Genomic DNA, 112662 nt, shown 5'->3' with positions numbered 1-112662 from the left:
TCGGCTTTTTCGATGGCATTGTTGCTGCCGCTGATGCCGCTTCCGGAGGTGGTTGAGACATACTGTAGAACCGGGCGACCGTTCACGATCACCTGGTCGAAGGTGTCTACCGGCTGCAGGCGGTCTACTTCATCTTCGTGGTAGCGCAGGCCGAAGGTGAGGTCGTGGCGCATGCCTGTCAGATTGAGACCCCAATCTGCTACAAAATCGATACCCTGTGATTCGTACTCACGTGCGTTGTTCTTGATCTCTATGCCGGCCAGGTCTGTCTCACCGCGAAGCTGCTGCTGGGCCAGGGCGTCACCACCATTGGCGTCGTTGATCAGGGAGTTCAGCCCCGCAGCTTTGTACCAGTTGCGTTTGAATTCGTTGCGGTAGGCGGTGGTGGTCAGGGTTACATCGTTGTTGAAATCCACCAGGTGCCGGGCCATGAAACCGGTGCGCTGGGTATCCATGTTATCCCGTTCAGAGGCAAAGTAGCGCTGGTCCGGGTTGGCGTTGAAATCCGCGTCGGTCAGACCGAGGTAAGTTTCCAGGCTCAGCTCTTCGCTGTAATCCACTTTCAGGTCGAGCTGATGGTAGATGTCGGCATCTGCGCGGGTGTTCAGACGGAGCTTGGCGACGTAATCCTGCTTGTCGAAGCCGGCTTCGCGGTCTGATTGGCGAATGTCTTTGAAGCCGTCGCTCTCATGCTGGTGAGTTTCGATCAGCCAGCCGGCTTGTTCGCTGTTGGTGCCATACCAGGCATGGATGCGTTTGCCGTTATCTTCGGCAACTTCCGCCGTTACCCGGCCGCCGGTCGTGGTCGGAATTGGCGTGGAGCGCAGGTTAATGGCGCCGCCAACGGTGGCCGGGCCGTACCGGAGCAGGTCTGGTCCTTTCAGCACTTCAACGCCGTTGATGCGGCCGAAGGACGGGAAGTAGTAAGCGGCTGGGCCAGAGTAGGGAGCAGGGGCCATCAGCACGCCGTCTTCCATCAGGGTAACCTTGCCGGACCGGCCGGAACCGGAGCCACGAATACCGATGTTAGGACGCAGGCCGTAGCCTTCCTCTTCGAGCAGATAAACACCAGGCACTTGCTTTACCACTCGGTGCACGTCGGTGTACTTCATAGTTTCCAGGTCTTCGTTTGTCACCACATGGGCTGAGCCCGGCAGGCTGGCGGCTGAGGTCTCGTCACCGATGATGACCAGCTCCTTCAGTGTGTGCTCCTGGGCAGCGGCAGGAAGGGAGGCGGCCATGATGGCGGCTACGATAAAACGGCGGGTAAATCGTTGTTGCATAATCGCATCCTGTGTAGGTGTTATTGAATAAGGGTTGCAACTATACAAATGATAAGCGTTAACAACAAGAAATTATTATGATGTAGATTTAAATTTACTATTGGCTTTCGGCCATAAAAAACCCGGCGCGGGGCCGGGTTGTGACTCGCTAGCAGGCAGCTCTACTGTTCCCGGGCAATGGCCCGGTAGGCAATGTCGTTCCGATAGAACATGCCGTTCCAACTAATTTTCTTCGCCAGCTGGTAAGCCCGCTGCTGGGCCTCAGTCACGGTGTTGCCCAAAGCGGTGGCGCACAGAACCCGGCCACCGGCAGTCACCACGTTATCACCATCCAGCTTGGTACCGGCGTGGAAGACTTTCTCACCTTCTGTTTCACCTTCCGGCAGGCCGGAGATCACATCGCCCTTGCTGTAGTCGGCGGGATAACCACCGGCAGCCAGTACAATGCCTACAGAGGCGCGCTCGTCCCACTCGGAGTCGCTCTGGTCCAGTTTGCCATCCACGGCGGCCTGGCACAGTTCCACCAAGTCCGACTTCATGCGCAGCATGATCGGCTGGGTTTCCGGGTCACCGAACCGGCAATTGAATTCGATCACTTTGGGAGCGCCATTGGTGTCGATCATCAGACCAGCGTATAGGAAGCCCTTGTAGGGGTGGCCTTCAGCGGCCATGCCGTTGACGGTGGGGTAGATCACCTCATCCATGATGCGCTGGTGCACATCCGGGGTGACCACCGGGGCGGGGGAGTAGGCGCCCATGCCGCCGGTGTTGGGGCCGGTGTCGCCATCGCCCACTCGTTTGTGGTCCTGTGAAGTGGCCATGGCCAGCACGTTTTTGCCGTCGACCATCACGATGAACGAGGCTTCTTCGCCGTCGAGGAATTCTTCCACCACCACGCGGCTGCCGGCATCGCCAAAGGCGTTACCCGCAAGCATGTCGCGGATGGCATCTTCGGCTTCGGCCAGGGTCATGGCGACAATCACGCCTTTACCGGCGGCCAGGCCGTCGGCTTTGACCACAATCGGTGCGCCTTTTTCACGTACATAGGCGAGGGCTTCGTCCACATCAGTGAAATTGGCGTAGTCGGCGGTCGGGATCTTCTGGCGGGCCAGGAAGTCCTTGGTGAAGGCCTTGGAACCTTCCAGCTGGGCGGCGCCGGCGCTGGGGCCGAAGATGCGCAGGCCGCGGGCTTCAAACTTGTCCACCACGCCGGCTACCAGCGGGGCTTCCGGGCCGACGATGGTCAGGCCCACGCTATTCTGCTCGGCAAAATCCGCCAGGCCGTCCAGGTCCATCACGTCCAGGTCGACGTTTTCCAGATTCGGCTCCCGGGCGGTGCCGGCGTTGCCGGGCGCTACGAAGACTTTATCTGCCAGCGGGGATTGCGCGGCTTTCCAGGCCAGGGCGTGTTCGCGCCCGCCACTGCCAATAACCAGAATGTTCATATGTTGCTCCTGAATTCTTTGATCAGTGACGGAAATGGCGCATGCCGGTGAAGACCATGGCGATGCCGTGCTCGTTGGCGGCGTCAATCACTTCCTGGTCGCGCATGGAGCCGCCCGGCTGGATAACGGCAGTGATGCCGGCCGCTGCAGCGGCGTCGATGCCATCCCGGAACGGGAAGAACGCGTCAGAGGCCATCACGGAACCCTTCACTTCCAGGTTTTCATCCGCTGCCTTGATGCCGGCAATCTTCGCGCTGTAAACGCGGCTCATCTGCCCCGCGCCTACGCCGATGGTGCGGCCGGCCTTGGCGTACACGATGGCGTTGGATTTCACGTACTTGGCCACTTCCCAGGCGAACAGCAGGTCGTTAAGTTCCTGCTCGGAGGGCTGGCGCTCGGTCACGACTTTCACGTCTTCCATGGCGACCATGCCCAGGTCACGGTCCTGCACCAGCAGGCCACCGGTCACGCGCTTGTAGTCCATGGTTTGGGCGCGCTCGCCGTCGAACTCACCGCAGGCCAGCAGGCGCACGTTTTTCTTGGCGGCGACAATCTCAACCGCTTCGGCGGCCACGCTCGGGGCGATGATCACTTCCACGAACTGGCGATCCACGATGGCTTTGGCGGTGGCCGCGTCCAGTTCCCGGTTAAAGGCGATGATGCCTCCAAACGCCGAGGTGGGGTCGGTGGCAAAGGCCAGGTCGTAGGCCTGCAGAATATCGGCACCGATGGCCACACCACAGGGGTTGGCGTGCTTGACGATCACACAGGCCGGGTCGGCGAAGGGCTTGACGCACTCCAGGGCGGCGTCTGTGTCGGCCACGTTGTTGTAGCTCAGCTCCTTGCCCTGCAGCTGTTTGGCTGTGGCAATACAGGCTTCCTTCGGGTTGCGCTCGGCATAGAAAGCGGCCCGCTGGTGCGGGTTTTCACCGTAACGCATGTCCTGAACCTTCACGAACTGGGCATTGAAGGTGCGGGGAAAGTCGGCGTTGTCGTTGTCCGGGGTGCGGCCGCCCAGGTAGTTGGCGATGGCTCCGTCGTAACCGGCGGTGTGTTCGAAGGCTTTTACCGCCAGGTCGAAGCGGGTGCTGTAGGTCAGCTGGCCGTCGTTGCTGTCGAGTTCCTTCAGTACACGGCCGTAGTCGGAGGCGTTGACCACAATGGCCACATCGTTGTGGTTCTTGGCGGCGGCGCGGACCATGGTGGGACCGCCAATGTCGATGTTCTCGATGGCGGTGGCCAGATCGCAGTCCGGGTTGGCAACGGTTTCTTCAAACGGGTACAGGTTCACCACCACCATGTCGATGGGGTTAATGCCGTGCTCGCCCATGATGGCATCATCGGTACCGCGACGGCCCAGAATGCCACCGTGGATCTTCGGATGCAGGGTTTTGACCCGGCCGTCCATCATTTCAGGAAAACCGGTGTAGTCGGACACTTCGGTGACCGCTACGTTGTTTTCCTTGAGCAGGCGGAAGGTGCCGCCGGTGGAGAGCAGCTCAACGCCGCGTTCAGTCAGGGCACGGCCGAAATCGACGATGCCGGTTTTATCACTCACGCTGATCAGGGCGCGACGGACGGGGGTATTAGCCTGGTTTGCCATGGGTCACTTTCTTCGCTGTTCAGATAAGCCGGGGATAGCCTGGATATAAAGAACAAGGGCCTCGCGAACGCATCCGGGAGGCCCTTCAGGGACAAGTCTGATTATAGCAGACCGTACTGCTTGAGTTTCTTGCGCAGGGTGCCGCGATTCAGTCCGAGCATGGTCGAAGCCTTGGTCTGGTTGTTGCGGGTGTATTTCATCACCTGCTCCAGCAGCGGGGCTTCCACTTCCGACAGTACCAGCTGGTAAACGTCGGATACGGGGGCGCCATCCAGTTGCGCGAAGTAGTTCTTCAGAGCAACTTCCACGCTGTCACGCAGGGTGACGCTGTTGCCGCTGTTATTCACCGTATGCAGCTGATGCAGATCATCGTTTGCTGGTGTGCTCAGAGTGTCGTTTGCCAAAGTCTCAGCGGTCATGCTGCGAATACCTCTCCATTTCGTAAGCCTGAAAAATACTGCTCGATGCTGTCTTTTTGCTCCAGCGCATCGTCGATGGCGTTGAAGCGTTTACGGAACTGTTTGCTCTGATCGTGGGACTGCAGATACCAGCCCACGTGTTTTCTGGCGATACGCACGCCCATTTTCTCGCCATAAAAGGCATGTAGCTCTGCCAGGTGTTCCGACAAAATCTGCTCCACCTCATCCAGAGGCGGTTCCGGAAGGTGTTTTCCGGTGGTCAGATAGTGCAGGATCTCCCGGAAGATCCAGGGCCGGCCCTGGGCACCGCGGCCGATCAGCAGACCATCTGCGCCAGTGTATTCCAACACCCGCCGGGCTTTCTCCGGCGTGGTAATGTCGCCGTTGGCAAACACTGGAATGCCAACACTGGCTTTCACTTCTGCGATGGTGTCGTATTCCGCGTCGCCGTTGTATTTGTCTGCACGGGTACGACCGTGTACCGCGATGGCCTGTATGCCCGCGTCTTCGGCCATTCTCGCGATCACCGGTGCGTTCCGGTTGTCCTGATCCCAGCCAGTGCGCATTTTCAGGGTGACGGGAATGTCCACCGCGCTGGCCACCGCTTCCAGTATCGCCCTGACCAGTTTCTCATCTTTCATCAGGGCGGAACCCGCCGCTTTGTTGCAGACCTTCTTGGCAGGGCAGCCCATGTTGATATCGATAATCTGGGCCCCGAAGGCTGCATTCTGCCGCGCCGCATCGGCCAACATGTCCGGGTCGCCACCGGCAATCTGGACGGACCGGGGTTCCGGTTCGCCCTGATGGTTCAGGCGAGTCTGGGATTTGCGCGTATGCCAAAGTTTGCTGTCTGCTATGACCATTTCTGATACTGCCAGGCCCGCTCCCATCCGCCGGCAAAGCTGCCGGAAGGGGCGATCGGTTACACCGGCCATGGGTGCAACTATCAATGGGTTGGGCAGGGTATACGGCCCGATTTTTGCCGTCGGCAGCATGATCTGAGTCCGTGTCACAGCGAGTTAAGCAAGGTTCGGATAGAAGCGGCTGGTTAAATTATGACCGCTTCAGTCTCCGAAGGGCGGTAATGATACCGCCGGAGGGGACCTGATTGAAGGGGAAAAGTGCTGAAAAAATTGATTATTTTTCGTGCTTTTTGGTTGACTTTTGCGCTGTCAACTGACGTCCAGGTTCCCTCTCAGGGTGTCGAGGGCCGGAAGCTCAGATTGTAATTCACCGCGTCGCGGCCTGGATCGCGGATGCTGATGGCAATCCGCACCGGAGTCTCCGGGGGCATGGCGCTCAGGGCTTCCGCTTCACCGGCCAGGTATTCCTCGGGGGTAAACGTGCTCTGGGCCACCACATCACCGTTGAGATTGGAAAAGGTTAGGGCAATGGCCGGAAACGGCTGTTCGAAGGCCGCCCGGTTAATGATGACAGCGTCAACGATCAGTTGGGTGCGGTTGTCGGGATCGGTCCGGACCACCAGTTTTCGGCTCTGAATGGCGTCGACGTTGATCAGGGGCTTTAATTGGCAGCCGGCCAGTTCACAACCCTTCTCGTAGAACGGTCTGAGCTGCGGAACGGCAGACAGGCGATCAAACTGGAACCAGGTAACCTGGGCGACCAGGGCGCCCAGTAAGGCTACAACGACGAGCGTCCACAGGGCTGTTCTCAGGCGACTGCGGCCCTGGCCAACCGATACCGGGTCGCGGCGCAGATCCCGATACAGGGTGTCAGGCGCCTGATCAGCCCTGCGTGCCGGTTCTTTGGGGGTCGCAGGCCGGTCGTCATCGGTTGCCGCAAGCGTAAGTTCTTCGGGAGGGGTTGCGGGGCTGGCAGGCTCGCTTTTGCCTGGCGCTGGCGGCTCGGGTGTTTCATCGCTGCCGGCGGCGGAAGGTGCGCCGGGTGGTGGTGTATCCGGGGCTATCGGTTGACGATCCGGTTCAGGCTTGCTTTCAACTGACGGTGTTTTCGGTGCTGGTGGCTCGGGTTCGGCTGGCTTATCCGGTGCGCGCACCGGTTGATCGTCCGCCAGCATGGCTTCCGCCCAGCTTTCGTCAACGTCCTGCTTTTCCGGGGTCAGATCGTCATCGTGGTAGCCGGACTCTTCCGGTTCATCAAACGAGCGGAAACTGTCGCTCAGTTCGTCATCGGAAAACGTCAGTTTGCTCCCCGCATAGCGGCCTTCTGTGGCATCTTCTTCCGGGTTGTCGGCAAAGATAAAGTCGTCTTCATCGTGCCCGGTTTGGGTGGCCGAGGGTGGGGTGTCGGTCTCCCCGGCTGTTTTCTCGCCCGGTTCGGCTGGCGCAGAGCTGATGCCTGATTTAAGAACCCGGTGCTCGATCGCGTTAAAAACCTTCAGGCAGCTGCCACAACGGACTTTACCCCCGGCGATGCTGAGTTGTTCGTCAGTCACCCGGAAGCGGGTTTCGCAATTGGGGCACTGAGTCTGCAGGCTGCTCTGGGTCATGCTTCGTTCCTGAAAGCTTGATCGCGGATAGATCGATGCTCGATGATTAATCTATCACTACATCTACCATTACAAAGGAGGCAGTTTAGTCGTAAAGCCCGGGCTCGTCATCCGTCCTTGCGCCGTCCTGTGAGGCGTATCCAGTCTTCTTTCTGTTCCGGGTCGTCCATGATGAACCAGGGCTCGTAGGCATCCATGACGTCCCGGGCCTGATTGAACAGGATGCCGGACAACACCAGGTCACCGCCGGGCTTGGTCAGCTCGGCCAGTCTCGGTGCCAGCCCGATCAGTGGCTGGGCCAGGATGTTGGCCAGCATGATATCGGCACGGGTGTCGGGGTCGTTGCCCGGCAGGAACAGATCCAGCCGGTTGTCGTCAACGCCGTTACGGCGAGCATTTTCCCGACTGGCTTCCAGGGCTTGCGGATCGGTATCCACACCAACCACATGGTCCGCGCCAAGCAGCAGTGCGGCGAGGCCCAGAATGCCGGAGCCGCAACCGTAGTCGGTCACCTGTTTGCCCGCGACATCCTGGCCGTCGAGCCATTCCAGGCACAGGGCCGTGGTGGGGTGGGTGCCGGTGCCAAAGGCCAGGCCTGGGTCCAGTAACAGGTTGGCCGCATCCGGGTCTGGCGCTTCGTGCCAGCTGGGCACAATCCACAGGCGTTCACCGAACTGCAACGGGTGGAAGTCGTCCATCCAGGCCCGCTCCCAGTCCTTGTCTTCCACCAGGGTGACGTCGATTTCAGCCAGGGTTTGCTGGGTTTGCTGGTGCCAGGCGTCGCGGATATCCGCTAACAGTTGCTCGGTGTTGCGGTCGGACTGGAACAGGCCGGTCACCGTGGTCTGGCTCCATAAGGGGGTAGTGCCAGGGTCGGGCTCGTACAGGGGCTGGTCGGCTGCGTCTTCCATGGAAACGGCGTCTGCGCCCATTTCCATTAACAGGTCTTCCAGCTGATCCGCAGTGTCCGGATCAGCTGGAATCTGGAGTTGTATCCAGGGCATGGTTAATCCCGCATCAGTTTCTCAAGGTAGTGGATGGTGAAGTCTACCTGTTTAAAGCCACCATCGCGTACCAGTTTTCGATGCAGGGGTTGGTTGGTCTTGATGCCCTCGACCAGCATTTCGTCCAGCGCGTTCTTCATGCGCCGGCGGGCAATCTCCCGGTCGTCGCCCCAGGTGATCAGTTTGGCCACCAGGGAATCGTAGTACGGCGGTACCGTGTAGCCGCTGTACAGATGGGAGTCGACACGAATGCCATTGCCACCGGGAGCATGGAAATGTTTGACCTTGCCGGGGCTGGGCACGAAGGTTTGAGGGTCTTCGGCGTTGATCCGGCATTCGATGGCGTGGCCAGAGATGTGGATTTCGTCCTGGCTGTATTGCAGCGGCAGTCCGCTGGCAATGCGCAGCTGCTCACGGACGATATCAACACCGGTCACCATCTCGGAGACCGGGTGCTCAACCTGTACCCGGGTGTTCATCTCGATGAAATAGAACTCGCCGTCCTGGTACAGGAACTCAAAGGTGCCGGCACCCACGTAGCCGATTTCCTTACAGGCGTCGACGCAGGCCTTGAGCGTGCGTTCCCGGGATACCGGGTCAACATTCGGGGCCGGGGCTTCCTCGATGACTTTCTGGTTCCGGCGCTGCATGGAGCAGTCCCGGTCGCCCAAATGGATCACGTTGCCGTGCATGTCCGCCAGTACCTGAATCTCCACATGGCGTGGTGTTTCGAGGAATTTTTCCAGGTAGACGGTCGGATCGCCAAAAGCGTTCTTGGCTTCGCTCTGGGTGATTTGTACTGCCTTCAGCAATGCAGCCTCGGAATGCACCACCTGCATGCCACGACCACCACCACCGGAAGCGGCCTTGATCATTACCGGGTAGCCGATCTGGCGAGCCACCTGGAGGGTGCGCTCGTCGTCGTCCGTCAGCGGACCGTCAGAGCCGGGCACGGTGGGTACGCCGGCCTTCTTCATGGCTTCAATGGCGGATACCTTGTTGCCCATCAGGCGGATGGTTTCCGCTCTCGGTCCGATAAAGCGAAAGCCGCTTTTCTCGACCTGCTCAGCAAAGTCGGCGTTTTCAGCCAGGAAGCCGTAACCCGGGTGAATGCCTACGGAGTCCGTTACTTCTGCAGCGCTGATGATGGTCGGGATGTTCAGGTAGCTTTCCGTCGCGCTGTTGGGACCGATGCAGACGGTTTCGTCGGCGAGACGAACGTGCATAAGGTCGCGATCGACCTGTGAGTGCACGGCTACCGTCTTGATGCCCAGCTCTTTGCAGGCGCGGAGGATTCGCAGGGCGATTTCACCGCGGTTTGCGATCAGAACTTTTTCTAACATGGCCATGGTTAACAATCACCGAATTCAGGAAATGACGACCAGGGGCTGGTCAAACTCCACCGGCTGGCCATTCTCGACCAGGATTTCGGTGATGGTGCCGGCTTTGTCAGCCTCGATCTGGTTCATCATCTTCATGGCTTCCACAATGCAGATGACATCACCAACGTTTACCTTCTGGCCAACTTCGACAAACGCTGCAGCGCTCGGGGACGGTGAGCGGTAGAAGGTGCCCACCATCGGAGATTTCACTGCATGGCCATTGATGGCAGCTGGCGCAGAGGTTTGTTCAGCCGGCGCTGCCTCGGGTGCTGGGGTCGGTGCCGGAGCCTGGGGCGCGGGTGCTGAGTAGTGGCTCACGTAATGGCCACCGGAGGCCTGTTCCCGACGGCGCGATATACGAACTGAATCGTCACCCTCGTGAATCTCCAGCTCCTCGACGTCTGACTCCTCGAGCAGTTCAATCAGTTTCTTGATTTTACGAATATCCATAACTGTTCCAGTCCCGTTGTCTCTGGTCTATCGGTGAATTCGTTGCAGTGCAGCCTGCAGGGCAAGGTCGTAGCCCTGGCTGCCCAGCCCGCAGATAACCCCTTCGGCGATATCTGAAAAATAGGAGTGATGGCGGAAAGGTTCCCGCGCATGCACATTTGATAAATGCACTTCTATAAACGGTATGCCGGAGGCCAGCATGGCGTCCCGCAGGGCGACACTGGTATGGGTAAAGGCGGCAGGATTGATAATGATAAAATCCACGCCCTCACCCCGGGCCTCATGTACCCGTTCAATCAATTCGTACTCTGCATTGGATTGCAAATGCAGCAGGTGGTGACCTTGCTCGGCCGCTTTCTGGTGCAAGCGGTCGTCAATATCGGCCAGTGTTTCATAGCCATAGACCTCGGGCTCCCGGGTGCCGAGCATGTTGAGGTTGGGGCCATGGAGCACAAGTATGGTCGACATGGTTCTGTCTGCCTTGGTGTTTTACAGGATCGCCGAAGATAACGGCACGTTACCTCAATGGTGCGTACTTGTTAGCCTCAGATCAACACTTTTTGACAATCTTGCCTGTCGTACATTGGTCTTAAAAAGGTTACACAGCAATCGCCGTGTACGCGATGACATTTCGTTGATGACAATCATTGTCGATGAAGGTGGGCCGTGTCGGTATTCGACATTGGTTTCATGCAGCGCCGACAAACCGGCGGGCACGAGGTGATGCCTGAGCGATACGTTCAGGTTCAGTACTTTTTGTGCCCAGTAGGCTTGGGTCTTAAGTCCCGGCCGATTGATGCGATAGTTGGCTGTCTGGCCCGGGAGTATGCTGCCAGACTGGGTGTTTCAAGGCATAGGGATTTCCAGGGAGGTATCGTGCGAGACACCGAGATCTGCCGTCAGTTACTTGAATTGAAAGAACCGTGGGTTGTGGACCGCATCAAAGTGGATGCGCAGCGTCGGGAGCTTCATGCCTACCTCAGAACCGGAAAGTCCTGGTTTGGTCGGCCGGCATTTGTACAGCCAAAATCGTGCTGGCGGCATGCCAACGTGGGCCCTTTGAAAACCTACATTCATGCCAGTTTGCCGGAGCAGGGCACAGAGTCGCCAGAGGCGGTACCGTTTCTTGGCCCTGCCGGTGATGACTATACGCATGGTCTGGCCCATAAGGTGATTGAGTGTCTGAATGCCGGGCTGGGGTATCGACAAGTGTGCAGGTTGCTCGACATTGACGTTTACCTTGCCTGGCAAATACGCCATGCCATCAGCGAAGGCGTGCATGGTACCGATCATGGCTTTGAAGGTGCTTTGGCTGAAAGTGCTTCGCCGGGTGCTGCCCGGCAGGTTATTCCGCCGACCGGTGATCCCGTATGGTTCAATTTATTGGCCTCTGACACACTGATGGATATTCGCCTTCTGAGTCTCAAGCTACTGCTGGCCCGGAGTCGGCAGGAGTTTTCGGGCCTGACCAGTCACGATGCGAAGATTCTCAGGGTGAACACGCTCAGACGATTTTTTATCAAGCACGAAAAACAGCTTGGTCATGAAATCGCCCAGTTGGCGACATTTCGAGAGAGCGCTGAGGGGATAGACTCGTGAGCAAAACCACGCAGGCGGGGATGATGACCCCAACGGAGGCAGCCGAGCTGATCAAGGCGGGAAGGGCTTTGGCCATTGCCGGTGATGAGGCGTTATTGGCCACTCTGCCTCGGGGTACCTGGGTGGGAGGGAGCACGCCATACTTCATGACTGGCGATGGTGGCCAGTGTTGCCGCGACAGGCTGTTTGTGCAAGATCTCGGTGACGGGGACGCCAGCGTGCACCACTACGACGAAATCACGCTGCGCAATGTTCTGGAAGATGCCCCTGAGAATGGCTATTCGATCATAATTTTGCCTGCCGGTAGTAAGGTGTTGGAAGCCTATGCGCACCATGCGCCGGAGTTTCCCGACATGTACCTGAAACCGATTGTAGGCTGGGTCTCTGGTGTGCATCTCGATGAGCTGGCTCAGGGTAAAGCGGTTGTTTTTGATGGTCGGAGCGGGGAGTGTTTCAGTGACCGGGCGGTGGTGCTCCATGTGCCTCTGGATGACAGCCTCTCCGCGGTTGTTCATATCGTCAATCTGTTTGAAGCAGGCACCGGCCCTGAGCTGACGTTCGAGGCAACGAGTCGTGCGGTAGGCCGGTGCCGTGTGGATGGCCAGCCTCACAACTTTGTCGATCTTGTGTTACGCGAAAGCGGTCAGCAGCAGCTGCCGTTGGTGGCGGACTACTGTGGCGCAATGGTCAACGTAAGCATTCAGTCCGTCGACGAGCAGGCCGGCGTGGTAAACCTTTATGCACCGGTCTTCGAGGGGGTGAGTTATCGTTTCGCGCGGCCGGTGGAAGACTACCCGACCGCGTTCCTCGCCGCCATGCCTGACCATGCCGGTAATCTGGTGTTTGGCTGTAACTGTATCCTCAACTACCTATACTCGGAGCTGGAAGGTCGGACCACCGCCGAGCTGACGGGGCCGATTACCTTCGGTGAAGTGGCCTATCAGCTGCTGAATCAGACAGCGGTATTTCTGACTGTGGAGCCCGCTGCCTGATATCCGGGATTTAGTCCTCTGCAGTGGTAACGCAGTTGCGCCCATGCTCCTTGGACGTGTAAAGCGCCCGGTCTGCGCGCTCGCACAGGGACTGGGCGCTGTCACCCTGCCAGGCGGAGATGCCGCAACTGAAGGTGACGTTAAATTCCCGGTCGCCGGCCGGCTGTACCAGCTCGGAGAAGCGCTCGCGGATTTCATTCAACACGTTGCGGGCGTCACCGGGCCGTGTGTTGGGCAGAATGATCGCAAATTCCTCACCACCATAACGACCGATGTGATCGGATTTTCGCAGTCGCTGCTTGAGGAACATCGACAGGCTTCGCAGCACCCGGTCGCCAATGGGATGGCCAAAGGTGTCGTTTACCTTTTTGAAGTAATCGATGTCGAGCATAGCGAAACACAGGGATTGGTCTTTCTGCCGGGCCCGCACGATTTCCTGCTCCAGCAGATGCAGGGTATGGGTGTGGTTATACAGTCCGGTGAGGCTGTCGCGAATCATCAGTGCCAGCAATGACCGGGCCCGGCGGCCACGGTTGTGCAGGGTGGCAATCAGGTGTTTGGGGTCGATGGGCTTGGTCAGGAAGTCGTCGCCCCCCAGGCTCATGGCGTGCAGCTGCTTGCTGACGTCTTCTTCCGCGGACAGGTAAATGATGGGAACGCTGTGGAAGCGATCCTGCTGACGGATCACCCGGGCGATCTCCATGCCAGTGCAGCCGGGCATGTACATGTCCAGAATGATGATTTCTGGCGAAAACTCTTCCAGGGCGTGAATAATCTGCATCGGATCGGTGATGATGTGGGCGGTCATGCCCGCCTTCTTCAGCACCGTTTCCATGTATTTGGCCTGGGCCCGGGAGTCATCCAGAACCAGCACCTTGTAGGGCTCGACCGTATTGCCGTGGGTGTAGGTTTCGATCTTTTCGATCAGCTGCCCGGGGTCCACCGCCGGGTAGAAAAACTCCTCGCCGCCACACCGGGATGCTCGCAGGCGGGTTTCAATGCTGCCGTCTTCATCGCTCATGAAGATGATCGGTATGGGCGTGTCGTGCTGCTCCTGTAGCTGCTCCACAGTGGCAATACCACTGTTGGTGTCGCCGCCAAAGTTGACATCCATGAGGATGGTTTCCGGCTTGCTCAGGGCGCAGGCTTCAATCAGGTCAGAGGCACTGCTGAACGCGGAGGCCCGGAACCCGAAAAATTCCAGCTGGCGGATCAGGCGGGCGGCCATTTCACCGTTGGACAGCGCAATGTAAACCGGTGTGCGTCGGTATTGCTGGGGCGTGTCGGAGGTTTCCTGGTCGGTACGGCGTTGGGTGCAATGGCGCAGAGTCTCGGTGGCATCTTCCAGTTGTCGTGCCTGGTCATCCTCAAGGGGGGCGCTCTGGTGCCAGTGCTCAAGCAGTCCCAGGATGTGCTCCGCAGCGGCGGCATGGCTCTCCATTTCGAACCGTTTGGCATAGCGGACCAGCTTGTCCGTTGCCGAGACCAGCTCATCGCGGTAAACCGCGGCTTGATCCCTGTCTTCGCGAATCTTCTGCCAGGTATCCAGAACCACCCTGGCCTGGGTGGTCACACGGCGGGCGAAATGCTGCCTGAGTTTTTCTTTCTGGCTTTCGTCGTTCATTGTGCTCCGGCCTGTCTGTTTTCATTTTTTGATGGTCCGATCCGGCAGGACTAACTTTTTAACCTTAGTCCTTTTGCAGAGTCTATAGTGTTTAATGTTGTCGGCGTAGGTTGCGCTATGTAAATGTTTGTCAACTCTGCGGTACAGGTCACAGACACTCATCAAACCAATTATCGGACCGGAGCCCCAGCAGCTATGGCGGGGATGCTTGGAAAGAGAGATCAGCAGCACGGCGTGATTACGCTTCAGGGGCTATTACTGGTGTTTACCGGTGGCTTGCTGGTGCTCATTCTCACGGCGGCGTTCATCACCAGTTTCGGCTATTTTCGGGGCTACGTAGCCGATCAGCTCGGTGATCATGCCCGGGACGGCGCCACGGCCACGGGCTTATCCTTGTCGAATGCCATTGATGGCTCAGATCCGGTGGCCGCTGCGTCGCTGATTGATGCCGTGTTCGACAGCGGCCGGTACTTGTCCGTGGAATACCTTGATCACAGTGACAGCCTGCTTGCGGGCAGAAGAAAGCCGCTTCAGGGTACTGCCGCCCCTGGCTGGTTTATCCGTTTGACCTCCCTGCCGCGGCCAATGGCTGAGGCCGAAGTCGTGCGTGGCTGGAGCCGTCTGGGCAAGGTTCGTGTGGTCAGTCATCCGGGCCGGGCTTACGACGACCTCTGGCGCATTACCGTGGGCCTGTTGGTGGGAGTGCTGGCCATCGGCGGTGCCGGTTTGGTCGTCCTGCACCTGTTGCTGGGGCGAATACTCAGCCCGCTGAAAGCGTTGGAAGCTCAGGCCAGGGCTTTGGGGCAGCGGGATTTTCGGAAACGGGTCGACATCAAGTCAACCCGGGAACTGAACCAGGTTACCGAAGCCATGAATCAGATGGCGGATGACCTCGGCCAGTTGTTTGAGGGGCAAGGCAAGCTGATCCAGCATTTGCGCAAGGTGAATAACGAAGATCCCGTGACCGGCCTGGCCAGTCGGAGTGCCTTTGATCAGCGACTGCGGGCTGAACTTGAATCCGAGGAAAAGGCTGCCCCGGGCGTGTTGATTATGATCCAGCTCGGCTTTTTCGTTGACTACAACAGGGCCTATGGCCGCAGCGAGGGCGACCTGCTCCTGAAGCAGATTGCAGGCTGTCTGCAGCGCTTTGTTAAGCGGCACACTGAATCTTTCGCCGGGCGCAGGACCGGGGCCGAATTCGCGGTTTTCCTGCCCGGCGCATCCGCGGCAGATGTCCGGGTATGGGCGGAAGAACTGGTGGCGGAACTTGACGGGCTTTATGCGGATCATGCCGCACCGATGGATACCATCGTGCATGCGGGGCTTGCTGTGACGGCCGAAGGGCTGGGTAGCCGGGACCTGCTGGCAGCTGCCGATGAGGCCTTGGTGGCGGCCCAGCAGCGGGATGAATCCTGCTGCTGGCTGTCCGAAACCGGCCTGGAGAACCACCACAACATGGAAACCTGGCGGGTGATCATCAGCCAGGCGATACGTGACCGCAGTTTGTCGCTGTGGTTACAGCCCATGGTGCAGGGCGGTGAACAGTCGGTGGTTCACTATCAGGTGTTTTCCCGTATCAACAGTCCTGAAGGGGTTCTCAAGGCAGGTTTGTTTGTACCTGTGGCCGAGCGCCTTGGGCTAATCAAGGACATTGACCGGCTGCTGATCGAGCGGGTTCTGGAGCGCCTGGCGAGCCATCCAGGGGAGCGCCTGGCGGTATCCCTGGGGAGTGCGTCTGTTGCTGACCCGGAGTTCCGGAGTGATTTGCTGGCGAGTCTTGGGCAGGCAGGGCCTCTGGTTAGTCGTCTTTGGGTTGGTGTGGCCGAGCAGACCATTCACCATCACCGCAAGGATGTCAGCACACTGGTTCGAGAGCTTGTCCGGCTCGGGGTGCCGGTTCTGGTGGATCGTTTCGGGGTGGGGGGCGTGCCGTTCAGCTACCTGAAGAATCTGCCGTTCCGGGCCATGCGTATCGATAACAGCTTCATCCATAACCTGGACAGCCATGATGAAAATCGTTTCTGGCTGGAGTCCGTGCTGGCCATTGCGCGCAGCCGGGGCGTGAAGGTTTTTGCGACAGGAGTGGAAACGGCAGCAGAATACTCGGTACTCTGTAAACTGGGTATTGATGGAGCCATGGGATACCATCTTGGCAGGCCATTTGCCGCTGATTGACAACTGACGGGAGACTTGCAGCCTTATGCCGGGCAAAATCACACAGTACTTCAGGGACAAGAAAGACGATATGCAGGATTACACCGGAGGCAGCGGTGTCATTGGCAAGTTTGTTCTGGCGATCCTGTTGGTATATCTGCTTGTAACCACCATTCTTGGTATGTACTGGAGCAGTGAGCCAGATACCTTTTCTGTGCGAGAGCACACCCGTGCCCTCGCCAGTGACATGGGCCGGGAGCCGGTGACCGGTTTTGCCACCACGGCCACGATGATCAAGATTGCCGAAACCTTGCTGGACAAACCCGGTGGCTACATTTCCAACGATATCTTCCCACCCGGGTTGTGGATGGACAACATGCCCAACTGGGAGTTTGGTGTGCTGGTGCAGTTGCGGGATCTGTCCAGAGCTATGCGTAAGGACATCAGCCGCTCCCAGAGCCAGTCTGCTGAAGACGCGGACCTGATCATCGCCGAACCGCAGTTTCATTTTGACAGCGGTAGCTGGGCCATTCCCTCCACGGAGCGGGAGTACCGCCGGGGCATCAATGCGCTGAAACGGTACCTGGACCGGCTGTCTCACCCGGAGCAGCCTAACGCTCAGTTCTTTGCCCGTGCTGACAACCTCAATAACTGGCTGGCAGACCTTGAAACCCGGTTGGGCAGCCTGTCACGAACGCTCAGCGAGAGTGTTGGGAAAGCCTCGGTTTCGGAAGCTCTGGCTAACCTGAACCCCGATGATCCGCTGGCGGAAGACACCGGTGGTGATGACGTGAAAACGCCCTGGACCAAAATTGATGACGTTTTCTATGAGGCACGGGGCAGCGCCTGGGCATTGCTGCACATCTTCAAGGCCATTGAGGTGGATTTCCGCAAGGTGTTGCAGGACAAGAATGCCATGGCCAGCGTGAAGCAGATCATTATCGAACTTGAGGGCACGCAACAGCCCATGTGGAGCCCGGTGATTCTGAACGGCAGCGGCTTCGGGGTGCTGGCGAATCACTCACTCACCATGGCGGCCTATCTGTCGCGGGCGAACGCGGCCATCAGTGATATGCGGGATCTGCTGTCCAGGGGCTAAGAGTCCGGATCTCGCGCACAAAAAAGCCGGGCAGTCGTGATGACTGCCCGGCTTTTTTTACCCGAAGTGCGATCAGCCTTTGTAGGCGTTAACCGCATCTTCAATGGCTTTTTTGGCTTCGGCGGCGTTGCCCCAGCCCTGTACCTTCACCCACTTGCCGGGTTCCAGTGTCTTGTAGTTCTCGAAGAAGTGACGGATCTGGTTGAGCAGCAACTCCGGCAGGTCGTCGATCTCTTTGACATCGTGGTAGGTGGTGGTCAGCTTGTCGTGGGGTACCGCAACCAGCTTGGCATCACCACCGGCCTCGTCTTCCATGTTCAGCACGCCTACCGGGCGACAGCGAATAACGCAGCCGGCCTGAATGGGGTAAGGGGTAACAACCAGCACATCGATGGGATCGCCGTCATCAGCCAGGGTGTGGGGGATGAAACCGTAGTTGGCCGGGTAGAACATGGGGGTGGCCATGAACCGGTCAACCAGCAGGGCGCCCATGTCTTTGTCCAGCTCGTACTTGACCGGGGAGCTGTTAGCCGGGATCTCGATGGCTACGTAGATGTCTTCTGGCGGGTTCTTGCCAGCGGGGATGTTGTCGAATTGCATGTGCGATCCTTCCTGCTACGTTGAGGTACGTTTAACTGCGTTCAAAAAGTGGGCGCAATTATACGGAAGTCTCTTGCCATTCGAAACTAAACCTTGGTCGTTGACTGTGGTGCATACAACCATCAGGCAGCACTTTCCGAAAAACGCCCGTGAATACATCCCTGTAGGGCTCGGTCGCGCCATCCATGGCGCTCCACGTTTTCGGCAAGTGCTGCCTGATGGTCGTCCGAACCTTTGCGGGAGCTTTCGGCCCTCAAGCGTTTTGGGAAGGCCCACCTCACCGACGCCCAAAGTCTCTGCGAATGTGGTTGGTAGCTCGCACTAAGTTCAGCAAGGGGCGTACCAGGGAGCTTTCCAAAACTGTGCGGAGCCATGGATGGCGGAGCCCAAGCGCCACATGGACGTGCCGAAGGAGCGTGTTTTGGAAAGCTTCCTGGTACGCCCCTAACTCCGACGATTAAAGCCTGATCTGTTTGGCAATCAGCTCCTTCATGATTTCCGTGGTGCCGCCGCCAATGGACAGAAGCTTGGCATCCCGATACAGCCGCTCTACCACGGATTCCCGCATATAGCCCATGCCTCCGAACAGCTGTACCGCTTCGCGGGTAACCTTTTCGGACACGTCCACAGAGAAATTCTTGGCCATGGCCACCTGTTTGATCGGGTTCTTGCCGGCCTGCATCAGCGCGGCGCAGCGGTAGGTGTATTCCCGGGCGATATCGATCTGCGTCGCCATGTCCACCAGCTTGTGGCGGGTGACCTGAAAGCCGGCGATGTTGCGGCCGAAGGCCTGGCGTTGTTTGGTGTAATCCAGGGCCGCCTCGTAGGCCAGCTGGGCGGTCATGTAGGCCATGACGGACAAGCTCAGGCGTTCGGCCAGGAAGTTGCTCATGATGGCGATAAAGCCGGCGTTTTCGGCGCCGATCAGGCGGTCTGCCGGTACCCGGCAGTCTTCAAAGAAAAGCTCGGCAGTGTCGCTCGCCCACCAGCCCATTTTCTTGAGTTTCTTGCCGGTGGAGAAGCCCGGTGTGTCGCGGTCGATCAGCAGCAGGCTGATGCCAGCGTGGCCTTCGCCCCCGGTGCGCACAGCCACCGTGTAGTGATCGGCGCGGATGCCGCTGGTGATGAACGTTTTGCTGCCGTTGACGATGTAGTGATCACCATCTTTTACCGCACGGGTCTTCAGGTTCGCCACGTCGGAGCCGCCGCCGGGTTCGGTAACGGCCAGTGCAGCAATTTTCTCGCCGCGTAGTACCGGCGGTACGATCTGTTCCCGAATTTCCTGCTTCGCCCACTTGGCCACCGGCGGCAGGCCAATGTCCAGGGAGCCGATGCTGGCCACAAAGCCACCGGAGGTGGAACGCATCAGTTCCTCGGAAACCGCCACTTTCATAAAAATGTCGCCTTCAGCGATGCCGCCCAGAGCCTCAGGGAAGCCAATGCCCAGAAGCCCTGCGTCGCCTGCGAGCTGGTAGATTTCCCGGGGGAATTCGCCGGCTTCTTCCCAGTCGTCTATGTAAGGGCGTACGTGGGTTTCGATGAATTTGCGCGCGGTCTGGCGCACCTGTTCGTGAGTTTCGTTGAAGTAGTCAGACACGGATTCGCTCCCGGTGTACTTGTTATTCGATGGGACGAGTGTCGCGCAATCTCCGTCACCAAGCAAGCGCTTGGTTTGCATTTCTCTGGGCACAAAAAAACTGGCCCGATTGGCCAGCTTTCGCAGGTAGTCCGTGGCCTGTCAGGCGCCGTTACGGGAGATACGCTTCACGCCCTCGCTGGTGCCCAGCAACAACAGGTCCGCCGGGCGGCGGGCGAACAGGCCGTTGGTGACCACGCCCACGATGTTGTTCAGTTTTTCTTCCATCTGGATCGGGCGGGAGATATCCAGGTTGTGGACGTCGATGATGATGTTGCCGTTGTCTGTGGTAACACCGTCACGGTACACGGGATCACCGCCCAGCTTGACGATTTCCCGGCCAACATGGCTGCGTGCCATGGGGATGACTTCCACCGGCAGCGGGAAGTCGCCAAGGATGTCCACCATTTTCGAGCCATCAGCGATGCAAATGAAGGTTTTGGCTACCGCCGCTACGATTTTTTCCCGGGTCAGCGCGGCGCCGCCGCCTTTGATCAGCTCCAGGTTGGCGTTGGTTTCGTCGGCACCGTCGACATAAAACTCCATCTCACTGACGCTGTTCAGGTCATAGACTTCAATACCGTGCTTTTTCAGGCGTTCTGCGGTGGCTTCGGAGCTTGCCACGGCGCCGTCGAATTCATCTTTGTACTGGGCCAGGAAGTCGATAAAAAAGTTGGCGGTGCTGCCAGTGCCCACGCCGACAATGCTGCTGCGTTCCAGTTTCGGGGCAATGTAGTCCACGGCTGCTTTGGCAACGGCTTGTTTGAGTTCGTCCTGCGTCATGGTGAGCTCCGGGAGAAAAAAAGATGATTTTTCACGCATTATACGCGCCCAGTGTCTCTGCTTATAGACGGCTGCCGTGCAAAGTTTCTACACTGTAGGTTTTTCCAAGCCAATCACCAGCAACCGGAACCATCATGCCGCAACGCTACATCAAGAAGATTCTCGATGCGCGGGTCTATGACGTCGCCATCGAAACACCCCTGACTGAAGCCCGTAGCCTCTCCAAGCGCTTTGGCAACAATATTCTGCTCAAGCGTGAAGACCTTCAGCCGGTGTTTTCCTTCAAGATTCGCGGCGCCTACAACCGGATTGCCCAGCTCTCTGAAGAGCAGAAAGCCAAAGGGGTGATTTGTGCCTCCGCTGGCAACCATGCCCAGGGCGTGGCGTTGGCGGCCAAGAAGCTGGGTATCAAGGCAGTGATCGTGATGCCCCAGACCACCCCGGAGATCAAAGTGCGCTCGGTGAGGGACCACGGTGCCCGGGTAGTGCTCAAAGGCGATGCTTTTGATGAAGCCGCGGCCCATGCCCAGGAACTGATCAAGAAACATGGCTACACCTACATCCCGCCCTACGACGACCCGGATGTGATTGCCGGCCAGGGCACCGTCGCCATGGAAATCATGTGGCAGTTCAGCCAACCGATCCATGCCATCTTTATCTGCGTGGGCGGCGGTGGCCTGATTGCCGGTATGGCCGCCTACATCAAATACCTTCGCCCGGAGATCAAGGTAATCGGTGTTGAACCCGAAGATTCCAACTGCTTGCAAGCAGCGCTCGCGGCCGGTGAACGGGTGGTCCTGGACGAAGTGGGCATCTTTGCCGACGGTGTGGCGGTCAAGCAGATTGGCAAATACCCTTGGGAAATCTGCAAAGATTACGTGGACGAAGTGATCACCGTTTCCACCGACGAAATCTGCGCAGCCATTAAGGATGTGTTCGAAGACACCCGCTCCATCGCCGAGCCCGCCGGGGCTTTGGGTGTTGCCGGTATCAAGAAATACATCGAGCGTGAACAGATCGAAAATGAAAATCTGATCGCCACGCTCAGCGGCGCCAACATGAATTTCGACCGTTTGCGTTACATTTCAGAGCGCACCGAAATCGGTGAGAAGCGCGAGGCCATCCTGGCGGTCACCATCCCGGAACGCCCGGGTGCCTTCAAGACCTTTATCAACGCCTTGCACAAGCGCAGCATCACCGAATTCAACTACCGCTATTCGGACTCTGACGACGCCACCATCTTCGTCGGTATCCAGATCCAGGCCGGCGGCCACGGCCGGGAAGACCTGGTGCAGGAACTCCGCGAAAACGGCTACTCTGTGATCGACCTCACCGACAGCGACCTGGCCAAACAACACATCCGCCACATGGTCGGCGGCCATGCGCCATCGGTGGATAACGAAGTGGTGTACCAGTTCGAATTCCCCGAACGCCCGGGCGCCCTGCTGAAATTCCTGATGTCCCTCGGCACCCGCTGGAACATCTCCCTGTTCCACTACCGCAACCACGGCGCCGCCTACAGCCGCGTGCTGCTGGGAGCACAGGTGAATGAGGATGAGATTCCGGATTTCGAAAAGATGCTGGAGAAGGTGGGTTTCCGCTACGAAAACATGACCGACAACGAAGCCTACCGGTTGTTCCTCGGCGCCGGGAACGGAAGCGCAAACGAACAGTAGAAACCGGGCCAAATCACCCAAGTAGAATCAGGGGGTGGATGGGCTTTACGAAACTGTGCGGAGCCATGGATGGCGGAGCCCAAGCGTCACATGGATGTGCCGAAGGAGCGCGTTTCGGAAAGCCCATCCACCCCCCTGATTCGGGGACCCAGGACCGATTCGGCCTGTTAGTGCCAAAAACCCTTACATAACTGTAACGAGTCAAAAATTGTAAAATTGAAGTTACGTGTTAGTCTTTCGTCTAATTCTCGAACCCGAGAATAGCTAGCTGATTTTCCAACTAATTAACTCAAAGAAAAAACGGGAAATACGTAATGGGTAACAAGCCTGACATCATCCGCGCCATCGTGCTCATCTTTGCTGTCGGCCTTGTCATTACCGGCTTCACTTCCATCCAGGCCTCAGAAGACAAACGTGCCGACCGAGCGGCTGCGCCAGCGGTCGGGTTTATCCAGTCTGCCAATCAGGGTCTGAACCGGTAACAGCGCTGGTCCGTAACCACGCCGTGCAGGGGCACATCCCAGGATTCTATCGGTAATTCACGGACTTTCTGAAAATCGTGGGCCAGCCCTATCAGCTTGGGCGCCATGGCCGGCCTTATCCGGCTGAAGGCGAACGTGCGGTCATAGAACCCACCGCCCATGCCGAGCCTTCCCCCCTGCTCATCAAAACCTACCAGCGGAAACAGTACCGCATCCAGTGCCCAGGCCGGTCTGCGCCTTGAGCGTGGAAATGCCGGTTCCGGGATGCCAAAGCGATTAGCGGTCAGTTCAACGCCGTCAAAGTACGGACTGAACACCAGTTTGCCCGGATACACCGGGTGCAGAATTGGCAGGTAAAACCGAATGCCTTTGCGCCGGCCCAGATCAATGAAAAGGCTTGGGTCGATCTCGCCATCATTGGGCAGATAGATGCCAATATGCCTGGCACGGTAAAGGTCGGGGTGCTTCAGAAGGTTCAGTGCCAGTCGTTCCGAGGCTTGCTGTTGCTGTTCGAAGGATAAGGCTCGGCGTTTTTGCCGGAGGTGCCTGCGGAGCTCCGTCCTGGACAGGGTGTCCGGATGGGATTCAAACGGTTGGGGGGAGTGGAAATGACTCAAAATAAAGCTTCCCGGGCTGCCGTTATCGGATGTAGCCCTTGAACCCAAAGTTCAAGGTCGGTGGCCGCTGTGACATATTAGGCTTTCCCCCTTGGGGGACATGCTCACAATGCCCTGAAGTGGCCACCTGGGTAGTGCGCATCGGCTCGAGGACGTACCCGACCAGCGAACAGCCCAGGAAGTTGATCCCATTATACGGGCAGGGTCGGGGCCGATTGCAACCCCATTTCCCGGAATCTTTCTGGAATCAGTTTCCGGACGATTCTCCGAGGGCTTCGTCCAGCCGGTTGTCCATGGCTCTGAGCAAATTGCTGGTTGCGTGAGACATGGTGTCGCGCTCCAGCAGTTCGTGGGTAATGTTTAGCGCGGCCATCACGGCAATGCGCTCGGTTCCGAACACTTTGCCACTGGAGCGGATTTCCCGCATTTTGTTGTCCAGATGCCGGGCCGCACGAAGCAAGGCCTCTTGCTCTTCCTGCGGGCAAGCCACCAGGTATTCCTTGTCGAGTATTCTGACTTCAACGGTGGTTGATGACTTTGACATCAGTGGTGCTCCAGCGCCCTCAGGCGGCCTATCATGGCTTCAATCTTGTTTTTGGCAAGATCGTTCTTGTGCATTAGCTGGGCTCGTTCCCGATTCCAGTCGTCCTGCAGCTCGCGCAACAGGGCGTTATCCTTCTCCAGCTTTTCGCAGCGTTCAATCAGCTTGTCCAGCTTGTCCGCTAATGCCTGTACTTCGGACTGTTCCATGACGTGCCCAACAACGGTGATGTAAGTGTGAGTAACTATAAGTGCCGACGCCAAACCGGTCAATTTAACGCATTGTCATGGCGCGGATTCCCGTGATGGCCATCACCTTCGGCGCGGGTTCAGTCTGTATCGGCGGCACCAAATCCCTGTTTCCGGCTCTTTCGCCAGGTGCTGGTGGCCGGTACCAGTGATACCAGCAGGGCTGACACCGGAACGGCAGCCAGCAGTAACCATTCGTCCTGTTTCAGCGGGCGCAGGCTGATCTGAATGCCGAACTGCTCCAGCAGCCAGGGGCTCAGACCGGCAATTGCGCCAGCCCCGACAATCAGGGCGAGCAGGCAGGCGGTGAGGGCCAATACTACGCACTCAAAACTGTAAAGTGATGCGATCAGCGCCGGGGATGCGCCTGTGGCCCTTAAAATCGCCACTTCACGTTGGCGCTGGGCCTGCAGGGTCAACAGGACGGCCACCAGGCCGACCAGGCTGGTAACAACCACGAAGGCGCTGATGCCGAGCAGCGCTTTTTCAAATTGCCCCATCATGCGCCAGAGCTCGCTCAGCGCGACACCGGGGAGAATGGCGGATAACGGCTCGTCCCGGGACTGGTTCAGTTCCCGTTGTACCTGAAACGTGAGGATGGGCTGACTCAGGCCGACAAAGGCCGCCGTGATGGAGTCTGGTGTAAAGTCCCTGGCTCTGGCGCGGTCCGGGGATAAACCCCGGCCAGGGATGGCGACACCGGATTCCCAGCCAACATGGATAGCTTCCATGGCATCGAGGCTGATATAGACGGCCTGGTCGACCGGCGTCCCGGTGGGTGCAAGCACGCCGGATATCCTGAAGGGCAGGTCGGTGTGATTGGAGAAGCTGGTGCGACCGCCCCCGTGAGACAACACGATCTCATCGTTGAGGTGATGGTCGAGTTGCCTGGCAACACCGGCGCCGAGGACCACGTCGAACAGGTCGTCAAACCACTCGCCCTGGGCCAGTTCCAGAGACTGGTTGTTGCCGAACTGGAGCCGGGCCAGAAACTGGTCGTTGGTGGCGACCACCCGATAGCCACGATAGCTGTCCCCCAGTGAAATGGGGATGGCCCAATTAATTCGGCGATCCTGCTCTAGCTTCTGGAAGCTGGACCAGCGGATGTTGTTGGTGGCATCACCAATATGAAACACCGTGTACAGCAGCAGGTTAAGCTGGCCACTCCGGGCGCCGACGATCAGGTCGGTTCCGCTGATGGTGCTGGTGAAAGACTGGCGGATTTCGGTGCGCAGGTACTGGATGCCCAGCAGCAGGGACACGCTCAGAGTCAGTGTCAGGCAGACCAGAGCAAGTACCCGGCGGCGATACCAGAGGCTGGCGGTAGCGAGGGAGAGGGCAAGTTTTACTTTGCTCATGGCGTCGCTCCCAAAGCTTGTTGATGATGAAAGTGGCTGGCCAGTGCGCGGTCATGGCTGACAAAGATAACCGAGCTGCGCCGCTGTTCAGCCAACGCCAGTAGCAGGTCCAGAAAACGGTCCCGGTTGTCTGCATCCAGTGCAGAGGTTGGCTCATCAGCCAGGATGATTTCCGGTGCGCCAATCAGTGCCCGGGCAGCCGCCACCCGCTGTTGCTGGCCAACGGAGAGTTCGGTCACGCCTTTGTGCCAGTGGTCGTCCGGGATAGCCAGCTGCCTGAGCAGGTCCGCTGCCGATGTCTCGGGGTCTGGGCTGGTGCGGGTGCGGCGCACCGCAGACAGGCGGCAGGGCAGGGTCACGTTGGCCAGCGCGCTCAGGTAAGGCACCAGGTTGAACTGCTGGAAGATCACGCCCATGTGATTTGCCCGGAACCGGTCGCGAGTGCCGGCCTTCAGGCTGGACACCGGCTGCCCCAGAAGTTCGATGGTGCCAGACTCCGGGGCCAGCATACCCGCCAGTAATCCCAGCAGAGTACTCTTGCCGGTGCCGCTGGGGCCATGCAGGAACAGATGCTCTCCCTGGGCAAGCCGGATATCGGGAAAGGCCGTGGCGGTTGTCTGGCCGGGCCATCGAAAGGCCAGTTGGCGTGTCACGATCGCAGGTTCCGGTATACTGGAACCGGATTGGTTTCTTGCTGTCTCGGTGCTCATATCCGTATTGTCTTTGCCGTTGTATGATGGCGTCCGTTACACGGTTGACCCCATGGGGAGTGGTTGTACATGTTCGATACCTTGCAAATCCGGAACCTGCTTGCGCGGCTTGGACCGATGTTACTGCTGATGGTTTCATCCGTTGCCCTGGCAGAGCCGCGGGAGATCGACTGGCTGGAACTGATGCCGCCGGAAGATCTGGCGCTGCTGGAGAGTATGCCGGAAATTGAGCACGAAGGAGACGGCCCCGTCCTGTTGCCGGACGAAATCATGACCGGCCGGGTTGTTCCGGAGATGGGTAACGTAGAAGGCCGGATTCCGGGTTTTGTCGTGCCCCTGAAAGTCACCAACGACATGCGCATCCTCGAGTTCTTCCTGGTTCCCTATTATGGCGCCTGTATTCATGTGCCACCGCCACCGCCGAACCAGATTATTCACGTCAAATATGAAGAAGGATTCACGCTCCGGGCTTTGTATGACCCGGTGTGGATAGAAGGCGAACTGGTGATCGAACGTACCGAGAATGATCTCGGTACGTCCTCCTACTCGCTAGTAGCGACGTCGGTCAAACCCTACAGCGAGTAGCGGCTGCTAGCGGCTCAGCCGGAACTGGGTGGTACCCGGCGACAGGCGCGTGGCGCCTTGCCCCTGGGGACCGACCCACTGCACATTGAGATGCTCAAGTTCAGGGAAGCGGGCCATCAGGCCGGTTTCGAACTGAGCTGACTCCGATAAACCCGGGCAGTTGAGTGTCTGGGTGATTTCTATGTCTGCATGACCAGAGTCATGATCGTGGTCATGGTCGTGACTATGACTATGACTATGGCTGTGACCATGGTCATGCTTGTGGTGGTCTCCTTTTGCTTCACCCCAGCCCACGTGCATGGCGCTGGAGACCAGAGTGCAGTTGCCGGCCACGGTATTGATCATGGCGGTTTCACTGGCCCATTGTTCGGTGTCGTTCACCCGTTGGCGCTGTTCATCCGTGCGGGGCTTGTGCTCGAAACCGATCAGGTTGTAGGCGGGTGACAGAAGCAGTAGATCTACCCGCTCGTTCTCAATTGCCATTTGCAGGTCGGCGTGCCCATGCTGGTGTGCGCTCGGGTTGTCGGAGGCTAGAACCGGCCATGCGGCCAGGCTGAGTGATAGCAGCAGGGTTGTTGAACGTGCGGATGCGCGTGGGTAAAACATGGTTGGTACCTCTCGCAGCTTTGATACGTTATAACATTTTTGATTTTTGCCAGTGCAAAAGCAAGCCTGCCGGTACCCGGAAGTGCCACTTGTCTGCCGGAATGCTAGGATAGAGGCTTCTCAAATGTATACGGAACCCGGCTGGTAGAACGGCCAGGCTCCCCTGACACAGGAACACAGGGTTTCATGTCTGACACCGATAGTACAGGTGCTGCCCGCGCCGCTGAATTTGAACGCTGGGCCAACGTTTACACCACACACAAGGCGTTCAGCCACCCCTCTGAGCTGCATGGTGCATTGTGTGGTCGATTGGCGGCTGGTTCCCGTATTCAGGAAGGCGAATGGCTGGCCATGGTTTGTGAACAGATGGGGCTTGCCACTCAGGCCATGGAAGAGTCCGGGGATCTGGCGCCATTTATGAACGGCGCCTACCAGACGGCGCTCGCGCAGTTGCAGTCGTCAGACCTCAGTTTTCACCCGTTGCTGCCGGATGATGATTACGCCATTGATCAGCGCCTTGAGGCACTGGTGGCCTGGGTTCGGGGTTTCCTGGAAGGCATGGCACTGGCGGCCGGAGCATCCCTGGGGCAGGCTCCGGACGAGATTCGCGAGCTGATTGAAGACATGGTGGCCATCAGCCAGTTGTCGGAAGATGAAGAATCGGATGAAGAAAGCGAGCAGCAGTTGCTGGAGATAACCGAATACATCCGGCTGGGTGCCCTGGCGGTATTTACCGAGTTCAACGAACCGGAAAAGCCGGCCAACACCCCGACCCTGCATTGACCTGGAGACATCATGACCTCAATGATTTCCGTGAAAGAGTTTGCTGAACGCCGGCGCAAGTTGATGGACCGTATGGCGCCAGACAGCATCGCGATCCTGCCGGCGGCCCCGGAACGGGTCCGGAACCGGGATGTGCTGCATCCGTTTCGCCAGGACAGTGATTTTCAGTATCTGACAGGCTTCGGCGAGCCCGAGGCCGTGCTGGTGCTGATTCCCGGCCGTGAGCACGGTGAAACCGTGCTGTTTTGCAAAGAGCGGAACCCGGAGAAAGAACTGTGGGATGGTTTCCTGGTGGGGCCGGAAGGCGCCATTGAGCGCTTCGGTATGGACGATGCCTTTCCGATTTCCGACATCGACGACATCCTGCCCGGAATGATTGAAGGCCGCAGCCGGGTCTATTACCCGCTGGGCAAGGACCACGCCTTTGATAACCGGGTGATGGACTGGGTCAAGGTTATCCGCAGCAAGGTGCGCGCAGGCGCCCATCCTCCCGGCGAGTTCGTGGCCCTGGAACACCTGCTGCATGACATGCGGTTGTATAAAAGCGCCGCTGAAGTGAAAGTGATGGCCAAGGCCGGACAGATCAGCGCCGAAGCCCATTGCCGTGCCATGAAGCGGGCACGCCGGGGCGGTTACGAATACAACCTGGAAGCCGAGCTGATCCATACCTTCATGGAACACGGTGCCCGTTCAACGGCGTATCCTTCCATCGTGGGTGGCGGTGCCAACGGTTGCATCCTGCATTACATCGAAAACAGCTCGCCCCTGAAAGAGGGCGATCTGGTGTTGATTGATGCCGGCTGCGAGCTGGAATGCTACGCCTCGGATATCACCCGTACCTTCCCGGTCAGCGGCCGTTTCAGTTCGGAGCAGAAAGCCCTGTACGAAGTGGTGCTGGCGGCCCAGTACGCGGCAATTGACGCCGTGCGGCCAGGCAATCACTGGAACCATCCTCACGAGGCGGCACTGAAAGTGCTTACCCAGGGGTTGATTGACCTGGGGCTGCTCTCTGGTTCGCTCGATGACGCCATCGCCAGCGAGGCCTACAAGCCCTTCTTCATGCACCGGACCGGTCACTGGCTGGGCCTGGATGTGCACGATGTGGGCGACTATAAGGTGGGTGATGCCTGGCGCGAACTGGAACCGGGCATGGCGTTGACGGTGGAGCCCGGGCTTTACATCGCGCCGGACAATGCCAATGTAGACGCCAAATGGCGAGGCATTGGCATTCGCATTGAAGACGATGTGGTGGTCACCAAGGAAGGTTGCCGGGTTCTCACTGGCGATGTTCCGAAGACCATTGCCGAGATTGAAGCGCTGATGGCGGACTGACACAGTGACAGACACCCGCACCGATACCGATCTGATCATTGCCGGTGGCGGCCTGGCCGGGGCCACTCTGGCGCTGGCGCTGGCGCGCGTGGTGCCGGAGTTACGGGTAACGGTAGTTGAAACCTTTCCACTGTCGCCAGATGCCTTGCCCGAAGACTACCAGCCCAGTTACGACGCACGCTCCACGGCGTTGGCCTGGGGCTCGCGGCTGATCTTCGAAAACCTTGGGCTGTGGCAGGTACTGGCGGAACATGCCACGCCAATCCACCACATCCACGTGTCGGACCGGGGGCGATTTGGCGCAACCCGTTTGCATGCGCAGGATCATGGTCAGGCCGCCCTGGGCTATGTTGCCGATAACCGCTGGATGGGCCTGAGCTTGATGCGGGCGCTGCTGGACACCCCCGTGAGCTGGCAGGCACCGGCGGAAGTCACCGGTATGACGCCGATGCCTGGTGGCGTTCGTGTCGAGATTCGCAAGGGTGACGACCAATACAGTCTGACCGGGCAGTGCCTGGTGGTGGCTGATGGCGGCCGCTCTGGCCTGCGGGAGCAGCTGGGGTTTGTGACCCGCACCGAAGACTACGGTCAGAATGCCCTGATTGCCAACGTCTCCACCAGTGACGCACACGGATTTACCGCTTTTGAACGCTTCACCGAGGCGGGCCCTATGGCCTTGCTGCCCCATGGCTCGCCGGTGACGGCGGAAAACCAGTCCGCCCTGGTGTGGACGCTCACCGACAGTGCGCTGGAGCAGGTACTGGCACTGTCCGATGACCAGCGATGCCAGGCCTTGCAGGAACGCTTTGGCTGGCGCCTGGGGCGCTTTACCCGAATGGGGGAATGTCATCATTACCCGTTGAAACTGACCACGGTGGATGAAGCCGTGCGCCCGGGCGTTGCGTTGGTCGGTAATGCGGCCCACGCGTTGCACCCGGTCGCCGGGCAGGGGTTTAACCTGGCCCTGCGCGGGCTGATGACCCTGGTGGAGCAGTTCCGGCGAGCGGTGGACGAAGGCACGCCGCTGGGTGATCTGTCGATCCTGGGTGAGTATCAGCGCCTGCACCGGCAGGACTGGCAGCAAACCGTGCAGTTTTCGGATTCCCTGATTCGTGTATTCGGGCAATCATTGCCACCTCTGGCGGCCGCCCGGGACGCGGGCCTGGTGGGTCTGGATCTGGTACCCGGCGCCAAGCGCTGGTTTGCCCGCAAAGCCATGGGCACCGGTGGCCGTAAACCCATTGTTTCCCGTGCCGATTGTTCGAAGGAGCCTGCCCGCAATGACCAGTGATTCCGGCAATTCGCAGATGGATATCCTGATTGTGGGTGGCGGCATGATTGGCTCAGCACTGGCCCTGGGGCTGTCCCGCCAGGGCTGGCAGGTCGGGTTGATTGAAGGTGCCGCCGCAGCGGAGTTGGTTGCACCGGCGGCCCCGGCAACCGACGTGAACGCCTTTGAGCCCCGCGTCAGCGCTATCTCCCTGGCCAGCCAGCGCCTGCTGGATGAGTTGGGTGCCTGGCGGCGGGTGCAGGACAGTCGCCATTGTGGCTACCGGCAGATGACGGTGTGGGACGGTGACGGCACCGGGCGTATCCATTTTGATGCAGCGGAGCTGCACGCCAGCTCACTGGGCACCATTGTTGAGAACCGGAACATTGTGCGCGCGCTGTTTGAAGAACTCGCTGACAGTGAAGTAACACTGTTTGATGGCGTCCGGGTGAAGGCCTGGCATGGCCGCGACGGTGTTGAGCTGGAAGACGGTCGGCGCCTGAATGCCCACCTTGTGGTCGGAGCCGATGGCGCCATGTCTCGCTTGCGGCAATGGAGTGGCCTGGCGACGCGGGAATGGGATTACGATCAGCAGGCAATTGTATGTACGGTCCGCACCCGCCAATCGCACCGCTACACCGCCTGGCAGCGCTTTTCGCCAACAGGACCCCTGGCCTTTTTGCCGTTGCTGAATGAAGCCGGCGATGACCATTTCTGCTCAATTGTCTGGTCCCAGGATACGTTGGAAGCAAAACGTCTGATGGCGTTGGACACCGAGGCGTTCAGGCAGGCGCTGGGTGTTGCCATCGAGCAGCAACTGGGTGAGGTGCTGGAGGTCTCCGAGCGTTTTGCCTTCCCGCTGCGCCAGCGACATGCCAAGGACTATGTTACCGACGGCCTGGCACTGGTAGGGGATGCCGCCCACACCATTCACCCGCTGGCAGGCCAGGGTGCCAACCTGGGCTATGGGGATGTGCGGGCCCTGCTGGAAGAGTTGGCTCGGGCAAAAGCCCGCAACCTGGCCCCGGATGATGCCCTGGTGCTGGCCCGCTATCAGCGGCGCCGGAAAGGGGAAAATCTCACTATGATGGCGGCGATGGAAGGTTTCAAGCAGCTGTTTGCCCGGGACGAGCTGCCGGTTCGCTGGTTACGGAATACCGGTATGCGCTGGCTCAACCAGTTGCCCATGCTGAAGAATCGCGTGGCGGCCGAGGCCATGGGTATCACGGAATAAGAGACGGCTTTGCGGGTAGCTCAGCCGCAGGCATCAAACAGCCGGCTGATCAACACTGGCACGGCCGTTTCCACCCGCAGAATGCGGGGCCCCAGATGCACGCCCTGGCATCCGGCCTCTTCCAGTTTGCCCACTTCGTAATCGGTAAAACCACCTTCCGGCCCGATGCACAGGGCTGCCGGCTCGTTCAGGTGAACGGGGCAGGGTGCGGTGGTGCCGGGATGCGCCACCAGTGCGATTTTATTTGCCAGCAGGGCCGGTAGTTCGTCTTCCACAAAGGGTTTGAACAGCTTGCGGATATGCACCTGTGGCATCACCGTATCTTTAGCCTGCTCAAGGCCCAGCGTCAGGTTTTCCTTCAGGTTGTCGTCTGACAGCCACGGAGTTTGCCAGAAGCTTTTTTCCACCTTGTAGCTGTTAATCAGCCAGATATCCTTCACCCCCAAGGACGCGCAGGTCTGCAGCACGCGGCGGAACATCTTTGGCCGTGGCATGGCCAGGATCAGGGTCAGTGGCAGGGGCTGTGGTGGGCGTTGGCTGAGCGTTACTTTCAGCTCCGCTTCGGAGTCTGTCAGGGTCAGAATCTCACCGGTGCCCATGGCGCCGTTGGCCCGGCCGACCGGAATCTGGTGGCCGGTACTGGCTTTGAGTACGGTCCTCAGGTGTTCAAGGCGGCGACCGCGGAGCAGCACCCGGTCTGTGCCGGTGAAGTCTTCGTCGAACAGCAGCGCCAGATTCATGCGGAGTCGGACTCGCCCTCAGAGGCGTCATCGACACGTCGGTATGCCAGGCGCCCGAACAGGATGCCGAATTCGAACAGAATCCACATGGGCACCGCCAGCAGGGTCTGGGAAATAATGTCGGGCGGGGTCAGCAGCATGCCGATGATAAAGCAGGCCACCACCACGTAGGGGCGTTTTGCGGCCAGATCCTGGGGTGTAGTGGCACCTGTGAGGATCAGGAGTACGGTGGCAATGGGAATCTCGAAGGCCACGCCGAAGGCAAAGAACATTTTCAGCACGAAGTTCAGGTAACTGCTGATGTCTGGCAGCTCGACAATGCCCTCGGGCCCGATGGCGGTGAAGAAACCGAACACAAGAGGGAACACCACGTAATAGGCAAACGCTGCGCCGGCGTAAAACAGCAGTACCGAGGTAAACAGCAGGGGAAACGCCAGGCGTTTTTCATGGGCATACAGGCCCGGTGCTACGAAGCTCCAGAGCTGATACAGGATCACCGGGATGGCGGCAAATACCGCCAGCACCAGGGCCAGTTTCAGGGGCGCAAAGAAAGGCGAGGTGATGTCGGTGGCGATCATGGTCTGGCCCACCGGTAAAAGCTCACGCAGTGGTAACGACAGCCAGAGGTAAAGGTCGTTGGCGAACGGGTAGATAAAGGCAAAACACACAATCACGGCCAGCACCATTTTCAGGAGCCGGTTGCGCAATTCGAGCAGGTGCTCGATCAGGGGCATCTCCTGTTGTTCAGGAGGTATCGGGTTACTGCCTGGGTCGCTCATGAACGATTATCCGATGGCCGCTCTGGTGTCGTGCTGCTGGCTTCACCGCTGGCTTCCTGATCGGCGTTGTCGCCTTGCGGAGCGGGTTGCGGAGACTCGGCGGTGGACTGATTGGTGCTTTCCTCGCCGGCACGCCGGCGGGTTGCCGGTGCGGGCCGCGGTTTGCGGGTCTCGCTGTCTGGCAGGATCATGTGTTCGTATTTCTTGGCTTCATCGAGGGCGCCGCGGACGGTTTTCTCCATGTCGTCCAGGCCGACGTCACCGGCCTTGCGGAGCTCTTCCCGCAGCTCTTCTGCCTTGAGCTGGCGATCCAGTTCCGAGGTGAACTGGCCCACCATGCGCCGCGCGCCGCCAATCCACCGGCCCGCAGCCCGGGCAGCGGTAGGCAGGCGCTCAGGCCCAAGTACAAGCAGCGCGATGATGCCGCAGATCAGCAGCTCAATGAAGCCAATATCGAACATTCAGGTGGTACTCAGCTTTGCTTTTCCCGGGGCTTCTCTTCGGCCGGGGCCTCAGTTTTCTCAGCCTGCTGGCCTTCCAGCGTGCTCTGATCAGCGGATTTTTCTTCTTCGTCGCTCATGGATTTCTTAAAGCCACGAATCGCGCCGCCCAGATCACTGCCGATGTTGCGCAGTTTCTTGGTTCCGAACAACAGGATGACGATGCCGAGTACGATTAAAAGTTGCCAGATGCTGATACCCATGAGGGTTCCTCGTTCAATTGTTGCTGTTCCATGACATTGTACGCCAACGGCGACCGTTCCCGGAAATCCCCGTTAGGGGTACCTCTTTACGAGTTCCGTGACGCTTTCTCTTCAAGGCCTGACAGGTCGAAACGACTGGCCAGTTCATCAATCACATCTTTTGGTCCGAGCCCAAGCCGGGAGAGCATCACCATGCTGTGGAACCACAGGTCGGCCGTTTCGTACACCACATCCCGGGTGTTCCCGGAGTGTTCGGCGTCTTTGGCGGCCAGCAGTGTTTCGGTGCACTCTTCGCCCACCTTCTCCAGAATCTTGTTCAGCCCCTTGGCGTGCAGGCTGGCCACGTAGGAGGTTTCCGGGTCGGCTTCCTTGCGGGCTTCCAGGACCTGGGCCAGGCGTTCCAGTACATCACTCACGGTCTCTGCTCCTCAATCACTGCCGTAGATGGCGTTCGGGTCTTTCAGCACCGGCTCGGCGCTGACCCATTGGCCGTCTTTCAGGGTCCGGTAAAAACAGCTTCGCCGACCAGTATGGCAGGCAATACCGCCTTTTTGTTCCACTTTCAGCAAAATGACGTCGGCATCGCAGTCTAGCCGGATATCCCGGAGTACCTGCTGGTGTCCGGAGCTTTCGCCCTTACGCCAGAGCTTGCCCCGGGATCGGGACCAGTACACCGCCTGGCCTTCCTCAACGGTCAGCTTCAGTGACTCGGCATTCATCCACGCCATCATCAGGATGTCGCCGTTGTCGGCATCCTGGGCGATGGCCGGTACCAGGCCGTCTTCTGTCCAGCGAATCTCGTTGAGCCAGTCAGGCTGTACGACGTTAGCGGGGGAATCTTGCATTTTTGTGAATCCTGATAAATCCATTCGTTTAACGGCTGCCCCGGAGCATGACCGCGCCAGCAAGGGCAAGCAAGGCCCAGCTCCAAAGTGGCGCATCGGCCGCCAGCTGCGTGGCCTGCTCCTGAGTGCCCGCCAGGGCTGCGGCGGCGAGTGCGGCGGCAATGAAACCCCGGCGCCACCGGCGGTCGCTGCGCTGTTGCTGCTCTTTCATTAACTCAAGCGTAGCGCGATTCTGTTCTTCCGTGGGGCCGCTGCTTCGAAGCTGTAATAGCGCATCATGAACCAGTTGCGGCATCTCTGGCGACTGTTCAAGCCACGCCGGCAGGTGCGTTTGCAGCGATTTGATCAACCCGGCGGGGCCGATGCGCTGGCGCATCCACCTCTCCAGGAACGGCTGGGCGGTGCTCCACAGGTCCAGATCCGGGTACAGCTGGCGGCCCAGGCCCTCGACGTTCAGCAGGGTTTTCTGCAGCAGTACCAGCTGCGGCTGCACTTCCATATTGAAACGGCGGGCCGTCTGGAACAACCGCAGAAGGAAGTGGCCGAAGGAGATGTCTTTCAGTGGCCGTTCGAAGATGGGCTCGCACACGGTACGGATAGCCGCCTCGAATTCATTCACCCGGGTGTCCGGCGGCACCCAGCCGGACTGTATGTGCAGCTGGGCCACCTGGCGGTAATCCCGGCGGAAGAAGGCCAGCAGGTTACGGGCCAGGTAGCTCTGGTCGTCTGGCGCCAGGGTGCCCACAATGCCGAAATCGATGGCGATGTACTTCGGGTCAGCCGGGTTGGAGACGTCGACAAAGATGTTGCCCGGGTGCATGTCGGCGTGGAAGAAGCTGTCCCGGAACACCTGGGTGAAGAAGATCTCCACGCCTTTTTCGGCCAGTACTTTCATATTGACGCCGGCCGCTTTCAGGCTGTCTACGTCGGCAATGGGGATGCCGTGAATGCGCTCCATCACCAGCACGGATTTGCGGGTGTAGTCCCAGTCGATGAACGGGATGTAGATCAACGGTGAGTTGTCGAAGTTGCGGCGCAACTGGCTGGCATTGGCGGCTTCGCGCTGCAGGTCCAGCTCATCGTGGATGGTGGCGTCGTAATCGGCCACCACGTCCACCGGGTGCAGCCGTTTGCCTTCAGACCAGTATTTTTCCAGCAGGCCGGCCATCAGGTACATCAGGCCAAGGTCCTGGCGGATCACCTTGTCGATACCCGGCCGCAGCACCTTGACCACCACTCTCTGGCCATTGGGCAGGGTGGCGGCGTGTACCTGGGCCACGGAGGCCGAGGCCATCGGGTCCGGGCTGAACTCGGCGAACAGCTCCGATACCGGTGCACCGAGGGATTTCTCGATAATGCCCCGGGCCTGGTCGCTGGGGAACGGCGGCACCCGATCCTGCAGTTGTTTCAGGGATTCGGCCATGTCGTCGGGCAGCAGGTCCCGCCGGGTGGAGAGAATCTGGCCAAATTTGACGAACACCGGGCCGAGTTCTTCCAGCGCCAGTCGCAGCCGGTCGCCCCGGCTCAGTTTCGGCTGGGGGAACAGGTGCCAGGGCGCCAGCAGGAAGAAGATCTTCAGCGGCGTGGGCAGTTCCGCCAGGGGCAGAAACGTGTCCAGCCGGTAGCGGCAGAATACCCAGGCAATTCGGAACAGGCGTTGCAGGCGGGTCACAAAGTCTCCGTATCGTTGTCGCTACCGGAACTCTCCAGCTGTGTCAGCCGGGCTTCCAGGCGTTCAGTACGCAGGTTGAGCTGGTCAATGTCCTGGAAGGTGGCCTCCAGCTCTCTGCGGCCGGGCAGGGCCCGGCTCTCTTCGTGCAGGTACTCTTCCAGATTGGCGTTCATGGCATTCGCAGCATGCCGGCTCCACTGCACAGCACTGCGGATGCGCTTGCCCAGAAAATGTGCCGGAAGGTCGCCAAGATGTCGGGCCATGGCTGCTTCCCAGTCCGGTTCCAGCTGGTTCAGGGCACGTTGCAGTTGGTGGGCCAGGGCGGTATTGCCCTGCACGCCCAGCCGATTGTCCGCAAACACCTGATCATCGCCCAGGGCGAGGGCAACAAAGGCCATGGGGCGGCCGGTAATGACCAACTCGGGGGCATCGGCGGGCTGACTGCGCACCTGAACCCGTTCGCCCACACGCTCCAGGGTCCAGGTCAACGGGACCGGGGCGCTGATGTTGAATTGTGCCGGCCCGGTCAGGGCGTCCAGCAGGGCCTGCCGGCCCGCTGTGTCCAGCTCCAATGCCCGGTTCAGCGCGATCTCTACAATGGCGCTGGCAGCGGACAAAAGGGTCGGGCCGGGGAACATCAGGGTTTGATTCCCACGTGCAGGGCGACAATGCCGCCGGTCATGTTGTAGTACTTGCAGTTCACCAGACCGGCCTGTTCCATCATACCTTTCAGGGTGTCCTGGTCCGGGTGCATGCGGATGGACTCGGCCAGGTACTTGTAGCTTTCACTGTCGCCGGCAATCAGCTGGCCCATCAACGGCAGGGCGGTAAAGGAATAGGTGTCGTAGGCTTTGCTCAGCAGCGGATTGGTAGGCTTGGAGAATTCCAGCACCATCAGCTTGCCGCCGGGCTTCAGTACCCGGGCCATGTCCCGCAGGGCTTGATCCTTGTCGGTGACGTTGCGCAGGCCAAAGGCGATGGACACGGCCTGGAAGCTGTTGTCCGGGAACGGCAGGTGCTCGGCATCGGCCTGCACATACTCGATGTTGCCTGCGTAGCCCCGGTCTGTCAGCCGGCTGCGGCCCACCTGCAGCATGGAGGCATTGATGTCGGCCAGCACCACCTTGCCGGTGGGGCCGACCAGGTCAGAAAATTTCATGGTCAGATCGCCGGTGCCACCGGCAATATCCAGTACCTGATGGCCCTGGCGAACACCGCTGAGCTCAATGGTGAAGCGCTTCCACAGCCGGTGAATGCCCATCGACATCAAATCGTTCATGAGGTCGTATTTGCCGGCCACGCTGTGGAAAACCTCGGCCACCTGGCTGGCTTTCTGGCTCTTGGGTACATTGCGGAACCCGAAGTGGGTTACGTCGTCCTGGCCGTTGCCGGGGGTGCCCGGTGTTTGCTGCTCGCTCATGGGTGTTGGTCCTGTCAGAATCTCAGGTTGGTATTCTAACCTTTGAGGGGTTGGCTACAAGTTTATTGCCGACTTACACTGTAAATCTGTCTCCAAACAACCGAGAAAACTGATCCATGTCTGTCATTGATATTCATCGCGCCCACTCCCTGGACAAAGCCCACGCCCGTGAAGCGGCGGAAACCCTGGCGAAGGACCTGTCCAGGCAGTTCGATGTCAATTACCAGTGGGAGGGTGACCTGCTCACGTTCAAGCGCAGTGGGGTGAAAGGCCACCTGGACCTCTCTGACAGTGATCTGCACATCCGCCTGGAACTGGGGCTGATGCTGCGCCCGTTCAAATCCCGTATCGAACAGGAAATTCACTCGCAACTGGACCAGATTCTCACGGCCTGAGCCTGGTTAAAGGTTGCCCGGTACCGAGAAGGGTTCCGGGTGGCCGGCCAGAATGTTCTCCATCACCTGTCTTTCCCGACCGATCAGCCGTTCAATCAGTACGTCGACATCCTCCATCTTCCGGAATGCGCTGTAGCCCCGGTGCAGGAAACTGTGCAGATCGCCCAGCTCGGCCATTTCCGCTGGCCCCCGGCTCATCGACAGCAGCCAGCCCAGGGTGCGGTTGCGCACGTAGCGGTCCAACTGCTGGCCAGTGTCGGCCACCAGTTCCAGTTGCCGGCTGCGGATGCTCAACTGGCCGCTGGCCCGATAAGCGTCGCAATAGTCGCTGGTGGTGATTGAGGCGGTACTCAGGTTGTGTCGGTCAAACCATTGTGCCAGCTCCAGATCCAGGCTCTGGGTGACCAGATTCAGTTCAACCAGCCCGGCAAAGGTGCCCAAGAGGTGGTCTGGTAGCCACTTCACCATCTTCGGGAAGACCCGGTCGATGTTATCGTCCCGTTGGGTCATGCCGGCAGGGGCGTAAAGGTCTGTCAGCAAGAATTCCAGGCCGGTGTGGTAGCCGGGGTTCTGGTAAAGGTCCTGGTGCGTGGCTTTTAGCCGTTCCGCTTGCCAGTCGGCGATGCGGCGGGTGTCTTCCAGCAAGGGGTGGGTTGACTTGAGCTGGCGAAAGTCGTGGTATTCCAGTAGCAGGCGTTTAAGCCGGTGGGCGTTTTCTGAATTCACGTCCGTTGTGACCAGGCGCTCACGATACATGCAGGGGCTCCAATAAAACCGGCGACAAGAGGCATGGCCTCAGAAAAAGGCGCTCAGTTTAGCGAAGCGGAAACCGGGCTGCACCTGTTCAGGTTCAGCCCTCGGCGGCAATAGGCAGAGTTTCCAGGCCGGGTACCCATTCCTTGCTGTCCAGCGTGATGAAGTGGCTGGGGGCTTCGGTTTCGATGATGCGCATGTTGGTCGGGCTGGTACGGGCACTGGCCAGCATGGCATTGCGATCCAGGATGCGATCCGTTGCAGGTATCAGGAACGTGCCATGGCGCACATGCTGGTACACCGAGGTGTCTGTGCGGACCATCCACTCCATGATGTTTTCAATGTTGCGCACGATGGTCAGATGATCCTTGGTAGCATAGAACAATTTGTTCAGCAGCTGCCGTTTTCTCGGGTTCATCTTGCCAAAGAATGTCTGGCCGTAGGCGGATTGCGGCGCGCTGTTGATCAGACGGATCAGCCAGGGCCACATGCCGTGGCTGACCGGCTCCAGCAGCGTGGTCACCAGGGCGTGCAATTTGCCCTGGGGCAGCACTGGCGCTTCCAGCACAATTTCGACATCTTCGTACAGCTCTGGCCACTGCTTGATGGCTTCAAGAATCACCGCACCACCCCTGGAGTGGCCGTGGATCCGGATATTGCGGGTGCTGGGCAGGTTTTGCAGTGCCTGGTTCAGAATGCAGGCATCATACTCAATGGTACCTTCCAGGTGCTTTATGGGCACTTCCCAGCCCGGGTTCTCCGGCGTTACACCGTTTACTGGAATATGGTAATTGCTGCAGGTGAGAAGAATCAGTTCGGTGGTTGGACCATCGTACGCCTGGGTAAAGTAGCAGTGATTCTCCAGAAAGCCGTGCACACCGATGACGGTATGTTCCGCAGCGCCGCTATGATTACGCACCGATACGGCGCCTTTACCAACACGGTAAACCCGGCCTGAGAACATCTCTGAATAGGCGCTCTCGATAGGCTTGATCAGTTTGCGAACATGACTGGCTTTCATGATTCATCTCCCCCGGCATTGCAATGGACTGTTATTGGTTTTGGTTGTGCCGGTCTTTCATTTGTACCGCGTTTGGCTGGGCGAGTTAGTGGCACTACCGCCGAGATTTTCGGAGATCTGTAGCCAATCGCGCAGCATCGTGGTCCTTCTCTATAACCATTGCATCATTACATATAACCAGTATAGAGCCGAAGGGTTACTTGCAGGTAATTTTTTGTAACGCTGTGGGCGACGCACGGTGATGGAGCCCCGTAAAGGACTCTGGCACAATGCGGGATTGGCTTATTACTTATCGGGCACGTTATTCATCGGGGACTATCAGGTTTGAACCAGGAGCAATCGCATCTCATGCTGCCTTCGGATTCGGCCTGGCTGGCTTTGGAACGGCCGGAAAACCCCATGACCATCACCATCATGCTCCGGGTTGACGGCCTGACGGCCGGTCGGTTCCGGGAATTTCTCGATGTGTACTGGACTGCCTGGGAGCGTTTTCTCTGTCGCCCGGTCTGGAAGGCGCCGGCCTGGTACTGGCAGAAAGACCCCACCTTTTCCGTTTCCCATCACCTTGATGTGGTGATAGATCGGTTTGATCAGCATCAGTTGCAGGACTGGGTGTCGGCGCGGCTGAACGAGCCGCTGCCGCGGTATCGCCCGGGCTGGAAGTTCTGGCTGGCGCCCAACGCCCAGGGTGGTGCGGCCTTGCTGCTGCGCCTGCATCATTGTTACGCCGACGGCCTGTCCCTGCTGGGCATTTTCTCAACACTTTGCCCGCCGTCGCCCCGGCAGTACCCGGCCATCTATGGCGCCGCCGAGTTGCCGCAGCTGGAACGGTGGACAACCTACGCCAGGCAATGGTTGGGGAATATGGCTGCCCAGGCAGGCCAGGTTTCCGGCGCGATACCGGATGATGGTCCCACCAAAGGGGCGGGGCACGCCGGGCGGGCTCTGGAGGCCAGTGCCCGGATGGTGCATGAGCTCAGCGAGTTTCTGGTGGAACCGGCCGATACGCCCTCGGAGCTTCGGCGGCCATTGCTGGGCAGGCGCAGCTGTCGGTGGTCTGAACCGGTGGCGCTTGACCGTTTTCGTGCAGTCGCATCGGCCACCCATACTACGATCAACGATGTGTTACTGGCCTGTGTGGCGGCTGCTGTGCGCCCACGCCTGGGGATGTCACCAGAACAGTTGGACGATGCGGTCATGCATGCGGCGGTGCCGGTGGATATCCGGTCCCGGATGCCGGAGGGGGTTCGGCCGGAGGACGGCGAGCCCGGCAACTGCTTTGGCACGGTGTTCGTGCCCATGCCGGTGGATGGTGCCAGTGCTCTGGAGCGGCTGTTCCGCATCAAGCATGAAACCCGCAAGCTCAAGAAGAGCTGGCAGCCGGGGATCGCCTGGGGGCTGACGGCCAGCGCAGCGCTGTTGCCGGAGGTGGGGCGCAAACCTTTGGCTGATCTGTTTTTCCGCAAGGCCTCGGCGGTGGTTTCCAATGTACCTGGCACGCCGGAGACCCGGTACCTCGCCGGTTGCGCCATCACCGAACAGATGTTCTGGGTGCCTCAGGCCGGCGATATCGGGCTGGGTGTGAGTATCGTCAGCTACGCCGGTCAGGTGCAGTTTGGTGTCGTGGCAGACGAGGCCATTTTGGCCAACCCCCATGAGTTTCTTGATGACTGCTTGTCTGAACTGGACCAGTTCCCGGGTGGTCTTTCCACGTAGTCGTACTTCCAAAGTTTCATTTCAAGTGCCTCCCAAATGAGCAGAAAACCTGCTCGCTGGAAGCATTCCCCCCTGTTGTTGCATCACCGACCATGGAAATCAGGCGTCAGACCTCGCCTGGAGCGATCGGATAACCGGTCCTCTTATCCCAGATTTCCAAAAAACAACCGGGGGATGTATGAAAAACAACAACTTCAGAAAGTCAGGGTTGGCCATTGCCATGATGGCGGCCATGGGAGCCAGTGCCGGAGCCAATGCGGCCATTGAACTGTACAATGAGGATGGCACCAGCTTTTCGGTGGATGGCTACTTCAATGCGTTTTACGTGAACCGTGATGACAAAGTCGCTGACGTGCGCAATTCCGACGTCAAGATGGGTTTTTTGCCGAACACCATCGGCTTCAATTTCAGTAAGGAGATGGGCGACCTGACACTGGGTGGCCGTTCATCGTTCTGGAGCACCATCAACGACAGCCTGCAGTCGCCGACCGACACCGCAATCGATGTGCGTCAACTGTACGCAACGGTGGATGGCAGTTTTGGTCAGGTCCTGATTGGTAAGGATTTCGGCCTGTACGCCCGTTCCAATATATTCCTGGATGAGATCCTGATGGGTTTTGGTTCTCCGGGTGCAGCCACAGGCGTGTCTTTCGGCAATATCCGCACTGGCTACCCTTACCCAAATCCGTCAGCCCAGATCACCTATCGCACACCGGACATGGGTGGCCTGAACGTTGCGGCGGGTATCTTTGAGCCTGCCAACACCACGCCGGGCGCCCAGTCTGAGCAGTCCGCCCCGCGTTTTGAGGCGGAAGTCACCTACAGCGCTGACCTGAACGGCGTGGCCCTGACGGGGTGGGTGAACGGTCGTCATCAGAGCTCCGAAAACGCCACTACCAAGATCGACAGTCGGGGTGTTGGCTATGGTGTGAAAGCGGCTGTGGCGGGTCTGTCCCTGACGGCTTCAGGCTTCACTTCCAAAGGCGACGCGCCCGTTCTGATTACTGATGGGGCTCTGGCCTCTGAAGAAGACGCCGATGGCTACCTGGTTCAGGCTTCCTACACCCTGGGGGCGAACCGCTTTGTGCTGTCTTACGGTGAAACCGATTCCGATCAGGGCAATTTCGAGACCGAGAATATGTCGGTGGCCGTGTTCCACGACGTTAACAGTAACTTCAAGCTGGTGGCCGAATACAACATGTTCGAGCAGGAAACCAAGTCTACAGGTGTGAAAACCGCAGACGCCAACACTCTGGCATTGGGTGCCGTTGTGATGTTCTGAGGAGCTTCGCTCCTGTCTATGGCCTTGCAGGTAGCCGGCAGGAAGCCGGTGCGCCTGCGATGGCCGTCTCAGACTAAAGTGCCGGTTTGCTCTTGCCAAAACCTGGCTGCGTCACCGGACATTGATTCAAGGGGAATATAATCAATGGCTTACGGAAGATTTGGCGCGCCGACAAAGTGCACTGAAGTCGCATTGGCTGGTGGTTCAGGAGGCGTAGAATCGGTATCAGATTCCCGTATTCCGAGCAGGCTACCGATGAAGCCAGTCAGTCAGTTACCCGCAGTGCGAGTCGCCAGTTCCAGCGTCCGCAAGCCCGAGCTGGCCGCCGCAGAGCTTGCCAGGCAGCTTGTGCACGACAACCTGGGTTGCGTGCTGTTCTTCTGCTCTGTTGAATATGAACTGCAGAAATTGGGCCCTGCTCTGCAGAAAGCCTTCTCTGGTGTGCGTGTCTACGGTTGCACCTCGGCCGGTGAGATTACCGAGCAGGGATACGACCGGGGCTGCATCAGTGCCATCGGGTTTGATGCCCGTTACTTCGCCATCGATTGTGCTTTGATTCGGCAGTTGGATCGATTCACCCTGCAGGACGCCCAGGGTGTCATTGACCAGATGCTGACCACCTGCCGGGATGCCAACCTGGCGCCGGTCAAGGGTAATACTTTCGCGATTACCTTACTGGACGGGCTTTCCAGCCGGGAAGAGCTGGTGCTGGCGACCCTCAACGCGGCTTTAGGCACAATCCCTCAGTTTGGTGGTTCTGCGGGGGACGACGAACGCCTGGCCGATACCCACGTTTATTACGATGGGGAATTTCACTGCGGGGCGGCCACCGTCATGCTGGTCAATACCCCGCTGGATTTCCGGGTGTTCTCGACCCACCACATGGAACCGCTGGATGAAAAACTGGTGGTTACCCGGGCTTGCCCGCAAAGCCGGACGGTATACGAGTTGAACGCGGAGCCGGCAGCCGAGGTTTATGCCCGGGCGGTGGGCGTATCGCTGGATGAACTGGACCGCAAGGTGTTTGCCCTGCGGCCCCTGGGCGTTCGAGTGGGCGGGAACTATTTCGTTCGCTCTATCCAGAGAGTCAATCCGGATCGCAGTCTCACGTTCTATTGCGCAGTGGAGACGGGCATTGTGATGACCGCCATGGCGCCGGGTTCGCTCCTGGACAGTGTACGAACCCAGATTGAGGCCTCCGAGCGGGTGGTCGGCACACCGCTGGTGACACTGGGGTGCGACTGCTTTTTACGCCGGCTCGAAGCCGAGCTGACCGGCCAAAGTGACGCCGTTTCCGAATTTCTCAAAGCGCACCGTGTGGTGGGGTTCAACACCTATGGGGAGCAATTCAACGGTATGCACATCAATCAGACCTTTACGGGGGTGGTCATTGGCCAGCCTGAGTTCAGCACCTGATCTCCCCGAATCTTCCGGCGAGTCCGCCAAAGACCAGCGTATTGCGGAACTGGAAGCCGAGAACCGGCGCCTGCGAGAAATCCGGGATGCGCTGATCGTTCGGGTGGAGTCTGGCTCGGCCCACAAGCCGGAGCCCTACGCGGCGTTCGAACACTCGGTGATACTGGCCGAGCAGGTCCGTGAGCGCACGGAAGCACTGAACCTGACCATGGAAGAACTCAAGGCCAGTAACAAAGCCTTGATGCGTGCCCGGGAAGAGGCGGAGACCTCGCGCCAGCGCCTGAACGATGCCATTGAAAGCATTGCCGATGGTTTCGTGCTGTTCGACCACAACCACTGCCTGATTCAGACCAACAGCCGTTTCCGGAGTTACTGGCGCCATGCCGGTGTGCCAGTGCCCGGTGCGGGCACCCCGATAGACGAAGTGAAATCGAAAGCACTGACCTCCGGCTTGGTCGTGGAAGAGCACAGCCACGAAGATGCCGAGGGCACGGTGTTCCTGCTGTCCAACGGTCGCTGGGTGCAGATGACCGAAAGGCCCACGCGGGAAGGCGGGCTTGTGGTGCTGTATTCCGATATCACCGACGTCAAGAACAGCGAAATGGCTCGCCGTATCAAGGCACTGGAAGAAAGCGAGCGTTGGATTCGCGTGGTGACAGACCATGTGCCGGCATTGATTGCTTACGTGGGCGCTGATCTGACCGTGCAGTTCTGCAACAAGGTGTACCAGGCCTGGTATGGCCAACCTGGGCAGTCGCCCCTGGGTATGCGCCTGGATGAGGTGCACGAGCCCGAATTTTACCAGCGGTTGCTACCCCAGATTCTGGAGGTCATGGATGGCCACAGCGTGACATTCGAGTTTGACGAAACCGGTGTCCGGGGTGAGCAGCGGTACATGCTCAGATCGTACGTGCCCAACGTCGATGACAATGGCGAAGTGGTCGGCTTCTTCGTGCTGATTCGGGATATCACCGATCGCAGAAAAACCGCGCTGGCGTTGGAGCAGGCCTATGACAATCTGGAGAAGCGGGTACGGGAGCGTACAGCGGCACTGACCGGCCTCAACGCCCAGCTTCGCCAGGAAATCTCGGAACGCGCAGCGGTTGAGGCGCGCCTCAGGGAAGCCAAGTTGGAGGCCGAGCGGGCCAATCTGTCGAAAACCAAGTTTCTGGCCGCCGTCAGTCACGATCTGCTGCAGCCGCTCAATGCTGCCCGTCTGTTCACCAGCGCCTTGCAGGAGCAAAGCTTTGGCCCCAGGGCCGAGGGGTTGGTGCGCTCGGTCAGCACCTCGCTGGACGACGTCGAGAACCTGCTGGGCACGCTGGTGGACATTTCCAAGCTGGACGCCGGGGTGATCAAACCGGACGTGACCGCCTTTGATCTGCGGGATCTGCTCAACAACATCGCCCGGGAATTCCGTCAGATGGCTTTGGCAGAGGGGTTGCGGCTGGATTTCGTGCCGTCGTCGGCGGTGGTGCAGTCTGACTCCCAGCTGTTGGCCAGAATCCTGAGAAACTTCCTGACCAACGCGATCCGGTACACCGGCCAGGGGCGCATCCTGCTCGGTGTTCGCCGCCGGCATGATCACGTGTTACTGCAGGTGTGGGACACCGGCCCGGGGATTCCCGAGGACAAGTTGACCGAGATCTTCCAGGAGTTCAAGCGTATTCGCCCCAGTGGCTCCCAGGCCGACAAGGGGCTGGGCCTGGGGCTGGCGATCGTCGACAAGATATCCCGCATGCTTGGGCATGAGGTGTCTGTGGCATCAATTGAGGGCAAAGGCTCGGTGTTCAGCGTGCGGGTGCCGCTGGGGCAGCTGCAGCCCTCGCCGGCGGCGACCACGGACATCCAGAAGGTTGAAGTGGATCACGGCATGTCCGGCGCCAGGGTGTGGGTTATCGACAACGATCTGGCCATCTGTGAGGGGATGAAAACCCTGCTGGAGGGTTGGGACTGCCGGGTGGTGACCGCCGTCTCGGTGCCTGATCTGGACGCCAAAGTGGTTATCGCCAGCGCACCGGTGGACCTGATCCTGGCGGATTACCATCTGGATAACGATGAGAACGGTGTGGATGCGGTTGCCCAGATCAATGGCCGGCGCAGTCAGCCGGCGCCGGTGTTGATGATCACGGCCAATTACACCAACGAGCTGAAACAGCACATCCGCGAGCTGGGTTATCTGCTGATGAACAAGCCGGTAAAGCCGTTGAAATTAAGAACGGTACTCAATCATGTCTTGAGGGGCTGAGCCCCTCAAGGCAGGTCAACGCTTCAGGTACTGGCTGAAATCCACATCGCTGGCCGACAGAATGGCCTGCACCCGGTTGTGCACACCGAGTTTCCTCAGAATGGCCGATACGTGGGCTTTCACCGTGGTTTCTGCAATGTTCAGGTTGTAGGCGATCTGCTTGTTGGACTCGCCTTTGGACATTCTTTCCAGTACCAGTAACTGGCGACGGGTCAGGGAGTTGAGCAGTTCCGGGGAAATGGGATTGTCTTCGTGCCGGGCCCTGCGGCTGTTACTTTCCTTGCCGGTGCGAATGATGTCGGAGGGCAGGTATACGTTGCCATTCAGGATCTGCTGGATGGCTTCGGTCATCTGGGCCCGGGGTGAGGACTTGGTGATGAAGCCCACCGCGCCGTAAGTGATCGCCTGCAAAACCACCTGTTTGTCTTCCTCGGCGGAAACGATCACCACCGGGATGGTCGGCGCCTCGTTGCGCAGGGTGATCAGGCCGTTCAGGCCGTGCATGCCTGGCATGTTCAGATCAAGCAGGATGAGATCGAGGTCGTCGTTTTCGCGGGTGATTTCCAGCGCGCTGTCCAGATCATCGGTTTCGATAATCTCACTGCCCTGGAATCCTGAGGCGATCACACTGCTGATCGCTTCCCGGAACAGGGGGTGGTCGTCGGCAATCAGAATCTTGTACGCCGGCTCCATGGATGTTTCTGCCTGTTTATTGTCGTCTTCGGGAGTGGTGTCGGAATCATGATAGCGTTTTTCCGACGAGAGTGCGGCATCAAGCTCGGTTAACATGGCGGCCTCCTGTGCAGAAGGCGTTTGCATGGGTGCGATCACCTTCTGTTTATTATTGTGATGATCTCATTACACGCCATATTGGCCCTGGGTTGAATGCGACCATCGCACCAAAAAACAGGCACCAAAGTACTATTCTTGAAGGGCTGAGGGCTTCGTATCGTGATGGTATGAAGCATCACACAAGAATAACTCAAGCCGTACACCCGGGCCTCAAGGGGTGGTTCTCACGGGGCTTTCGCGCACTCAGCCTGGTGTTTGCCGTGGTTTTGCTGGTAACACCGGACAACGGCTATTCGCGGGAGCCGGCGGAGTTGCCCGTTCTCAGCATCAGCGTGCTTCAGTTCGGTACCGCCCACTGGGAGCTGGATCATCTGCAACACAGAAAGCTGGACCAGAAGAACGGCTATCGGCTTGACCTGAAACTGGTGGCGAATTTGCCTGCGTCACGGCTGGCAGTCACCAGTGGTTCCGTGCATGGCGCGGTGGCTGATTTGCTTTGGGCGCAGTCGCGATTCAAAGCCGGCGCCCCCTACCTGTATGTGCCCTTCTCAAGCCAGATCGGGGATATCGTCGTGCCGGAGGCGTCGGCGATTCGCTCTGTAGCTGGCCTGGCAGGCAAACGCATCGGCGTAGCCGGCGGGCCGGACAGTAAGGGCTGGGTGTTGCTGACCGAGGTGGCAAAGCGACAGGGTATCGAACTGGCTCGAGATGCCCGGGTGCAGTTTGCCGCCCCGCCACTACTGAACGAGGCGCTGAAACGTGGCCAGGTTGATGCCATCGTCACATACTGGCACTTCTCTGCCCGGCTCAGAGGTGAGGGCGGCTGGCGTTCCGCTTTCGGGATGGCGGACCTGCTCAGGGCTCTGGACCTGGACCCGAACCTGCCGGTACTGGGGTATGTCTTTCCTTCGGAATGGGCGCAACAGCAGGCCGGCCTGATTGAAAGCTTTGCCCGTTCGCTGCAACAAGCAAAAGCCGAGCTGGCCGGTGAACCATCGCACTGGCAGCGGTTACGGCCTCTGATGGGACAGTCCACAGACGCCGTGTTTGAAGCCCTGCGGGATGGCTTTGTGGCTGGCACCCCGGCGCCGCTAACCGAACAACGCCGTGCCGACCTCCAGAGGTTACTGGTGCTGACGGGTGCGGATACCGAGGCTCTGATGCCCGAGGCCCTGTTCTACCGGAGCCCGCCGTGAGCAGCCCGGCAGGTCGCCCGCCGGTCTGGAGCTACTGGTTGGTACTGCCCCTGTTTATGGTGTTCTGGGGGCTTTTTGCCTGGCATCTGGAATCCCCGTTGTTACCCGGGCCATTGCAGGTGCTGGCAACCCTGATGGAGGAGGCGCGGGGTGGTCAGCTCTGGTTTCATCTGGGCACCACACTGGCGCGGGTCGCGGTGGCGTTTACCCTGGCGATGCTGCTGGGTACGTTGATTGGTATCGCGATGGGGCGGTCGCGTACCGCCAACGCACTGTTTGATCCCATGCTGGTGTTGCTTCTGAACCTGCCTGCGCTGGTCACCATCATACTGATGTATGTCTGGTTCGGGCTGGTGGAGGCGGCCGCAGTGATGGCGGTTGTTATCAACAAGATCCCGAACGTTGCCGTCACAGTGCGAGAAGGTGCCCGCAGCCTGGACTACCGGCTGGAACAGATGGCCACTGTATACGGATTTACCCGCTGGCAGCGGCTCCGTGAGGTTTGGGTGCCGCAGCTCTTTCCCTATCTGATGGCGGCCACCCGGGGCGGGCTGTCGCTGATCTGGAAAATCGTTCTGGTGGTTGAACTGCTGGGGCGTTCCAGTGGCGTTGGTTTTCAGCTGCACCTGGCGTTCCAGGTGTTCGACGTTGCCACCATTCTGGCCTACAGCCTGGCGTTTATCGCCGTTGTGCAGTTGATTGAACTGGGGCTGTTACAGCCTGTGGAAAGGCGGGCTAATCGCTGGCGACAGCCGGAGCAGGCCCATGCTTGAGCTGAGAATACGCGGCCGCGACTATGCACAGCCCGTGCTGGGTGAAGTGTTTGCCACCATCAAGCGTGGTGACCGCATCTGTTTGCTTGGGCCGTCCGGTATAGGCAAGACCACGCTGATTAATGCCATTGCCGGCCTGGATCACTCAATGCCTGCCGGCGCGGTGGTGGGTCGTGAAACACTGCGAGTCGGGTACCTGTTTCAGGAGCATCGGCTGTTGCCCTGGCGAAGCCTGAAAGCCAACCTCCGGCTGGTGGGCGCAAGCGATGAGGAGGCTGAACACCTGTTGCAACAGGTTGGCCTGGCCGGTTATGGCCATTACCTGCCGGATCAGCTCTCCCTGGGTATGGCGCGCCGCGCTGCTTTGGCCCGCTGCCTGGCGGTCAAGCCGGACCTGTTACTGCTGGATGAGCCCTTTGCCTCGCTCGACCCGGTTATGGCGGGAGACCTGAAACAGCTGATTGCCGGCATACTGGACGCAAACCCGGATATGGCCATGATCTGTGTGACCCACGACAGCGGTGATGCAGAGTTACTGGCAAACCGGCTCTGGTACCTCGATGGTAAGCCGGCAAGGTTGCAATGGGACGACCGTGTGGTGGAGTCGGGAGCCGTTCGCAAGTTGTTGGAGCACCTGAGGCGGCTGGATAGAGTGGGCTCCTGACACTCGGCTGGATCAGGCGGGCTTGCTCCCCAGGATTTTCGTCCGCTGAGGGCGAAAACCCGCGGTAGCGAACAGCGAAAGCACGATGGTCACGCCGGCGGTGATGCCGACGGCCAGAGGGTTCCATTCCAGGTAGAGTGAAAACCGGATCGCTTCGACTGCGTGGGTAAACGGATTGAACTGGCAGATCCAGTAAAGCCACGGGCTGGCTTCGTTCATGCGCCACAACGGATACAGGGCGGAAGACATAAAGAACATAGGGAAGATGACAAAGTTCATCACCCCCGCGAAGTTCTCCAGTTGTTTTATCCAGGTGGCAATCAGCAATCCCAGTGCGCCCAGCATCAGGCTGGTGAGGATCAACGTCGGCAGAACTGCCAGATACCCCCAGCGGGGTGGTTCTACGCCAACCAGCCATGAGATCAGCAGAAAAACATAAACCTGGGCCACTGACACAAAACCCATGGCCAGCAGTTTGGTAATCAGCAGAAACGGCCTGGGCAGGGGGCTCATCAACAGCACCCGCATGCTGCCCAGTTCCCGGTCATACACCATCGACAGGGCCCCCTGCATACTGTTGAACAGGATAATCATGCCGCACAGCCCGGGCACGATATAGGTCTCATAGGTGATGTAGGTCTGGTAGGGGGGAATAATGGAAATGCCCAGAACCGCCCGGAACCCGGCGGCAAATACCACCAGCCAGAGTAGGGGCCGCACCAGCGCACTGGCAAAGCGGGTGCGCTGTTGCCAGAACCTGAGCCACTCCCGGGTCTGAATGCCCAGGAAACAGTGCCAGTAATCAATGGCTTTCATATCAGCCGGCTCCGGTCAGTTTGTGGAAGGTCTCCGCCAGGTTCTGCGCACCTTGTTCCTCGCAGATCACCTGGCCGGTGCCGTTTGCCAGCAAGCGGCCCTGGTGCAGAATCAACACCTTGTCTTGCTCCTGAACCTCTTCAATCAGGTGCGTGGCCCAGAGTACGGTCAGCCCATCTTCCTCGCACAGGGTCCGAACGTGTTCGTTGAGTGCCCGCCGGCTGGCGACATCGAGGCCTACGGTGGGCTCGTCCAGAAGTAACAGGGAGGGTTGATGAAGCAGTGCACGCGCAATTTCCACCCGCCGCCGGTGCCCCCCGTTGAGCTGGCGAACCGCGTCGTCGGCCCGGTCGAGTAGCTTGAACCGGGCCAGCTCACGGTCACCACGGGCCCGGGCTTCTTTGCGGGACAGGCCATGCAGCGCGGCGTGGTAGTGCAGGTTCTGGCGAACGGACAAGTCCAGGTCCAGGGCATTCTGCTGAAACACCACGCCGATTTTCCGCATCGCCTCTGCGGGCTGTTTTCTGAGTGACCGGCCGCCCAGCAAGACATCGCCCTGCTGCAAGGCCAGTAGTCGGGTGAGCAAGCCAAACAGGGTGGATTTGCCTGCCCCGTTTGGGCCCAGAAGTGCATGGAAACGACCAGAGGTCAGCGCGAAGCTGACCTCCTTCAGAACCGCTTTGTCTCCGTAGCGGAAGCTGATGTCCCGGGCTTCAATGGTCATGAAGTCGGATCGATCACCACACCCCAGGGGTAGCGGCCCACCTTGATGGATTTGATGACCTTGAGCTGGTCCACATCAATCACCGAGACATCGCCAGAGACACCGTTGGTGGTGTAAAGGAACTTCTCATCCTTATCCAGTGCCAGCTGCCATACCCGGGAACCAACCAGCAGATAGTCCAGAACCTCATAGGTCTGAGCATCCACCACGGCGACGTGGTTGGACGGCCCCAGGGCCACAAAGGCGTACTTGCCGTCCGAGGTCAGCTGAATGCCAACCGGCTGAACGCGGTCCTGGGGCACGCCGCGGATCTTGAAATCAATTTGCTTGATCTCTTCGATGGTGTCGACATCAAAGATGTGCACGGTGCCGCCAATTTCGGCTGAGGCCCAGGCAATTTTGCTGTCTTTGGTGAACTCCACGTGGCGGGGGCGCTGGCCAACGACTACGTTCTTCTCGATTTCAAAAGTCTCGGTGTTGATCCAGTGCAACATACTGGTGGTTTCACTGGTGTTGACTGCCCACTTACCGTCCGGGCTGACCGCCATACCTTCTGGTTCGATGCCCACATCAATCTGCGCCAGCACATCCTTGGTTTGTACGTCTACCACCGTCACGATGGCATCGTCCTCATTGGCGATGTACAGGTGCCGGTTGTTCGGATGCAGGGCGAATTGCTCTGGGTCCTCGCCGGAGGGCAGGGTGTCGATGATCTTCCGGGTGGCCAGGTCCAGCACCTGCACCGTGTCGTCGTCACTGGCGCAGATATAGAGCTTGGTGAAGTCCTTGGACAGCAGAATGCCCCGGGGGCGCGCGCCCACCTCAATGGTGTCAATCACCTGATGGGTTTCTGTATCGATCACCGACAGGGTGTTGTCTTTCTCGTTGGAAACATAAGCCAGGCCGGCCATGGCTGGCCCAGACAGGCCGATCATGGCCGCTAGAGCAGCGTGTTTAAACAATGATTTCATGGTGTTGCTCCTTCTTGTTTTCAGTTTGGCGCCGCTCAGGGTCAGCCGTTGATGCGACACTGACTCTCGGGTTTGTCGAACCCGAGGGTGTCCATTTCGGTATTTGGGTGCAAAAAGCCCTCAAAGGGGGCCTGTGCGACCAGGCTTCTGGGATGGACCAGCGGGATTGGCTGGCGCAGCTGCCCGTTCCAGTCCCGAAAGCTCAGGCTGCGCCCCTTGAAGGCGGCCAGCTGGAACTTGTCGGTAAACAGAAAGTCGCGAATCTCGTTGGCGTCGGCTACCTTCAGGTCGGTTACCGCGGTACCGATCGAACGGACAGCGGCCCAGGCAGCGTAGTCGTCGCCGTTCATGTCGCGCTCGGCCAAGGCCCGGAACCGGTTCTGAAGCTGCGCGGCACCCCAGGCTTCGACCACCCGGTGCCAGGTGACCGGCACCATGCCCTGGGTGCCGACCACGGGTCTGGGCAGCCAGGTGTTGAACGGAACGTATTCGCCGAAATCACCGCGCACATCGGCCACAACGACGGCATCGTAGGCGCGGGCCTGGGTAAAGGCTGGCAGTTCCTTGGCCGCAGTGCGGCGCAGGTCGGCGTCGAAAGTCCAGGGCTTGTCCTGGACAATCTTCAGACCAAAGCGCTTGGCAGACCGGCGAAACGCATCGGCCCAGGCCTTGTCCTCCTCGGTCGGGCCGGTAATCAGGAACAGGTCGGTCCAGCGCCGCATATTCAGCCACTGGCCCAGTGAATCGGTCAGCATGGCGTAGCTGGGCACGGTGTGAAGCAGGTTAACGTGGCATTCGGCGGTGCGAAGCGCATCGTCTTTGGCGCCGGCATTGAAGACCAGTGTGTTGTTACCTGCCCGGCCCATGATGGCCTGGACGGTTTGCGCTGGCGCATTGATGACAAACAGCCGGGTACCCTTGTCATGCATGGCTTCAAACGCCGCCAGGATTTCCTCATGGGAACCCGTTAATTCAGTTTCCAGTTCATAGTTCTGCCCGAGGAATCGGCCAGTGGTCTGGTTGTCAGCCAGTCCCAGCTCGGCTCCTCGCAGGCCCGCATCCTCGGGCTCTGGAATAATATTGGATAACACGGGGCCTTTGTCTGGCACCCACTGCAGGTAGCCGATGCGAACGTCGAGCGCCTCCGCGTAAAGAGGAGCTGCGCTGAGCATGGTGAGCAGGGTGGCTGCCGCTGTCCTGGAAAGCAAAGACATTGGATTCTCCGGTTTGTTGTTGTGATTCCAGCTTAGAGAAGGGGCAATGCCGGTGAAATATTCAGAAAGTAGGAAAGTGCCAGTACTAAAGAACTATTCCGGTTAAAGCTGGCGGGTTTAGCATGAGAGTGGACAGGCTGTTTACCCGCAATGGATAAAAACAATGACGGTATATCGGAAGATATCTCTATTGATGCTGGCGGTTTTTCTGCTCATCTATCTGCTCGGAGCGCTGTTTTACATCCAGCAGGCCCGCCATGATGTCCAGCGGGAACTTGACGGTGTTGCCGGCCTTGCGCAGAGTTTGGAAAGCCCTGACAGTCTCCCGGAATCTGTCGTTAGCGGCATGCGTCACCTGACGCCGGCGGGTGATACAGGTTCTGGAGTAAGCAGGGATGTGCCTGCCTGGTTCTCAGCACTGATTGCCAGAGAATTCCACCGGCCAGTGGTTAATGGCTGGCAGGTTGATCCCGCCGATGAGGTTGAGGAAATCTGGGAAGGGTTCCTGCTGGTTTCCGGTGCCTACGCGATTGGTACCTGCCTGTGCTTCCTCGCGCTGTTTGTTATGGTCAGGCGCGGCATGCGTACCCTCGCCAGCCTCTCTGAAGCCATGGGGGCAATCTCGGCGGGTCAACTCACTTCCCGACTACCGCGTCAGCAAGAACAAGAGCTGGACTCTCTGATTTGCCGTTTCAACTCCATGGCCGAGGCGCTTCAGTCGGAACAGCAGACCGTCAGTCGTCTGCTCAACGAACTGCTTCGGTTGCAGGACCGGGAGCGCGAACATATCGCCCGTGTACTCCACGACGACCTGGGGCAATACCTGACAGGTATTCGTGCCCAGGCGCGAAGCCTGCTCTACGATCCCGGCCTGAATGATCGGCAGAAGAAACAGGCCAGTGACCTGGCGGAAAACTGTGAGACCATCCAGACGCATTTCCGTCACCTGCTCCAGGATTTGCATCCGCTGGTGATGGAGCAGTTGGGGCTGGGCAGCGCAATCCGGCATCTGACCGAACAATGGCAACAGCTTAGTGGCCTGGAGTGTCGCCTTGCGATGGACGATCGCCTGCCAGAATTCACCGGTGAGCAGCAGACACACCTGTACCGGTTTCTCCAGGAGGCCTTGAACAACGTATCCCGTCACGCCAATGCGTCCTGCGCGACATTGGCGGTAGCCCTTAACGCCACGGAACTGAGCATTGAGGTACGTGATGATGGCGTCGGAAACGATTGTCTGCCCGACAACGCCGGCCTGGGTGTGCGGTCCATGCGTGAGCGTGCCAGATGCCTGGGTGGTGAAGTAAAGTTCTTCAGTCGAATGGGCGAGGGCACCCGAATCCGGCTTGCCGTCCCGCTTACCCGGCTGTGCCCAATCCCGGGGAGCATCGTGTGAAGCTCATGATTGTGGATGATCATCAGGTCGTTCGCCAGGGGATTGCGAATCTCCTGCGTTCAATGCTGCCCGCGGTGGCGATCACCGAAGTCGACAACGGCGAGGATGCGGTCGCTTGCTATGGAGGGTTGCGGCCAAATGTGGTGCTGCTCGATATGGGGCTTCCCGATATCTCTGGTTTGGAGGTTGGGCGCCGACTGCGCCAGCGCTGGCGTGGGGCGGCCATTCTTTTCTTCACCATGCACGATGAGCTGCCCATGGTCAGGCAGGCTCTGGATATTGGTGGTTTGGGGTTTGTCTCAAAAAGCTGCGCCCCGGAGGAGTTGGCTGAAGCGGTGAAACGGGTCGCTGCTGGCCAGCCCTACATCGAGCATCCGATTGCGACCCGTCTGGCAATGAACCAGGAGCGGCCGGTAGACCATCGGCTCAGGGATATGACCCAAAGGGAAATGGAGGTTCTTCTGATGTATGCCCGGGGTGAGAGTGTTTCAGGTATCGCTGGGCGATTGTGCGTCAGCAACAAGACCGTGTCTAACCACTTGGCGGGCCTGAAGAGCAAGCTTCAGGTTGCCTCGTCAGTGGAGCTGATCCATCTGGCAGTGGATGCTGGCCTTGTTCGCTATGGTCAGCTGGAGGAAGCAAGGCGGGTCTGAGCCCGCCCCGGGTCACCAGTCAAAGGGGCAGGCTGTGCAGCCCTCCATATGGGTTCCCTCGAACGTGGCGTAGTGAATGCGGGTTCCGGTCAGGTCGGCATCAGCCAGGTTGGCCAGCCCCAGCTTCGCTTCCTGAAGGTTTGCTCCCCTCAGGTTGGCGCCCTCCAGATTTGCCTTTGGCATCCAGGAGATCTCGAAGCTGCTGAAGGGCATAGTGGCGTTCACCAGAGTGGCACCGGAAAAACGCGAGAAGTCGAAGTTGGCTCCGGTCAGGTCTGCCTCACTGAAGTCTGCTCCCTGGGCGAACAGATACTCGCCCTGCATACCCTGTAACTGGGCATTCTTCAGTGACGCGCCCCTCATGCTGGCCCGGTAGGCCTGGAGTCGATAGCCGGTAACATTGTCGAGATTCGCCCCATCAAGGTTGGCACCTCGGAGGCTGGTATGGCTGATATTTGCGCCAGACAGGTTGGCACCGCGCAAGTTGGCTGAGTGAAGGTCCATATTGGACAGATCCGCCCCCTGCAGGTCAGCGCCGGCGCAACTAGCTTTGCGTTCCAGCTTGCAGCCGTTGATGACGGGGATTTGATCCATATCGGCCATATAGTCACTGGCCAGTGCCGATGCGGTGAACAGTAACAATGAGGCGGTAATAACAGGTTTCATGATTTCACCTCTGAATCATAGGCAGAAAAAAGGGCCCGGCGAACTGCCAGGCCCAGTCCGGAGGAACGTTAGCGGGAGGCCTGTGCCCAGGAGGGCATCTTGAATACCCAGAACGAACCGCCCTGGGAGACAGGTTTGGTCAGTTCGGCCATATCGCCGCCCCAAAGCGGAACTGCACCGCCGTAGCCGGAGGCGATGCCTATATATTGCTCGCCGTCCATCTCCCAGGTGATCGGCGAAGAGATGATTCCCGAGCCGGTCTGGAATTTCCAAAGTTCCTCACCGGTCTTGGCATCGAATGCCTTCAGGTAGCCGTCTCCAGTGCCTGTGAACACAAGGCCGCCTTTCGTGGTCAGAACGCCGGCCCAAAGTGGCAACCGCTCTTTGTGTTCCCATTCGATCTCGCCGGTGAGCGGGTTCATGGCTCGAAGGATGCCTACGTGGTCGTCATACATACGCTTGATTCGAAAGCCTTGTCCCAGATAGGCAGCCCCTTTCTTGTAGGTAACTTCCTCGGTCCAGTAATCTTCTTTCCAGTGGTTGGCGGGTATGTAGAACAGCCCGGTGTCCTGACTGTAAGCCATAGGATTCCAGTTTTTGCCACCCAGGAAGGGCGGAGAGACTTCGATGGATTCGCCACGGGTTTCACCCTTCGGGACGGGTGGTGGGCGCTGGCCTTTTCTTTCCACGGGGCGGCCTGTTTCCAGGTCGATGTGGCTGGCCCACGTAATGTTGTCAACAAATGGGAACGCTTTCTCGAGCTTACCGTTCGTGCGGTCGACCACGTAGAAGAAGCCATTGCGGTCAGCGTGCGCGGTGGCTTTTACCTCACGCCCGTCATCTGTGTACTCAAACAGCACAAGCTCGTTATTACCGGAAAAATCCCAGGCATCGTTCGGTGTGTGTTGGTAGAACCACTTCACCTCACCTGTTGTGGGGTCTACGCCAACCTGTCCTGACGTATAGAGGTTGTCATAATCCTGAGGATTGCCACCCGGTGATGTGCGGGCCCAGGTGTTCCAGGGTGCGGGATTGCCGGCACCGATGATGATGGTGTTGGTCTCTGCGTCGAAGCTGGCGCTTTGCCAGGGGGCTCCGCCGCCATGACTCCAGGCTTCAACCTTGCCGGTGTCACGGGAGGAGTCGTCGGGCCAACTGGGCGCGCGAGGATCACCGGTTGGCGTGCTTTTTTTACCGTTGAGACGGCCATAATGGCCCTCGACGAACGGGCGCATCCAGATTTCGTCGCCGGTATCTGGGTCTCGGGCAAACAGCTTGCCTACAACGCCAAATTCATCACCTGAGGATCCGTGAATCAGCAAAACTTTGCCGGTCTTCTGATCCTTCGCGAGCGTGGGTGCGCCGGTCATGGTGTAGCCGGCTTCATGGTCACCGAATTTTTTTCGCCAGACGACCTTACCGGTATCCTTGTTCAGGGCAACAATGCCAGCATCCAGAGTACCGAAGAAGACTTTATCGCCAAAAATGGCAGCGCCACGGTTGACCACATCGCAACAGGGGCGAATGCCTTCTGGCAGCCGGTGACTGTATTCCCATAGCCGTTTTCCGGTTTTTGCGTCCAGGGCCCACAGGCGAGAGTAGGAGCCGGTGACATAGATAACACCGTCATGAACCAGTGCCTGGGATTCCTGCCCTCGTTGTTTTTCATCGCCGAACGAAAATGACCAGGCCGGAACCAGTCGCTCCACGTTGTCCCGGTTGATGATGGTCATCGGGCTGTATCGTTGGGCCTTGGGACCTATGCCATAGCCCAGCACGTTCTCGGTTGTTTGCGCATCATTGGCGATATCTTCCCAGGTTACGTTTCCGGCATTTGCATGACTGGTGAGACCTACCGCTGATCCGAGTACCAGAGCCAGTCCTATCCCCCGTAGTAGCGGGCGCTTGCGTGTCTTGATGTTCATTGTCTTTCCCCTTGTTTTTTGTTGTACCCATCGTCTTGCTCAAGGCATCGACGCCACGAGTATTGGCTTAGGGGGATGTTGTGGCGACGGAAAAAAGCATCGGATCAATGGGATGAAACCAACAGGAATCGGGAAAAGTTCCCAGGGTATGGCCATCATCATGAAAAACCGGGCGTTCTCCATGGGCAATGCGGAAACTCATGCTTTGGCGTTGACTCTCAGCGTTTACTACTAAGGAACTAGTGTCTGAAAGCGAAAGTGGCATTCTATCGCTAGCGCGGCCTCACCATACTTGTGGAAAGCTGCTGGTTGACGTCACACAAAAACAGCGCCAGCCATCGTGATTCAAAACAAGAGGTGGTCTAACCATGCTGACACACGTTTTCACTCGAACCCTGCTCGCTGCCACTTTGTCTGTTGGCGCTTTCTCCGCCTGGTCTCACGGGGATGTGACACCGCAACCGGTTGATACCGGTGCCTTGCCTGACCTGGGCAAGGAGCTACGAGCTGAAAATCCGTTCCGTGAGGGCAACGAACACGGCTCACTCAACGAAGAAGCCATCAAAATCGGTCGCAGTGGCTATGCCGGTAACTGCGCTGTGTGCCACGGTATCGAGGCCATGTCTGGTGGCCTGACGCCGGACCTGCGTGAACTGGAAGAGTGGGACGACGAATACTTCATTGGCCGAGTCACCAACGGCACCGGCCGCGGTATGCCCTCCTTCAAGGACAATCTGGATCAAACCGCGATCTGGGCCATTCGCACCTACGTTGAGTCGCTGCCCAAGCCGGAATAATCCGGTTTGGAAACGATTTCTCGTCAGGAGGGTGAGTGATGAAAGCTGCGTTTCGTGTATTGCTTGTGGTGTTTGCGATGCTGGCGGCGGTGGCGCATGGCCAACAGCCGCGCCTGCTCATTCCGGATCGCACCCTGGATATTATCCAGGATTCGGGTTTTCTGAACGTCGGCATGTATAAGGACTTTCCGCCCTACTCCTACGAGGAAAATGGTGAGGTGAAAGGCGTGGATGCGGATCTCGGTCGTCAGATCGCCGAGGCACTGGGTGTGGAATTCCGGCCCTACTGGATCATTCCGGATGAAAACCTGGGGGACGATCTTCGCAACCACATCTGGAAAGGCCATTACCTGTCCAAAACACGTGTGGCCGACATCATGATGCGAGTGCCCTACGACAGTGTGTTCAAGTACATGCGCGACTCAACCGGCGAGATGATCAATGAGCAGGTGGTGTTTGTGGCGCCTTATCAGCAGGAGCGTTGGCAGATTGTGTTCGATGCCGACAAGCTGGATGAAATCAATACCGTCGCCAAATTCCAGTACCACCCGATCGGTGTGGAGATCGACACCCTGCCGGCTACTTACATGACCTCTTCGTTTGGCGGTCGCATGCGTGATCAGGTGCATCACTACATGAGCGTCGCCAAGGCGTTCGAGGCGATGGCAAGCGGTGAGGTAAGCGCCGTCATGGGCATGCGCGCGGAGCTGGAACACTGTCTGAAGTCTTATCCGGACCGTCCCTTCAAAAAGGCCAGCAACGGCTTTCCTGGTATCAGTAAACCGGTTTGGGATGTCGGCATCGCCATACGGCACACCCATCGTGCCCTAGGATACGCCGTTGAAGGCGCTGTGGACCGAATGATCCGCAATGGCGAAGTGGCCCAGCTGTATCAGCGGCATGGGCTCTCCTTTAGCCGCCCCGGATACTATGACGCGATTCTCGGGCCGGAAGAAGCCGAGTAGCCTTTGTGGACCGAATCCAGCCCGCCCCAGTGCGGGCTTTTTCGTTTCTGGCGGAGTCTTACTACCAAGTGATGAGAAAACCTGTGCGTGGGGTTAATTGTTGCAAATGCGGAGGCCAACAAGAATGGGTAGAGAGGCGGGAAAAGTTCCCGGTTCGCCATCGAATCTGAAAACAAGAGAATTGGAGAACGCAACCATGAGATCAATCGCGATCGGCAAGACCTTTGCGGCCAGTGCCCTGGCATTAGCTGTTTCCTTCGGGGCCCACGCGGTCACCGACCAAGACCTGCTGAACGACCATCAAAGCATCGACAGTGTCGTTACCTACGGCATGGGCTATCAGGGTCAGCGCTACAGCCCTATGAAAACCCTGAACACCAAAAACGTTAAATATCTCCAGCCAGCGTGGGCGTTCTCCTTCGGTGGAGAGAAGCAGCGTGGCCAGGAATCGCAGCCGCTGATCAAAGACGGCGTGATGTACGTGACCGGTTCCTACTCCCGCATGTGGGCAGTAGACGCCCGGACAGGTCAGGAATTGTGGCAGTACGACGCCCGCCTGCCCGATGGCATTATGCCCTGCTGTGACGTGATCAACCGGGGCGCTGCCATTTATGGTGACAAGGTTTACTTCGGTACTCTGGATGCCAAGCTGGTCGCGCTCAATAAAGACACCGGTAAGGTGGTCTGGATTAAAAAGGTTGCCGATTATCAGGAGGGCTACGCCATCACAGCCGCACCCATCGTGGTCAACGGCAAGTTGATTACCGGCGTGTCTGGTGGTGAATTCGGTATTGTGGGCAAGGTAGAAGCCTACGACGCCAACACCGGTGACCTAGTGTGGACCCGCCCGACGGTTGAAGGCCACATGGGCTATGTCTACAAGGACGGCAAGAAGATCGAGAACGGTATTTCCGGTGGCGAGGCCGGCAAGACCTGGCCTGGTGACATGTGGAAGACCGGCGGCGCGGCAACCTGGCTGGGCGGCACCTACGATCCGGAAACCGATACCCTGTTCTTCGGTACTGGTAACCCGGCGCCCTGGAATTCGCACCTGCGCCCTGGGGATAACCTGTACTCCGCGTCCCGGGTTGCGATCGATCCGAACGACGGCAGCATCAAGTGGCATTTCCAGACTACCCCGAATGATGGCTGGGATTACGATGGTGTCAATGAGCTGATTTCCTTTGATCTGAAAGAAAAAGGAAAAACCATCAAAGCTGCTGCCACGGCGGACCGTAATGGTTTCTTCTACGTGCTCAACCGTGAAGATGGCTCGTTCATTCGCGGTTTCCCGTTTGTCGACACCATCAGTTGGGCAACCGGCCTGGACCCGAAAACCGGTCGCCCGATCCTGAAAGAAGGCGGTCGCCCGGGTAACCCGGCGGACCTGGATGGGGAGAAGGGTGAAACCGTTGTCGCCTTCCCGGCCTTCCTGGGCGGCAAGAACTGGATGCCGATGGCTTACAGCCCGGATACCGAACTGTTCTATGTGCCCTCCAACGAGTGGTCCATGGACATCTGGAACGAGCCGGTGTCCTACAAGAAAGGCGCTGCCTATCTGGGTGCAGGTTTCACCATCAAGCCGGCTAACGACGACTTTATCGGCGTTCTGCGGGCCATGGACCCGAAAACCGGCAAAGAAGTCTGGCGCCAGAATAACCCGGCTCCGCTCTGGGGTGGCGTAATGACGACCGCTGGCGGTCTGGTGTTCACCGGCACACCGGAAGGTTTCCTGAAGGCCTTTGACGCCAAAACCGGCAAAGAACTCTGGAAGTTCAACACCGGCTCCGGCGTGGTTGGTACCCCGGTAACCTGGGAAATGGACGGCGAGCAATTCGTCTCCGTTGCCTCCGGTTGGGGTGGTGCGGTGCCGCTGTGGGGCGGTGAAGTGGCCAGGGTGGTCAAAGACTTCAACCAGGGCGGTATGGTCTGGACCTTCAAGCTGCCGAAAGACCGGGTGGCTGCCAAGTAAGTTGTCGATCGACCTTTGGGCTGCCTCCGGGCAGCCCTTTTTGATTCAGGCCGCCTGATAGCGCGCGGTTCTTGCCACAGAGTGGTCAATATCCTCAAGTACCGCCCGGTCGGTTTTGCCGATCGGCAAGTCATAGGTGATGGTGGCGCCATAGGCGCTGGGGCTATGTGGGTCGTGTCGGGTTTTGTCGAAGACCAGTAACCGAGTGCCCAAATAGAAGCCTTCCTTGAGATCGTGGGTCACCATGAAGATGGTGGTGCCCGTTTCCTGCCATAGCTTAAGCAGCAGGTTATGCATGTCGCTGCGAATGCCAGGGTCCAGTGCGCCAAAAGGTTCGTCCAGCAGAAGCACGCGGGGCCTCATGATCAGGGACTGGGCAATGGCCAGGCGCTGTTGCATACCACCGGAAAGCTCATGGGGCCACTTGTTGGCCGACGGGCTCAGGCCGACCGACTCCAGCATGGCGTCTACCCGCGCCAATGCTTCCTTGCGGGCGCTGCCGAACAGCCTGCCGAGTAACGGCTTCTGCTCCAGTTCCAGTCCCATCAGTACGTTCTGTCGAACGGTCAGATGGGGGAAAACCGAGTAGCGCTGAAATACAATGCCACGGTTACGATCGGGTTCGGCTGGAAAGGCGGCACCATCAAGCAGCAGTTCGCCACGGGTCTGGGTTTCCTGCCCCAGCAGCATTTTCAGGAAAGTGGATTTTCCGCATCCGGAAGCCCCCACCAGCGTGCAGAATTCACCCTGTTTGACGGACAGGTTGAGGTTCTCCAGAACCACCTGGTCACCGTACTCTTTCCAGAGATTGTTGACAGTAATAAAGCTCATCAGTGGCCTCCGGCGTTGTACCACGGGAATAATTTGCGATTGGCAAGGCGCAGTAGTTGGTCGATGACGATGGCAAGGATGGTGATCCAGATAACGTAGGGCAGGATGACATCCATGGCCAGGTAGCGCCGCACCAGGAAGATCCGATAACCAAGGCCTTCGGTTGAAGCGATGGCTTCAGCTGCAATCAGGAACAGCCAGGCAGGCCCCAGGCTGAGCCGAACCGAATCGATCAGGCGGGGCAGTGTCTGGGGCAGGGCCATGCGGGTGATCACCTGCCAGGAATTGGCACCCAGGGTCTGGATCTTGATCAGCTGTTCGCCCGGCAGTTCCCGGACTCTTTGTGCGACATCCCGCATCATGACCGGCGCTGTGCCGATGACAATCAGCATCACTTTGGACAGCTCGCCGAGGCCAAACACGATAAACAGGATGGGCAGTATCGCCAGCGGTGGCACCATGGACAGTGCTGAAACCAGCGGCGCAAAGTTGGCCCGCACCAGCGGTAGAATGCCGTTCAACAAGCCCACCACCAGCGCCAGTGACGCAGCAATGCCCACACCCATGCCCAGCCGTTTAAGGCTGGCGGCGGTATCCTCCCACATCAGGTAATTGCCACTGCGCCGATCCTCTTGAAAGGCCATGCGGTCAACTGCGGCCGTCATCTGTTCAAGGCCGGGCAGGAGCTTATCGTTGGGGTTGTCGGCCAGGCGCTGCTGGGAGGCCAGGCTGTAGATCAGCATGATCAACAAAAACGGCAGTAATCCCAGCAGGATGGCTGAAAAACGCCCGGGGTGGCGGTTGATCAATCGCATAATTAGTCTCCTCTGGTCACACAGCACGGCAAGGTGATCGCGGGTTGGCACCCCTTGCGATTCGGTCTCCCGGGCTTTTGTCCCGCCGTGTAACCTCCCAGAGGTCGGTAACTCTCGGACCAGCCATCCTGGCTGTTGCTGAAAACAGCCAGGACCGGAACCCTAGTCACCCATTGGTCTTCGTTGTGTCGCCGCACGTGTTGCGGTGTTGCTGTGAACGGACTGGGTTGTAGAAACGGTTGCTCGTGCATCATGCAAGCTAGCGTTCCCTGTCTTACCTTTGCAGATGGCATGCCAGATCCGGAAATGCCTTGCCCCCGTTGTGATCCGGCGCGGTTAGAGCAGCCAAGCTGCGCTGTCCCGGTGCGTGGCGAGACATGGCGCACCACTACGGTGCCTGGCTTGAGAGCAAGCCCGAGGCGGCCGCTAGAATCACCTGCTGGCTTCTGGTTTCACGCCCCGCGCCACCGGCAATGTGGCCCCACTCGGAATCGAGTACCTCAAGCCCGGCCCCGGGCATCTGCCGGGCATCCTGCGTAGCATCTTCCTGTGTGAAGTATAGGTCGGTGCTGCTCGGCATGAGTTGTGTCGGCATGGTCAGGGCACCAAGTGCCAATCTGTAATCGCCCTGAAACACCGGGTTATCGCTGATATCGCCCTGCTGCCAGGTGTTGAGAACCGACAGCAGGTTATTGGCATCTTGCGCCAGGTGGTCCTCCTCCCAGCAGTGCAGCAATGCTTCAATGGATTCGAACCCCAACTCACGCCAGCGCTCGTGGCGAAAAAAAGCCTGGGAATATGCCCAGCCGGCATAGACCCGGCCAAAGGCCCGGAGACCTCGTTCTGGCGGCTGTTGATAATGGCCCTCACGAAACCTCTGATCGCACGTCAGCGCGGCTTTTACGCCCTCCAGAAATACCCGGTTGTGCGGGTAACAGCGGGCGGTACAGCAGGTGGCAAGCACGGCGCGGACCTGCTCCGGAAACAGGCAACCCCATTGCAGTGCCTGCATGCCCCCCATGGACCAGCCCATCACCAGGGCCAGGCTGGCGCCGCCGAACACCTCGTCTACCAGGCGTTTCTGCAGCATTACATTGTCGTACAGGCTGATGGCCGGGAAGCCGGCGCCGGCCTGCAGCCCTGGCGTGTTGGAGGGGGAAGATGATTCACCGGCACCGAGTAGGGCGGGGATCACAATGCAGTATTTGCCGGGATCAAGGGGGCTGCCTGGCGCCACCCAGGGATGATTGCCCTCAGCTGCACCACCATAGTACGTGGGCAACAGGATCAGGTTGTCTCTTGGTGCATTCAGTTGGCCGATCTGATGGTAGTGCAGGCGGGCTGAATACAGAGTTTCGCCACCGGAAAGCGGCAGATCGCCAGCCTCAAACTCTTCTTTAACCCATTGGTTTTCAGTCATTTTGGTTCCCTGTCTGGTGTTGTTGCCAGGTCTCGAATACAACCTTTTCAGATCTATATATACACGCTGGCATGTATGTTGAATGGTGGAAATGTAGAAAGAAACGTGCCAGAACACTCAACAAACGCTCGTGTTAACGGGCAAAAGAGGAATCAAGATGACTGACCTGACCAACACCCGGGCCCTGCAGCAGCAACTCACCGACGCCGGCGTGAAATACGCCATCGCCAGTTACGTGGATATCCATGGCATTACCAAGGGCAAGTTCGTGCCGGTGGCCCACCTCGGCCAGATGATGGAAGGCTCGGAGCTGTATACCGGCGCCGCCCTGGACGGCGTGCCCCAGGACATCTCCGACGACGAAGTGGCCGCCATGCCAGACGCCAGTGGCGTCGCCATCTGCCCCTGGAACCGCCTGCTGGCGTGGTTTCCCGGCAACCTGTACCTGAACGGCAAACCGTTTGAAGCCTGCTCCCGCAACATCTTCCGCCGGCAGCTGGAGGAGGCGGCCGACATGGGCTACCGCTTCAATCTGGGTATCGAAACCGAGTTTTTCCTGTTCAAGGACACTGAAGATGGTGGTTTCGCCCCGCTCAGCGACCGCGACACCCTGGGCAAACCCTGTTACGACCCGCGCACCCTGATGGACAACTTCACCATCATGGACGAACTGGTGGAGGCCATGAACGAGTTGGGCTGGGACGTGTATTCCTTCGACCATGAAGACGCCAATGGCCAGTTCGAGACCGACTTCAAATACGCCGACGGCCTGACCATGGCAGACCGGCTGGTATTCTTCCGCATGATGGCCAACGAAATCGCCCGCAAACACGGCGCCTTCGCCAGCTTCATGCCCAAGCCGTTTGCCGACCGCACCGGCAGCGGTGCCCACTACAACATGTCGCTGGCGGACATCAAAACCGGCGAGAACCTGTTCGAGCCGAACGGTGACGACCTGCACGGTTGCGGCATCAGCAGGATCGCCTATCACTTCATCGCCGGCGTGCTGAAACACGGCGCAGCCATCAGCGCGGTCATCGCCCCCACGGTTAACAGCTACAAGCGCCTGGTGCGCCAGGGCAGCATGTCTGGCTCCACCTGGGCACCGGTGTTCATGTGCTATGGCTCAAACAACCGCACCAACATGGTTCGAATCCCGGGTGTGGGTGGCCGTATCGAATGCCGCGCAGCGGACATTGCCTGCAACCCCTATCTTGGCAGTGCCTTGATCCTGGCCGCTGGCCTGGAGGGCATTCGCGAGGGCCTGGACGCCGGCGCCCCGCACCACGAAAACATGTACAACTACAGTGATGCCGAAATTGCCGAACAGGGCATCGAGTACCTGCCCCGGAATCTGGGTGAGGCGGTGGAAGCTTTCGAAGCAGATCCTTTGGCCAAAGAAGTATTTGGTGGGGCGATGTTCAAGAGCTTTGTCGACTACAAGAAAGGGGAGTGGGAGAGCTACCAGAACCACGTGTCTGAGTGGGAGGTGAAGCGTTACCTGAAAATGTTCTGAATACTACCTCATGGTTTGAGACAGGCGCCCGCGCTGGCAAGTGGGTAGCCTGTCAGGGACACGCTGTGAATACGTCCGTGTACGCTTGACGAAAACATCCCTGTTTTCGACAGGCCCTGACAGGCTACCCACTCACCATCGCTACGCAGGTATTGCCTGCTGCTGCAGCGCCAATCTCACAATGCTTTACTGAGATTTCCTTCCCAGTAGAGTCCAGAACTGCCGTTGGAAAAACGGCATTTCTTTTTTCAGGGAAAACAACTTGGGCGCGAACAGCCAGGTCTGGGTAATCCCCATCAGATAGGTGTAACACAGCAAGCCCAGATCCTTCGGATCCTCCTGCGTCGAGATCATCCCATCCTCAATGGCCCGCCCGACCAGATCCTGAAACAACCCGACAATCGACTTGGTCAACGCCCGCTCACGTTTAAGCGTGCGGCTCATGGCATCGGTCAGCTCGGTCTTGTTCAACAGAATCTCAAACGACTGCCGATACTGCCGGTTGTTGGCCAACAGGCTCAGCCATTGCTCGATAAACCGGTCCATTGCCTCAATCGGCGTATCCCGCATCGCCGCACACTCGGCAACCAGCACCTCGAGCGGTTCCTGGGAATAGCCCAGCACCGCCTCGTACAGGTCGTCCTTGTTCTGAAAATGCCAGTAAATCGGCCCGCGACTGCAACCGGCTTCCTTGGCGATACGGCTCAGGGTTGTCAGGGAGTAACCGTCCCGGCTGAACAGGGTGAGTGCGGCTTCGAGAACGGTTTGGCGGGTTTTCTCCGCATCTTCCTTGGTACGACGCATGTGTGGTTTTTCTCTCCGGCTTACTCGGAAGTTTAGGGGTGGTGTCGGTTGGGCTCTCCAAAACTGTGCGGAGCCAGGGATGGCGGAGCCCAAGCGTCACATGGATGTGCCGAAGGAGCGTGTTTTGGAGAGCCCAACCGACACCAACCCTACTCGAAAGCCAACAAAAAAGGGCACGAGTAATCGTGCCCTCGGCTGCCTTTTAAGGCAAGCAATGACGGATTCAGATCTCGCCATCCGCCGCCATCTGCATGTAGCTGTCGTTAAACCGCAACTTCACATTGCTGGAGTCGCCCATAATCGAACCATCCGGAAACTCGATGCCGACAAAATCCGGACTCATCGCCCCCTGGCCCAGCAAGCCCTTATCAAACGAGAACTCACGAACGCTATCCATCGCCTCCCGGGCCTCGCCACTGCGAATAAACTCAACCGAATTCTCCGGCTTCCAGAACATCTTCATACCCGCCAGTTGCGCCTCGTAACCGGCCTGATCGGTCCCGGAAATCTCGCCCAGAAACGCCCGTGCCTCCTGACCTTGCTCAGAGTCAGACGCCAGAATGCTCATAGTCTCATACCAGGCACCTACCATCGCCTTGCCCAGCTTCGGGTTATCCTCCAGGGTCTTGGTGTTTACCAACGTCAGATCCTTGATGTGCCCCGGAATCTGGCTGGAATCGAATAACGGCGTGGCGCCGGGATAATTGGCCACCTCGGTCAGCAGCGGGTTCCAGGTAGCCACATGGCGCACATCGTTGGTCTGGAAGGCCGACACCAGATCGGCATCCGAGATATTCACCACCCGAATGTCACGCTCCTCCAGCCCGACCGTATCCAGAGCTCGCACCAGCAGGTAATGGGACACCGACAACTCCACCAGGTGCACCGTTTCGCCCTTCAACTCCTCGATGCTTTTGGCGTCCTTGGACACCAGGCCGTCATTGGCGTTGGAATAGTCGCCCACAATCAGTGCGGTGGTATCGATGCCCGACGCGGCAGGAATCGACAGGCCATCCATACTGGTGGCTACCACGGCATCAAACTGACCGGCGGTGAACTGGTTGATGGACTCGATGTAGTCGTTCACCTGCACGATATCCACCTCGATATCGTACTTGTCTGCCCACTTCTTCATGATTCCGAAGTCTTCGGCGTACTGCCAGGGCACCCAGCCGGCGTAGATGGTCCAGGCGATGCTGAAGGAATCCTTTTCCTGGGCCAGGGCACCCATAGACAGGGAGGCGGTCATCAGACCGGCCGCAAGACGTTTTGTGAAAGTACGTGTTTTCATGGTGTCTCTCCTCGGGTCATGCCCGTGTTTTCGGGTTCGAAATTATGTCGGTTTGTCACGTTTCCTGATTACTCGGTGATTTCTTCCACGATCACCACGGGGGTTCCCGGGGCGACCGCCTGGCCCGGCTCTCGCCGCACTTCAATGACCTTGCCGGCAATCGGGCTCAGCAGTTCAATCTCCATCTTCATGGACTCCACCACCGCCACTGGGCGTTGTGCCGCAATCATGTCTCCCGGTTTGACCAGACACTCCCAGACATTGCCCGCGATGTGGCTCTCCACGGCGTGATGGCCAACTGGCAGATTGGCGATGTCGTCTTCCCCGGTTTCCTCGATGGGCGCCTCGGAGCTGAAGTTGATCTGGCCGGATTCGATCCAGCGTTGCAGTTCCTCGTCAAAGGCCTGTTTGCGCTGATCGGTGAAGGTCTGGATCTCGTCGTGGTTGTCTGCGAGGAACTGCTCGTAGTCCTTCAGGTTGAAGCGGGTGTGCTCGACCCGGATCGGATAATCCCCGTTGGGGAAGTCTTTCCGGATTTGCTGAAGTTCCTCGGCACTGACCTCATAGAAACGCACCTGGTCAAAGAAGCGGAGCAGCCAGGGTTTGCCTTCCTCGAAAAAGTCTGTGGTGCGGTATCGGTTCCACATCTGTAGGGTGCGGCCGACAAACTGGTAGCCGCCGGGGCCTTCCATGCCGTAGATGCACAGGTAGGCCCCGCCGATACCGACGGAGTTCTCTGCGGTCCAGGTACGGGCCGGGTTGTACTTGGTGGTCACCAGTCGATGGCGCGGATCAAGGGGCGTGGCCACCGGCGCACCCAGGTAAACGTCGCCCAGGCCCATCACCAGGTAGCTGGCGTCGAATACGGTCTTCTTGACCTCGTTGATGCTGTCCAGACCATTGATGCGGCGAATGAATTCCAGGTTGCTCGGGCACCAGGGCGCATCCTTGCGAACTGACTGCATGTACTTGGCGATGGCCGTCTGGCAGGCCTCGTCATCCCAGGAAAGGGGCAGGTGCACAATTCGCGCCGGCACGTCCCACTCCGGTTGTTTTTCCAGCTCCTTTTCGGCGCGGATGAGCAGGTCCAGCAGTGTGCGCTGGTTCAGTGTCTGGCTGTCGTAATGCACCTGCAGGGAACGGATGCCGGGGGTCAGTTCCAGAATGGCGTCGTGATTCTGTTCGCGCAGCCAGAGCATCAACGCGTGGGCTCGGAACCGTAGGCGGATGTCCAGTTCCATCGGGCCGTATTCCACCAGCACATAGTTGTCGCCGGCGGCCCGGTAAACCACGCCGGTTTCGTGTTCGTTGGTGCTCAGCGAGTCCAGAATCGGAGTGATTGGTTTGATGGGGGTGATGCGGGCGGTGGCGGCAGTCAGTGTGACGACCGATTCGTCCAGGGCTTCTCGCAGGGCTACCGCCTGATCCTGGCTCACCGGCACAAACCGCACCTTGTCGCCGGCTTTGAGCTGGCCCAATTTCCAGAGGTCGGCGCTGATCACCGTTGCCGGGCAGACAAAGCCGCCCAGGCTCGGGCCATCGGGCCCCAGAATCACCGGCATATCACCGGTGAAATCCACGGTGCCTACGGCGTAGGCGTTATCGTGAATGTTGGAGGGGTGCATGCCGGCCTCGCCGCCGTCGCTGCGCGCCCATTCCGGTTTCGGGCCAATCAGGCGCACCCCGGTGCGGCTGGAGTTGTAGTGAATTTCCCACTCGCTGGCGAAGAAGGTGTCGATGTCCTGACCGGTGAAATAGTCTGGAGCTCCGTGGGGGCCAAAGGTAACGTGTAGCTTCCAGGTCTTGCCAATGGTCGGTTTCAGGTCGGCGGGCAGGGTGATCGGTCTGGTGGGTTCAGCGTCTGCCAGTGCCAACACATCGCCAGCCCGCAGTGCCCGGCCGCAGTGGCCTCCAAACTGACCCAGGGTAAAGGTACTGCAGGAGGTCAGGTATTGCGGGCAATCCAGCCCGCCGCGGAATAGAACATAGGCCCGTGCGCCGTCGGCGGTGGTGGCACCCAGTTTCAGAGTGGCGCCGGCGGGCACATCAATCACCTGCCAGAACTCAACCGGCTCATCGTTGAGCGTGGCGTCCATCGGCGCCCCCGTGAGGGCAATCTGGGTGGCACGATTGAATGTAAGCACGGGGCCCTTGAGGGTAACTTCAAGCCCGGGGGCTCCTTCCGGGTTGCCCAGCAGGCGGTTACCGAGGCGGAACGAATAGCTGTCAAACGGGCCGGACGGCGGCACGCCGATTTCCCAGTAGCCGATGCGGCCGGGGTAATCCTGAATGGTGGTCAGGGTGCCACCGCTGAGCACATCCACCGTGGCTGGGCGGTATTCGAATTCGTTGAGGGTGCGGGTGAACAGGCGGCCTTCGGCAAAGCGCGGATCGTCCAGCACCTGGCGAACGTACTTCAGGTTGGTCTCAATGCCGTACAGCTGGCTATCGTCCAGGGCGCGCATCAGTGCCTGGCGGGCCGATTCGCGATCTGGCTCGTGTACGATCACTTTGGCGAGCATGGGGTCGTAAAGCGGCGACACTTCTGTACCTGGCTGAATCCAGGTGTCGATGCGCAGGCCATCTTCGTCAGACCAGGCTACGTTGGTAAGCAGGCCTGCACCGGGCTGGAAATCCTTGTTGGGGTCTTCGGCGTAGATTCGGGCCTGAATGGCGTGGCCGGTCGGCGACAGGTCGCTGGCCAGTGTCGCCAGGTCGGGCAGGGTGCCGGCACCCAGTTCCACCATCCAGCGCACCAGGTCAACACCAAACACTTGCTCGGTAACACCGTGTTCCACCTGTAAGCGGGTATTCACTTCCAGGAAATAGAACTCGGTGGTGTCCGGGTCGTAGATAAACTCGACGGTGCCGGCACTACGGTAGCCGATGCTTTCGCCCAGCTGGCGGGCGGTGGCGTGCATGCGGAGGCGGACATTGTCGGTCAGCCCTGGTGCCGGGGCTTCCTCAATCACTTTCTGGTTGCGTCGCTGGGCCGAACAGTCCCGCACGCCCAGGGCCAGCACCTGGCCCTCTCCGTCACCGAACAGCTGCACTTCAACATGGCGGGCGTGTTCCACAAACTTCTCCAGGAACACGCCGCTGTTGCTGAAATTGTTCTGGCTCAGACGCTGCACCGACTCGAAACTTTTGCTCAGGTCTTCCGGCCCATAGCAGCGGGACATACCGATGCCACCCCCGCCAGCGGTGCTTTTCAGCATGACCGGGTAGCCGATGGTCTCGGCGGCCTGCAGGGCATCCTCCAGGTCAGTCAGCAGTCCGGTACCGGGCAGCAGCGGTACGCCGGCGCTCTCGGCCAGCGCCCGGGCAGTGTGTTTGAGGCCGAACTGTTCCATCTGCTCGGGTGTCGGGCCAAGAAACACCACGCCCTCGGCATCGCAGCGCCGGGCAAAATCGGCGTTCTCGCTGAGGAAACCGTAACCGGGGTGGATGGCTCCAGCTCCGCTCTCGCGGATGATCGAAAACAGTTTGTCCTGATCCAGGTAGGTGGCTGCCGCGGGACCCTCGCCCAGGGAATAGGCCTCATCGGCCTGGCGCACGTGCAGCGAATCCGCATCCGCCTCGGCGTAGACCGCCACCGAGGTCATGCCCATGTCCCGCAGAGTGCGGATCACTCGGCAGGCGATGGCGCCCCGGTTGGCAATCAGAACCTTGTTGAATGTTCGGTTCAGCTCCATACCAGCACCTCGATCGGCGTCGGGTTCCAGCCGTTGCAGGGATTGTTGAGCTGAGGGCAGTTGGAGATCATCACCAGCACGTCCATCCGGGCTTCCAGTTCGATGTATTTGCCGGCGTCGGAAATGCCGTCGGCAAAGGTCAGGCCACCGTCGGCGGTCACCGGTACGTTCATGAAAAAATTGATGTTGTGGGTGATGTCCCGCTTGCTCATGCCCAGTTCCTCGTGCTCGGTGACCGCCACCAGCCAGCTGTCGCGACAGGCGTGCATGCATTTCTTCTCAAGGGCATAACGGGTGGTGTTGCTCTCTGCCGCGCAGGCACCGCCCAGGGTGTCGTGACGGCCGCAGGTGTCGGCGGTGATTTCCAGCATCACGTTGTTTTCAGAGGACATCAGCTTCGAGCCGGCGGTCAGGTAAACGTTGCCCTGCTCGCGGATGGTGTCCACGGCGCTGTAGCGCTCGGTGGGGTTGTGGGCGTTGTAGAACAAGGTGTCTGCGGCCTGGTTGCCTTCCAGATCGAGAATCCGGATGGTTTCGCCAGCTTTTATCACTTTCAGAAAATACTCACCTGCCGGGACGGTTTCGCGGAAGGCGGCGTTGTCTGGGGTCAATGCACTTTGCTTGATCATGTCCGGCCTCCGTTACTGGAACAGGTGGTAAAGAGCGTTGTTGGCGAAGGCGCGGGTGGCCTCCGGCGACGAGGTCTTGCACAGGTCGGCATCCGTCACCGGAGCCGCTTTAAACAGCTGATAGCGCACCGGGTTGCGTGGATACTCCGTGGCAGGGTTCATCGGGTGCGGGCAGGTGTGCAAAACCACCAAGGTATCCATCTCAAAGCGCAGATCGACGGTGGCGCCGGCGTGTGAGTGGTCGCTGACAAACGCCATGTTGCCGTCGTCATCGGTTTTTACCTTGCTGAACCAGTTCAGGTTGGCAGTCAGATCTTTCTTGCCCAGGCCATACTTGGCCAGTTCGTTCAGAAAGCTGGTGAAGCCATTGCGGTGATAATGGTTGTGGGCTTCCTGATAGGTCTTTCTGCCCCAGCGCTGTTCCACCAGATCGGCGTTGCAGGTGCCACTGACGGTGTCGTGCCAGCCCAGATCATCGCGAATGATGGAGGCAAATACCCGTCCCATATCGGACAGCAGCACATGGCCTTTGGTGAGCAGAAACGTGTGCTGGTTTTTCAGGGTATCCGGCATGTTGTAGCGCTCGAGGGGATTCTCGGGGTTGTACATCAACATGCCGACGTTGGCGCCGCCGGTTTCGTCAATCAGCCGTAGCACATGGCCTCGGCGCATGATGAATGACCAGTGGGATCCGCCGGGAATCAGATCATCGTAGAGGGGGGCTGCTGTTTCGAGCATAACCTTTTCCTTCTGGGTCGGGTGTCAAAAAACGAGAGACGTCAGTCACTGAACGATTCTCCCGGGCTTTTGTCCCGCCGTGTAACCTTGGAAAAGGTCGTCAACTCTCGGACCAGGCGTCTGCGCGACTAACCGGCAGACCGGAACCCTAGTTGACCATTGGTCAGATTGTTGCGCTTCGATGGTGGCTTCAATCACCGACTTCTCGTTGCGTGAAAAGATCATTGCAGAGTTTGTGCCAAAACCTAACTGTCCGTTTTTATTGGTTGTTTTGCTTGCGTTCAGAAGCGGCGTGAATCGCTATCGTGCATCTGCCCTGTTTTGGTGCGGGGTCGCCTACTACCAAGGAACGAGTTTTTCGCCCCCAACGACGCATTCACGGAATCCGGCATGGGGTCTACATTGAATGAGTAAACGCGAAAGGCCGCGTTGCCATGCGACAAACACAACAAAGAGGTCGATATCATGATCTACGCACAACCAGGAAAGGACGGCTCCGTTGTTTCTTTTAAATCCCGCTATGAGAACTACATTGGCGGTGAATGGGTAGCGCCGGTTAAGGGCCAGTATTTTGAGAACATAACGCCGGTCACTGGCGAGGCTTTCTGTGAGATCCCGCGCTCGACCGCTGAAGACATCGAGCTGGCGCTGGACGCCGCCCACAAAGCAGCGCCGGCCTGGGGCAAGACGTCTCCCACCGAGCGTTCCAACATCCTGCTGAAAATTGCTGACCGCATTGAAGCCAATCTCGAGAAGCTCGCGGTGGCGGAAACCTGGGACAACGGCAAGGCCGTTCGCGAAACCCTGAACGCCGATATTCCCCTGGCGGCGGACCACTTCCGTTACTTCGCCGGCTGCCTGCGTGCCCAGGAAGGCCATATGGGCGAAATCGACCACAACACCGTGGCTTATCATTTCCACGAGCCGCTGGGTGTGGTTGGCCAGATTATCCCCTGGAACTTCCCGCTGCTGATGGCGGCCTGGAAGCTGGGCCCGTGCCTGGCGGCCGGTAACTGCACGGTGCTGAAGCCCGCCGAGCAGACCCCTGCCAGCATTCTGGTACTGATGGAAATCATCGGCGACCTGCTGCCGCCGGGCGTGCTCAACATTGTTAACGGCTACGGTATTGAAGCCGGCCAGGCTCTGGCCACCAGCAAGCGCATTGCCAAGATCGCCTTTACTGGCTCCACCCCGGTGGGCTCCCACATCCTCAAGTGCGCGGCGGAAAACATTATCCCGTCTACTGTTGAGCTGGGTGGCAAGTCACCGAACATTTACTTCTCTGACGTGATGAAGGCTGAGCCGGAGTTCATCGACAAGTGCGTGGAAGGTCTGGTGCTGGCGTTCTTCAACCAGGGCGAAGTCTGCACCTGCCCGTCACGGGCGCTGGTTCAGGAAGACATGTTCGAAGAATTTATGCAGAAAGTGGTTGAGCGCACCAAGGCCATCAAGCGTGGCAACCCGCTGGATACCGACGTTCAGGTGGGTGCCCAGGCGTCCAAGGAACAGTTCGACAAGATCATGTCGTACATGGAGATTGGCCGTCAGGAAGGCGCGGTTGTGCTGACCGGTGGTGACCGTGAGCATCTGGAAGGTGAATTCAACAACGGCTTCTACATCCAGCCGACCCTGTTCAAGGGCGACAACAAGATGCGTGTGTTCCAGGAAGAAATCTTCGGCCCGGTGGTGGGTGTCACCACCTTCAAGACTGAGGAAGAAGCCTTGGCCATCGCCAACGACACCGAGTTTGGCCTGGGTGCCGGCGTCTGGACCCGCGACACTAATCTTGCTTACCGGATGGGCCGCAACATTCAGGCCGGTCGGGTATGGATGAACTGTTACCACGCGTACCCGGCCCATGCCGCGTTCGGTGGTTACAAGAAGTCCGGTGTTGGCCGTGAAACCCACAAGATGGCGCTGGAACATTACCAGCAGACCAAGTGCATGTTGACCAGCTACGACACCAACCCGCTCGGGTTCTTCTGATCTGCAAGTGGCAGTTGGGGCCCATCCACACGGGCCCCGTTTCGTGTGACCGCACAGGGACGGTGCACATTGTTGGCCTGGCATTTGTCAGGTAGCTCCTTCGCGGAGCGCGGGATCTTTCTACACTCTCCTTAGGCCCTTCCCAGGGCCTTTTTTATTCCTCTATTTTTACAGCCGTTTACGCTACAGTGAGGGCGACTTCGTAAATTGTTTTCTGGCTGAGGCTGAGTGCCGGTGCTCCGGCGTTTACCTTGGCACCTGATTCGAGGAGGGCATATGTTCAAAGGTATTCTGATCGAAGGCAGCCGGGGCGACCAGCAGGTGTCCCTAAAGTCCATAGACGAAGCGCAGTTACCGGAAGGCGATGTGACTGTGGATGTGGCATACAGCACCCTGAACTACAAGGACGCTCTGGCCATTACCGGTCGTGCGCCCATTGCCAAGACCTATCCGATGGTGCCGGGCATCGATCTGGCCGGTGTGGTGACGGAATCGTCCAATCCCGACTTCAAGGCCGGAGACGAAGTGGTCCTGAACGGCTGGGGTGTGGGCGAGAAACACTGGGGCGGCCTGGCCCAGAAAGCCCGGTTGTCCGGCGACTGGCTGATTCCCTTACAGGCTCCGTTCACGGCTCGTCAGGCCATGGCCATTGGTACGGCCGGTTACACCGCCATGCTGTGTGTCATCGCCCTGGAGAAGCACGGCGTGAAGCCGGAGTCTGGCGACATTCTGGTGACCGGCGCCACCGGTGGTGTTGGCAGTGTGGCGGTCGCCATTCTGGCCAAGCTGGGTTACTCCGTGACTGCCGTGACCGGCAGGAAGGAAGAGGAAGCCTATCTGAAGTCACTGGGCGCAAAACAGATACTGGATCGCGCTGAACTGAGCGAGCCGGGTAAGCCTCTGGCCCGCGAAACCTGGGCTGGCGCGGTGGATGTGGCTGGCGGCCAGGTGCTGGCCAATGTCTGTGCCGGCATGAAATACCACGGTGTGGTCGCCGCCTGCGGCCTGGCCGCCGGTATGGATTTCCCGTCCACCGTCGCCCCGTTCATTCTGCGTGGCGTGACTCTGTGTGGTATCGACAGTGTGATGGCCCCGAAAGCAGACCGCCTATACGCGTGGAAACGACTGGCCGAAGACCTGTCCCCGGAGCTGCTCGACAGCATGATCACCGAAGTCGCCTTCGATGATGCCATTGATGCGGCCAGCCGTCTCATGGACGGCAAGATCCGCGGCCGTATCGTTATCCCCGTAGCTGGCTGAATCAGGCCCCGGCGGCGTCCGTGGCCAGAATCCGTGCCTGCTTTTGTTGCTGCTTGTTGCGGACAATAGCATCCACGCACTGATTCTGGTCGCGGAGAATCACCACGCACTCCAGGCACTGGATACACTCGTCGTAATCAATCCGGCCATCCTTGCGAATGGCATTGATGCCACAGGCATTCTTGCAGTGCTGGCAGGGCTGGCCGCAACGGTCAACCCGCTCCAGCCAGCTGAAGATCCGGAATTTGCCAAGCACCGCCAGGCCGGCCCCCAGGGGGCACAGGTAGCGGCAGTAGAATTTGTGGATAAACATGCCCACCGCCAGCAGGGCCACGGCGTAAACCACAAACGGCCAGTAACGCACGAAGAACAATGTAATGCTGGTTTTGAAGGGTTCCACTTCAGACAGCTGTTCCGCCAGCGTCAGCGAATAAAACGATGCAATAACGATGGCCAGCAGCACCGGGTATTTGATCAGGATGAGCTTCCGGTGCCAGCGCTCCGGTACCTTGATTTGCCGGAAACGGAGTTTCTGGCCCAGCCAGGCGGCCATCTCCTGCAGCACGCCAAACGGGCACAGCCAACCGCAGAACACCCCCCGGCCCCAGATGAACAGGGTGACGAACGTGTACGTCCATAGGATGAAAATCACCGGGTCCAGCAGGAACATGTTCAGGCTGAAACCATCCCTGATGGCCAGCAGCAATGTGTAGATATTCACTACCGACAACTGGCCCTGGGCGTAGAAGCCGATAAAGAACAGGGTGAAGAACAGGGAGCCCCAGCGAAACCGGTGAACCAGCTTCGGGTGTCGGGTCAGGGTTTTCTGGCGGGCGAAGAAAATCGTTAGCACCGTGAGGCTCAGCACCAACAAGGTAATTTGCCACCAGCGCTCCTTCCAGAGCCCGACCCACATGGGCGCCCGTGACTGCTCCGGCCCGGCGGCAATGTCTACCGTCTCAAACAGTTCCTCCGGGAAGGCAACGGGCAGCTCGAAACGGGCGGTGTCCACCACCAGATGGTTGCGGGCCAACACGGTATTGAGAGTCAGTGTGGATTCGACCCCGGGGTTAAAACCGGCGTTGCCACCGACCCGGAACAGGTTAACCGCCGTCATCTCCGGCACCCCGGCAGCGGCGAAGCTCTGGCCGGTTTCCAGCCAGTTCAGGTCTCGCATCTCGACAGACAGCTGATTCTGGCTCAGACCAAACCGGTCCGGAGTGCTGCCCGGCACAAAGTCCGCGCCAATGTGGGGGTAACGGCCCCGAGACATCACCAACATCACCTTGCCGTTGTCGCCAAGGCGCTCCCTGAAGGCCTGGTATCGATCGTCGCCCAGCAGGTTGCGACCGACCATGGGGGAGTTCATATAAGCCAGGTAGAGTTCCGAGAAAGCCTCGCCAGGATCGGGCTCAAGGTTGCCAGGATAGTCCGACAGCGGTCGGCCCAATTGCTGTTCCACATCCGCGGCCGTGACCTCGATGCGGGTGACGTAACCCCGCTCCAGCAGTTGCTCCCAGGTGAGCGGTTCGAACAGGTCTTGGCGCGCCCGGGTGGGTGCAGCCTGGGCGAAGCCCTCGAGCTTGTTGCGGGCCACCTGCAAGGCCGAGGAGAGCACCGAATCGTTGATGATCAGAACCGACACCGTGGCCTTGCTGACGCCATCAAAGTACACCACATTGCCGGAGGAAGTCCGGCCCGAACGGCCCGAGGAACTCACCACAATCTGCTCCGTCAGTGCGCGCCCCTCGTACTGATCGACAAATTCGTAGAGTGATTCCTCCCCCAGGCCATGAAGGAATACCGGCTCGTGGTGATGCAGTACCCGCACGCCGGTGAACCGGCCCCGTGTATCCAGGCCGATCATCATGGTAATCGGCTTGCCGGCAAAGCCCGGAAGTTTGCTGAAGTCTGTTGAAACGTAGGCGTAACCCAGCAGTTCCTGGAGCTGGTAAACCGGATACACCGGGAAATCCGCCAGTTGCTCTTCGATAACGGTGGCCGAGGGAAACAGATCCTGGATGATCTGCCGGGTGTCGTCGGAAAGTTCTGCCCGCAAGGGCGTTGCAGCCAGACAACAAAGCAGTAGCGAGAGCAGAAAGCGCCCGGCCATGGTGGTCTCCTGAAGTTATTATTGTCCTTCTCCCATGCTAGGCCGCTGGGGGTTGGGCTCAATTCAACCTCGGGGGCAAACGATTGCTACTTTCAGCCGGCGGAAAACAGTTCCAAAGTACCATATGGGGTGCCAGCGTCTGTGATTACGATGATTGTGTGCATCTGGCAAACGCCCGTTCGCACCACCATGCAACGCACTAATAATCACGACAAGAGGTGAGCATCATGTGGACCAAGCCAGCTTATGAAGACCTGCGGATCGGTTTTGAAGTAACCATGTACTTCGCCAACCGGTGAGCCCTGGCCGGCCAGCCCTTTGGCTGGTCGTTCCCGCTCGGGAGATCTGCTGATGCACCTGCACATTCTGGGGTCGGCCGCTGGCGGCGGGTTCCCTCAATGGAACTGCAACTGTCGAAACTGTGCCGGCTTCCGCGCCGGAACGATGAATGCTCATGCCCGCACCCAGTCGTCGATTGCCATCTCTGAGGATGGCGAACGCTGGATTCTGTTCAATGCCTCTCCGGATATTCGTGCTCAACTCGCTGCTTTTCCTGCCATGCAGCCGGCGCGGGCGCTCCGGGATACGGGCATCGCCGCGGTTGTCTTGATGGATAGCCAGGTTGACCACACCACGGGGCTTCTGTCTCTGCGTGAGGGGTTACCGATGGATGTCTGGTGTACTCGCCAGGTGCACGACGACCTGAGTTCCGGGTTTCCGTTGTTCACAATGCTTAGCCACTGGAATGGCGGGCTGAACTGGCGCGAGATTCCGGCCGATGAGCAGCAACCATTCAGTCTGCCCTGCGCGCCCTCCCTTGAATTGACGGCCATTCCGTTGCTCAGTAACGCCCCGCCATACTCCCCGCGCCGGGATAATCCCCATCCGGGTGACAACATCGGTCTTTTCATTCGAGATACCCGCACCGGGCAGACCGTGCTCTATGCGCCCGGCCTGGGGCAACCCGATGCCCGCGTTCGCGGCTGGATGCAGCGGGCGGATTTGCTTCTGGTAGATGGCACCGTCTGGCACGACGACGAGATGATCCGTCAGGAAGTGGGCACCAAAACCGGCCAGGCCATGGGGCATCTCGCCCAGTCCGGCGCCGGTGGCATGATCGAGTTACTGGACAGCATGCCGGCCCAGCGCAAGGTGCTGATCCACATCAACAACACCAATCCGATTCTCAACGAAGACTCGCCGGAACGGGCAGAGCTCACGGCCCATGGCATCGAAGTCGCCCGGGACGGAATGCATTTTGAACTGACGGGGCAACTATGAACGCCAAAGCCAACACCGCCATGAACCGGCAGGATTTCGAACAGGCCCTCAGAGATAAAGGCGCCTACTACCATATTCACCACCCTTATCATCGAGCCATGTACAGCGGCCGGTGTACGCCGGAACAGATCCGTGGGTGGGTCGCCAACCGATACTACTACCAGGTGCGGATTCCACAGAAGGATGCCGCCATCATGTCGAACTGCCCGGATGCTGGGGTTCGGCGGTTGTGGCTGCAGCGCATTCTGGACCACGATGGTCACGAAGGGGATGTGGGTGGTATCGAGGCCTGGCTGACGCTCGCCGAAGCCGTGGGGCTGAGCCGGGAAGAGGTGATCGACGAACGCCACGTACTCCCCGGTGTCCGGTTTGCTGTGGATGCCTATTTCAACTTTGCGCGCCGGGCAACCTGGCAAGAGGCGGCCTGCTCGTCACTGACCGAGCTTTTTGCGCCGGAAATCCATCAGTCGCGGCTCGACAGCTGGCCACAGCATTACCCGTGGATTGAAGAGAATGGCTACCGCTATTTCCGTAAACGTCTATCGGAGGCCAGACGGGACGTGGAGCACGGCCTGGCCATTACCCTGGACCATTTTGTCACCGAGGCTCAGCAACAAAGGGCGTTCGAGATTCTGCAATTCAAGCTGGACATTCTCTGGTCGTTGCTGGATGCCCTGACCATGGCTTACGTTCACCAGACACCGCCATACCATACGGTCACCGATCAGCCGGTCTGGCATCGGGGCCTGTAAGGAGCGTTACCATGACTTTGGAGAAAACGCCCAAACTCCGCCGTGGTTTCCGGTTCCAGTGGGAGCCGGTGCAACAAAGCCATGTGTTGCTGTACCCGGAGGGTATGGTCAAGCTCAACGGCAGCGCCGGTGCCATCCTGGCGGAAGTGGACGGGGTTCGCCCGGTACACCAAATTATCCACTCCCTGGAACAGCAGTTCCCGGAGGCCGGCCCGCTGGCGGCCGATGTGGAAGCGTTTCTGGCAGACGCGGTTCAGCAGCAGTGGATTGAGTGGTCATGACGGTGGTCGCAGAAGCACGGGTAGGGCCGCCGCTGTGGTTGCTGGCGGAGCTCACCTATCGCTGCCCGCTGCAATGCCCTTACTGCTCCAACCCACTGGACTACGCCAGCCAGCAACAGGAACTGTCCACCGAGCAATGGCTGGATGTGTTGCGCCAGGGGCGAGCCATGGGGGCGGCCCAACTGGGCTTCTCCGGCGGCGAGCCGCTGGTGCGCCAGGACCTGCCGGAGCTGATTGCCGGGGCCCGGGATCTGGGGTATTACACCAATCTGATTACCTCCGGCATCGGGCTGACTGAAGCAAAAGTGCAGGCGTTTGCCGAGGCGGGGCTGGACCACATTCAGGTCAGCTTTCAGGCCTCAGACCCGGAACTCAACAACGCCGTGGCCGGTTCCCGCAAAGCCTTCGAACAGAAGCTGGCCATGGCCCGGGCGGTCAAGGCGGCCGGCTACCCGATGGTGCTCAACTTTGTGATCCACCGCCATAACATTCACCAGATGAACGACATTCTGGCCCTGTGTGAAAACCTGGATGCCGATTACGTGGAGTTGGCCACCTGCCAGTACTATGGCTGGGCATTTAAAAATCGGGAAGGACTGATGCCCTCCAAAGCCCAACTGGTCCAGGCAGAACAGGAGGTAAATGACTACCGGCACGATCTCCGTACTCGTGGTCGCCCCATGAAGGTGATCTTCGTAACCCCGGACTACTACGAGGAGCGCCCGAAGGCCTGCATGAATGGCTGGGGCAACCTGTTCCTGACCGTGGCACCCGATGGCACCGCCTTGCCTTGCCACAGCGCCCGCCTGTTACCCATCGATTTTCCCAACGTGCAAACCAAGTCCCTGAACGACATCTGGTATCACAGCCCCGGCTTCAACCATTACCGTGGTGACAGCTGGATGCCAGAACCCTGTCGATCCTGTGATGAAAAAGACAAGGATTTTGGCGGCTGTCGGTGCCAGGCTTATCTGCTGACCGGTAATGCCGATAACGCCGATCCGGTCTGCTCCAAATCGCCCCATAACGATCGGATTCTGGCCGCCCGCACCGCTGCGGATCACGCTACAGCGGGGTTGGACGACCTTATCTACCGCAATGCCCGGAATTCCAAGTTACTCTACCGTGGCTGAGCCGATTTCGGCGCATGCTGCCTGCGCCGGTTTTTCCCAGTATGCGCAGCTGAGAGTGTGCGGCGATAGCATTTTCTGGCTTGCGTCTGAGCCGGAAACCGGTTCTGTTGCCCTTTGGCAGGCGGACAACTCCGGCATCTGTCGGGTCAACACCGGCCCGGGCAGTATCCGAAGTCGCCTCAACGGCTACGGTGGTGGTGCCTATGCGGTACTGCCGGGGCGAGTGGTCTGGGTAGCGGAGGATCAGCGCGTCTGGCAGCTCAACCGAGTGACAGGTAGACGAACCTTATTGGTGCCGGAGGTTGACGCTACCTGGGGAGGCTTGGTGGCAGACCCGCAACATGACCGGGTGTTGGCGGTGCGTGAACGGCATGAACAGCAGGCGTTGATGGCCCTGGAAGCTACGGGGCACGTCCGGGTGTTGCACCCGGGGCTGGACTTCTACGGCGCGCCGGCGGTCAGCCAGGACGGTTCCCGCGTGGCTTGGTGCAGCTGGCAACTGCCGGATATGCCCTGGTTGCAGTCAACGCTCTGGCAGGCAACGGTCACGGCTGACGGTGATGTTGCAGGTGCGTCAGGGCAGTCCCCGCCGGTTTCTGGTTCGGTTCAGCAACCGCAGTTTGTCGGTGAGCATCTGTGGGTCATATCCGACCATGAGGGCTGGTGGCAGCCCTGGCGGGTAACGCGCCGGGATGGCCGCGACCAGTGGCTGAAAAGCACGGCGCCCATGCTCGATCATGCCAACGCGCCCTGGCAACTGGGTGAGCGGCATAGTTGCCCGTTGCGTGAGGGTGGTTGGGCCAGAGTGCAATACCGTCAGGGTATCGGTGAACTTTGGCTGGAGCGGGCCGGCCAGTGTCAGAGAGTGGCTGAGGGCTGGACGGATTTCCGGGATCTGAGTCCGTCAGCCGATGGCCTTGTGTGCATAGGGCGGGCTGCCGACCGGCACGATGCGGTTCTGAAGGTGTGTGCGGACTCCGGCTCGGCAACCATCCTGGCTGGCGGACAAGTGCCGGATCGCTCAATCATGGCGCCGGTGGCCCCCGTCGCTTTTGTAGTGGATGCGGAAGCGCCCGACACTCTCCCCGTTCAAGGGTTTCTATATCCTCCCATATCCGCATCCGCCGCGGCACCACCGGTCATCCTGATCGCCCACGGTGGGCCAACGTCAGCCGCCTATGCGGTCTACAACCCCCAGGTTCAGTTCTGGTGTCAGCGGGGCTTTGCCGTTGCGGAGGTGAATTACACCGGCAGCACCGGTGCTGGCCGGGATTTCCGCCTTCGTCTGGCCGGCCGGTGGGGCGAAGCGGATGCACGGGACATGGTGCGCTGCGCCGATTACCTGGCGGCACAAGGGCTGGTCTGCGCCGACAACGTGTTCATTCAGGGCCGAAGCTCCGGGGGTTTTACTGCACTGATGGCGGCGGTGCAGACTGACCGCTTCAAAGCCGTTGGCAGCCTGTTTGGCGTGACCGATCCATTGCGGCTTCGTGCTGCAACCCATCGGTTTGAATCCGGTTACCTGGACTGGCTGCTGGGGAATCCGCAGTCCAATCGTGCCCGCTGGCAGGCACGTACTCCGGCCCTGCAGGCTGACCAAATAAGCTGCCCTGCTATTTTTTTTCAGGGTGGGAAAGATGCCGTCGTGGTGCCCGGGCAGACCCGGCGGATGGTGGCCGCGCTTCAGGACCGGGGCCAACCGGTGGAATTGTACTGGTATGAGGATGAAGGCCACGGGTTTCAGAGGGCAGAAAATCAGGCGCACATGCTCGAATCGCTGTACCGGTTTTATGGAAGCCTGGTCCCAGACAACCCTAAGATACGCCAAAAGGACAATGAACCAGCGCACAAACTGAGTTAAACTCTCAACTATTCCTATAACAACAAAACGGTTGTCCCTGAGCGTCATGAGCTACGATATTTCCGCGCTGCGCAAGTTTGTCTCTCCCGAGATTGTCTTCGGTGCCGGGTCCCGCCGGTCGGTGGCTAACTTTGCCAGTAATTTTGGTGCCCGCCATGTGTTCCTGGTGTCTGATCCTGGTGTTGTCGCCGCCGGATGGGTTGCAGAAGTTGAAACCCTGCTGGTTGAGGCGGGGTTGCGCTGTACCACGTTTACAGCGGTGTCGCCCAATCCCAAAGTAGATGAGGTGATGGCCGGCGCCGAACTCTACCGGGCCAGCGAATGCGATGTCATCGTGGCGATCGGCGGCGGCAGCCCCATGGATTGCGCCAAGGGTATCGGCATTGTGGCCAGCCATGGCCGCAGCATCCTGGAATTTGAGGGTGTGGATACCATCCGTAATCCTTCGCCACCCCTGATCCTGATTCCCACCACCGCCGGAACGTCAGCGGACGTCTCGCAGTTTGCCATCATTTCGGACCCCAACCGGCGCTTCAAGTTTTCCATCATCAGCAAAGCGGTGGTGCCGGATGTCTCGTTGATCGACCCGGAAGTAACCGAAACCATGGACGCCTACCTCACCGCCTGTACCGGGGTGGATGCCCTGGTGCACGCCATCGAGGCGTTTGTTTCCACTGGCAGCGGGCCTTTGACCGATACCCATGCTCTGGAAGCGATTCGGCTGATCAACGGCAATCTGGAAGCGCTGGTGGCAAACCCGTCAAACCCGGTGTTGCGAGAGCAGATCATGCTGGCGTCCATGCAGGCGGGGCTGGCCTTCTCCAATGCCATTCTGGGGGCTGTCCATGCGATGTCCCACAGCCTGGGCGGTTTCCTGGATCTGCCCCACGGCCTCTGCAATGCACTGCTGCTGGAGCATGTGGTGGCCTACAATTTCCCCTCCGCCGAGGACCGGTTCCGCCGGGTTGCCGAGGCCATGGCGATTGATACCCGGGGTTTGAACGGGGCACAGGTCAAGGCACGGTTGATGACCCGCATTATTGAACTCAAGAAGACCGTCGGCCTTGAGGCGCGGCTCAAGGAGCTCGGCGTCACCACCTCTGATATTCCCTACCTTTCCGGCTATGCATTGAAGGACCCCTGCATACTGACCAACCCAAGGAAGTCGTCACTTCGGGATGTTCAGGTGGTCTATGAAGAAGCCCTCTGACTCAACCAGCACCGGTTACGACATCGGCGATCTTTTGGGGCTCAGCAGCCAGTCTGCCCGAAAAAGCTATTACCCCGCGTTGCAGGAGCGCCTGGAGGAACTGGAGCAGGAGCGCAACCGCTACAAATGGCTGTTTGAGAACGCTCTGCACGGTATCTTCCAGGCCAACCTGCGTGGTGGTTTTCTGGCCTGCAATCCCGCCATGGCCCGAATCTGCGGCTATGACAACCCGGAGCAATTGCAGAAAAAAGTGATTCGACTCAGGGAGCAGCTGTTCTGCAGCGCCGCAGAGTTCGATCAGCTTCGCCAGGAACTGCTCGACCATGGCAGCCTGAGCGCCCGCGAGACCCGTCTTCGGCGAGCAGACCAGACCCCGGTGTATGTCGCACTAACCATGCTCCGCCGGCCGGATCTTGGGCCGGAAGTGGTGGAAACCTTCGTTGCCGACATAACCGAGCGGGTGCAGGCCCGGCAGAAACTGGAGCAGCTGAATGCCGAACTGGAAAAACGCGTGGAGGAACGTACCGAGGCGCTGCAAAACGTCAATGTGGACCTGCGTTATCAGATTGAAGAGCGGGAAAAGGTTGAGCAGGAGTTGAAAGTGGCGGTGAACGCTGCCAAAGAAGCCAATCGCAGTAAAGACAAGTATCTTGCGGCTGCCAGTCATGACCTGCTGCAACCCCTGAATGCTGCCAGACTGATGATTTCGGCCCTGCAGGACAGCCAGTTACCCGAGGCGGAAAACCGGATGGTGCATCAGGTGCACAGGGCCCTGGAAGGTGCCGAGGATTTGTTGGCCGATCTGTTGGATATTTCCAAACTGGACCAGCAGGCCATGAAGCCGGATCTGACCTGTCTCAATCTGGCTGCCATGCTGAAAGGATTGGGCGAAGAGTTTGAGGCGGTGGCTGCCAATGCCGGATTGCAGTTCCGGCTCCGGGTACCAGCGGTATCACTCAGAACCGACCCCCGAATGCTGGCACGGATTGTCCGTAACCTGTTGAGTAATGCCTTCCGGTATACCCGCGCGGGCGGCGTGATGCTGTCCGTCAGGCAACGCCAGAATCGGCTCGCCATTGAAATCTGGGACACCGGCGTGGGGATCGAATCCCACAAGCTGCAGGATATTTTCACCGAATTCCACCAGCTACTGCCCCAGGGCACCGGCGGTCGCCAGGGCGTCGGATTGGGACTGGCCATTGTGGAGCGCATGGTAAGGGTTCTGGGTTACGGAATCCGGGTGACCTCACGGCCCGGACGAGGTTCGAGATTTGAGGTGTCGATCCCGCTTGAACACAGGGTAAATGAGGCCTGGCAAAGCCAATCTTCAGCCGGAGGTGCCATCCACGGAAACTTTGACGGACTGGCGGTGTTAGTCGTAGACAACGAGCCGGCGGTGCTTGAAAGCATGGCAGCGTTGCTCGAAGGTTGGGGTTGTGAGGTGTTTCCCGCCGACGGCGAATCCAGTGCCCTGGACATGCTGAGCGAGGGCCTGCTCCCCGACGTGATTCTGGCGGATTTCCACCTGGACAATAACGCAACCGGTTGTGAGGCTGTCTACGCCGTTCGCCGTGCACTTGACCATGATGTTCCGGCAGCCATCATCACTGCTGATCGCAGTGATGAAGTGCGCACGCTGCTTAGGGCCCAGTACCTGCCCATCCTTAACAAACCGGTGAAGCCCAACCGCTTACGGGCGCTGCTGGCGAGTCTTGCCGCGCAGTCAACCTGACCCCACGCGCTTGCGCTTTACGACTACACTTATTCCTGAACCAGTCCTTGATTCAGGAGACCGTCATGAGCCACACCGAGCATTCCCTTACCAACCATGAAGTCACCGTTTGCCTGGCCGGCGGAGCTGTGCTTGGCCCATTCAATGCGACCTGGAGCCAGGATGAGGGCGGGGACGTGCGGGAGCTTGTCCGCGAATACGATGCCTTCCTGCAGGGTGAGAAACAGCGCCGTTACAAATTTCATCTGCATGATACCTACACCAACACCGTCCACACGCTGATTCTCAATTTTGAGCAAGTCACCGGCATTTGCGACCATGTCAGGCTAAGATCGCAGGACCGAGGGGCTTAGTGTCCCGCCTGGCAAGCAAAAAGGGAGGACGCAATGAGTGAGTTCAGAACGGAAAAAGACAGCCTGGGTGACGTGAAGGTGCCCGCGAATGCCCTGTGGGGCGCGCAAACCCAACGGGCCATCGATAACTTTCCGGTCAGTGGTCAGCCGATGCCGGCCCGGTTCATTGTGGCGGTGGCGCAAATCAAGTGGGCGGCAGCCCAGGCCAACGCGTCTTTGGGGTTGCTGGATGCCCGTTTGCGGGACGCTATTGCCGAAGCCTGTGATCAACTGATCCAGGGCGAACACGCGGACCAGTTTCCGGTGGATCGGTATCAGACCGGCTCCGGCACCAGCACCAACATGAATGTGAACGAAGTGATTGCGGCCATTGCCCGGAATCAGGGTGTCGATGTCCACCCTAATGATCACGTCAATATGAGCCAGAGCTCCAACGATGTGATACCAACGGCTATCCACGTCAGTTCGCTATTAGCCGTAAAAGAGCAACTGCTGCCGGCCCTGTCGCACCTTCGGGGTGTCATTTACGAGCGGGAAGCGGAACTGAATGCCCAGGTCAAAACCGGTCGTACTCACCTGATGGACGCCATGCCGGTGACCCTGGGGCAGGAATTGCGGACCTGGCGGGAACAGCTGGCCCTGGCTGAGAAACGTCTTGAGCAGGCAATGGAGGAACTGGCGGATGTGCCCCAGGGCGGCACTGCAGTGGGCACCGGTGTGAATGCGGCGTCTGAATTCTCTGGTCAGTTCATCAAGTTCCTGCGCAGCAACACTGGCTACCCGTTCCGTTCCATGGAGCACAAGTTTGTTGGTCAAAGTGCTGTGGATGCGCCTGTCGCCCTGTCAGGCCAACTGCGGGGTGTGGCGGTGGTGCTCACCAAAATTGCCAACGATCTGCGCTGGATGAATAGCGGTCCGATTCACGGGCTGGCAGAAATCAGCCTGCCGGCATTGCAGCCTGGCAGTAGCATCATGCCGGGCAAGGTGAACCCGGTTATTCCGGAGTCGGTCGCCATGGTGGGCGCCCAGGTGATGGGGCTGGACAATGCGGTGGCCATTGCCGGCCAGTCCGGAAACTTTCAGCTCAATGTGATGCTGCCTCTGGTGGGGGGCAACCTGCTGGACATGATCGGTCTGTTAACCGGGGCCTCCGCTATCCTCGCGGACAAAGCGATGAAAGGCTTTACGGTGAACGCCGATAATCTGAATGCCGGTGTCGGGCGTAATCCGGTACTGGTGACGGCGTTGAATCCAGAGATTGGCTACACCCTGGCGGCGGATATCGCCAAGGAAGCCTACCGCACCGGTCGGCCGGTGATTGATGTGGCCGAGGAGCGCAGCGGTCTCAGCCGTCAACACCTGGAAAAACTGATGGATCCGCTCAAGCTCACCCGTGGCGGGTTGACCTGAGCGGGCAAGACCGGAGGAGTCATTCTTGCTGCTGTCCCTGGAGCTGTTTGTCATGCTGGTTCTGGCCAATGGCTCGCCGGTGGTCGTGGCCAGGCTGTTGCATCAGACCGGCAACCGGCCTGTGGATGGCGGTCGGGTTTGGCGGGACGGTCGCCCGGTGCTAGGCCCCAGCAAGACCTGGCGAGGGTTGGTCGCGGGCACGGTGTCTTGTCTGCTGTTTTCGGCCTGGGTTGGGCTGGGCTGGTTGTTTGGCGCGTTGTTCGGTTTGCTAGCCCTGCTGGGGGACCTTGTCAGCAGTTTTATCAAACGCCGGAAGGGTCTCGAGTCCAGTGCCCGGGCATTATGGCTGGACCAGTTGCCCGAGGCCTTGCTACCCATGGCCATGGCGTGGCTCTGGTTATCCTTGCCGTTGTGGGAAGCGGTTGCCGTGGCGCTGCTGTTTGCGCTCAGCAATATGCTGTTCTCTCCGGTGCTTTATCGTCTGGGTATCCGCAAACAGCCCCATTGAGTAAGCTATCCCGGCCCCCGGGACAAGGTGTGCAAGGTAACCTCCGGCGGGCAGTTCAGGCGGACATTCAGCACAGATGTGCCAGCGCCTGGCGAGGTGTAGCCTTGCATGCCGTTAACCTGCCAGAAACCGCGGCCAAGCCGGCGAGGGCAGTCGGAGTCGAGGGTGACCGGAACGCCCCCGGGCAGGCAAAGTTGCCCGCCGTGGGTGTGTCCGCACAGAAACACGTCGTATCCGGCATGGGCAGCTTCCCGCCAGATCTCGGGCGTGTGGCTCAGCAGCAGGCTGATGCCGCCGGGAGGAATATCATCGCCGGCCCGGTGCAGGTTGTGAACCTTGTAGTAATGGGCATCGTCCACGCCGGACAGGTAGAGCTTGCTTGCTCCGCGGGCAATGGGTGCCATTTCGTTCATCAGCAGCCGGTAGCCCATGTCTTCGAGGGTAGGTACCATGCGCACGCTGTCGTGGTTGCCCAGTACCGCGTAGGCATCGCCCCGGATGGCCTGGCGCAGGCGGGCCATGCCCTCAAGGGCTGCGTCAATCGGCCCCCAGGTGAGCTTCCGGTAATCGCCGGTCAATACACACAGGTCATAGTCCAGAGGCGTGATCTGATCGATCACTGCATTCAGGTTCTGTTCATCCATATCAACGTGAAGGTCGGTCAGGTGCAGGATGCGAAAACCCTCGAACGCCTCGGGCAAATCGGGCAGGGTAAAAGTGTTCCGGGCAGTGGTCAGCTTGCGGCTGTTCTCCCGGGCCCGGCCAAACAAGCCAATGGCTTGCAGGCAAAACCGAATCAGCCTTGGCGCGTTGGCGACATTCTCAAGGTGGAACGAGCGACGATCGCGCCCGAACACCCGGGCCTCGGCTTCCTGTTCGATGCCCAGTCGCTGGCGGGCATGCACCGGGCCAAGCCGAAGGCTGAGTCGGTACTGGAGAAGTTCGTTCTGATCTTCTGGTGCGCGAACCCTTGCGGTCATGTGAATCGTCCTGATGCCGAGCGGAATCTTATGTTTGATTCCTTCACTCATTATGGATGGTCAGCGGGGTAGTGCAACCGGATAGACACAATGTTCATGTTTTACTGATGCACCGCAAATCCAGGAGAGACAACGAGTAATGACTGAATCCGACAAGCCGGTGCGATTAGGCAGCTGGCAGGTATTCCTGATCTTTCTGCGGCTGGGGCTGACGTCTTTTGGTGGCCCGGCAGCTCACTTGGCGTATTTCCATGATGAGTTTGTCAAGCGCCGGAAGTGGCTGTCAGACAGCGCCTACGGTGAGGTAGTGGCGCTTTGCCAGCTGTTACCGGGCCCCGCGTCCAGCCAGGTCGGGCTGACCATCGGTTTCCTGCGTGGGCATTATGGCGGTGCCTTGGCGGCCTGGGTGGGTTTTACCTTGCCCTCGGTACTGGTCATGGCGCTGTTTGCCTTCGGGCTTACGCTCTGGCCGGACCTGGGTGAGGGTGGCTGGGTCAGCGGCCTGAAGCTTTTTGTGGTGGCGGTGGTGGCACAGGCCGTCTGGCAGATGGGGCAGTCGCTGTGCCCTGATCGGCCTCGCATCGTCATTGCCATGTTGGTGGCGGTTGTTCTGCTGTTGGCTGGTGCCGTGTGGATGCAGGTACTGGTTCTGGCGTTGGCAGCCGTTGCAGGAGCGGCATTGGGATTGCCCTCGCAAAATAAGCAAGAATCCTTGCAGGTGCCGTTGCAATCGCGAAAGCCGGGAATGTTTGCCCTGCTGTTTTTGGTGTTGCTGGCACTGTCCTTTGTTCCCCAGGTAACGGGATCCCTGGCCTGGATCGGTGCGGAGCTTTATCGCGCCGGCGCCCTGGTATTTGGCGGCGGTCACGTGGTGTTGCCATGGCTCCAGGAGGGCTTTGTGGTCTCCGGTAATATGTCGGCCGATACCTTCCTGGCTGGCTACGGTGTCGCGCAGGCGGTGCCGGGGCCACTGTTCAGTTTCTCTGCGTTTCTCGGGGGTGCCGAGGGCGGCATTGCGGGCGTTCTGATTGCAGTGGTTGCGGTGTTTCTGCCTGGAACCCTGTTGGTGTTCGCCGGTCTACCGTTATGGCAGTGGTTACGTGAGCACGAGAAAGCACGAGCGGCACTGGCGGGCGTCAACGCCGGGGTGGTGGGCTTGCTCCTTGCAGCGCTGTACGACCCGGTCTGGACGTCGGCCATTCACGGTGCCGGCTATTTCGCTCTGGCATTGGTGTTCTGGCTGGCACTGGTCATCGTTCGGGTGCCGGTATGGCTGCTGGCACCCGCCAGTGCGCTGCTCGGAGCGGTCTTTTTGTAACACCCGTACGTATAAAAGCGTGAACTCCCCGTTTGGAATTCCGAACCAGAACCGCCACAATCGAATAAACCGAACCCACTGGAGCAATCTGATGAGTGACGCATGCAACATTCCAGGACTGACCGTGCCTCGTAGCCGGTTTCCGGCACCTGAGAAAGACCTGCACGAGCCCGCGGGTGAATCCCGGGTGGTTCTGGCTGGAGGTTGTTTCTGGTGTGTTGAAGCGGTTTTGGTGGCGATTGACGGTGTCATCCGTGTGGAATCCGGATACGCCGGTGGTGCGGCCGAAGCGGCCAACTATGAGGCTGTCTGCAGCGGGACCACCGGCCATGCGGAGGTGGTAGATGTTCGCTACGACCCGGCGAAGGTCAGCTTTGGCGAACTGCTAAGAGTGTTTTTTTCGGTGGCTCACGACCCCACCCAACTGAACCGCCAGGGTAACGATATTGGGAGCCAGTATCGCTCAGCGGTGTTCTACGAAACGGATGATCAGAGGCAGGTGACCGAGGCGTACATTCGCCAGCTTGATGCCGCCGGCGTGTATTCCGATCCGATTGTTACCCGGCTGGAGCCGCTCACCGCGTTCTACCCTGCGGAGGCATACCATCAGAATTTTGCGGCTCGTAATCCCAGGCAGCCATACATTCTGGCGGTGGCAGCACCCAAGATGGCCAAGCTGGTCAGCACCTGGCCAGACCACCTGAAACCTGAATTCAGTGACGATGATCCTGACCGGGCCTGAGGAGTTTCCCAATGACGGTATCGGCAAAAGGCTATGACCTGACCCCTCTGACGAAAGCAGAGGTTGAGGAAAGGGCAGCGGGATTGACCGCTGAGGAAAAACGGGTACTGCTGGATCACGGCACCGAGCACCCGTTCTGTGGCACCTTGCTGGATAACAAGAAAGCCGGGGTTTACCTGTGCCGGCTGTGTGATCTCCCGTTGTTCAGCTCGGACGCCAAATTTGATTCCGGAACCGGCTGGCCCAGTTTCTTTCAGCCGTTCGCCCCGGAGCATATCCGGTACATTGAAGACCACAGCCTGGGTATGAGCCGCACCGAGATCCGCTGCCCGCGCTGTGACAGCCACCTTGGGCACGTGTTCCCGGACGGCCCGGCGCCCACCGGTCAGCGGTATTGCCTGAACTCCATCGCCATGGTGTTTAAGGAGCAGGGATAACACTCAGTCACCTTCCTTGTTCTCCTTTTGGCGGTTATTCAGGGGGCGATTGAACCGCTATAATCCCTTTCTGTTGTTCCGGGCCCACGGCGCCCGTCCGATAGCGGAAAGGATGTGTGCATGAAACGATTGAACTTGAGCCCCCTGACGGAGTCTGCGACGCTGCTAAGACGTGCCGCTGTTGTATTGGGCTCGGTAGGGCTTACCGCCATCTACTCCTCGCTGGTGCTACTGAGGGCGTTGTTTGGTCGTTTGAATCGGCCGATTGTCGACAAATACTGCCGGGAGTGGTCTGCCGCGCTGCTGAAGCTGGTGCGGGCAAGCCTGACGGTGCGGGGCGAGGTTCCGGACTTCAATGACGGGCGTCGCTACATCATCATGAGTACCCATGCCAGCCACTACGATATTCCGGTGAGTTTTGTGTCTTTGCCAGGCTCCATCCGGATGCTGGCCAAGAAGGAACTTTTCCGGATTCCCCTGCTGGGGCAGGCGATGGCGGCAGCGGAGTTTCCCTCTATTGACCGGTCTAATCGTATCCGCGCCGTCCGGGACCTGGAGCGGGCAAAGCAGATGATGGAAAGCGGTATTGTGCTCTGGGCGGCTCCGGAGGGCACCCGCTCCTCCGACGGCACACTGTTGCCGTTCAAGAAAGGCTGTTTTCACCTGGCACTGGATACTGAGGCGGTGATTGTGCCGGTAGCCATTCGCGGTATACATCAGGTGCTACCGGCTCGGAGCTTGCAAATCAATCTTGGTCAGCCGGTCGACGTTCGAGTCGGGACGCCCATTGAAACAGCGGGTAAAAGCAAGGAAGACCTGGCGCAGATCATGTCAGATGTACGCCAGAGCCTGGAACAACTGTTGGGTGACGGAGAGCCCGAGTAACCGGGCTCTGTATTTTCTAGCCGCCTGTATTGGCGGCCACCACGGTGTAGAAAAGGTAGCCAGTGTAGGCGAAGTACACTGTCACCAGTATTGTGCCGTCCACCCGTGAGACCAGCTTGCGCCAGCCCGTCAGGCCGAAGCCCATCAACAGCAGGCCAACGGTGAGTGCCAGCATCAGAGTCCAGTCCCGGTAAAGCACTTCCGGGTCTACGGATAATGGCTGAATGGCAGCGGCCAGGCCAACCACGGCCAGGGTGTTGAATATGCCCGAACCAAGGATGTTGCCCAGAATCAGATCGTGCTCATTCTTGCGCACCGCTGCGATGGCCGAGGCCAGTTCCGGTAGTGACGTGCCAATGGCCACAATGGTCAGCCCGATGATCAGATCGCTTACGCCAAGAGTCTGGGCCACGGTGACGGCTCCCCAAACGAGCAATCTGGAACTGGCAATAAGCAGAACCAGCCCGATGATCAGCCAGATGATGGCGTGCTTTAGCGGCATGGGATGTTCGATCAGCTCGGCATCGGCAGCGTTGCCCAGTGGGTCGTCTTTGTTCTTGACGCCCTGGTAGATTGACCAGCCCATCACCGCTGCAAAAACGCCCAGTAACACCCAGCCATCCAGTCGCGTTAGTTCACCATCTATTAATTGGGCCCCAGCGATGAGGGTCAATACCACCAGCAGTGGTAATTCCTTGCGTATGACCTGGGAGCGCATGGTGATGGGGGCTATGATGGCCGTCAAACCGACGATAAGGGCAATATTTGTGATGTTCGAACCGTAGCCGTTACCCAGTGCCAGACCGGGATTGCCATCGGAGGCGGCCATCGCAGATACCGCCAGTTCCGGTGCCGAGGTGCCGAAGCCGATAATCACCATGCCGATCAGCAGTGACGGTACGCCCAGATGCTTGGCGGAGGCTGCTGCGCCATCAACAAATTTGTCAGCGCTCCAGACCAGCAGGACAAGACCAGCAAGAATGGCACCTATCGCCATCAGCATAGAATAGACCTCAATCAAAATGTAGTGGCCCCCACGCAGGACTGCCGGTGGGGAACGGGTGGCGCACAAGATACCGCAAGTGGTGGATTCAGGTCAGCCCTGTTGGCAACGAACTTTTTGTTACTGGCACTGATCCGCACTATCAGGAAAGGGGTATCAGACTAAAGTGGCGCTGATATTGTTAACAAAACGCGCGAAAATCGTGGCAAACCATAATAGTTAGCCCGACACACATCGATTGACAATCGCAATTTATTATTCCGGCAAAAATCGGGATAATGCGCCCAATTTCAGACCGGAGGCATACAGCAGCGCCGTCTACCTCGCGCCCCGCTGGCTTCCGACAGGCCGCTTTCGCTGATCGTGGAGTGGCAACAGGCTCAACACTAGCTAGGGTGAAAACCAATGGCCGTTAGACAGGCAGACGTAGTGCTGGTCGGTGGGGGCGTCATGAGCGCAACCCTCGGCATGATGCTCAGGCAGCTGGACCCGTCACTGGATATCGTCATGGTGGAGCGTTTAGACCACGTTGCCCATGAAAGCACAGACGGATGGAATAACGCAGGTACCGGCCACGCCGGCTACTGTGAACTCAACTACACCCCCGAAACCGACGATGGCGACGTTGAAATTGCAAGAGCACTGCAAATCAATGCGCAGTTTGAGGTGTCACTGCAGTTCTGGTCGTACCTGGTAGAGCAGGGCATTCTGCCGGAGCCTTCTACTTTTATTAACCGCACGCCACACCAGAGCTTTGTCTGGGGCGAGAAAGACGTCGCTTTCCTAAAGCGTCGTTACGAGCGCCTGAAAGAACACCATCTGTTTCGCGAGATGGAATATACCGAGAGCCCAGACGATCTGTCCGAGTGGATGCCGCTGGTGGTCAAGCATCGCGACCCGATGCAGCGTGTGGCGGCAACCCGTATCAAGCACGGTTCGGATGTGGATTTCGGTTCCCTTACCCGCAGCATGGTCGAATGGCTGGAAACCCAGCCCAACTTTGAGTTGATGCTCAGCAGCCCGGTGCATTACATCGATCAGCGGGACAATGGCCGCTGGAAGTTGCGGGTGAAGAACCAGAAGACCGGCGAGCTGACCAAACTGGAGGCCGGCTTTGTGTTCCTGGGTGCCGGTGGCGGCGCGCTGCCGCTGTTGCAGAAATCCGGCATTGATGAAGCCCGCGGTTACGGCGGCTTCCCGGTCAGTGGCCAGTGGCTGGTGTGCCAGAAGCCGGACATTGTTGAGCAACATGATTCCAAGGTATACGGTAAAGCGCCCATTGGCGCGCCGCCGATGTCCGTTCCGCACCTGGATACCCGGATCATCAACGGTGAACCTGCACTTCTGTTCGGACCGTTCGCTGGTTTTACCACCCGCTTCCTGAAGCAGGGTTCGGTGTTTGATCTGTTCGGTTCCGTTCGCGCCACCAATCTTAGACCGATGCTCTCGGTGAGCAAAAGCAATATGGATTTGACGCGTTACCTCATTGGTGAGGTGTTCCAGTCCCATGGCGACCGGGTTGAATCTTTGCGCAATTTTTTCCCGGATGCCCGGGAAGACGACTGGAAGCTGCAGATGGCTGGCCAGCGGGTACAGATCATCAAGCAAACCCCGGAAGGGGGCGGCAAGCTGGAGTTTGGTACCGAGATCGTGGCAGCAAAGGATGGTTCGCTGGCGGCCCTGCTGGGCGCGTCTCCTGGCGCATCGACAGCGGCTAACGCAATGCTGAACGTGATTGAACGTTGCTTCCCGGAGAAGTTGAAGACGGACCAGTGGCAGGAGCGGATGAAGGAGCTGGTGCCTTCCTACGGACAATCTCTGGTGAACGATGAACAGCTGCTCAACCGGGTTCGAGAGCGCACGCTCTCGACTTTGAAGCTGGGTTAATCGGCACCGATTGATACACTCAGGCTGTCTCTTTAACGGGCTCCAGATTTGGTTCTGGCGCCCGTTTTTGTTTGACGTCGTTCTGCCCAAAAGTTGCGATTTTCAGCTAACAGGTGCAGGCTGAAAGGCCAACCCTGACGAGGAGAGCGCTGTGACTGAACAGAACTATAATCCCGACAAAGGGTATGTCGCCCTGCTGGGCTGGAGCCTGAATGCTGTAGAGGCGGCGGACAAATTCGACCGCCGCTATGTGGTAGTTGCTCCGGATTGGGCAGAACCTTACTGCCAGGAACACAACATTCCTTATGTTCCCTGGAACTTCGAACGCCTCAATGATCGTTCGTTTGAGATCGCCCAGACATTGAAGGACATGGGCGTAGACGTAGCCATCCCACTGTTTGAAGAGACCGTCGAGTGGGCCGGAGCCATCAATTCGGTATTAATGAATAATCCAAGGCTCTTCGGACAAGCAATGCTGCTGCGCGACAAGGCCCTGATGAAGCGCCGCGCCCAGCTTGGCGGCATTCGTGTTGGCATCTTCGAGGAAGCCCACGACCGGGAAGATGTGGTTCGGTTCCTGAAACGGGTCAACCAGACGTTGTTGAAGCTGGATGGCGACCCAAACGATCCGATCCACCTCAAAGCATTTGATAAGGCCGGCTGCCTCGGTCATCGAGTGATTCGTACCCCGGATGAAGTGGACACCATTCCCGATGAGGAATTTCCGGTGTTGATGGAGTCCCACCTGGACGGCTGGGAGTTTGCCGTAGAAGCCTGGATTCACAACGGCAAGATCTGTTTTCTTAATATTTCCGAGTACGTTACGCTCGGCTATTCCGTGTTCGTTCCGGCCACACCGGACCTTGAGAAATACCGGGCACAGATCACGGCAGAGATCGAAAAGCTGATCAAAACCTTCGATATCGACTTCGGCTTTGTCCACCCGGAATACTTCGTGACCAGTGATGGCACCATGTACTTTGGCGAAGTGGCCTACCGCCCCCCTGGCTTCAAAGTGTTCGAACTGCTTGAGCGTGCCTATGGCTTCAATGCCTATCAAGGATTGATCATGGCCTTTGACCCGAAAACCACGGAAGAGGAAATCAAAGCCTTCTTCCCGAAAGAGGTGGTGGACGCCAAGGGCTATGCTGGCTGCTTCGGGGTATACCCACGCCGCCGTGTGGTCAGCCGCCTGGAGATCCCGGAGGAGACCGAAAGCCACGACTACTTCGAGTCCCACGAATTGACGCCACCGCTCGAAGAAACGGTGACCAAACGCACCGCCTTTGGTACCCACTGGGGCCTGGTGTATTTCTTCGGTGAGGATCCCTATGTTCTGAGGGATCTGCTCAAACATCAGGAAGAGCTCGATTTCTATGTATAATCAAGGAATGCATTAACGGAAAGGGTTTGATGCAGGCCCTGAGGAACCTCGTTTGAGTGATCACCAACCGGCCAGCCAGGTGCCAACTGTCAATATAGACAGGCTGGTGCAAAAACTGGACGAGTCCATTGTGGCTCTCGAGGAGAGCCGGCCGTTTGCAAAGGCCGGCAAGCTCCCGAAGCTGTTCGACCTTGCCCGGCGGGTACTGCTGCAACCGGGTGGTTGTGAGGTCATTGAAGCGCGATCCCGGAAGCTCGAACAGGCCGGGGTTTTCGCAGGCACTGACTGGGCCGATCCCTCCATCTTGTTACCTTCGCTGACCACCTATTCCCTGCAAAGCCCGAACGCCGACACGGTGGTTATCGAAGCTCTGAGCGAGTTGCGCCTGCTGGCCGTGGCCAAGGGAGATTACCTGCATACGGGCGTGTCAGCGGAACAAGCGCATCATTACCTGACCCAGGTGCTGGCCATCAATCTTGGATTGCTGTTTGGAATGACCGGCGAAGCCGAGCGCGAACAGGGCAAACTGGCTCTCATTGCGCAGGCGCTGGTTCAATATGTGGCCAGACACATCGGTTATGAGCATGTGATCGACAGCCTGATCGAAGAGATCTGGCGGATACTCGAGCAGCGGCCGATCCGCGTCAGCGACGTGCGCAGGATGATTACCCAGATTGCCATCTGCCGGGCAGAGCCCAATGCTGATCTGGGAACCGCAGGCCGGGGGGCGGATCGGCTGATTTCCAGTCTCTATGGCCCAACCCGGGCCTGTAGCGAAGACCCCGGCATCACGATCTACCAGCAGCGCCTGGAGACGATGGACAACTCGGCCTTGCAGAACGAAGCGACCGGGTTTGCGCGCTCCATGCATGACACGGGGCTGGTTTCGCCTTACCACGCGGTTTTCGTGCGCTATATTCTGGACGGTCAGGATTCATTGCTGAGCGACGCGCTGGGGTTATCCAGCACTGGCCGCGATTGCCTGCTGTGCTACCGGGAGTTGGCGCACGCCCTGATCCTCGAGTCCGCATTTCCTGAGACCGCGCAGGGGTTGTATGGCCTGGCACTGCTGCTTGAGCGAGGCATTCTATACCAGCCCCCGGTGGCACCGGCGCTCTGGCGCCAGTTACGGCTATCGCTGTGCCCACAAGCCTACGAGCGTTTGCAATTTGCCTATGGCTATCAGCCAAACCCCTCAGCCTGGTTGATTCAGGGCGTGTTGAACATGCTGGGCCAGCCGTTGGGGGTCGGGCAGGGTAATAATCCTACCTGCCAGTCTGCCCGGGCATTGTCCATGTGGGCCTACAATGATCCGGACTACCTGCTGCAGATGGTGGCCTGGGCCGCCCGGGACAATGAGATTGTCATGCACTTTGAGGGGCAGCCGGTGTCATCCGCCCAGAGCTTGGGGGGCGTGGCGTCAGAGGTGACTCTGGATCTGGACCCGGTGTCTCTGATTGTTGTGCCGCATCTTGACCGCATATACGCCGAAATGGGGCGGCTATGCATAGGCCGTGAAGGCGACCCCCATAAGTGGGTTAACCCGGAATTTCATGGTTGGTCCGCTGGCCGGGGCTTTGCCATCAACGTCGACGTGGCCACCGGAAAACTGACCGACCTCGAAGGCTTTATCCGCTACTTCTATGCCAGTTACCACCCGTACTACAACGGCAACCAGCCATTGATTCACCCTCAGCCGGCCGGTATCGCGGTTACCGACAGCGCAGCCCGCTTCATTGGCTGGCATGCAATTACCATTCTCCGGGTTGCGCTGGACCCGGACAGTGAGATGCGGGTGTATTTCTTCAATCCGAACAACGACAGCGGCCAGAACTGGGGCGACGGTGTGCAGGTCAGCACTTCTGGCTTTGGTGAGCGCTTCGGGGAATCTTCGCTGCCGTTTGAACAGTTCACTTCTCGCCTGTACATCTACCATTACGACCCACTGGAGCGCGGTGAGCCTGCCGAAGTGAACGACGACGAGCTCGGTCGCGTAATAGACGGAGTGTACCGTAGTTGGGGAGTAGACCGGGTGCCCGCAGATACCCTGCAAGCGGAACCACCGAGAACCGATTGATCCAGAAACTCACTGATCACGAGGGCGAGCATGGCTAAAGAGCAACAACCCGTCGGTAATGGCGCTGAATTGTTCATCCGCGCGCTGGAAAACGAGGGCGTTAAGTACATTTTCGCCGTGCCAGGTGAGGAAAACCTGGCCTTTCTGGATGCCCTCAGGAACTCCAGCATCGAACTGGTGCTCAATCGCCATGAACAGGCCGCAGGCTTTATGGCGGCCACCTACGGGCGGCTTACCGGGCAGGTGGGCGTTTGCCTGTCCACACTTGGCCCCGGCGCCACTAACCTGGTGACCGCCGCTGCTTACGCCCAGCTGGGTGGTATGCCGATGATGATGATTTCCGGGCAGAAGCCGATCAAATCCTCAAAACAGGGCCTGTTCCAGATTCTGGACGTGGTGGACCTGATGCGCCCTCTGACCAAATACACCCGGCAAATCAGCAATGCCAATACCATTCCCGCGAAAGTCCGGGAGGCCTTCCGTCTTGCCTCGGAAGAGCGCCCGGGTGCCGTTCATCTCGAGTTACCCGAGGACATCGCAGCGGAGCAACCGGCCCGCGACACCCACATCTTCCAGCCCAGTGACGCCCGCCGGCCCTCGGCCAGCCGGAAGAGCCTGGAAATGGCCTGCGACATGCTGCGCGAGGCTAGACACCCATTGATCATGATCGGTGCCGGCGCCAACCGCAAACGGGTATCCCAGGCCTTGCTGCACCTGGTGAACGTAACCGGCATTCCCTTCTTCACCACCCAGATGGGCAAGGGCGTGGTCGACGAACGCCACCCCGGATACCTGGGCAACGCTGCGCTGTCTGCCGGTGACTTTGTGCACTGCGCCATAGACCGGGCTGACCTGGTGATCAACGTGGGCCACGATGTGGTAGAAAAGCCGCCATTTTTTATGACCCCCGGCGGCAAAAAAGTCATCCACGTGAATTTCAGTGCTGCGGATGTCGACCCAGTGTACTTTCCCCAGCATGAAGTGGTCGGCGATATTGCAAACAGCGTCGAGTATCTGGCCGAGCACTGTGGCCAGTGTGCGAACCATGACTTCGCCGGTCTGATGGAGGTCAAAAAGGCTGTGGATGCGCATTTGCAGGAACGGGCGGAAGATGGCCGGTTCCCGGTGATTCCCCAGCGGATTGTCCACGATGTGCGCCAGGTGATGCCCGACGACGGCATCATTGCCCTGGATAATGGCATGTACAAGCTCTGGTTTGCCCGAAACTATCCGGCCTACGACAACAACACCGTGCTGTTGGACAACGCCCTGGCATCCATGGGAGCCGGCCTGCCCAGCGGGATGATGGCGGCCATGCTGTACCCGCATCTGAAGGTGATGGCCATCTGCGGTGACGGCGGCTTCATGATGAACAGCCAGGAGCTGGAGACTGCAGTCCGCCTAAAACTTAACCTGGTGGTGCTGATCATTAATGACAGCGCCTATGGCATGATCAAGTGGAAGCAGGGCCAGGAAGGCTATGCCGATTATGGCCTGGATTACCGCAACCCGGATTTTGTCACCTATGCCCAGTCCTACGGCGCCAAAGGGCACCGCGTAACCCGGACAGAGGACCTTCACCCTACCTTGGAAAGCGCCCTGGCCGAGGGCGGTGTCCACCTGGTGGATGTGCCAGTGGATTACAGTGAGAACCGGAGGGTGTTTGATGAGGAACTGGCGGAACTGACCTGTCGGCTGTGACGCGTGTATGATGCCAGAAAGTATTGTATGCAAGGTGCTGATGAATGATTCGTCTTGGTGTTCATGGATTTTTGATGGCGCTCGTTGTGCTGGTGATAACCGGCTGCAGCAAGCCTGAAACGCCCCAGGAAGTGGCAGCGGCTTTTTGGCAGGCCATGGCCGACAACGACGCAGGTGACGTGGTGAGATTCTCCACACTGGACGACCCCCGTGACGTTGACGGCTACCAGCGAAGCTGGGCCAACGCCGTTCCTTCCTTTGGCCGGGTTGTTATTGATGAGCGTGAAGCAACGATCGTTACCCGCCTACCGGCGGAAGAACGCTCCGGCGGAGAACGGCTGGAACTGACCACCTATCTGGTGCGGGAGCAGGACCAGTGGCTGGTGGACTATCAGCGCACAGGGGAGGCCATACTGAACCCGTCCCCGTTCAGTAACATCATGGGTGAGTTGAGCCGGCTGGGGCAGAGGCTCAGTGCGACCTTTTCCTCTTCAAGCAGCGAGCTTGAAGACAAAATGGAGCAGTTGGCCAGAGACCTGGAAACCTACTCTGACGAGATGAGCCGAAGGGCTGAGAGCGCAATGGAGGATTTTGCCCGGCGATTGCAGGAATCCATGCGCGCCCTTGAGCGTTCGCTTGACGAGGCACTCAAGGATGATCAACCTGAATCCGCCGACGACCAGGCTATCATGGAGCAGACCGCACGGGACCTTGGGCGGCAGGCAGACGAATTGAGCGAGCCCACCCTCAAGGCCCTGGCCAATGCCAGCCGCACCATTGCGGAAACCGCTGAGCGCTTCAGCCGGCTCAGCCGGGAAACGCTCAACCGGTATCAGGAAGAGCTGAACGAAAAACTTGCCGAAATGCGGGCCGACGCCGAAGCCTTCATCGAAGACATTCGGCCTTAACTGGCTTGCTCGGCCCCTCTCAGCATTGCCTCCATCAGTTCCTCGGCATCAAACTTGGTGAGCGCCTCGTTGGCGCCCACCTGGTTGGCATAGCTCAGGCTCATCTCGCTGTTCAGGGACGTGTGCAGAATAATGTAGGGTTGTTTCAGGGCGTTATTGTCGCGAACATTGAACGTCAGTTCGTAGCCGTCCAGCCCTGGCATCTCGATATCGCTGACCAGGATGTCGATCGGAGTACCTCGCTCGTCCTGACTAAGAAGCACCTGCAGGGCATCGTCACCGTTGGTGGTCACATGGTAGGTAATGTCTTTGCTGTCCAGCACATCGCTGAGCTGCTTGCGGGCCACCTGTGAATCATCCACCAGCAGAATGTTCAGGGAGCGCAGGGTTTCACTCTGAACATCTGACAGCACCACCTCGCCGGCGTCCAGGGACTCCGGGTACACCTTCGCCAGCAGCAGCTCCACATCCAGCAGTTGAATGATGTCGCCTTCCACATCCAGCAGGCCCGTGATGAAGGCATTGGTGCCCAGCGCCTTGGGTGGCGGCATCACGCTTTTCCAGTCGGTCTCGATGATCTGTTGCACACTGCGCACCAGAAAACCAATCTCCTGGCGCTGAATGTCGGTCACGATGATGGAGCTCTTGGCCTGCTCGTCTTTTGTCAGCGCCGGATAACCAACCGCAGCCGACATATCAATAACCGGAACTGCTGAACCCCGGAACGTCGCGGTGCCAATAACCGCATGGTGACTGTGGGGCAGCTTGGTCAGCCGCTGAAAGGGCAGAATTTCCCGAATCTTGAGCGTACCCAGACCAAAAAGGCGCGATCCGAAAAGGCGGAACAGCAGGAGTTTCTGGGACTGCTTCGCTTTGCTGGACATGCATGCATCCTTACAGACAAAAATGCTCCTGAGATGGAGCGCCGAACGATAACCTGTCTCTATAGTAGCAGTTTTCCCAACACGGGCAGGTGAGGGTAATTGTATCAATTGGTGACAGGCCGGTGATCACGACAGAGTGCCGGCGGAGGACGTCTCAACCGGGCAGGTTGGTCAGCACAAACCAGGCGGTACCGCCAGTGAAGGCCAGTGCCAGCAGAGCGAGAAGGCCGTCCCGGGCAACAATCGCCAGCCCGAATGCCATCAGCGCCAGCCCGGCGCCATTGGCACTGAACGGGATGAATTCCATTAGCGGCATGGCCAGGGATACCAACATGCACACCGCTGCCATGGCCAGCTGCCCTGGGCCGCGCACCAGAAAGGTCAGCCGCCGGCGAGTCCAGTCATCCAGCTTGCGTGCGGGTCTATCCATCCAGTCCAGCCCCTTGAACAGTTTGTCCCGTGATATCCGCCGTTCTGAAAGCCGCGTTGGAATCCAGATGCTCTCCCGCTGAAACAGCAACTGCCCCAGCGTTAGCAGTACCAGAAGCCCCAGCAGCGTGGGAACACCCGGAATATCGCCAATCAACGGCGCCAGTGTGATAAGCCCGGCAACCAGCACCACCGGACCAAAAGAACGCTCGCCTGCAGCTGACAGCAAGTCACCCACGGACACCTCGTCCATCTCACGTGTGTGGTCGCGGATGCGGGCGATGAGTTCCTGCAGGTTGTCTGGGTCGTTGGGCTGGTTCATAGCGTTGGTTGTGTGGCTTGGAATGACACGACCATAACGGGAATGAGTGAGGATTGCATGACGGATTGGTGAAGGGTTGGCAAGGGGCGGGGGTATGAAAACGAAAAAAGCCTAGGAAATCAGGGGGCTTTTCTCTATCGGAAATCCAGACAGAACCACTCGAAACCGCAGTTGCGTTGACACTTTGTGGACACCTTCTTGATTAGGATGCAAAGGTCTTTTCCCTAAATACGGTTAGTAGTAAAGTCCTCAACTTTTCCAATATTCAGCTTTTCAGGGAAGAACGAACCATGCGCAACACTAGTGTAGTAACGTGTCTGATTATGTCTGCAGTGATTTCCGGTTGCGGTGGATCAGGTAGCGACGAAGACCAGGCCAGCCTTGAGAAAACCGCTGAACTGAAGACTGAGCGCGTGGCTGAACCAGATTGTACCGACACAGCAACCGAGCTGGCTGGGTGTTGGGCTTCGGAGTGTGAGGTTGTTAATGATGACGACCAGACCTCACTCATTTACGGTCGCTCGGTGATTGCGTTCGCCGATAATGGGCAATTGCGCGAATACCTTCAGGCGTTTGATAACGCCAACTGTGTTTCTCCTGCGCTGCATACGACCCAGCTTTTAACCGACACCACCTACGGACTGGCTCCTCGTGTTGACGGCGAAGATGTGGCTAACATTGATGGGCATATTGAGTTCGATCTGCAGAACCGACCTTTGCCTGAGGACTTCCCTGAGGGTGCGGAATCCATTGTAAGAACGCCGTATGACATTACTGCGGAGGGAGCGCTCTGTCTTGATACTGATAGGGTCTCATACGATGGCATGGGAGGCGGATTTGTCCTCACGGGTGCACCGAGTGATGGAATTGATTATGAAAATTGTTTGGAAAGACTGGAGCCATAAGGCCTAACGCTAATCGGCCAAGTGATTATTCAGAGGCATCTAAGAAGATCGAAGAATCCTCACTTTGGTGTATTAATGAGAAGGTGTAGTAGCCCCCATTTAAACCGGACACCTTGGTAGAAGCAAAGGCCTAGTCATAGAAACGAAAAAAGCCCCTGAAATCAGGGGCTTTTTTTTGGAAGTTGGTGGAGACGGCGGGAATTGAACCCGATGCCGCGCCTGTTTTTTGGGCCACAGAAAACCACAATGATCCATAAAACAGTTACTTACAAAATCGGCATTCCACACAGAACCACTCAAAACCGCAGGTGGGTTGACACTTTGTGGACACCTTCCATTTACAGCAATCGTGAATCGCCTTATTCTTGACCATACTTTCTCGGGTCGCCAGAAATAATTCCGGTCACCCTTAACCCGCCAGGACGATTCTGTCGACTGGTTCCTCGAACTCTGCTCAGTAGAAAACGGGGTACTACCAAGTTGACAGGTTGTGTCCAAAAAAAATCGATCCCCCCTCAAAGGGCCTAGGTCCGCAGCTTTTTTACGCCAGAAAGGTCTGTGCTACTACTGCAATAAGCCAATGTGGCAAAACAATATGGAGCAGTACGCAAGCCTTCATGGTATTTCACTGGCCCGCGCCAAGCATTTCCGATGTACTGGTGAGCACCTGGTTGCACACAGTGAAGGGGGCGCAGCATCCAACGGAAACATCGTTGCAGCGTGTCTATTTTGCAATCAAGGGAGGCATAAACGAAAGAACCCTCCTTGTCCCGCTGAATATGCGAACCTTGTCCAGAAACGTTTGGAAAGAGGGGCCTGGAACAGTCATCTTTTGAAGTGGCGTCACCACCAGCCTGTTGCTCAAGTGAAAGCCAACTGACGTGGGTATTCGGTTAGAACCTTTTAGCATTTCCAGTGCTGCATTGCCTCCCTGCATTCGCTAATATTTAAACTGCATCTTCAAGGGAGTGAGTCACGGTGTTGCGAATTTCACTGGTAGTTGTCATTGCTCTAGCTTTCACCCCATCTGTCAGCCAAGCGACCAAGCTCTATAAATGGGTAGATGAGAACGGCGTTACGCATTTTTCAGACGAACAACCTGAAACCGGAGCCCAGCGCGTTACCCCTTCCGGAATGAGTGTTATACCGATGAGGGAGAACATCCGTACTCAAAGGAACGTTGAAAACATCAACCGGAGTACATCAACGCAGCGCCAGTCTAATACCAGTTCGTCGGCCAACAGAGAAAAGGAGAGAGAGAAGGCGCGTGTTCAGAAGCAATGCAGTTGGTATGAGCAGCGTATCAAGTGGATTGATAACCGGTTAAGAGCCGGCGGATATTCCGTCTCGGAGGGCAACCGACTGAGAGCCGAAAGGCGGGAGCTTTCCCGTAAACGTTCCTGGGAATGTCTGCGAGGCAATTAGTAAATCAAACGCGGGGTATACCCATGTGCGGCCGATTCAACGTATCCGACGACCCCTTAGTCCAGGGCCTCCTGGAAGAACTCGGCATCCCGCTCCGGATACAGCCCCGCGTTAACATCGCCCCCGGAGCCAAAGCCCAGATCGTATACGAAACCCATCAAGGCCGCACCCTGCAGGACGCCATCTGGTCACTGCTCATAGAACGCAAACCAGACGGCACCGGCTACCGCCCCTCGCCAAAGTACAGCACCTTCAACGCCCGATCTGGCAGCCTGGGCACCAGCCCACTCTGGAAGAAGCGCTTTCACAGCCAGCGGGCCATCATACCGGCCAGCGGCTTCCATGAATGGACAGGCGAGAAAGGCCGCAAACAGTGCTACAACATCCACCCGGCCGACAGCGCCATAGCCTTTGCCGGCCTGTATGAGCTGTGGGACTTCCAGGAAGAAGTGGTACCGTCGTTCACCATCATCACCTTGCCACCACACCCCAGGTTCAGCCACATCCACCCGAAAAGCATACCGCTCATGCTCAACCGGGAAGACTTCGACATGTGGCTGGACCCAAGCCTGACCAACACAGACCCATTCCAGGATTTACTCAAAACTCAAATCCGGCAACCCCTGCTGATAGAGCCCATAAAATCACCCGCCACCCTGGAACAAACCGGCCAGGCAGAGCGAATCGAACCGGATTAACGGGCATCGAAGAAAGGGCAATGTAGGAAAAGTCTCACGCCGGATTAAGACAAAACGCCTAAACGTTACAACGTGTAACAGTACACTGGCAGTGAGCCGATTGGTCAGGATGACCGGGGCTCACCGCCGGCAGGGATGCCAGGCAAGCGCGACACCTGCAGAGTGGTGTGACTGCAGGGAGAGGACTGTATCAAGAATCATACAAAATACATCGGCTATGCTTTTGCGGTATCTGTCAACTTAGACTAATTTTTGTTAGACTTTGTACGAATTTTCCTCGATTCCCAATGGAATCCTAATGAGGTTTTTATGAACATCCACGATCTTTGCGACTACATTATTGTTAAGGTTAATGCCGGTGGTGAAGCGCTTGATAACCTTAAGCTGCAAAAGCTAATGTACTACTGCCAGGCATGGTATGCCGCTTTTAATGATGGTCAGAAGCTTGTTGAGTCCGACTTTCAAGCTTGGGTTCATGGACCTGTTAGTCGCGAAATATTTGATCGTTTTAGGGATACTAAGACTTTGTACTCCTCTGTGGGAGAGTGTGATGTGCGGAAAGGGTTTAGCTTTGATTCTTTGGGAGAGTCAGAAAAGCTTCTTATTGACAATGTTCTAAATGTCTATGTCAAGTTTTCGGGTGCGGAGCTTGAGCAAATGACTCATATGGAAGATCCTTGGCTGGAAGCTCGTAATGGATATAGTCCCGCCCAACGTTGTGAAGTGCCAATTAGTGTTAAAAGTATGGGTGACTACTATCGTAAACGATTGAATTGATCTTATGGATATAGTTCCTGGGAGGATACCAGACCAGAAACTTCCCGTGGCCAAAAATGTAGAGAGGGTGTATTGGTCCTTTTCTCTTCGATTTTGGAAGCAGATTGATAAATTTGGTCTTTCTGAATCTGACTCTAAGTGGTTTGTCTCTTTGCTTGAAAAGCTTCGGGAGCTTTCAAGCATGGAGAAAGGAAAATTTTTGGCTGATCGTTCTTCGAAGAGCGCTTGGCGTTATCATCCCATTGATTGGAATCAAAAAAATATCCCAATCCAGAGGTCAGATCTGAATTGGGTTGATGCTACATATCTTGAGAACGTCGATGACTATCCATTGGTTCAGTTCCAAGTCTCAAAGGCTTTTGGTCGAGTAGTTGGGTTTTGGGATGAAAAAGATGTTTTTAACATTGTCTTGCTAGATCCTTTGCATAATTTGCAGCCTTCTAAAGATTTCAACTATCGGGTCGATTCATGCAGTCCTTTGAGCTGTTCGTATTCCAGTGTTTTGTGTGAGATAGAGAGAATCAAGTCCAACTCGCATTGTAAGTCACCGGATTGTGGTTATAAAAAGTCGATTAATATGATTGGCTTAGGTGATGCATATGCTAACGTCATCGTCCACTTTGTTGACGATGATCAGTATCACAAGGTGGAAGGACTTAAAGTAGAAGGAGTCATTGATTCTGCGTCCGACCTGATTTCTTATGGCATAGATTATGTTGAAGAAGTTAAAGGCTCTTAGTCGAGTTTTCTTCAGTCCCTGCCTTTTCTTCCGGCATATTGCTGCTATCTATTAGCTTTATTTTTTTTATTTCACTTTGGCTCACTATCAGAGTTTCTTTTCTTTCAATTTTCCAGATAAAAACGGAAGAATCTGATCGCCCAATATAAGCTCCAGTGATGTTCTCAGACATGGTTTCTATCTCTGCATATTTATAACTTTTCCCTGCCTTTATATTTAGTGCGCTTCCCATTGAATGTGTGGATGATATTGTTGCCATTATAACTAGGGCAATGTTTAATGAGCTTGGTATCCCCGAAATCTGGGTAATATAATTTACAGATCTATTGAATTTTTTGGTTGTGAATAGCAGCATCAATGTTCCCATTGCCATCATGGGTAGAAGTCTAAAGTCTCCTAAATATAAGGCAATGATTCCTGTGGTAAAAAAACTTAATGCTACTAGTAGGATAGATTTAAACTCTTTAAAATAACTTCCTCTTTGGTCTGTGTTATCCGTGATTTTGGTGTTGGTCAGCGCCAGTATCACACCCAAAAAAGTGCTGCTTGTTAATATCAGTGGAAACGCAGATCTTGCTAGTATCTCTGGTATTGTTATGTGATTGAATATGTTGATATCGAATACGTTCCAATAAAAATAAAGGTTGATGCAGGATATAATTAGTGCTGCTGCGGTTCCGATAGCTAATATTTGTTGAATGCTAGCTAATCCTTTTTCTTCCTCTGTCATCTTTTTTCCATTGGGTATATTGATCTTCATTGTGTTGCTTTATATTCTTATTGTCTTTGATTTTTATTCGTAAAGTGATCTTTAGCTAGACTTGGCAGGATTGCTTGATGTACTTGTTGCCTGAAACCGCCACCACACACTACGACGGCCAGCCCTCTTGTTCTTGTGGTTCCCCTCGTCGGTCTCCATACCAAGCCTGGGCGATACGTGCAGCCAGGCAGAAACCTATCCTGTTTTCAGGCTGTTCTCTGAACGGGCCTTTTCCATCTCTGGGCTGATCTGACCAGCCTCTGGAATTGTTTGCCCTGTCATTATCCAGTATGAGAACTGAGGGAATGCCTGGTTTAGTGCTTCCAGGTAGTCCTCGTTCACCTTCTGCTTTCTTCCTCTGATGTTTCCCCACTTGTACCTGTCGATCCCTGTCAGCTCCTCCATTCGCTTAGAGGTCAAGTCGAGCACATCGAAGATTTCTATTATCCGTTCTCTGATCATAGTTAACTTAAAATAGTAAAATATACTAACTCTGATAGAGTAAGTAATATGTACTCAGTACTTAGTCAGGGTTACTGAGTGAATATGTGTAAATCAGTGTAGCAGAGTGCAAAACAGTGGACGAGCAAAAACAGATCATTCTGATAGCCACGCCGGTGATGAGTCAGGAGCGCTACGCCCAGCTCACCGGGCTCACGGAAGGGCAGGTAAGGGGCCAGATCGAAAAGGGCCACCTGCCGTCACTCAAGATTGGCCGCGTCCGGATGGTGAACATCGCCGCCCTGTCGCAGCGCGCACTGGATCAGGAGGACTGGCAATGAAGCACCTGAACCGAGTTGGACAGAAAGCCCAAACCATCGTCCGGGTGGCCCATGAGAAAGGCCGTACGCTGTCCTGCACCGTCTTCTTCTTTAATGGCCATGAGTTCGTTGCTTCCTCTGGACGCCTTGGCCCGGCCCGTATGGTGGCCCCAGGCACAGTGGCCGTTAGCGCTTCTGGTCGTCAGTGGATCGCCATCGGCGGTGACCACGTCCACGGTGCGGCTGGCTGGGCTTTCGTCTCTCCTTATATCGACCAACCAGCCATTGACGGCGATGCCGTCCGCTTCAACGACAACGCCAAGTCCCTGAAGATCCGCTCCAAACTGGACGCCTACCTGGACTACTACCAGGAATGCAAAGGCGTACTGCCTGCCGTCGTGGTACTGCGCCGTGAACAACTGAGCACCTGCGGTGTACTTCCAGGACAGGTCTATAAAGGTGTGCGCCTGGAGGCCTACGTATGACACCGGCCATCCGCGAACTTAAAAAGCACCAGATCCGCACCCTGTTCAACGTGGCCATCCAGCTGCTGGACAACGGCCACCGGGACACCGCCTTCGAATGCCTGATCAAGATCCAGGGCATGATGGCCGCCTTCGAACAGCTGGATAACGTGCTTTGTGCCTACGCCAAGCTGGCCGAATCCGCCTTCATCACCTACGCGCAGTCCCGGTCGATCAGCCCGTTCATGCACACCGTCCGGATGGAGGCCAGCATCCAATGATCAAGACTCGATACCAGAAGCCGGGGCACGGCATGACCCTATCACCGGCCATCAAAGCCGCCAGTTTTGCCTTCCAGAGCCCACGCCCGTCCTCTGCACTCACCCCAGACACCCTGGAAGGCCTTTTTGATTCCCTCCTGCAGCGCCTCAGCCACCTGCAGGAAGTGCGCACCGACTACCCGTGCGACTACATGGCCCGCTGCAAAGCGAGCTTCACCGACGCCCTGATCCACGAACTGGAAGCCCGCGGCCACCACAGCCCCGCGTTTGACCGCCTCATCCAACTGAGGGACGCCTGGGACTGCGGCCAACTGGACCTTCCCAACGTCACGGAGACCAACCAATGAGCCCCATACCTCCCCGTCAGGACCAGGTAGAAGACAAAGAGCGCCGTTTCTACGTGTGCGCCCCGTCTTCCATCTACCTGCAACTGCAGCAAGAAGCCATCCAGCGCGGCACCGACCTCTGGACCCTCGGAGGCTCCGTCCTGCGCGCCTGGTTAGAGGCCGGCTGCCCGAACTTTGGCCATCAGGCCAACCCCCCTGAAAAGCCCTCGAGTCCGCCCCCGTCATCGTCACCACTCGCGCACGAACCGGGGGACGCTCAGTGAGCGCTGCAAGGCTGGCGCGCAGCGCCAGGGCCAAAGGCCCCCTGGCCTTGTGGCGGTCAGTGAGTGGCCCACAGTGCGCATCCAGAGTGGTGAGGATGTCGGGGGAGGACGGCCGCCCCTTGATTCCGAACCATGAGCAAAGGCGGCAAACGGAGTGCGCAGGTCAC

112 protein-coding genes, 1 other RNA gene and 2 riboswitches (1 of these 115 only partly in view) are annotated in these 112662 nt (G+C 58.4%); of the genes, 59 read left to right on the top strand and 54 right to left on the bottom strand.

Annotation, left to right across the window (positions count from 1 at the left end):
* The 10 genes from C7H10_RS04300 to aroQ all read right to left on the bottom strand — a co-directional run.
* Nucleotides 1-1283, bottom strand: the 5' portion of a protein-coding gene (locus C7H10_RS04300; RefSeq protein WP_106693886.1) for a TonB-dependent receptor family protein. Its footprint begins 904 nt before the window's first position; the window shows 1283 of its 2187 coding nt (coding positions 1-1283); the start codon lies at nt 1281-1283; its stop codon lies off the left edge, out of view.
* A 161-nt stretch (nt 1284-1444) separates the two neighbouring features.
* Complete coding sequence (gene purD, locus C7H10_RS04295; protein ID WP_106693885.1) at nt 1445-2728, bottom strand: phosphoribosylamine--glycine ligase; 1284 nt, start codon at nt 2726-2728, stop codon at nt 1445-1447.
* Nucleotides 2729-2750: 22 nt separating this feature from the next.
* Nucleotides 2751-4331 carry a bifunctional phosphoribosylaminoimidazolecarboxamide formyltransferase/IMP cyclohydrolase gene (gene purH, locus C7H10_RS04290; RefSeq protein WP_106693884.1) on the bottom strand — a complete coding sequence of 527 codons (1581 nt, stop codon included), beginning with the start codon at nt 4329-4331 and terminating at the stop codon, nt 2751-2753.
* A gap of 101 nt (nt 4332-4432) precedes the next feature.
* Complete coding sequence (gene fis, locus C7H10_RS04285) at nt 4433-4750, bottom strand: DNA-binding transcriptional regulator Fis (RefSeq protein ID WP_106693883.1); 318 nt, start codon at nt 4748-4750, stop codon at nt 4433-4435.
* On the bottom strand, nt 4747-5742 hold the full coding sequence (gene dusB, locus C7H10_RS04280) for a tRNA dihydrouridine synthase DusB (protein ID WP_244178190.1): 996 nt from the start codon (nt 5740-5742) through the stop codon (nt 4747-4749). The genes fis and dusB overlap by 4 nt, the downstream gene beginning before the upstream one ends.
* 203 nt (nt 5743-5945) lie before the next feature.
* Entirely contained in the window at nt 5946-7220 is a 1275-nt protein-coding gene (locus tag C7H10_RS04275) for a DUF3426 domain-containing protein (RefSeq protein ID WP_106693881.1), read from the bottom strand.
* A 107-nt stretch (nt 7221-7327) separates the two neighbouring features.
* Nucleotides 7328-8224: a 50S ribosomal protein L11 methyltransferase gene (gene prmA / locus C7H10_RS04270; RefSeq protein ID WP_106693880.1), complete on the bottom strand. Its 897-nt coding sequence runs from the start codon at nt 8222-8224 to the stop codon at nt 7328-7330.
* Between the two features lie 2 nt (nt 8225-8226).
* The gene (gene accC, locus C7H10_RS04265) at nt 8227-9573 is read right to left on the bottom strand and encodes an acetyl-CoA carboxylase biotin carboxylase subunit (RefSeq protein WP_058092456.1); all 1347 of its coding nucleotides are present in this window, start codon (nt 9571-9573) and stop codon (nt 8227-8229) included.
* 18 nt (nt 9574-9591) lie between these two features.
* Entirely contained in the window at nt 9592-10056 is a 465-nt protein-coding gene (gene accB, locus C7H10_RS04260) for an acetyl-CoA carboxylase biotin carboxyl carrier protein (protein WP_106693879.1), read from the bottom strand.
* A gap of 27 nt (nt 10057-10083) precedes the next feature.
* Nucleotides 10084-10524: a type II 3-dehydroquinate dehydratase gene (aroQ, locus tag C7H10_RS04255; protein WP_061330721.1), complete on the bottom strand. Its 441-nt coding sequence runs from the start codon at nt 10522-10524 to the stop codon at nt 10084-10086.
* Between the two features lie 198 nt (nt 10525-10722).
* On the opposite strand from aroQ, the gene C7H10_RS04250 reads away from it, so the two are divergent.
* Both C7H10_RS04250 and C7H10_RS04245 read left to right on the top strand, forming a co-directional pair.
* Nucleotides 10723-11655 carry a hypothetical protein gene (locus tag C7H10_RS04250; protein ID WP_146136796.1) on the top strand — a complete coding sequence of 311 codons (933 nt, stop codon included), beginning with the start codon at nt 10723-10725 and terminating at the stop codon, nt 11653-11655.
* Entirely contained in the window at nt 11652-12647 is a 996-nt protein-coding gene (locus tag C7H10_RS04245; protein ID WP_208622798.1) for a DUF6976 family protein, read from the top strand. Before C7H10_RS04250 ends, C7H10_RS04245 begins: the two co-directional genes overlap by 4 nt.
* Nucleotides 12648-12657: 10 nt before the next feature.
* Here C7H10_RS04245 and C7H10_RS04240 read toward each other — a convergent pair whose 3' ends face one another.
* Entirely contained in the window at nt 12658-14271 is a 1614-nt protein-coding gene (locus C7H10_RS04240) for a diguanylate cyclase (protein WP_106693877.1), read from the bottom strand.
* A 195-nt stretch (nt 14272-14466) separates the two neighbouring features.
* Here C7H10_RS04240 and C7H10_RS04235 point away from each other — a divergent pair, with 195 nt between their 5' ends.
* Together C7H10_RS04235 and C7H10_RS04230 are read left to right on the top strand one after the other, a co-directional pair.
* On the top strand, nt 14467-16446 hold the full coding sequence (locus tag C7H10_RS04235; RefSeq protein WP_106693876.1) for an EAL domain-containing protein: 1980 nt from the start codon (nt 14467-14469) through the stop codon (nt 16444-16446).
* A gap of 25 nt (nt 16447-16471) precedes the next feature.
* Complete coding sequence (locus C7H10_RS04230) at nt 16472-17524, top strand: DUF2333 family protein (protein WP_106693875.1); 1053 nt, start codon at nt 16472-16474, stop codon at nt 17522-17524.
* Between the two features lie 72 nt (nt 17525-17596).
* Here C7H10_RS04230 and ppa read toward each other — a convergent pair whose 3' ends face one another.
* The 3 genes from ppa to rpiA all read right to left on the bottom strand — a co-directional run bounded on the left by ppa (nt 17597) and on the right by rpiA (nt 20543).
* On the bottom strand, nt 17597-18124 hold the full coding sequence (ppa, locus tag C7H10_RS04225; protein WP_061330717.1) for an inorganic diphosphatase: 528 nt from the start codon (nt 18122-18124) through the stop codon (nt 17597-17599).
* 457 nt (nt 18125-18581) lie between these two features.
* On the bottom strand, nt 18582-19721 hold the full coding sequence (locus C7H10_RS04220) for an acyl-CoA dehydrogenase family protein (RefSeq protein WP_106693874.1): 1140 nt from the start codon (nt 19719-19721) through the stop codon (nt 18582-18584).
* A 141-nt stretch (nt 19722-19862) separates the two neighbouring features.
* Nucleotides 19863-20543 carry a ribose-5-phosphate isomerase RpiA gene (rpiA, locus tag C7H10_RS04215; RefSeq protein ID WP_061330715.1) on the bottom strand — a complete coding sequence of 227 codons (681 nt, stop codon included), beginning with the start codon at nt 20541-20543 and terminating at the stop codon, nt 19863-19865.
* Between the two features lie 134 nt (nt 20544-20677).
* Here rpiA and ilvA point away from each other — a divergent pair, with 134 nt between their 5' ends.
* Together ilvA and C7H10_RS19170 are read left to right on the top strand one after the other, a co-directional pair.
* A complete protein-coding gene (gene ilvA / locus C7H10_RS04210; RefSeq protein WP_106693873.1) occupies nt 20678-22219 on the top strand; it encodes a threonine ammonia-lyase, biosynthetic in 1542 nt (513 codons plus the stop codon).
* A gap of 314 nt (nt 22220-22533) precedes the next feature.
* Nucleotides 22534-22701, top strand: a complete 168-nt coding sequence (locus tag C7H10_RS19170; protein WP_167392875.1) for a hypothetical protein — start codon at nt 22534-22536, stop codon at nt 22699-22701.
* Here the strand turns inward: C7H10_RS19170 and C7H10_RS04205 are convergent.
* From C7H10_RS04205 to C7H10_RS04180, 6 genes are all read right to left on the bottom strand, one after another.
* Nucleotides 22683-23318, bottom strand: a complete 636-nt coding sequence (locus C7H10_RS04205; RefSeq protein ID WP_106693872.1) for a 5-formyltetrahydrofolate cyclo-ligase — start codon at nt 23316-23318, stop codon at nt 22683-22685. The two genes, C7H10_RS19170 and C7H10_RS04205, sit on opposite strands and share 19 nt — an antisense overlap.
* A gap of 4 nt (nt 23319-23322) precedes the next feature.
* A non-coding RNA gene (ssrS, locus tag C7H10_RS04200) (6S RNA) lies at nt 23323-23502 on the bottom strand.
* A gap of 63 nt (nt 23503-23565) precedes the next feature.
* On the bottom strand, nt 23566-23862 hold the full coding sequence (locus C7H10_RS04195; protein ID WP_072676232.1) for a cell division protein ZapA: 297 nt from the start codon (nt 23860-23862) through the stop codon (nt 23566-23568).
* Nucleotides 23862-24068 carry a TIGR02449 family protein gene (locus C7H10_RS04190; RefSeq protein ID WP_061330711.1) on the bottom strand — a complete coding sequence of 69 codons (207 nt, stop codon included), beginning with the start codon at nt 24066-24068 and terminating at the stop codon, nt 23862-23864. The genes C7H10_RS04195 and C7H10_RS04190 overlap by 1 nt, the downstream gene beginning before the upstream one ends.
* A gap of 119 nt (nt 24069-24187) precedes the next feature.
* Nucleotides 24188-25465, bottom strand: coding sequence for an ABC transporter permease (locus tag C7H10_RS04185; protein ID WP_106693871.1), 1278 nt, complete (start codon nt 25463-25465; stop codon nt 24188-24190).
* Nucleotides 25462-26118 (bottom strand): ATP-binding cassette domain-containing protein, encoded by a 657-nt coding sequence (locus C7H10_RS04180; protein ID WP_374786915.1) that lies wholly within the window; start codon nt 26116-26118, stop codon nt 25462-25464. Before C7H10_RS04180 ends, C7H10_RS04185 begins: the two co-directional genes overlap by 4 nt.
* A 126-nt stretch (nt 26119-26244) precedes the next feature.
* Here C7H10_RS04180 and C7H10_RS04175 point away from each other — a divergent pair, with 126 nt between their 5' ends.
* Nucleotides 26245-26760, top strand: coding sequence for a DUF3299 domain-containing protein (locus tag C7H10_RS04175; protein ID WP_106693869.1), 516 nt, complete (start codon nt 26245-26247; stop codon nt 26758-26760).
* A 6-nt stretch (nt 26761-26766) separates the two neighbouring features.
* Here the strand turns inward: C7H10_RS04175 and C7H10_RS04170 are convergent, their stop codons facing one another.
* Nucleotides 26767-27366, bottom strand: a complete 600-nt coding sequence (locus tag C7H10_RS04170) for a ZrgA family zinc uptake protein (protein WP_106693868.1) — start codon at nt 27364-27366, stop codon at nt 26767-26769.
* A gap of 186 nt (nt 27367-27552) precedes the next feature.
* Here C7H10_RS04170 and C7H10_RS04165 point away from each other — a divergent pair, with 186 nt between their 5' ends.
* Genes C7H10_RS04165 through C7H10_RS04150 form a run of 4 tightly spaced genes read left to right on the top strand, consistent with a single transcriptional unit; the run spans nt 27553 to nt 31985 of the window.
* Nucleotides 27553-28149, top strand: coding sequence for a UPF0149 family protein (locus C7H10_RS04165; RefSeq protein WP_106693867.1), 597 nt, complete (start codon nt 27553-27555; stop codon nt 28147-28149).
* Between the two features lie 12 nt (nt 28150-28161).
* A complete protein-coding gene (gene pepP, locus C7H10_RS04160; RefSeq protein ID WP_106693866.1) occupies nt 28162-29481 on the top strand; it encodes a Xaa-Pro aminopeptidase in 1320 nt (439 codons plus the stop codon).
* 4 nt (nt 29482-29485) lie between these two features.
* A complete protein-coding gene (gene ubiH, locus C7H10_RS04155; RefSeq protein WP_106693865.1) occupies nt 29486-30772 on the top strand; it encodes a 2-octaprenyl-6-methoxyphenyl hydroxylase in 1287 nt (428 codons plus the stop codon).
* Nucleotides 30762-31985, top strand: coding sequence for an FAD-dependent monooxygenase (locus C7H10_RS04150; RefSeq protein ID WP_106693864.1), 1224 nt, complete (start codon nt 30762-30764; stop codon nt 31983-31985). The genes ubiH and C7H10_RS04150 overlap by 11 nt, the downstream gene beginning before the upstream one ends.
* A 20-nt stretch (nt 31986-32005) precedes the next feature.
* Here the strand turns inward: C7H10_RS04150 and C7H10_RS04145 are convergent, their stop codons facing one another.
* From C7H10_RS04145 to ubiE, 9 genes are all read right to left on the bottom strand, one after another.
* Nucleotides 32006-32725: a 16S rRNA (uracil(1498)-N(3))-methyltransferase gene (locus tag C7H10_RS04145; RefSeq protein ID WP_061330702.1), complete on the bottom strand. Its 720-nt coding sequence runs from the start codon at nt 32723-32725 to the stop codon at nt 32006-32008.
* Nucleotides 32722-33504, bottom strand: coding sequence for a twin-arginine translocase subunit TatC (gene tatC, locus C7H10_RS04140; RefSeq protein WP_061330701.1), 783 nt, complete (start codon nt 33502-33504; stop codon nt 32722-32724). Before tatC ends, C7H10_RS04145 begins: the two co-directional genes overlap by 4 nt.
* Nucleotides 33501-33965: a Sec-independent protein translocase protein TatB gene (gene tatB, locus C7H10_RS04135; protein WP_106693863.1), complete on the bottom strand. Its 465-nt coding sequence runs from the start codon at nt 33963-33965 to the stop codon at nt 33501-33503. Before tatB ends, tatC begins: the two co-directional genes overlap by 4 nt.
* A gap of 11 nt (nt 33966-33976) precedes the next feature.
* Nucleotides 33977-34207, bottom strand: coding sequence for a Sec-independent protein translocase subunit TatA (tatA, locus tag C7H10_RS04130; protein ID WP_058092479.1), 231 nt, complete (start codon nt 34205-34207; stop codon nt 33977-33979).
* A gap of 86 nt (nt 34208-34293) precedes the next feature.
* Nucleotides 34294-34623 carry a phosphoribosyl-ATP diphosphatase gene (locus C7H10_RS04125; protein WP_058092480.1) on the bottom strand — a complete coding sequence of 110 codons (330 nt, stop codon included), beginning with the start codon at nt 34621-34623 and terminating at the stop codon, nt 34294-34296.
* A 12-nt stretch (nt 34624-34635) separates the two neighbouring features.
* Nucleotides 34636-35052, bottom strand: coding sequence for a phosphoribosyl-AMP cyclohydrolase (gene hisI, locus C7H10_RS04120; RefSeq protein WP_058092481.1), 417 nt, complete (start codon nt 35050-35052; stop codon nt 34636-34638).
* Nucleotides 35053-35080: 28 nt separating this feature from the next.
* Nucleotides 35081-36724 (bottom strand): ubiquinone biosynthesis regulatory protein kinase UbiB, encoded by a 1644-nt coding sequence (gene ubiB, locus C7H10_RS04115; RefSeq protein ID WP_106693862.1) that lies wholly within the window; start codon nt 36722-36724, stop codon nt 35081-35083.
* Nucleotides 36721-37362 carry a ubiquinone biosynthesis accessory factor UbiJ gene (locus tag C7H10_RS04110; RefSeq protein ID WP_061330697.1) on the bottom strand — a complete coding sequence of 214 codons (642 nt, stop codon included), beginning with the start codon at nt 37360-37362 and terminating at the stop codon, nt 36721-36723. The genes ubiB and C7H10_RS04110 overlap by 4 nt, the downstream gene beginning before the upstream one ends.
* Nucleotides 37362-38144 carry a bifunctional demethylmenaquinone methyltransferase/2-methoxy-6-polyprenyl-1,4-benzoquinol methylase UbiE gene (gene ubiE / locus C7H10_RS04105; RefSeq protein ID WP_061330696.1) on the bottom strand — a complete coding sequence of 261 codons (783 nt, stop codon included), beginning with the start codon at nt 38142-38144 and terminating at the stop codon, nt 37362-37364. Before ubiE ends, C7H10_RS04110 begins: the two co-directional genes overlap by 1 nt.
* A gap of 116 nt (nt 38145-38260) precedes the next feature.
* Between ubiE and C7H10_RS04100 the strand changes: the two genes are divergently transcribed.
* Nucleotides 38261-38539, top strand: a complete 279-nt coding sequence (locus C7H10_RS04100) for a polyhydroxyalkanoic acid system family protein (RefSeq protein ID WP_106693861.1) — start codon at nt 38261-38263, stop codon at nt 38537-38539.
* Between the two features lie 6 nt (nt 38540-38545).
* Here C7H10_RS04100 and C7H10_RS04095 read toward each other — a convergent pair whose 3' ends face one another.
* Nucleotides 38546-39295 (bottom strand): DUF8198 family protein, encoded by a 750-nt coding sequence (locus C7H10_RS04095; protein ID WP_061330694.1) that lies wholly within the window; start codon nt 39293-39295, stop codon nt 38546-38548.
* Nucleotides 39296-39389: 94 nt separating this feature from the next.
* Nucleotides 39390-40313, bottom strand: a complete 924-nt coding sequence (locus C7H10_RS04090) for an alpha/beta hydrolase (protein WP_106693860.1) — start codon at nt 40311-40313, stop codon at nt 39390-39392.
* Nucleotides 40314-40661: 348 nt separating this feature from the next.
* On the opposite strand from C7H10_RS04090, the gene C7H10_RS04085 reads away from it, so the two are divergent.
* The 4 genes from C7H10_RS04085 (at nt 40662) to C7H10_RS04070 (ending at nt 46975) form a co-directional block, all read left to right on the top strand.
* A complete protein-coding gene (locus C7H10_RS04085) occupies nt 40662-42029 on the top strand; it encodes a WS/DGAT domain-containing protein (protein WP_106693859.1) in 1368 nt (455 codons plus the stop codon).
* A 178-nt stretch (nt 42030-42207) separates the two neighbouring features.
* Nucleotides 42208-43311 carry a porin gene (locus tag C7H10_RS04080; RefSeq protein WP_106693858.1) on the top strand — a complete coding sequence of 368 codons (1104 nt, stop codon included), beginning with the start codon at nt 42208-42210 and terminating at the stop codon, nt 43309-43311.
* A gap of 255 nt (nt 43312-43566) precedes the next feature.
* Nucleotides 43567-44727, top strand: coding sequence for a nitric oxide-sensing protein NosP (gene nosP / locus C7H10_RS04075; protein ID WP_167392874.1), 1161 nt, complete (start codon nt 43567-43569; stop codon nt 44725-44727).
* The gene (locus C7H10_RS04070; protein WP_425269113.1) at nt 44702-46975 is read left to right on the top strand and encodes a hybrid sensor histidine kinase/response regulator; all 2274 of its coding nucleotides are present in this window, start codon (nt 44702-44704) and stop codon (nt 46973-46975) included. The genes nosP and C7H10_RS04070 overlap by 26 nt, the downstream gene beginning before the upstream one ends.
* Nucleotides 46976-46990: 15 nt before the next feature.
* Here the strand turns inward: C7H10_RS04070 and C7H10_RS04065 are convergent, their stop codons facing one another.
* Nucleotides 46991-47668 carry a response regulator gene (locus C7H10_RS04065; protein ID WP_106694070.1) on the bottom strand — a complete coding sequence of 226 codons (678 nt, stop codon included), beginning with the start codon at nt 47666-47668 and terminating at the stop codon, nt 46991-46993.
* A 266-nt stretch (nt 47669-47934) separates the two neighbouring features.
* Between C7H10_RS04065 and C7H10_RS04060 the strand changes: the two genes are divergently transcribed.
* Genes C7H10_RS04060 through C7H10_RS04050 form a run of 3 tightly spaced genes read left to right on the top strand, consistent with a single transcriptional unit; the run spans nt 47935 to nt 50400 of the window.
* Nucleotides 47935-48963, top strand: coding sequence for an ABC transporter substrate-binding protein (locus tag C7H10_RS04060; RefSeq protein ID WP_106693855.1), 1029 nt, complete (start codon nt 47935-47937; stop codon nt 48961-48963).
* Between the two features lie 56 nt (nt 48964-49019).
* Nucleotides 49020-49736, top strand: a complete 717-nt coding sequence (locus C7H10_RS04055) for an ABC transporter permease (protein ID WP_106694069.1) — start codon at nt 49020-49022, stop codon at nt 49734-49736.
* Complete coding sequence (locus tag C7H10_RS04050; RefSeq protein WP_106693854.1) at nt 49729-50400, top strand: ATP-binding cassette domain-containing protein; 672 nt, start codon at nt 49729-49731, stop codon at nt 50398-50400. The genes C7H10_RS04055 and C7H10_RS04050 overlap by 8 nt, the downstream gene beginning before the upstream one ends.
* A gap of 12 nt (nt 50401-50412) precedes the next feature.
* Here the strand turns inward: C7H10_RS04050 and C7H10_RS04045 are convergent, their stop codons facing one another.
* From C7H10_RS04045 to C7H10_RS04030, 4 genes are read right to left on the bottom strand one after another with little or no spacing between them, the layout of a single operon-like run.
* Nucleotides 50413-51216, bottom strand: coding sequence for an ABC transporter permease (locus C7H10_RS04045; RefSeq protein WP_106693853.1), 804 nt, complete (start codon nt 51214-51216; stop codon nt 50413-50415).
* A gap of 1 nt (nt 51217) precedes the next feature.
* Nucleotides 51218-51940, bottom strand: a complete 723-nt coding sequence (locus tag C7H10_RS04040; protein WP_106693852.1) for an ABC transporter ATP-binding protein — start codon at nt 51938-51940, stop codon at nt 51218-51220.
* On the bottom strand, nt 51937-52911 hold the full coding sequence (locus C7H10_RS04035) for a YVTN family beta-propeller repeat protein (RefSeq protein ID WP_106693851.1): 975 nt from the start codon (nt 52909-52911) through the stop codon (nt 51937-51939). The genes C7H10_RS04040 and C7H10_RS04035 overlap by 4 nt, the downstream gene beginning before the upstream one ends.
* Nucleotides 52912-52952: 41 nt before the next feature.
* Nucleotides 52953-54125: an ABC transporter substrate-binding protein gene (locus C7H10_RS04030; RefSeq protein WP_106693850.1), complete on the bottom strand. Its 1173-nt coding sequence runs from the start codon at nt 54123-54125 to the stop codon at nt 52953-52955.
* A gap of 163 nt (nt 54126-54288) precedes the next feature.
* On the opposite strand from C7H10_RS04030, the gene C7H10_RS04025 reads away from it, so the two are divergent.
* Both C7H10_RS04025 and C7H10_RS04020 read left to right on the top strand, forming a co-directional pair.
* On the top strand, nt 54289-55521 hold the full coding sequence (locus C7H10_RS04025) for a sensor histidine kinase (protein WP_106693849.1): 1233 nt from the start codon (nt 54289-54291) through the stop codon (nt 55519-55521).
* Entirely contained in the window at nt 55518-56174 is a 657-nt protein-coding gene (locus C7H10_RS04020; protein ID WP_106693848.1) for a response regulator, read from the top strand. Before C7H10_RS04025 ends, C7H10_RS04020 begins: the two co-directional genes overlap by 4 nt.
* A 12-nt stretch (nt 56175-56186) precedes the next feature.
* Here C7H10_RS04020 and C7H10_RS04015 read toward each other — a convergent pair whose 3' ends face one another.
* Both C7H10_RS04015 and C7H10_RS04010 read right to left on the bottom strand, forming a co-directional pair.
* Complete coding sequence (locus C7H10_RS04015) at nt 56187-56840, bottom strand: pentapeptide repeat-containing protein (RefSeq protein WP_106693847.1); 654 nt, start codon at nt 56838-56840, stop codon at nt 56187-56189.
* Between the two features lie 68 nt (nt 56841-56908).
* Complete coding sequence (locus C7H10_RS04010; RefSeq protein ID WP_106693846.1) at nt 56909-58765, bottom strand: methanol/ethanol family PQQ-dependent dehydrogenase; 1857 nt, start codon at nt 58763-58765, stop codon at nt 56909-56911.
* 112 nt (nt 58766-58877) lie between these two features.
* Between C7H10_RS04010 and C7H10_RS19400 the strand changes: the two genes are divergently transcribed.
* From C7H10_RS19400 to C7H10_RS03995, 4 genes are all read left to right on the top strand, one after another.
* On the top strand, nt 58878-59000 hold the full coding sequence (locus C7H10_RS19400; protein ID WP_267283736.1) for a hypothetical protein: 123 nt from the start codon (nt 58878-58880) through the stop codon (nt 58998-59000).
* A 133-nt stretch (nt 59001-59133) separates the two neighbouring features.
* Complete coding sequence (gene pedF, locus C7H10_RS04005) at nt 59134-59562, top strand: cytochrome c-550 PedF (RefSeq protein WP_106693845.1); 429 nt, start codon at nt 59134-59136, stop codon at nt 59560-59562.
* A 38-nt stretch (nt 59563-59600) separates the two neighbouring features.
* Nucleotides 59601-60527 (top strand): substrate-binding periplasmic protein, encoded by a 927-nt coding sequence (locus C7H10_RS04000; protein WP_106693844.1) that lies wholly within the window; start codon nt 59601-59603, stop codon nt 60525-60527.
* Between the two features lie 196 nt (nt 60528-60723).
* Nucleotides 60724-62499, top strand: a complete 1776-nt coding sequence (locus C7H10_RS03995) for a PQQ-dependent methanol/ethanol family dehydrogenase (RefSeq protein WP_106693843.1) — start codon at nt 60724-60726, stop codon at nt 62497-62499.
* A gap of 45 nt (nt 62500-62544) precedes the next feature.
* On the opposite strand, the gene C7H10_RS03990 is transcribed toward C7H10_RS03995, so the two are convergent.
* The 3 genes from C7H10_RS03990 to C7H10_RS03980 form a co-directional block, all read right to left on the bottom strand.
* Nucleotides 62545-63330 (bottom strand): ABC transporter ATP-binding protein, encoded by a 786-nt coding sequence (locus tag C7H10_RS03990; protein WP_106693842.1) that lies wholly within the window; start codon nt 63328-63330, stop codon nt 62545-62547.
* Nucleotides 63330-64145 carry an ABC transporter permease gene (locus C7H10_RS03985; RefSeq protein ID WP_106693841.1) on the bottom strand — a complete coding sequence of 272 codons (816 nt, stop codon included), beginning with the start codon at nt 64143-64145 and terminating at the stop codon, nt 63330-63332. Before C7H10_RS03985 ends, C7H10_RS03990 begins: the two co-directional genes overlap by 1 nt.
* A gap of 64 nt (nt 64146-64209) precedes the next feature.
* Nucleotides 64210-64322, bottom strand: a riboswitch (guanidine-I (ykkC/yxkD leader).
* Nucleotides 64323-64533: 211 nt separating this feature from the next.
* On the bottom strand, nt 64534-65565 hold the full coding sequence (locus tag C7H10_RS03980) for an alpha/beta fold hydrolase (RefSeq protein ID WP_106693840.1): 1032 nt from the start codon (nt 65563-65565) through the stop codon (nt 64534-64536).
* A 157-nt stretch (nt 65566-65722) separates the two neighbouring features.
* Between C7H10_RS03980 and glnT the strand changes: the two genes are divergently transcribed.
* Nucleotides 65723-67081: a type III glutamate--ammonia ligase gene (gene glnT / locus C7H10_RS03975; RefSeq protein ID WP_106693839.1), complete on the top strand. Its 1359-nt coding sequence runs from the start codon at nt 65723-65725 to the stop codon at nt 67079-67081.
* A gap of 186 nt (nt 67082-67267) precedes the next feature.
* Here the strand turns inward: glnT and C7H10_RS03970 are convergent, their stop codons facing one another.
* From C7H10_RS03970 to C7H10_RS03950, 5 genes are all read right to left on the bottom strand, one after another.
* A complete protein-coding gene (locus C7H10_RS03970) occupies nt 67268-67885 on the bottom strand; it encodes a TetR family transcriptional regulator (protein ID WP_106693838.1) in 618 nt (205 codons plus the stop codon).
* 223 nt (nt 67886-68108) lie between these two features.
* A complete protein-coding gene (locus C7H10_RS03965; protein ID WP_106693837.1) occupies nt 68109-69176 on the bottom strand; it encodes a putative urea ABC transporter substrate-binding protein in 1068 nt (355 codons plus the stop codon).
* Between the two features lie 68 nt (nt 69177-69244).
* Nucleotides 69245-72871 (bottom strand): urea carboxylase, encoded by a 3627-nt coding sequence (gene uca, locus C7H10_RS03960; RefSeq protein WP_106693836.1) that lies wholly within the window; start codon nt 72869-72871, stop codon nt 69245-69247.
* Nucleotides 72862-73500 (bottom strand): urea amidolyase associated protein UAAP2, encoded by a 639-nt coding sequence (locus C7H10_RS03955; RefSeq protein ID WP_061330676.1) that lies wholly within the window; start codon nt 73498-73500, stop codon nt 72862-72864. Before C7H10_RS03955 ends, uca begins: the two co-directional genes overlap by 10 nt.
* Nucleotides 73501-73512: 12 nt before the next feature.
* The gene (locus C7H10_RS03950; RefSeq protein ID WP_106693835.1) at nt 73513-74238 is read right to left on the bottom strand and encodes an urea amidolyase associated protein UAAP1; all 726 of its coding nucleotides are present in this window, start codon (nt 74236-74238) and stop codon (nt 73513-73515) included.
* 56 nt (nt 74239-74294) lie between these two features.
* A riboswitch (guanidine-I (ykkC/yxkD leader) is annotated at nt 74295-74401 on the bottom strand.
* Nucleotides 74402-74703: 302 nt separating this feature from the next.
* Here C7H10_RS03950 and exaC point away from each other — a divergent pair.
* Together exaC and acuI are read left to right on the top strand one after the other, a co-directional pair.
* A complete protein-coding gene (gene exaC / locus C7H10_RS03945; RefSeq protein WP_044389289.1) occupies nt 74704-76224 on the top strand; it encodes an acetaldehyde dehydrogenase ExaC in 1521 nt (506 codons plus the stop codon).
* A gap of 276 nt (nt 76225-76500) precedes the next feature.
* Nucleotides 76501-77484, top strand: coding sequence for an acrylyl-CoA reductase (NADPH) (gene acuI, locus C7H10_RS03940; RefSeq protein WP_106693834.1), 984 nt, complete (start codon nt 76501-76503; stop codon nt 77482-77484).
* 1 nt (nt 77485) lies between these two features.
* Here acuI and C7H10_RS03935 read toward each other — a convergent pair whose 3' ends face one another.
* Nucleotides 77486-79597, bottom strand: coding sequence for a NosR/NirI family protein (locus tag C7H10_RS03935; protein WP_106693833.1), 2112 nt, complete (start codon nt 79595-79597; stop codon nt 77486-77488).
* A gap of 227 nt (nt 79598-79824) precedes the next feature.
* Here C7H10_RS03935 and pqqA point away from each other — a divergent pair, with 227 nt between their 5' ends.
* The 11 genes from pqqA to C7H10_RS03880 all read left to right on the top strand — a co-directional run bounded on the left by pqqA (nt 79825) and on the right by C7H10_RS03880 (nt 90118).
* Nucleotides 79825-79896, top strand: coding sequence for a pyrroloquinoline quinone precursor peptide PqqA (gene pqqA, locus C7H10_RS03930; RefSeq protein WP_007153157.1), 72 nt, complete (start codon nt 79825-79827; stop codon nt 79894-79896).
* A 52-nt stretch (nt 79897-79948) separates the two neighbouring features.
* Nucleotides 79949-80878 carry a pyrroloquinoline quinone biosynthesis protein PqqB gene (gene pqqB, locus C7H10_RS03925; RefSeq protein ID WP_106693832.1) on the top strand — a complete coding sequence of 310 codons (930 nt, stop codon included), beginning with the start codon at nt 79949-79951 and terminating at the stop codon, nt 80876-80878.
* Complete coding sequence (gene pqqC / locus C7H10_RS03920; protein ID WP_061330671.1) at nt 80875-81630, top strand: pyrroloquinoline-quinone synthase PqqC; 756 nt, start codon at nt 80875-80877, stop codon at nt 81628-81630. Before pqqB ends, pqqC begins: the two co-directional genes overlap by 4 nt.
* 11 nt (nt 81631-81641) lie before the next feature.
* Nucleotides 81642-81911: a pyrroloquinoline quinone biosynthesis peptide chaperone PqqD gene (gene pqqD / locus C7H10_RS03915; RefSeq protein ID WP_061330670.1), complete on the top strand. Its 270-nt coding sequence runs from the start codon at nt 81642-81644 to the stop codon at nt 81909-81911.
* Nucleotides 81908-83044: a pyrroloquinoline quinone biosynthesis protein PqqE gene (pqqE, locus tag C7H10_RS03910; RefSeq protein ID WP_106693831.1), complete on the top strand. Its 1137-nt coding sequence runs from the start codon at nt 81908-81910 to the stop codon at nt 83042-83044. Before pqqD ends, pqqE begins: the two co-directional genes overlap by 4 nt.
* Complete coding sequence (locus C7H10_RS03905; protein WP_244178175.1) at nt 83037-84905, top strand: S9 family peptidase; 1869 nt, start codon at nt 83037-83039, stop codon at nt 84903-84905. The genes pqqE and C7H10_RS03905 overlap by 8 nt, the downstream gene beginning before the upstream one ends.
* Before the next feature lie 46 nt (nt 84906-84951).
* Complete coding sequence (gene ercA / locus C7H10_RS03900; protein ID WP_106693829.1) at nt 84952-86115, top strand: alcohol dehydrogenase-like regulatory protein ErcA; 1164 nt, start codon at nt 84952-84954, stop codon at nt 86113-86115.
* Nucleotides 86099-87847, top strand: coding sequence for a NahK/ErcS family hybrid sensor histidine kinase/response regulator (locus tag C7H10_RS03895; RefSeq protein ID WP_106693828.1), 1749 nt, complete (start codon nt 86099-86101; stop codon nt 87845-87847). The genes ercA and C7H10_RS03895 overlap by 17 nt, the downstream gene beginning before the upstream one ends.
* Nucleotides 87848-87912: 65 nt before the next feature.
* On the top strand, nt 87913-88200 hold the full coding sequence (locus C7H10_RS03890; RefSeq protein WP_061330666.1) for a hypothetical protein: 288 nt from the start codon (nt 87913-87915) through the stop codon (nt 88198-88200).
* Nucleotides 88201-88233: 33 nt separating this feature from the next.
* Nucleotides 88234-89610 carry a class II fumarate hydratase gene (locus tag C7H10_RS03885; RefSeq protein ID WP_106693827.1) on the top strand — a complete coding sequence of 459 codons (1377 nt, stop codon included), beginning with the start codon at nt 88234-88236 and terminating at the stop codon, nt 89608-89610.
* 25 nt (nt 89611-89635) lie between these two features.
* Nucleotides 89636-90118: a CDP-archaeol synthase gene (locus tag C7H10_RS03880; RefSeq protein WP_106693826.1), complete on the top strand. Its 483-nt coding sequence runs from the start codon at nt 89636-89638 to the stop codon at nt 90116-90118.
* Between the two features lie 5 nt (nt 90119-90123).
* Here C7H10_RS03880 and C7H10_RS03875 read toward each other — a convergent pair whose 3' ends face one another.
* Complete coding sequence (locus C7H10_RS03875) at nt 90124-91098, bottom strand: metallophosphoesterase (RefSeq protein WP_106693825.1); 975 nt, start codon at nt 91096-91098, stop codon at nt 90124-90126.
* Nucleotides 91099-91237: 139 nt separating this feature from the next.
* On the opposite strand from C7H10_RS03875, the gene chrA reads away from it, so the two are divergent.
* The 4 genes from chrA to C7H10_RS03855 all read left to right on the top strand — a co-directional run bounded on the left by chrA (nt 91238) and on the right by C7H10_RS03855 (nt 94480).
* The gene (gene chrA / locus C7H10_RS03870) at nt 91238-92416 is read left to right on the top strand and encodes a chromate efflux transporter (protein WP_106693824.1); all 1179 of its coding nucleotides are present in this window, start codon (nt 91238-91240) and stop codon (nt 92414-92416) included.
* A 91-nt stretch (nt 92417-92507) separates the two neighbouring features.
* On the top strand, nt 92508-93158 hold the full coding sequence (gene msrA, locus C7H10_RS03865) for a peptide-methionine (S)-S-oxide reductase MsrA (RefSeq protein WP_106693823.1): 651 nt from the start codon (nt 92508-92510) through the stop codon (nt 93156-93158).
* Nucleotides 93159-93169: 11 nt separating this feature from the next.
* Entirely contained in the window at nt 93170-93595 is a 426-nt protein-coding gene (gene msrB, locus C7H10_RS03860) for a peptide-methionine (R)-S-oxide reductase MsrB (RefSeq protein ID WP_106693822.1), read from the top strand.
* 120 nt (nt 93596-93715) lie between these two features.
* A complete protein-coding gene (locus tag C7H10_RS03855) occupies nt 93716-94480 on the top strand; it encodes a lysophospholipid acyltransferase family protein (RefSeq protein ID WP_106693821.1) in 765 nt (254 codons plus the stop codon).
* A 16-nt stretch (nt 94481-94496) separates the two neighbouring features.
* On the opposite strand, the gene C7H10_RS03850 is transcribed toward C7H10_RS03855, so the two are convergent.
* Entirely contained in the window at nt 94497-95483 is a 987-nt protein-coding gene (locus C7H10_RS03850) for a calcium/sodium antiporter (RefSeq protein WP_208622797.1), read from the bottom strand.
* Between the two features lie 405 nt (nt 95484-95888).
* On the opposite strand from C7H10_RS03850, the gene mqo reads away from it, so the two are divergent.
* The 5 genes from mqo to C7H10_RS03825 all read left to right on the top strand — a co-directional run bounded on the left by mqo (nt 95889) and on the right by C7H10_RS03825 (nt 103440).
* Nucleotides 95889-97370: a malate dehydrogenase (quinone) gene (gene mqo, locus C7H10_RS03845; RefSeq protein ID WP_106693820.1), complete on the top strand. Its 1482-nt coding sequence runs from the start codon at nt 95889-95891 to the stop codon at nt 97368-97370.
* A gap of 151 nt (nt 97371-97521) precedes the next feature.
* Nucleotides 97522-98754: an ATP-grasp domain-containing protein gene (locus C7H10_RS03840; RefSeq protein WP_106693819.1), complete on the top strand. Its 1233-nt coding sequence runs from the start codon at nt 97522-97524 to the stop codon at nt 98752-98754.
* A gap of 52 nt (nt 98755-98806) precedes the next feature.
* On the top strand, nt 98807-100831 hold the full coding sequence (locus C7H10_RS03835) for a hypothetical protein (RefSeq protein WP_106693818.1): 2025 nt from the start codon (nt 98807-98809) through the stop codon (nt 100829-100831).
* A 30-nt stretch (nt 100832-100861) separates the two neighbouring features.
* Complete coding sequence (locus tag C7H10_RS03830; RefSeq protein ID WP_106693817.1) at nt 100862-102532, top strand: acetolactate synthase large subunit; 1671 nt, start codon at nt 100862-100864, stop codon at nt 102530-102532.
* Between the two features lie 74 nt (nt 102533-102606).
* On the top strand, nt 102607-103440 hold the full coding sequence (locus C7H10_RS03825) for a hypothetical protein (RefSeq protein ID WP_244178174.1): 834 nt from the start codon (nt 102607-102609) through the stop codon (nt 103438-103440).
* On the opposite strand, the gene C7H10_RS03820 is transcribed toward C7H10_RS03825, so the two are convergent.
* Both C7H10_RS03820 and C7H10_RS03815 read right to left on the bottom strand, forming a co-directional pair.
* The gene (locus C7H10_RS03820; protein WP_106693815.1) at nt 103437-104324 is read right to left on the bottom strand and encodes a chemotaxis protein; all 888 of its coding nucleotides are present in this window, start codon (nt 104322-104324) and stop codon (nt 103437-103439) included. The two genes, C7H10_RS03825 and C7H10_RS03820, sit on opposite strands and share 4 nt — an antisense overlap.
* 154 nt (nt 104325-104478) lie before the next feature.
* On the bottom strand, nt 104479-105075 hold the full coding sequence (locus tag C7H10_RS03815) for an exopolysaccharide biosynthesis protein (protein ID WP_061330652.1): 597 nt from the start codon (nt 105073-105075) through the stop codon (nt 104479-104481).
* Nucleotides 105076-105398: 323 nt separating this feature from the next.
* Between C7H10_RS03815 and C7H10_RS03810 the strand changes: the two genes are divergently transcribed.
* From C7H10_RS03810 to C7H10_RS03785, 6 genes are all read left to right on the top strand, one after another.
* Nucleotides 105399-105980 carry a hypothetical protein gene (locus C7H10_RS03810; RefSeq protein ID WP_146136795.1) on the top strand — a complete coding sequence of 194 codons (582 nt, stop codon included), beginning with the start codon at nt 105399-105401 and terminating at the stop codon, nt 105978-105980.
* Between the two features lie 580 nt (nt 105981-106560).
* The gene (locus C7H10_RS03805) at nt 106561-106860 is read left to right on the top strand and encodes an HNH endonuclease (protein ID WP_146136794.1); all 300 of its coding nucleotides are present in this window, start codon (nt 106561-106563) and stop codon (nt 106858-106860) included.
* A gap of 98 nt (nt 106861-106958) precedes the next feature.
* Complete coding sequence (locus tag C7H10_RS19460) at nt 106959-107405, top strand: DUF4124 domain-containing protein (protein WP_106693812.1); 447 nt, start codon at nt 106959-106961, stop codon at nt 107403-107405.
* 23 nt (nt 107406-107428) lie between these two features.
* Entirely contained in the window at nt 107429-108103 is a 675-nt protein-coding gene (locus C7H10_RS03795) for an SOS response-associated peptidase (protein WP_106693811.1), read from the top strand.
* Between the two features lie 309 nt (nt 108104-108412).
* Nucleotides 108413-108880, top strand: a complete 468-nt coding sequence (locus C7H10_RS03790; RefSeq protein ID WP_106693810.1) for a Panacea domain-containing protein — start codon at nt 108413-108415, stop codon at nt 108878-108880.
* 46 nt (nt 108881-108926) lie between these two features.
* Nucleotides 108927-109619, top strand: a complete 693-nt coding sequence (locus tag C7H10_RS03785; RefSeq protein ID WP_146136793.1) for a hypothetical protein — start codon at nt 108927-108929, stop codon at nt 109617-109619.
* Here the strand turns inward: C7H10_RS03785 and C7H10_RS03780 are convergent.
* Entirely contained in the window at nt 109606-110349 is a 744-nt protein-coding gene (locus C7H10_RS03780) for a hypothetical protein (RefSeq protein WP_106693808.1), read from the bottom strand. The genes C7H10_RS03785 and C7H10_RS03780 overlap by 14 nt on opposite strands.
* 225 nt (nt 110350-110574) lie before the next feature.
* Complete coding sequence (locus C7H10_RS03775) at nt 110575-110841, bottom strand: DNA-binding protein (protein ID WP_106693807.1); 267 nt, start codon at nt 110839-110841, stop codon at nt 110575-110577.
* A gap of 116 nt (nt 110842-110957) precedes the next feature.
* Between C7H10_RS03775 and C7H10_RS03770 the strand changes: the two genes are divergently transcribed.
* Genes C7H10_RS03770 through C7H10_RS03750 form a run of 5 tightly spaced genes read left to right on the top strand, consistent with a single transcriptional unit; the run spans nt 110958 to nt 112495 of the window.
* Nucleotides 110958-111161 (top strand): hypothetical protein, encoded by a 204-nt coding sequence (locus tag C7H10_RS03770; protein WP_014420425.1) that lies wholly within the window; start codon nt 110958-110960, stop codon nt 111159-111161.
* Nucleotides 111158-111625: a hypothetical protein gene (locus C7H10_RS03765; RefSeq protein WP_106693805.1), complete on the top strand. Its 468-nt coding sequence runs from the start codon at nt 111158-111160 to the stop codon at nt 111623-111625. The genes C7H10_RS03770 and C7H10_RS03765 overlap by 4 nt, the downstream gene beginning before the upstream one ends.
* On the top strand, nt 111622-111885 hold the full coding sequence (locus tag C7H10_RS03760) for a hypothetical protein (protein ID WP_106693804.1): 264 nt from the start codon (nt 111622-111624) through the stop codon (nt 111883-111885). Before C7H10_RS03765 ends, C7H10_RS03760 begins: the two co-directional genes overlap by 4 nt.
* On the top strand, nt 111882-112232 hold the full coding sequence (locus tag C7H10_RS03755; protein ID WP_106693803.1) for a hypothetical protein: 351 nt from the start codon (nt 111882-111884) through the stop codon (nt 112230-112232). The genes C7H10_RS03760 and C7H10_RS03755 overlap by 4 nt, the downstream gene beginning before the upstream one ends.
* Nucleotides 112229-112495 (top strand): hypothetical protein, encoded by a 267-nt coding sequence (locus C7H10_RS03750; RefSeq protein ID WP_106693788.1) that lies wholly within the window; start codon nt 112229-112231, stop codon nt 112493-112495. Before C7H10_RS03755 ends, C7H10_RS03750 begins: the two co-directional genes overlap by 4 nt.
* Nucleotides 112496-112662: the final 167 nt, after the last annotated feature.

This window comes from Marinobacter shengliensis (genome assembly GCF_003007715.1).
GTDB lineage: Bacteria > Pseudomonadota > Gammaproteobacteria > Pseudomonadales > Oleiphilaceae > Marinobacter > Marinobacter shengliensis.
This window is presented reverse-complemented; position numbering and strand designations above follow the sequence as displayed.

Coding starts and splice junctions, on each gene's coding strand:
- tatB (WP_106693863.1), bottom strand. CDS start 33,965: ATGTTCGATATTGGCTTCATTGAGCTGCTGATCTGCGGCATCATCGCG.
- ubiE (WP_061330696.1), bottom strand. CDS start 38,144: ATGAGCGAGCAGCAAACACCGGGCACCCCCGGCAACGGCCAGGACGAC.
- C7H10_RS03810 (WP_146136795.1), top strand. CDS start 105,399: ATGTCTGCAGTGATTTCCGGTTGCGGTGGATCAGGTAGCGACGAAGAC.
- C7H10_RS04175 (WP_106693869.1), top strand. CDS start 26,245: ATGTTCGATACCTTGCAAATCCGGAACCTGCTTGCGCGGCTTGGACCG.
- ppa (WP_061330717.1), bottom strand. CDS start 18,124: ATGCAATTCGACAACATCCCCGCTGGCAAGAACCCGCCAGAAGACATC.
- C7H10_RS03980 (WP_106693840.1), bottom strand. CDS start 65,565: ATGACTGAAAACCAATGGGTTAAAGAAGAGTTTGAGGCTGGCGATCTG.
- C7H10_RS19170 (WP_167392875.1), top strand. CDS start 22,534: ATGGGTAACAAGCCTGACATCATCCGCGCCATCGTGCTCATCTTTGCT.
- purD (WP_106693885.1), bottom strand. CDS start 2,728: ATGAACATTCTGGTTATTGGCAGTGGCGGGCGCGAACACGCCCTGGCC.
- pedF (WP_106693845.1), top strand. CDS start 59,134: ATGCTGACACACGTTTTCACTCGAACCCTGCTCGCTGCCACTTTGTCT.
- C7H10_RS04090 (WP_106693860.1), bottom strand. CDS start 40,313: ATGAAAGCCAGTCATGTTCGCAAACTGATCAAGCCTATCGAGAGCGCC.
- C7H10_RS04015 (WP_106693847.1), bottom strand. CDS start 56,840: ATGAAACCTGTTATTACCGCCTCATTGTTACTGTTCACCGCATCGGCA.
- hisI (WP_058092481.1), bottom strand. CDS start 35,052: ATGCAAGATTCCCCCGCTAACGTCGTACAGCCTGACTGGCTCAACGAG.
- C7H10_RS03755 (WP_106693803.1), top strand. CDS start 111,882: ATGATCAAGACTCGATACCAGAAGCCGGGGCACGGCATGACCCTATCA.
- C7H10_RS03815 (WP_061330652.1), bottom strand. CDS start 105,075: ATGAACCAGCCCAACGACCCAGACAACCTGCAGGAACTCATCGCCCGC.
- C7H10_RS03795 (WP_106693811.1), top strand. CDS start 107,429: ATGTGCGGCCGATTCAACGTATCCGACGACCCCTTAGTCCAGGGCCTC.
- C7H10_RS04050 (WP_106693854.1), top strand. CDS start 49,729: ATGCTTGAGCTGAGAATACGCGGCCGCGACTATGCACAGCCCGTGCTG.
- msrB (WP_106693822.1), top strand. CDS start 93,170: ATGACGGTATCGGCAAAAGGCTATGACCTGACCCCTCTGACGAAAGCA.
- C7H10_RS03985 (WP_106693841.1), bottom strand. CDS start 64,145: ATGCGATTGATCAACCGCCACCCCGGGCGTTTTTCAGCCATCCTGCTG.
- acuI (WP_106693834.1), top strand. CDS start 76,501: ATGTTCAAAGGTATTCTGATCGAAGGCAGCCGGGGCGACCAGCAGGTG.
- C7H10_RS03760 (WP_106693804.1), top strand. CDS start 111,622: ATGACACCGGCCATCCGCGAACTTAAAAAGCACCAGATCCGCACCCTG.
- C7H10_RS04095 (WP_061330694.1), bottom strand. CDS start 39,295: ATGTATCGTGAGCGCCTGGTCACAACGGACGTGAATTCAGAAAACGCC.
- C7H10_RS03775 (WP_106693807.1), bottom strand. CDS start 110,841: ATGATCAGAGAACGGATAATAGAAATCTTCGATGTGCTCGACTTGACC.
- C7H10_RS03750 (WP_106693788.1), top strand. CDS start 112,229: ATGAGCCCCATACCTCCCCGTCAGGACCAGGTAGAAGACAAAGAGCGC.
- C7H10_RS04185 (WP_106693871.1), bottom strand. CDS start 25,465: ATGAGCAAAGTAAAACTTGCCCTCTCCCTCGCTACCGCCAGCCTCTGG.
- C7H10_RS03895 (WP_106693828.1), top strand. CDS start 86,099: ATGAAGAAGCCCTCTGACTCAACCAGCACCGGTTACGACATCGGCGAT.
- uca (WP_106693836.1), bottom strand. CDS start 72,871: ATGGAGCTGAACCGAACATTCAACAAGGTTCTGATTGCCAACCGGGGC.
- pqqD (WP_061330670.1), top strand. CDS start 81,642: ATGACTTTGGAGAAAACGCCCAAACTCCGCCGTGGTTTCCGGTTCCAG.
- purH (WP_106693884.1), bottom strand. CDS start 4,331: ATGGCAAACCAGGCTAATACCCCCGTCCGTCGCGCCCTGATCAGCGTG.
- C7H10_RS04195 (WP_072676232.1), bottom strand. CDS start 23,862: ATGTCAAAGTCATCAACCACCGTTGAAGTCAGAATACTCGACAAGGAA.
- aroQ (WP_061330721.1), bottom strand. CDS start 10,524: ATGTCGACCATACTTGTGCTCCATGGCCCCAACCTCAACATGCTCGGC.
- C7H10_RS03995 (WP_106693843.1), top strand. CDS start 60,724: ATGAGATCAATCGCGATCGGCAAGACCTTTGCGGCCAGTGCCCTGGCA.
- exaC (WP_044389289.1), top strand. CDS start 74,704: ATGATCTACGCACAACCAGGAAAGGACGGCTCCGTTGTTTCTTTTAAA.
- pqqE (WP_106693831.1), top strand. CDS start 81,908: ATGACGGTGGTCGCAGAAGCACGGGTAGGGCCGCCGCTGTGGTTGCTG.
- C7H10_RS04275 (WP_106693881.1), bottom strand. CDS start 7,220: ATGACCCAGAGCAGCCTGCAGACTCAGTGCCCCAATTGCGAAACCCGC.
- C7H10_RS19400 (WP_267283736.1), top strand. CDS start 58,878: ATGAAACCAACAGGAATCGGGAAAAGTTCCCAGGGTATGGCCATCATC.
- pepP (WP_106693866.1), top strand. CDS start 28,162: ATGACCTCAATGATTTCCGTGAAAGAGTTTGCTGAACGCCGGCGCAAG.
- C7H10_RS03950 (WP_106693835.1), bottom strand. CDS start 74,238: ATGCTCGAAACAGCAGCCCCCCTCTACGATGATCTGATTCCCGGCGGA.
- nosP (WP_167392874.1), top strand. CDS start 43,567: ATGAAGCCAGTCAGTCAGTTACCCGCAGTGCGAGTCGCCAGTTCCAGC.
- C7H10_RS04230 (WP_106693875.1), top strand. CDS start 16,472: ATGCCGGGCAAAATCACACAGTACTTCAGGGACAAGAAAGACGATATG.
- C7H10_RS03830 (WP_106693817.1), top strand. CDS start 100,862: ATGGCTAAAGAGCAACAACCCGTCGGTAATGGCGCTGAATTGTTCATC.
- C7H10_RS04165 (WP_106693867.1), top strand. CDS start 27,553: ATGTCTGACACCGATAGTACAGGTGCTGCCCGCGCCGCTGAATTTGAA.
- tatA (WP_058092479.1), bottom strand. CDS start 34,207: ATGGGTATCAGCATCTGGCAACTTTTAATCGTACTCGGCATCGTCATC.
- C7H10_RS03790 (WP_106693810.1), top strand. CDS start 108,413: ATGAACATCCACGATCTTTGCGACTACATTATTGTTAAGGTTAATGCC.
- glnT (WP_106693839.1), top strand. CDS start 65,723: ATGACTGACCTGACCAACACCCGGGCCCTGCAGCAGCAACTCACCGAC.
- chrA (WP_106693824.1), top strand. CDS start 91,238: ATGACTGAATCCGACAAGCCGGTGCGATTAGGCAGCTGGCAGGTATTC.
- C7H10_RS04190 (WP_061330711.1), bottom strand. CDS start 24,068: ATGGAACAGTCCGAAGTACAGGCATTAGCGGACAAGCTGGACAAGCTG.
- C7H10_RS04055 (WP_106694069.1), top strand. CDS start 49,020: ATGGTGTTCTGGGGGCTTTTTGCCTGGCATCTGGAATCCCCGTTGTTA.
- ercA (WP_106693829.1), top strand. CDS start 84,952: ATGAGCTACGATATTTCCGCGCTGCGCAAGTTTGTCTCTCCCGAGATT.
- C7H10_RS03875 (WP_106693825.1), bottom strand. CDS start 91,098: ATGACCGCAAGGGTTCGCGCACCAGAAGATCAGAACGAACTTCTCCAG.
- pqqC (WP_061330671.1), top strand. CDS start 80,875: ATGAACGCCAAAGCCAACACCGCCATGAACCGGCAGGATTTCGAACAG.
- C7H10_RS04060 (WP_106693855.1), top strand. CDS start 47,935: ATGAAGCATCACACAAGAATAACTCAAGCCGTACACCCGGGCCTCAAG.
- C7H10_RS04235 (WP_106693876.1), top strand. CDS start 14,467: ATGGCGGGGATGCTTGGAAAGAGAGATCAGCAGCACGGCGTGATTACG.
- C7H10_RS04000 (WP_106693844.1), top strand. CDS start 59,601: ATGAAAGCTGCGTTTCGTGTATTGCTTGTGGTGTTTGCGATGCTGGCG.
- C7H10_RS03955 (WP_061330676.1), bottom strand. CDS start 73,500: ATGATCAAGCAAAGTGCATTGACCCCAGACAACGCCGCCTTCCGCGAA.
- accC (WP_058092456.1), bottom strand. CDS start 9,573: ATGGCCATGTTAGAAAAAGTTCTGATCGCAAACCGCGGTGAAATCGCC.
- C7H10_RS04080 (WP_106693858.1), top strand. CDS start 42,208: ATGAAAAACAACAACTTCAGAAAGTCAGGGTTGGCCATTGCCATGATG.
- C7H10_RS03805 (WP_146136794.1), top strand. CDS start 106,561: ATGTGGCAAAACAATATGGAGCAGTACGCAAGCCTTCATGGTATTTCA.
- C7H10_RS04030 (WP_106693850.1), bottom strand. CDS start 54,125: ATGTCTTTGCTTTCCAGGACAGCGGCAGCCACCCTGCTCACCATGCTC.
- pqqB (WP_106693832.1), top strand. CDS start 79,949: ATGCACCTGCACATTCTGGGGTCGGCCGCTGGCGGCGGGTTCCCTCAA.
- C7H10_RS03825 (WP_244178174.1), top strand. CDS start 102,607: ATGGCGCTCGTTGTGCTGGTGATAACCGGCTGCAGCAAGCCTGAAACG.
- C7H10_RS04040 (WP_106693852.1), bottom strand. CDS start 51,940: ATGACCATTGAAGCCCGGGACATCAGCTTCCGCTACGGAGACAAAGCG.
- C7H10_RS04035 (WP_106693851.1), bottom strand. CDS start 52,911: ATGAAATCATTGTTTAAACACGCTGCTCTAGCGGCCATGATCGGCCTG.
- C7H10_RS04240 (WP_106693877.1), bottom strand. CDS start 14,271: ATGAACGACGAAAGCCAGAAAGAAAAACTCAGGCAGCATTTCGCCCGC.
- msrA (WP_106693823.1), top strand. CDS start 92,508: ATGAGTGACGCATGCAACATTCCAGGACTGACCGTGCCTCGTAGCCGG.
- C7H10_RS03965 (WP_106693837.1), bottom strand. CDS start 69,176: ATGAAAACACGTACTTTCACAAAACGTCTTGCGGCCGGTCTGATGACC.
- tatC (WP_061330701.1), bottom strand. CDS start 33,504: ATGAGCGACCCAGGCAGTAACCCGATACCTCCTGAACAACAGGAGATG.
- C7H10_RS03990 (WP_106693842.1), bottom strand. CDS start 63,330: ATGAGCTTTATTACTGTCAACAATCTCTGGAAAGAGTACGGTGACCAG.
- C7H10_RS04150 (WP_106693864.1), top strand. CDS start 30,762: ATGACCAGTGATTCCGGCAATTCGCAGATGGATATCCTGATTGTGGGT.
- C7H10_RS03885 (WP_106693827.1), top strand. CDS start 88,234: ATGAGTGAGTTCAGAACGGAAAAAGACAGCCTGGGTGACGTGAAGGTG.
- C7H10_RS04045 (WP_106693853.1), bottom strand. CDS start 51,216: ATGAAAGCCATTGATTACTGGCACTGTTTCCTGGGCATTCAGACCCGG.
- C7H10_RS04100 (WP_106693861.1), top strand. CDS start 38,261: ATGTCTGTCATTGATATTCATCGCGCCCACTCCCTGGACAAAGCCCAC.
- C7H10_RS04145 (WP_061330702.1), bottom strand. CDS start 32,725: ATGAATCTGGCGCTGCTGTTCGACGAAGACTTCACCGGCACAGACCGG.
- C7H10_RS03765 (WP_106693805.1), top strand. CDS start 111,158: ATGAAGCACCTGAACCGAGTTGGACAGAAAGCCCAAACCATCGTCCGG.
- C7H10_RS03890 (WP_061330666.1), top strand. CDS start 87,913: ATGAGCCACACCGAGCATTCCCTTACCAACCATGAAGTCACCGTTTGC.
- prmA (WP_106693880.1), bottom strand. CDS start 8,224: ATGCCCTGGATACAACTCCAGATTCCAGCTGATCCGGACACTGCGGAT.
- C7H10_RS04010 (WP_106693846.1), bottom strand. CDS start 58,765: ATGAACATCAAGACACGCAAGCGCCCGCTACTACGGGGGATAGGACTG.
- ilvA (WP_106693873.1), top strand. CDS start 20,678: ATGCCGCAACGCTACATCAAGAAGATTCTCGATGCGCGGGTCTATGAC.
- C7H10_RS04065 (WP_106694070.1), bottom strand. CDS start 47,668: ATGGAGCCGGCGTACAAGATTCTGATTGCCGACGACCACCCCCTGTTC.
- C7H10_RS03855 (WP_106693821.1), top strand. CDS start 93,716: ATGAAACGATTGAACTTGAGCCCCCTGACGGAGTCTGCGACGCTGCTA.
- fis (WP_106693883.1), bottom strand. CDS start 4,750: ATGACCGCTGAGACTTTGGCAAACGACACTCTGAGCACACCAGCAAAC.
- C7H10_RS03820 (WP_106693815.1), bottom strand. CDS start 104,324: ATGTCCAGCAAAGCGAAGCAGTCCCAGAAACTCCTGCTGTTCCGCCTT.
- rpiA (WP_061330715.1), bottom strand. CDS start 20,543: ATGACGCAGGACGAACTCAAACAAGCCGTTGCCAAAGCAGCCGTGGAC.
- C7H10_RS03935 (WP_106693833.1), bottom strand. CDS start 79,597: ATGGCCGGGCGCTTTCTGCTCTCGCTACTGCTTTGTTGTCTGGCTGCA.
- C7H10_RS03970 (WP_106693838.1), bottom strand. CDS start 67,885: ATGCGTCGTACCAAGGAAGATGCGGAGAAAACCCGCCAAACCGTTCTC.
- mqo (WP_106693820.1), top strand. CDS start 95,889: ATGGCCGTTAGACAGGCAGACGTAGTGCTGGTCGGTGGGGGCGTCATG.
- accB (WP_106693879.1), bottom strand. CDS start 10,056: ATGGATATTCGTAAAATCAAGAAACTGATTGAACTGCTCGAGGAGTCA.
- C7H10_RS04170 (WP_106693868.1), bottom strand. CDS start 27,366: ATGTTTTACCCACGCGCATCCGCACGTTCAACAACCCTGCTGCTATCA.
- C7H10_RS04025 (WP_106693849.1), top strand. CDS start 54,289: ATGACGGTATATCGGAAGATATCTCTATTGATGCTGGCGGTTTTTCTG.
- C7H10_RS03850 (WP_208622797.1), bottom strand. CDS start 95,483: ATGCTGATGGCGATAGGTGCCATTCTTGCTGGTCTTGTCCTGCTGGTC.
- C7H10_RS03780 (WP_106693808.1), bottom strand. CDS start 110,349: ATGACAGAGGAAGAAAAAGGATTAGCTAGCATTCAACAAATATTAGCT.
- C7H10_RS04110 (WP_061330697.1), bottom strand. CDS start 37,362: ATGTTCCCCGGCCCGACCCTTTTGTCCGCTGCCAGCGCCATTGTAGAG.
- C7H10_RS04085 (WP_106693859.1), top strand. CDS start 40,662: ATGCTGCCTTCGGATTCGGCCTGGCTGGCTTTGGAACGGCCGGAAAAC.